The 101,326-nt window shown below is 70.5% G+C and carries 90 protein-coding genes and 7 pseudogenes (1 of these 97 cut by a window edge); 49 read left to right on the plus strand and 48 right to left on the minus strand.

Annotated elements, in window-relative coordinates:
* On the plus strand, nucleotides 1-28 hold the final stretch of the coding sequence (locus ACWCV3_RS15485; RefSeq protein ID WP_451223353.1) for a hypothetical protein. The gene continues 65 nt to the left of window position 1, outside the view; 28 of the gene's 93 nt are visible here — the last part of the coding sequence; the start codon falls outside the window, past its left edge; it ends in the stop codon at nucleotides 26-28.
* 26 nt (nucleotides 29-54) lie between these two features.
* On the opposite strand, the pseudogene ACWCV3_RS15490 reads toward ACWCV3_RS15485, so the two are convergent.
* A pseudogene (locus tag ACWCV3_RS15490) lies at nucleotides 55-159 on the minus strand (IS630 family transposase); the annotation flags it as partial.
* Nucleotides 160-267: 108 nt separating this feature from the next.
* Here ACWCV3_RS15490 and ACWCV3_RS15495 point away from each other — a divergent pair.
* A complete protein-coding gene (locus ACWCV3_RS15495; protein ID WP_451223355.1) occupies nucleotides 268-1,542 on the plus strand; it encodes an MFS transporter in 1,275 nt (424 codons plus the stop codon).
* A gap of 340 nt (nucleotides 1,543-1,882) precedes the next feature.
* Here the strand turns inward: ACWCV3_RS15495 and ACWCV3_RS15500 are convergent, their stop codons facing one another.
* From ACWCV3_RS15500 to ACWCV3_RS15525, 6 genes are all read right to left on the minus strand, one after another.
* Nucleotides 1,883-2,401: a hypothetical protein gene (locus ACWCV3_RS15500; protein ID WP_451223357.1), complete on the minus strand. Its 519-nt coding sequence runs from the start codon at nucleotides 2,399-2,401 to the stop codon at nucleotides 1,883-1,885.
* Nucleotides 2,402-2,800: 399 nt separating this feature from the next.
* Entirely contained in the window at nucleotides 2,801-3,148 is a 348-nt protein-coding gene (locus tag ACWCV3_RS15505) for a zf-HC2 domain-containing protein (protein WP_451223359.1), read from the minus strand.
* A gap of 214 nt (nucleotides 3,149-3,362) precedes the next feature.
* A complete protein-coding gene (locus ACWCV3_RS15510; protein ID WP_451223361.1) occupies nucleotides 3,363-4,058 on the minus strand; it encodes a response regulator in 696 nt (231 codons plus the stop codon).
* Nucleotides 4,030-5,334, minus strand: a complete 1,305-nt coding sequence (locus ACWCV3_RS15515) for a sensor histidine kinase (RefSeq protein ID WP_451223363.1) — start codon at nucleotides 5,332-5,334, stop codon at nucleotides 4,030-4,032. Before ACWCV3_RS15515 ends, ACWCV3_RS15510 begins: the two co-directional genes overlap by 29 nt.
* A 315-nt stretch (nucleotides 5,335-5,649) precedes the next feature.
* A complete protein-coding gene (locus ACWCV3_RS15520) occupies nucleotides 5,650-6,297 on the minus strand; it encodes a response regulator (protein ID WP_451223365.1) in 648 nt (215 codons plus the stop codon).
* Nucleotides 6,294-7,436 (minus strand): sensor histidine kinase, encoded by a 1,143-nt coding sequence (locus tag ACWCV3_RS15525; RefSeq protein ID WP_451223367.1) that lies wholly within the window; start codon nucleotides 7,434-7,436, stop codon nucleotides 6,294-6,296. Before ACWCV3_RS15525 ends, ACWCV3_RS15520 begins: the two co-directional genes overlap by 4 nt.
* 133 nt (nucleotides 7,437-7,569) lie before the next feature.
* Here ACWCV3_RS15525 and ACWCV3_RS15530 point away from each other — a divergent pair, with 133 nt between their 5' ends.
* The 3 genes from ACWCV3_RS15530 to ACWCV3_RS15540 all read left to right on the plus strand — a co-directional run bounded on the left by ACWCV3_RS15530 (nucleotide 7,570) and on the right by ACWCV3_RS15540 (nucleotide 10,275).
* Complete coding sequence (locus ACWCV3_RS15530) at nucleotides 7,570-8,295, plus strand: class I SAM-dependent methyltransferase (RefSeq protein WP_451223369.1); 726 nt, start codon at nucleotides 7,570-7,572, stop codon at nucleotides 8,293-8,295.
* Nucleotides 8,292-8,963 carry a DedA family protein gene (locus ACWCV3_RS15535; RefSeq protein WP_451223371.1) on the plus strand — a complete coding sequence of 224 codons (672 nt, stop codon included), beginning with the start codon at nucleotides 8,292-8,294 and terminating at the stop codon, nucleotides 8,961-8,963. The genes ACWCV3_RS15530 and ACWCV3_RS15535 overlap by 4 nt, the downstream gene beginning before the upstream one ends.
* 391 nt (nucleotides 8,964-9,354) lie before the next feature.
* Nucleotides 9,355-10,275, plus strand: a complete 921-nt coding sequence (locus ACWCV3_RS15540; RefSeq protein WP_451223373.1) for an ornithine cyclodeaminase family protein — start codon at nucleotides 9,355-9,357, stop codon at nucleotides 10,273-10,275.
* 45 nt (nucleotides 10,276-10,320) lie between these two features.
* Here ACWCV3_RS15540 and ACWCV3_RS15545 read toward each other — a convergent pair whose 3' ends face one another.
* Together ACWCV3_RS15545 and ACWCV3_RS15550 are read right to left on the minus strand one after the other, a co-directional pair.
* Complete coding sequence (locus tag ACWCV3_RS15545; RefSeq protein ID WP_451223375.1) at nucleotides 10,321-10,833, minus strand: hypothetical protein; 513 nt, start codon at nucleotides 10,831-10,833, stop codon at nucleotides 10,321-10,323.
* 237 nt (nucleotides 10,834-11,070) lie between these two features.
* Nucleotides 11,071-11,730, minus strand: coding sequence for an NADPH-dependent F420 reductase (locus ACWCV3_RS15550; protein WP_451223377.1), 660 nt, complete (start codon nucleotides 11,728-11,730; stop codon nucleotides 11,071-11,073).
* Between the two features lie 91 nt (nucleotides 11,731-11,821).
* Here ACWCV3_RS15550 and ACWCV3_RS15555 point away from each other — a divergent pair.
* Nucleotides 11,822-12,337, plus strand: a pseudogene (locus ACWCV3_RS15555) (hypothetical protein); the annotation flags it as partial.
* 171 nt (nucleotides 12,338-12,508) lie between these two features.
* Here ACWCV3_RS15555 and ACWCV3_RS15560 read toward each other — a convergent pair.
* The 4 genes and pseudogenes from ACWCV3_RS15560 to ACWCV3_RS15575 all read right to left on the minus strand — a co-directional run bounded on the left by ACWCV3_RS15560 (nucleotide 12,509) and on the right by ACWCV3_RS15575 (nucleotide 15,645).
* Nucleotides 12,509-13,438, minus strand: a complete 930-nt coding sequence (locus tag ACWCV3_RS15560) for a COG4705 family protein (protein ID WP_451223379.1) — start codon at nucleotides 13,436-13,438, stop codon at nucleotides 12,509-12,511.
* A 151-nt stretch (nucleotides 13,439-13,589) separates the two neighbouring features.
* On the minus strand, nucleotides 13,590-14,429 hold the full coding sequence (locus tag ACWCV3_RS15565) for a COG4705 family protein (protein WP_451223381.1): 840 nt from the start codon (nucleotides 14,427-14,429) through the stop codon (nucleotides 13,590-13,592).
* Between the two features lie 87 nt (nucleotides 14,430-14,516).
* Nucleotides 14,517-14,659, minus strand: a pseudogene (locus ACWCV3_RS15570) (IS5/IS1182 family transposase); the annotation flags it as partial.
* Nucleotides 14,660-14,757: 98 nt separating this feature from the next.
* Nucleotides 14,758-15,645 carry a LysR family transcriptional regulator gene (locus ACWCV3_RS15575; RefSeq protein ID WP_451223383.1) on the minus strand — a complete coding sequence of 296 codons (888 nt, stop codon included), beginning with the start codon at nucleotides 15,643-15,645 and terminating at the stop codon, nucleotides 14,758-14,760.
* Nucleotides 15,646-15,753: 108 nt separating this feature from the next.
* On the opposite strand from ACWCV3_RS15575, the gene ACWCV3_RS15580 reads away from it, so the two are divergent.
* The gene (locus ACWCV3_RS15580; protein ID WP_451223384.1) at nucleotides 15,754-16,752 is read left to right on the plus strand and encodes an aldo/keto reductase; all 999 of its coding nucleotides are present in this window, start codon (nucleotides 15,754-15,756) and stop codon (nucleotides 16,750-16,752) included.
* 148 nt (nucleotides 16,753-16,900) lie between these two features.
* On the opposite strand, the gene ACWCV3_RS15585 is transcribed toward ACWCV3_RS15580, so the two are convergent.
* From ACWCV3_RS15585 to ACWCV3_RS15645, 13 genes and pseudogenes are all read right to left on the minus strand, one after another.
* Complete coding sequence (locus ACWCV3_RS15585; RefSeq protein WP_451223386.1) at nucleotides 16,901-18,157, minus strand: M1 family metallopeptidase; 1,257 nt, start codon at nucleotides 18,155-18,157, stop codon at nucleotides 16,901-16,903.
* 483 nt (nucleotides 18,158-18,640) lie between these two features.
* Complete coding sequence (locus ACWCV3_RS15590; protein WP_451223388.1) at nucleotides 18,641-19,426, minus strand: TniB family NTP-binding protein; 786 nt, start codon at nucleotides 19,424-19,426, stop codon at nucleotides 18,641-18,643.
* Nucleotides 19,423-20,301: a hypothetical protein gene (locus tag ACWCV3_RS15595; protein ID WP_451223390.1), complete on the minus strand. Its 879-nt coding sequence runs from the start codon at nucleotides 20,299-20,301 to the stop codon at nucleotides 19,423-19,425. The genes ACWCV3_RS15590 and ACWCV3_RS15595 overlap by 4 nt, the downstream gene beginning before the upstream one ends.
* Nucleotides 20,225-21,700, minus strand: a complete 1,476-nt coding sequence (locus ACWCV3_RS15600) for a hypothetical protein (RefSeq protein ID WP_451223392.1) — start codon at nucleotides 21,698-21,700, stop codon at nucleotides 20,225-20,227. The genes ACWCV3_RS15595 and ACWCV3_RS15600 overlap by 77 nt, the downstream gene beginning before the upstream one ends.
* The gene (locus ACWCV3_RS15605) at nucleotides 21,700-21,840 is read right to left on the minus strand and encodes a hypothetical protein (RefSeq protein ID WP_451223394.1); all 141 of its coding nucleotides are present in this window, start codon (nucleotides 21,838-21,840) and stop codon (nucleotides 21,700-21,702) included. The genes ACWCV3_RS15600 and ACWCV3_RS15605 overlap by 1 nt, the downstream gene beginning before the upstream one ends.
* Complete coding sequence (locus ACWCV3_RS15610) at nucleotides 21,840-22,340, minus strand: hypothetical protein (protein WP_451223396.1); 501 nt, start codon at nucleotides 22,338-22,340, stop codon at nucleotides 21,840-21,842. Before ACWCV3_RS15610 ends, ACWCV3_RS15605 begins: the two co-directional genes overlap by 1 nt.
* Before the next feature lie 215 nt (nucleotides 22,341-22,555).
* Nucleotides 22,556-23,347 (minus strand): annotated as a pseudogene (locus ACWCV3_RS15615) (IS5 family transposase).
* Nucleotides 23,348-23,793: 446 nt separating this feature from the next.
* Nucleotides 23,794-24,711: a hypothetical protein gene (locus tag ACWCV3_RS15620; protein WP_451223398.1), complete on the minus strand. Its 918-nt coding sequence runs from the start codon at nucleotides 24,709-24,711 to the stop codon at nucleotides 23,794-23,796.
* A gap of 138 nt (nucleotides 24,712-24,849) precedes the next feature.
* Nucleotides 24,850-25,626, minus strand: coding sequence for an IS630 family transposase (locus ACWCV3_RS15625; protein WP_451223400.1), 777 nt, complete (start codon nucleotides 25,624-25,626; stop codon nucleotides 24,850-24,852).
* A pseudogene (locus ACWCV3_RS15630) lies at nucleotides 25,521-25,865 on the minus strand (helix-turn-helix domain-containing protein); the annotation flags it as partial. The gene ACWCV3_RS15625 and the pseudogene ACWCV3_RS15630, both read right to left, overlap by 106 nt.
* Nucleotides 25,866-25,980: 115 nt before the next feature.
* Nucleotides 25,981-26,568 (minus strand): hypothetical protein, encoded by a 588-nt coding sequence (locus ACWCV3_RS15635; RefSeq protein WP_451223402.1) that lies wholly within the window; start codon nucleotides 26,566-26,568, stop codon nucleotides 25,981-25,983.
* Entirely contained in the window at nucleotides 26,565-27,572 is a 1,008-nt protein-coding gene (locus ACWCV3_RS15640; RefSeq protein WP_451223404.1) for a hypothetical protein, read from the minus strand. Before ACWCV3_RS15640 ends, ACWCV3_RS15635 begins: the two co-directional genes overlap by 4 nt.
* A 100-nt stretch (nucleotides 27,573-27,672) precedes the next feature.
* Nucleotides 27,673-28,473 carry a hypothetical protein gene (locus ACWCV3_RS15645; protein ID WP_451223406.1) on the minus strand — a complete coding sequence of 267 codons (801 nt, stop codon included), beginning with the start codon at nucleotides 28,471-28,473 and terminating at the stop codon, nucleotides 27,673-27,675.
* Between the two features lie 604 nt (nucleotides 28,474-29,077).
* Here ACWCV3_RS15645 and tap point away from each other — a divergent pair.
* The 5 genes from tap to ACWCV3_RS15670 all read left to right on the plus strand — a co-directional run bounded on the left by tap (nucleotide 29,078) and on the right by ACWCV3_RS15670 (nucleotide 35,889).
* On the plus strand, nucleotides 29,078-31,213 hold the full coding sequence (gene tap, locus ACWCV3_RS15650) for a telomere-associated protein Tap (RefSeq protein ID WP_451223408.1): 2,136 nt from the start codon (nucleotides 29,078-29,080) through the stop codon (nucleotides 31,211-31,213).
* A gap of 54 nt (nucleotides 31,214-31,267) precedes the next feature.
* Nucleotides 31,268-31,648, plus strand: a complete 381-nt coding sequence (locus ACWCV3_RS15655; RefSeq protein WP_451223410.1) for a hypothetical protein — start codon at nucleotides 31,268-31,270, stop codon at nucleotides 31,646-31,648.
* A 3-nt stretch (nucleotides 31,649-31,651) separates the two neighbouring features.
* Nucleotides 31,652-32,209, plus strand: coding sequence for a telomere-protecting terminal protein Tpg (gene tpg, locus ACWCV3_RS15660; protein WP_451223412.1), 558 nt, complete (start codon nucleotides 31,652-31,654; stop codon nucleotides 32,207-32,209).
* 227 nt (nucleotides 32,210-32,436) lie between these two features.
* Nucleotides 32,437-33,108: a hypothetical protein gene (locus ACWCV3_RS15665; RefSeq protein WP_451223414.1), complete on the plus strand. Its 672-nt coding sequence runs from the start codon at nucleotides 32,437-32,439 to the stop codon at nucleotides 33,106-33,108.
* Nucleotides 33,109-33,495: 387 nt separating this feature from the next.
* A complete protein-coding gene (locus ACWCV3_RS15670) occupies nucleotides 33,496-35,889 on the plus strand; it encodes a SpoIIE family protein phosphatase (RefSeq protein ID WP_451223416.1) in 2,394 nt (797 codons plus the stop codon).
* 117 nt (nucleotides 35,890-36,006) lie between these two features.
* On the opposite strand, the gene ACWCV3_RS15675 is transcribed toward ACWCV3_RS15670, so the two are convergent.
* The 4 genes from ACWCV3_RS15675 to ACWCV3_RS15690 all read right to left on the minus strand — a co-directional run bounded on the left by ACWCV3_RS15675 (nucleotide 36,007) and on the right by ACWCV3_RS15690 (nucleotide 38,413).
* The gene (locus ACWCV3_RS15675) at nucleotides 36,007-36,663 is read right to left on the minus strand and encodes a carbonic anhydrase (protein WP_451223418.1); all 657 of its coding nucleotides are present in this window, start codon (nucleotides 36,661-36,663) and stop codon (nucleotides 36,007-36,009) included.
* Nucleotides 36,664-36,709: 46 nt separating this feature from the next.
* Nucleotides 36,710-36,964 (minus strand): hypothetical protein, encoded by a 255-nt coding sequence (locus tag ACWCV3_RS15680; protein WP_451223420.1) that lies wholly within the window; start codon nucleotides 36,962-36,964, stop codon nucleotides 36,710-36,712.
* An 11-nt stretch (nucleotides 36,965-36,975) separates the two neighbouring features.
* Nucleotides 36,976-37,395 (minus strand): hypothetical protein, encoded by a 420-nt coding sequence (locus ACWCV3_RS15685; RefSeq protein ID WP_451223422.1) that lies wholly within the window; start codon nucleotides 37,393-37,395, stop codon nucleotides 36,976-36,978.
* A 238-nt stretch (nucleotides 37,396-37,633) separates the two neighbouring features.
* The gene (locus ACWCV3_RS15690) at nucleotides 37,634-38,413 is read right to left on the minus strand and encodes a helix-turn-helix domain-containing protein (protein WP_451223424.1); all 780 of its coding nucleotides are present in this window, start codon (nucleotides 38,411-38,413) and stop codon (nucleotides 37,634-37,636) included.
* Between the two features lie 122 nt (nucleotides 38,414-38,535).
* On the opposite strand from ACWCV3_RS15690, the gene ACWCV3_RS15695 reads away from it, so the two are divergent.
* Nucleotides 38,536-38,886, plus strand: a complete 351-nt coding sequence (locus ACWCV3_RS15695; protein WP_451223426.1) for a nuclear transport factor 2 family protein — start codon at nucleotides 38,536-38,538, stop codon at nucleotides 38,884-38,886.
* Nucleotides 38,887-39,068: 182 nt separating this feature from the next.
* Here ACWCV3_RS15695 and ACWCV3_RS15700 read toward each other — a convergent pair whose 3' ends face one another.
* Both ACWCV3_RS15700 and ACWCV3_RS15705 read right to left on the minus strand, forming a co-directional pair.
* The gene (locus ACWCV3_RS15700) at nucleotides 39,069-40,163 is read right to left on the minus strand and encodes a ParB/RepB/Spo0J family partition protein (RefSeq protein ID WP_451223428.1); all 1,095 of its coding nucleotides are present in this window, start codon (nucleotides 40,161-40,163) and stop codon (nucleotides 39,069-39,071) included.
* Entirely contained in the window at nucleotides 40,160-41,425 is a 1,266-nt protein-coding gene (locus ACWCV3_RS15705) for a ParA family protein (protein ID WP_451223430.1), read from the minus strand. Before ACWCV3_RS15705 ends, ACWCV3_RS15700 begins: the two co-directional genes overlap by 4 nt.
* 542 nt (nucleotides 41,426-41,967) lie before the next feature.
* On the opposite strand from ACWCV3_RS15705, the gene ACWCV3_RS15710 reads away from it, so the two are divergent.
* Nucleotides 41,968-44,457 (plus strand): ATP-binding protein, encoded by a 2,490-nt coding sequence (locus ACWCV3_RS15710; protein WP_451223432.1) that lies wholly within the window; start codon nucleotides 41,968-41,970, stop codon nucleotides 44,455-44,457.
* A gap of 122 nt (nucleotides 44,458-44,579) precedes the next feature.
* On the opposite strand, the gene ACWCV3_RS15715 is transcribed toward ACWCV3_RS15710, so the two are convergent.
* Nucleotides 44,580-45,017 carry a hypothetical protein gene (locus ACWCV3_RS15715; protein WP_451223434.1) on the minus strand — a complete coding sequence of 146 codons (438 nt, stop codon included), beginning with the start codon at nucleotides 45,015-45,017 and terminating at the stop codon, nucleotides 44,580-44,582.
* Nucleotides 45,018-45,417: 400 nt separating this feature from the next.
* Here ACWCV3_RS15715 and ACWCV3_RS15720 point away from each other — a divergent pair, with 400 nt between their 5' ends.
* The gene (locus tag ACWCV3_RS15720; RefSeq protein ID WP_451223436.1) at nucleotides 45,418-47,259 is read left to right on the plus strand and encodes an APC family permease; all 1,842 of its coding nucleotides are present in this window, start codon (nucleotides 45,418-45,420) and stop codon (nucleotides 47,257-47,259) included.
* 126 nt (nucleotides 47,260-47,385) lie between these two features.
* Here the strand turns inward: ACWCV3_RS15720 and ACWCV3_RS15725 are convergent, their stop codons facing one another.
* The gene (locus ACWCV3_RS15725; protein ID WP_451223438.1) at nucleotides 47,386-47,952 is read right to left on the minus strand and encodes a universal stress protein; all 567 of its coding nucleotides are present in this window, start codon (nucleotides 47,950-47,952) and stop codon (nucleotides 47,386-47,388) included.
* A 321-nt stretch (nucleotides 47,953-48,273) separates the two neighbouring features.
* Here ACWCV3_RS15725 and ACWCV3_RS15730 point away from each other — a divergent pair, with 321 nt between their 5' ends.
* The 6 genes from ACWCV3_RS15730 to ACWCV3_RS15755 all read left to right on the plus strand — a co-directional run bounded on the left by ACWCV3_RS15730 (nucleotide 48,274) and on the right by ACWCV3_RS15755 (nucleotide 53,809).
* Nucleotides 48,274-48,630 (plus strand): SAV_915 family protein, encoded by a 357-nt coding sequence (locus ACWCV3_RS15730; protein ID WP_451223440.1) that lies wholly within the window; start codon nucleotides 48,274-48,276, stop codon nucleotides 48,628-48,630.
* A complete protein-coding gene (gene lysA / locus ACWCV3_RS15735; RefSeq protein WP_451223442.1) occupies nucleotides 48,627-49,961 on the plus strand; it encodes a diaminopimelate decarboxylase in 1,335 nt (444 codons plus the stop codon). The genes ACWCV3_RS15730 and lysA overlap by 4 nt, the downstream gene beginning before the upstream one ends.
* Nucleotides 49,962-50,235: 274 nt before the next feature.
* Complete coding sequence (locus ACWCV3_RS15740) at nucleotides 50,236-51,147, plus strand: SDR family NAD(P)-dependent oxidoreductase (RefSeq protein WP_451223444.1); 912 nt, start codon at nucleotides 50,236-50,238, stop codon at nucleotides 51,145-51,147.
* Between the two features lie 861 nt (nucleotides 51,148-52,008).
* Nucleotides 52,009-52,461, plus strand: a complete 453-nt coding sequence (locus tag ACWCV3_RS15745) for a MarR family transcriptional regulator (RefSeq protein WP_451223446.1) — start codon at nucleotides 52,009-52,011, stop codon at nucleotides 52,459-52,461.
* Complete coding sequence (locus tag ACWCV3_RS15750; RefSeq protein WP_451223448.1) at nucleotides 52,458-52,769, plus strand: replication initiation protein, RepL2; 312 nt, start codon at nucleotides 52,458-52,460, stop codon at nucleotides 52,767-52,769. The genes ACWCV3_RS15745 and ACWCV3_RS15750 overlap by 4 nt, the downstream gene beginning before the upstream one ends.
* 374 nt (nucleotides 52,770-53,143) lie before the next feature.
* Nucleotides 53,144-53,809, plus strand: a complete 666-nt coding sequence (locus ACWCV3_RS15755; protein ID WP_451223450.1) for an IS5 family transposase — start codon at nucleotides 53,144-53,146, stop codon at nucleotides 53,807-53,809.
* On the opposite strand, the gene ACWCV3_RS15760 is transcribed toward ACWCV3_RS15755, so the two are convergent.
* From ACWCV3_RS15760 to ACWCV3_RS15775, 4 genes are all read right to left on the minus strand, one after another.
* Nucleotides 53,733-54,149, minus strand: coding sequence for a hypothetical protein (locus tag ACWCV3_RS15760; RefSeq protein ID WP_451223452.1), 417 nt, complete (start codon nucleotides 54,147-54,149; stop codon nucleotides 53,733-53,735). The two genes, ACWCV3_RS15755 and ACWCV3_RS15760, sit on opposite strands and share 77 nt — an antisense overlap.
* 94 nt (nucleotides 54,150-54,243) lie before the next feature.
* Nucleotides 54,244-55,029, minus strand: coding sequence for an ABC transporter permease (locus ACWCV3_RS15765; protein ID WP_451223454.1), 786 nt, complete (start codon nucleotides 55,027-55,029; stop codon nucleotides 54,244-54,246).
* Nucleotides 55,026-55,979 (minus strand): ATP-binding cassette domain-containing protein, encoded by a 954-nt coding sequence (locus ACWCV3_RS15770; protein ID WP_451223456.1) that lies wholly within the window; start codon nucleotides 55,977-55,979, stop codon nucleotides 55,026-55,028. Before ACWCV3_RS15770 ends, ACWCV3_RS15765 begins: the two co-directional genes overlap by 4 nt.
* Before the next feature lie 29 nt (nucleotides 55,980-56,008).
* Nucleotides 56,009-56,674, minus strand: a complete 666-nt coding sequence (locus ACWCV3_RS15775; protein WP_451223458.1) for a DUF4097 family beta strand repeat-containing protein — start codon at nucleotides 56,672-56,674, stop codon at nucleotides 56,009-56,011.
* Nucleotides 56,675-57,252: 578 nt separating this feature from the next.
* Here ACWCV3_RS15775 and ACWCV3_RS15780 point away from each other — a divergent pair.
* Nucleotides 57,253-57,513 (plus strand): annotated as a pseudogene (locus ACWCV3_RS15780) (2-oxoacid:acceptor oxidoreductase subunit alpha); the annotation flags it as partial.
* A 228-nt stretch (nucleotides 57,514-57,741) separates the two neighbouring features.
* Here the strand turns inward: ACWCV3_RS15780 and ACWCV3_RS15785 are convergent.
* Entirely contained in the window at nucleotides 57,742-58,497 is a 756-nt protein-coding gene (locus tag ACWCV3_RS15785) for a helix-turn-helix domain-containing protein (RefSeq protein ID WP_451223460.1), read from the minus strand.
* Nucleotides 58,498-58,718: 221 nt separating this feature from the next.
* Here ACWCV3_RS15785 and ACWCV3_RS15790 point away from each other — a divergent pair, with 221 nt between their 5' ends.
* Nucleotides 58,719-59,381: a DUF4097 family beta strand repeat-containing protein gene (locus ACWCV3_RS15790; RefSeq protein WP_451223462.1), complete on the plus strand. Its 663-nt coding sequence runs from the start codon at nucleotides 58,719-58,721 to the stop codon at nucleotides 59,379-59,381.
* Between the two features lie 305 nt (nucleotides 59,382-59,686).
* On the plus strand, nucleotides 59,687-59,890 hold the full coding sequence (locus tag ACWCV3_RS15795; protein ID WP_031179266.1) for a cold-shock protein: 204 nt from the start codon (nucleotides 59,687-59,689) through the stop codon (nucleotides 59,888-59,890).
* A 236-nt stretch (nucleotides 59,891-60,126) separates the two neighbouring features.
* On the opposite strand, the gene ACWCV3_RS15800 is transcribed toward ACWCV3_RS15795, so the two are convergent.
* The 4 genes from ACWCV3_RS15800 to ACWCV3_RS15815 all read right to left on the minus strand — a co-directional run bounded on the left by ACWCV3_RS15800 (nucleotide 60,127) and on the right by ACWCV3_RS15815 (nucleotide 63,120).
* Nucleotides 60,127-60,420 (minus strand): hypothetical protein, encoded by a 294-nt coding sequence (locus tag ACWCV3_RS15800; protein WP_451223464.1) that lies wholly within the window; start codon nucleotides 60,418-60,420, stop codon nucleotides 60,127-60,129.
* Nucleotides 60,421-61,590: 1,170 nt separating this feature from the next.
* Nucleotides 61,591-62,031 (minus strand): hypothetical protein, encoded by a 441-nt coding sequence (locus ACWCV3_RS15805; protein ID WP_451223466.1) that lies wholly within the window; start codon nucleotides 62,029-62,031, stop codon nucleotides 61,591-61,593.
* A gap of 115 nt (nucleotides 62,032-62,146) precedes the next feature.
* Nucleotides 62,147-62,746 (minus strand): restriction endonuclease, encoded by a 600-nt coding sequence (locus ACWCV3_RS15810; protein WP_451223468.1) that lies wholly within the window; start codon nucleotides 62,744-62,746, stop codon nucleotides 62,147-62,149.
* A gap of 164 nt (nucleotides 62,747-62,910) precedes the next feature.
* A complete protein-coding gene (locus tag ACWCV3_RS15815) occupies nucleotides 62,911-63,120 on the minus strand; it encodes a hypothetical protein (protein ID WP_451223470.1) in 210 nt (69 codons plus the stop codon).
* A 588-nt stretch (nucleotides 63,121-63,708) separates the two neighbouring features.
* Between ACWCV3_RS15815 and ACWCV3_RS15820 the strand changes: the two are divergent.
* Together ACWCV3_RS15820 and ACWCV3_RS15825 are read left to right on the plus strand one after the other, a co-directional pair.
* A pseudogene (locus ACWCV3_RS15820) lies at nucleotides 63,709-63,987 on the plus strand (transposase); the annotation flags it as partial.
* A gap of 245 nt (nucleotides 63,988-64,232) precedes the next feature.
* Complete coding sequence (locus ACWCV3_RS15825; RefSeq protein WP_451223472.1) at nucleotides 64,233-65,012, plus strand: DUF6008 family protein; 780 nt, start codon at nucleotides 64,233-64,235, stop codon at nucleotides 65,010-65,012.
* A gap of 1,956 nt (nucleotides 65,013-66,968) precedes the next feature.
* On the opposite strand, the gene ACWCV3_RS15830 is transcribed toward ACWCV3_RS15825, so the two are convergent.
* Nucleotides 66,969-67,925, minus strand: coding sequence for a ScbA/BarX family gamma-butyrolactone biosynthesis protein (locus tag ACWCV3_RS15830; RefSeq protein ID WP_451223474.1), 957 nt, complete (start codon nucleotides 67,923-67,925; stop codon nucleotides 66,969-66,971).
* Between the two features lie 108 nt (nucleotides 67,926-68,033).
* Between ACWCV3_RS15830 and ACWCV3_RS15835 the strand changes: the two genes are divergently transcribed.
* Nucleotides 68,034-68,660, plus strand: a complete 627-nt coding sequence (locus ACWCV3_RS15835; protein WP_451223476.1) for a ScbR family autoregulator-binding transcription factor — start codon at nucleotides 68,034-68,036, stop codon at nucleotides 68,658-68,660.
* Between the two features lie 153 nt (nucleotides 68,661-68,813).
* Nucleotides 68,814-68,963 (plus strand): hypothetical protein, encoded by a 150-nt coding sequence (locus ACWCV3_RS15840; RefSeq protein WP_451223478.1) that lies wholly within the window; start codon nucleotides 68,814-68,816, stop codon nucleotides 68,961-68,963.
* 409 nt (nucleotides 68,964-69,372) lie between these two features.
* Here ACWCV3_RS15840 and ACWCV3_RS15845 read toward each other — a convergent pair whose 3' ends face one another.
* On the minus strand, nucleotides 69,373-70,056 hold the full coding sequence (locus ACWCV3_RS15845) for a TetR family transcriptional regulator (protein WP_451223480.1): 684 nt from the start codon (nucleotides 70,054-70,056) through the stop codon (nucleotides 69,373-69,375).
* A 403-nt stretch (nucleotides 70,057-70,459) separates the two neighbouring features.
* Between ACWCV3_RS15845 and ACWCV3_RS15850 the strand changes: the two genes are divergently transcribed.
* The 10 genes from ACWCV3_RS15850 (at nucleotide 70,460) to ACWCV3_RS15895 (ending at nucleotide 85,604) form a co-directional block, all read left to right on the plus strand.
* Nucleotides 70,460-71,665, plus strand: coding sequence for an IS701 family transposase (locus ACWCV3_RS15850; RefSeq protein WP_451223482.1), 1,206 nt, complete (start codon nucleotides 70,460-70,462; stop codon nucleotides 71,663-71,665).
* Between the two features lie 74 nt (nucleotides 71,666-71,739).
* The gene (locus ACWCV3_RS15855; protein ID WP_451223484.1) at nucleotides 71,740-72,183 is read left to right on the plus strand and encodes a winged helix-turn-helix transcriptional regulator; all 444 of its coding nucleotides are present in this window, start codon (nucleotides 71,740-71,742) and stop codon (nucleotides 72,181-72,183) included.
* A 103-nt stretch (nucleotides 72,184-72,286) separates the two neighbouring features.
* Entirely contained in the window at nucleotides 72,287-73,264 is a 978-nt protein-coding gene (locus tag ACWCV3_RS15860) for a DUF1702 family protein (RefSeq protein ID WP_451223486.1), read from the plus strand.
* A 90-nt stretch (nucleotides 73,265-73,354) separates the two neighbouring features.
* Nucleotides 73,355-74,344, plus strand: a complete 990-nt coding sequence (locus ACWCV3_RS15865; protein WP_451223488.1) for a DUF1702 family protein — start codon at nucleotides 73,355-73,357, stop codon at nucleotides 74,342-74,344.
* Nucleotides 74,345-74,400: 56 nt separating this feature from the next.
* Nucleotides 74,401-76,251: a CRTAC1 family protein gene (locus tag ACWCV3_RS15870; RefSeq protein WP_451223528.1), complete on the plus strand. Its 1,851-nt coding sequence runs from the start codon at nucleotides 74,401-74,403 to the stop codon at nucleotides 76,249-76,251.
* 2 nt (nucleotides 76,252-76,253) lie between these two features.
* On the plus strand, nucleotides 76,254-77,372 hold the full coding sequence (locus ACWCV3_RS15875; protein ID WP_451223490.1) for an enediyne biosynthesis protein: 1,119 nt from the start codon (nucleotides 76,254-76,256) through the stop codon (nucleotides 77,370-77,372).
* The gene (locus ACWCV3_RS15880; protein WP_451223492.1) at nucleotides 77,369-83,254 is read left to right on the plus strand and encodes an SDR family NAD(P)-dependent oxidoreductase; all 5,886 of its coding nucleotides are present in this window, start codon (nucleotides 77,369-77,371) and stop codon (nucleotides 83,252-83,254) included. The genes ACWCV3_RS15875 and ACWCV3_RS15880 overlap by 4 nt, the downstream gene beginning before the upstream one ends.
* 3 nt (nucleotides 83,255-83,257) lie before the next feature.
* Entirely contained in the window at nucleotides 83,258-83,716 is a 459-nt protein-coding gene (locus tag ACWCV3_RS15885; RefSeq protein ID WP_073901598.1) for an acyl-CoA thioesterase, read from the plus strand.
* The gene (locus ACWCV3_RS15890) at nucleotides 83,713-84,258 is read left to right on the plus strand and encodes a flavin reductase family protein (RefSeq protein WP_451223494.1); all 546 of its coding nucleotides are present in this window, start codon (nucleotides 83,713-83,715) and stop codon (nucleotides 84,256-84,258) included. The genes ACWCV3_RS15885 and ACWCV3_RS15890 overlap by 4 nt, the downstream gene beginning before the upstream one ends.
* Entirely contained in the window at nucleotides 84,255-85,604 is a 1,350-nt protein-coding gene (locus ACWCV3_RS15895; protein WP_451223496.1) for a cytochrome P450, read from the plus strand. Before ACWCV3_RS15890 ends, ACWCV3_RS15895 begins: the two co-directional genes overlap by 4 nt.
* A 78-nt stretch (nucleotides 85,605-85,682) precedes the next feature.
* Here the strand turns inward: ACWCV3_RS15895 and ACWCV3_RS15900 are convergent, their stop codons facing one another.
* A complete protein-coding gene (locus ACWCV3_RS15900; protein ID WP_451223498.1) occupies nucleotides 85,683-86,459 on the minus strand; it encodes a helix-turn-helix domain-containing protein in 777 nt (258 codons plus the stop codon).
* A 20-nt stretch (nucleotides 86,460-86,479) separates the two neighbouring features.
* Entirely contained in the window at nucleotides 86,480-87,556 is a 1,077-nt protein-coding gene (locus ACWCV3_RS15905) for a ParB/RepB/Spo0J family partition protein (protein WP_451223500.1), read from the minus strand.
* 290 nt (nucleotides 87,557-87,846) lie between these two features.
* On the opposite strand from ACWCV3_RS15905, the gene ACWCV3_RS15910 reads away from it, so the two are divergent.
* The 8 genes from ACWCV3_RS15910 (at nucleotide 87,847) to ACWCV3_RS15945 (ending at nucleotide 96,265) form a co-directional block, all read left to right on the plus strand.
* On the plus strand, nucleotides 87,847-88,425 hold the full coding sequence (locus ACWCV3_RS15910) for a DUF5987 family protein (protein ID WP_451223530.1): 579 nt from the start codon (nucleotides 87,847-87,849) through the stop codon (nucleotides 88,423-88,425).
* Nucleotides 88,422-90,089: an FAD-dependent oxidoreductase gene (locus tag ACWCV3_RS15915; RefSeq protein ID WP_451223502.1), complete on the plus strand. Its 1,668-nt coding sequence runs from the start codon at nucleotides 88,422-88,424 to the stop codon at nucleotides 90,087-90,089. The genes ACWCV3_RS15910 and ACWCV3_RS15915 overlap by 4 nt, the downstream gene beginning before the upstream one ends.
* Nucleotides 90,090-90,198: 109 nt before the next feature.
* Nucleotides 90,199-91,233 carry a carboxymuconolactone decarboxylase family protein gene (locus tag ACWCV3_RS15920; RefSeq protein ID WP_451223504.1) on the plus strand — a complete coding sequence of 345 codons (1,035 nt, stop codon included), beginning with the start codon at nucleotides 90,199-90,201 and terminating at the stop codon, nucleotides 91,231-91,233.
* A 56-nt stretch (nucleotides 91,234-91,289) separates the two neighbouring features.
* The gene (locus ACWCV3_RS15925) at nucleotides 91,290-92,099 is read left to right on the plus strand and encodes a TIGR03084 family metal-binding protein (RefSeq protein ID WP_451223506.1); all 810 of its coding nucleotides are present in this window, start codon (nucleotides 91,290-91,292) and stop codon (nucleotides 92,097-92,099) included.
* A gap of 115 nt (nucleotides 92,100-92,214) precedes the next feature.
* Entirely contained in the window at nucleotides 92,215-93,108 is an 894-nt protein-coding gene (locus tag ACWCV3_RS15930) for a prephenate dehydrogenase/arogenate dehydrogenase family protein (protein ID WP_451223508.1), read from the plus strand.
* Nucleotides 93,109-93,118: 10 nt separating this feature from the next.
* Nucleotides 93,119-93,370, plus strand: a complete 252-nt coding sequence (locus tag ACWCV3_RS15935) for a DUF6059 family protein (protein WP_451223510.1) — start codon at nucleotides 93,119-93,121, stop codon at nucleotides 93,368-93,370.
* A 126-nt stretch (nucleotides 93,371-93,496) separates the two neighbouring features.
* Nucleotides 93,497-94,495 carry a class I SAM-dependent methyltransferase gene (locus ACWCV3_RS15940; RefSeq protein WP_073901618.1) on the plus strand — a complete coding sequence of 333 codons (999 nt, stop codon included), beginning with the start codon at nucleotides 93,497-93,499 and terminating at the stop codon, nucleotides 94,493-94,495.
* A gap of 120 nt (nucleotides 94,496-94,615) precedes the next feature.
* Nucleotides 94,616-96,265 (plus strand): thiamine pyrophosphate-binding protein, encoded by a 1,650-nt coding sequence (locus tag ACWCV3_RS15945; protein WP_451223512.1) that lies wholly within the window; start codon nucleotides 94,616-94,618, stop codon nucleotides 96,263-96,265.
* A 6-nt stretch (nucleotides 96,266-96,271) separates the two neighbouring features.
* On the opposite strand, the gene ACWCV3_RS15950 is transcribed toward ACWCV3_RS15945, so the two are convergent.
* The gene (locus ACWCV3_RS15950; protein ID WP_451223514.1) at nucleotides 96,272-97,852 is read right to left on the minus strand and encodes a 4-hydroxyphenylacetate 3-hydroxylase family protein; all 1,581 of its coding nucleotides are present in this window, start codon (nucleotides 97,850-97,852) and stop codon (nucleotides 96,272-96,274) included.
* 210 nt (nucleotides 97,853-98,062) lie between these two features.
* On the opposite strand from ACWCV3_RS15950, the gene ACWCV3_RS15955 reads away from it, so the two are divergent.
* From ACWCV3_RS15955 to ACWCV3_RS15965, 3 genes are all read left to right on the plus strand, one after another.
* Nucleotides 98,063-99,244, plus strand: coding sequence for an acyl-CoA dehydrogenase family protein (locus ACWCV3_RS15955; protein ID WP_451223516.1), 1,182 nt, complete (start codon nucleotides 98,063-98,065; stop codon nucleotides 99,242-99,244).
* Between the two features lie 61 nt (nucleotides 99,245-99,305).
* A complete protein-coding gene (locus ACWCV3_RS15960) occupies nucleotides 99,306-99,749 on the plus strand; it encodes an SgcJ/EcaC family oxidoreductase (protein ID WP_451223518.1) in 444 nt (147 codons plus the stop codon).
* A gap of 31 nt (nucleotides 99,750-99,780) precedes the next feature.
* The gene (locus ACWCV3_RS15965) at nucleotides 99,781-101,127 is read left to right on the plus strand and encodes an FAD-dependent oxidoreductase (protein ID WP_451223520.1); all 1,347 of its coding nucleotides are present in this window, start codon (nucleotides 99,781-99,783) and stop codon (nucleotides 101,125-101,127) included.
* The last annotated feature ends 199 nt before the right edge of the window (nucleotides 101,128-101,326 follow it).

Here is a 101,326-nt window from a genome sequence, read left to right on the forward strand (position 1 = left end):
GCCCATGGTCGAAGCCCTTCGTCCTTGAGACCCCGTACTCGCGGGTCGCGTGGAGATCGGCCGGGACCGCTGGCCGAGTTTGAAGCAGGTCATGCCCGCCATCGACACCCCTCCGGAACCCCGAACTCTGACCCCGAAGACGGGGGTCCGGCCGATCTGGCGCCCGCCGGCGGACACCCCGCACGCATCGCAAGGGGTCGGCCGGGCAGCCGGCCCCGTGTCTCGACGGCACGTCCCGATGGTGTGCCGCGTTCAGAAAGGGCGGTCATGTTGGACCAACTGCGCCAGCCGCTGCGCTCGAGGCCGTTCCGGTGGGTGTGGGCGGGCGAGAGCGTTTCCGTACTCGGCGACCTCGGCTTCGAAGTCGCCTTCATCTGGCTGGTGCTCCAGAAGACCGGTTCCCCCACGGCGCTGGCCGGCGTGGTGCTCGCGCAGGCGGTGCCGCGCGGCCTGCTGATGCTGCTCGGCGGCGCGCTCACCGACCGGCTGTCGCCACGGCCCGTGATGCTTGCCTCGCACCTCGCGCGCGGTGCCGCGGTGCTCGGTCTCGGCGTGGTGAGCGCGTTCGGCGGGGTGCAGGTGTGGCAGCTGTACGTCATCGCGGTCGTGATGGGCGTCGCCGAGGCGTTCTTCTGGCCCGCGAGCGGGAGCATCCTGCCGTCCCTCGTCGAGGAGGAGGCGCTGCCCCGGGCCAACGCCCTGACCGGCTTGAGCGAACAGGGCGCCAGACTGCTCGGCCCGGTCCTGGGCGGTGCGGCGGTCGCCGCGACCGGTCCGACCGGCGCGATCCTGTTCAACGCCACGACCTTCTTCCTCGCCGCCCTCACCCTGCGCGCGGCCCCCGCGGCCGTCCCGGCCGAGGACGCCAAGTCGCCCTCGCTCGCGGCGGTCCGCGAGGAGATCGTGTCCGGGCTGCGCTACGCCCGGCGCAGTAAGGAGGTCCAGACGGTCCTCCTGCTGATTTCCGCCGCCGCGTTGAGCTACAGCGGCCTCTTCTCGGTCGGCCTCCCGACGCTGGCTCGCACGTTTCCCGACGGCGCTCTCGCCCTTGGCGTGCTCGTCTCCGCCTGGGGGCTCGGCCAGCTCCTCGGGACTGTAGCCGCGGCGATCACCGGTCTGCCCCGCCGCTGGGGCCTGCTGATCGTCGGCATGACCCTGTGCGAGGGAACGTCGTTCGCCGTCCTCGGGTTCCTTCCCAACGCCTGGGCCGTGGCCGTGCTCCTGGCGCTCCTCGGCGTCGGCGTCGCCTACTCCAGCGACGTCGCGCTGCCCACCTTCATCCAGACCCGGACCCCTGCGGACTTCCTGGGGCGTGTCAACAGCATCATGAACCTCCCCCGCGTCGTCTTCGAACCGGTGTCGTTCCTGGTCATGGGCCTCCTGTTCTCGGTCGGCGTCAAATGGGGCTTCCTGACGGCCGCCCTCCCCATGCTCACCGCCGGCATCCTCCTGGCCTGCAGAAGCTCGACCCGAGACCTCACCACCCACCGCACCCCCGCCCCGACCGGCATCAAGCCCCCGGCCCACACGCTCGACACGTGATCCCCCGTCAGCTCCTTCACGGTCCTGCAAGGAGGCCGCTGGCCTCCGGGTCCAGGCATGACTGCTCCTCCCTGCCGAACGCATGACCCCGGGGGGTGTCACCGGGCCCGGAAGGTCCCGTCGGAAACGCTGATCAGAGGCCCGACCACCGTCCCGCCGAGCACAACGCCCGGCACCTCGCGGGCGGCAGGTCTGCATAACGTGGATGCGCGTGTACGACACCGGTGTGGAGGCCGGCACGTTCAATTGCCTGGATGCCATCAGCCCCATGGGCCGGTCAGCAGTCGCCGTCGCCGGAGCGGCCTGTGGTGGCCGCCCGGCGGGCGCTTGGGGGCGGAGGTCAGCAGCCGTCCGCGGTGACCGTGACGGGTGCCGGGTCGACCTTCAGGCGGTAGGGCTCGTTCAGGACGTACATGTCGATCGCGTCGACCGTGAGGCTGTAGCGGCCCGGCCCGTCGCACGACCAGGAGCTCGTGCTCGAGGTGCTCTGCGTGTGCTGGAAGTCGGTCCGCTTGCCCACCCGCTTCTTCCAGACCTCCACGCCGTCCTTTCGAAGGGTCAGATCGGCGTCGAACTCGCAGTCGCGCTCGTTCCAGAGGATGCCCTTCGTCCAGCAGCGGCCGCGGACCTGAGTGGCCGGCGAGGCCACCCAACTGCCGGAGGAGCCGTCGTAGCGCGTGTTCTCGGTGAAGCACACGGTCAGTTCGCCGGAGTGCCAGCCGTCGGACGAGTAGCCGGTGGTCGAGGCGCACCCCTTGGGAGCGGATGCGGCCGGTGCGGCGGCCTGGGCGGTTGCCGGCAGGGCGGCGACGGACAGGAGGGCGAGGAGAGCACCGATGGCGCGCTGCTTGTTGATCATGCTTGATCAACGAAGGCGCCGTTCAGGCGGTTGTCCCCCGTGCGGGTTGTCTCCGCGACGCAGCAGATCTCCGGGATGCTCCTTGTCCGGAAAGGTTGCCTGCTCGAGGCCCGGGATGGCTCCGGGCCTGACGGCGGGCGCCGGTCCCTGCGCCGGTGTCGCCGCTGAGGCCTGCTGAGGGGCGCGGCGGGCACGGAGCCGGCGGTCGGCGCTCTCGGCCGTATGGTCCCGGAGTCACACCGCCGGCGGTGGGGGTGCGAGGGGCCGGCCCTCGCCGTACCTCCGCGCCCGCCCGCGCTATATCGTCCCGGCGTACGCGCGCCGCTCCAGGACGGGGCAGCGGCGCGCGTAAGCCGCAGTTCACGGTGAGTCCCATCACCGGGCGCCCTGCCCGGTCGCTCACCTGACGCAGGCAAGCCGGCTCACCCATTGGGACAAGGTGAGCGAGGTGGCCGGGGCCCTTCGGGCCGCGCTGTATCGACCGCGTCCGTGCCGTGAGCCGTGGTGGCACGCGGCCGGGCCGGGCAGGTACGACGGCCGCTGCCGGCCGGTGTCGTACACCAGGGCCTTGCGGAGCAAGGACAGGTGCTCGGGCACGGCAGCGGGACAGTGGCCCTCGTGCCGGCAGTGAGGGCAGGTCGCCAGGTGGGCGCGGACCGCGCCTGTCTCTTCGGGGCGCCGAACGTCGAGCGCGTGTCCTTGGAGCAGGTCGCCCATGGTGCGGTGATCCTGAGAGGAACTGAGCATGGCGGGTCCCTTCGTGCGGGGTGGGAATCGCGCCGTCAGCGGCGGTGTACGGCTGGTGCACCGCTACGACAGCTCGGTCTCACCACCTCACCATCGCCCAGGAACCTCTCCTTGCGCGTCGTCCCTGAGAAGCCATTCCCGTGTACCACGGCCGCGGTATCCGGCAGGCCGGACTACGACGGGGCCCGAACGCCTTTGGCCGCCACGTCGGAGTTCATCCGGTCGCTGAGGGACGAGGCGCCGTCGTCGCCGGGCTGACCAGGCCACACTGGTAGGCGATGACCACCAGTTGGGCCCGGTCGCGGGCGGCGAGCTTGGTCATGGCCCGGTTGACGTGGGTTTTGGCCGTCAGCGGGCTGACGAACAGACGCTCGGCGATGTCGTCGTTCGACATCCCCAGCGCGACGAGCCCCAGGACATCGCGTTCCCGTCGCGTCAGGCACTCCAGCCGCTCGTGCACGGCTGCCGTGCACGGTTCCGGCTGCGCCAGGAACCGCCTGATCAGACCTCCGGTCGCCGATGGGGACAGCAGCGCGTCGCCTGCGGCGACCGTGCGGACGGCGTCGAGCAGTTCCTCGGGCCGGGTGCCCTTGCCGAGAAAGCCGCTCGCACCTGCCCGCAGTGCCTCCGCGACGTACTCGTCCTCCTCGAAGGTGGTCAGGATCAGGACCTTCACCGCCGCGAGGTCCTCGTCCTCGCCGATCAGCCGCGTGGCAGCGAGGCCATCCATCTCGGGCATGCGGATGTCCATGAGGATCACATCCGGATGCCGCGTCCTCGCCAGCTGGACCGCCTCGAGGCCGTTGGCCGCCTCGCCCACCGTCTCCATGTCGTCGGCGGAGTCGAACAGCATCTTGAACGTGCCCCGCAGCAGAGCCTGGTCATCGGCTAGCAGTACGCGGATCGTCATGCCCGTCTCTCCTCGTGTCCCGCCCGATCGGTACCACGACTGCCTCGCCCGGCCGCAGAGGCAGTTCGGCGGTCACGGTGAAACCCCCGCCGGGGCGCGCCGCGGCCTCCAGCTTCCCTCCCACGCTGACCGCACGCTCACGCATCCCGATCAGCCCGTGGCCGGTGCCGAGGCGAGGCTCGTGCGTTCCGGCACGCCCGTCGTCCTCGATCGTGATCGTCAGCCATTGGGGCCGGTAGTGCAGGCAGAGGCGGGCGTGATCGGCGCCGGCGTGCTTGCGCACGTTCGTCAGGGCCTCCTGCACGATGCGGTACGCGGCCAGATCCACCGCCGGGGTGAGCGGCTGGGCCGTGCCGCGTCGTGCATACCTGACGGACAGGCCGACACGCTCGAAGGACGCGACGAGCCCGGGTACCTGTGCCAGGCCCGGCATCGGATCCCGCGGCGCTTCCGGATCGTCGGACTGCCGCAGGAGGCCCACGGTCACCCGGAGTTCCTCCAGCGCGGACCGACTGGTGTCCCGGATGCCCTCCAAAGCGGTGACCAACTGCTCCGGCCGCCGCTCCACCAGGTGAACGGCGACACCGGCCTGCGCGTTGATCAAGGCGATGTGGTGTGCGACCACGTCGTGCAACTCGCGCGCGATCCGGACCCGCTCGGCCGCCACCCGCTGCCGCGCCTCCTGCTCACGGGTCTCCTCCGCGTGCTGCGCCCGTTCCTCCACGGCCGCCACGTACGCGCGACGTGAGCGGACCCCGTCTCCCACGGCAGCGGGCAGAGCCGTCCAGGCCAGCATCGCCGCGTTGTCCGGGGTCAGCCATGAGCCGGGGCCGAACACCATGGCCGCCCCCGCCAGCAGGGCGGCCGAGACTGACGCCACCATCCAGGTGGTACGCCGGTCGGTGCGGGCGGCCACGGTGTAGACGGACACGATCACCGGGCTCGTCACCAGCGGACTCTCCCGAAACCCGAGCGCCTGGAAGACCACCCCGCAGGCAACCGCGGTGACCAGTACGCCGAACGGGTGGCGATGACGCCACAGCAACGCGAAGCAGCCGATCGCCGCCAGCGCCACGGCGGACGGGCGGACCGAGAACCGGTGCTCGTGCGGAATGACGGAGGCGGCCACGACCGAGAGCACGAACAGCACGACCGGCCCCAGCACGTCCAGAGTGCCGACCGGTGCGCCCCATACCCGCCGCGAGCTGTTGATCACTGCCATATCGCCACCGTAGGGTCGCCGCCCGAGTGCCGCTTGTCTGCCACCGCCGGTCACCACCCCAGAGGTGTCCGGCCGGCCCCGGACACGACAGCCCGCGCACGTCTTCCGGCAGGCCGCCGCACGGAGAAGACGCTCCTCGCCGCCGGTGACCGAGATGAACGCCTGGTCGGCGCCGGTCCAGGAGAGCACCTCCGGCAGCACCGCGTGGGATTCGTGTCCCATGACGCGTAGAGGCAGTCCGTTCACGTCGGACAGGACATGCGGCGACAACGGTCTCGCCCATTCCCACAGTCCATCCGGAACGAGCCGTCCCCACCGTCCACTCCCCATGCCCGGGACAACGTTCCACTGACCATGCAGGACACAGTCTCAGGTCAGGCCGGCCGAGCGGGCGAGGAGGGCTGCCTGGACGCGGTTGCTGACGTCCAGCGCGGTGAGGATGCGGCTGACGTGGGCTTTGACAGTGCTTTCGCGCATGCCCAGGGCGGCGGCGATGTCGGCGTTGGTGTCACCGCGGGAGAGAAGGGTCAGGACGTCGCGCTCTCGGGGGGTGAGGGATTCGAGCCGGGCGCGTGCGGCCGTGGCCTGGGGCCGGCCTGCCTGGTGGTAGCGGTCGATGAGGCGGCGTGCCGCGGTGGGATGGAGCATGGCGGAGCCGGCGTGGACGAGGTGGACGGCGCGCAGGATCTCGGCGGGGTCGGTGTCCTTGAGGAGGAATCCGTCGGCTCCGGCCGCGAGGGCGTTGTAGACGTACTCGTCGAGGTCGAACGTCGTCAGGGTGATGACTTTCGGGGGGTGGGGCAGGGCGCGGAGCCGGGCGGCGGCGGCGATGCCGTCCATGCGGGGCATGCGGACGTCGACGAGGGCGACGTCGATGCGGTGTGCGGTGGCGAGTTCGATGGCCTGGAGGCCGTCGGCCGCCTGGGCGACGACCTCGATGCCGTCGTCCGTGTCGAGGAGGTCGGCCAGGCCCAGGCGGACGAGGGCGTCATCGTCGACGATCATGGCGCGGATCATGGGCGTTGGCCGTTCTGCTCGGTGTGCGGGGGGTGGGGGATGCGGGCCGCGAGTCGCCAGCTGCCGGCGCCGTGGGGGCCGGCGTTGAGGTGTCCGTTCAGGGCGCGGACGCGTTCGCGCAGGCCCACCAGTCCGTAGCCGGAGGGCGCGGCGTGCGCTGCCGGGGTACCGGGGGCGTTGGTGACCTCGACGACGGTGGCGGGCGGGCCGTAGTCGACGCGGATGGTGACCGGTGCGCCGGCGGCGTGCTTGCGGGCGTTGGTCAGTCCTTCCTGGACGAGGCGGTAGAGGGCCAGGCGGTGGGCGGCCGGCGCCTGCTCGACGCGGCCGGTGGTGTGCAGGTCGACCTGCTGGCCGGCTGCGCGTGCCTGCTCGACCAGCTCGCGCACGTCGCGCAGGACGGGGGCGGGTGGGACGTCGGTGTCGGTGCGGGGGTCGTGGAGGGCGCTCAGGATGTCGCGCAGGTCGGTCAGGGCTTCGGTGGAGGCGGCGCGCAGCAGGGAGAGGCGTTCGGTGACAGCGGCGGGCAGCGTGTCCGTCTTGGTGGCCAGGACTCCGGTGTGCAGGGCGATGAGGCTGAGGCGGTGGGCCAGTACGTCGTGCATCTCCGCGGCGATCCGGGCTCGCTCGGCCACGCGGGCGCCTTCTTCGCGCAGTTCCCGCTCGACGCGCAAGTGTTCGACCTCGGTGCCCAGGGCCTTCACCAGACGTCGGCGATTGCCCATCCACAGCCCGCCCACGATGGCCAGCAGCAGGAACAGGCTGGCCCCGTACTGCTGCGGGCGCCACAGTGAGACCGCGGAGGGTGCCACCGTGTTGGCGGTCAGGACAACGACGGAGCAGCCCGCGGCCACCGCCGTCCGGCGCCCGGCGGACAGGTCGAACAGGGCGATCAGCAGCAGGGGCAGCATCGGCCACCCCCACAACCCGGTCACCGCCGTGGCCAGCGCGGGCGCGAGGAACCAGGGAAGCCGGCGCACGAGCAGCATCGCGCCGCACAGCACTGCTGCGGCGGTGCGTACGGTGACGTACTGCCCGCCCGCGGTGGCGGCACCGTTCTGGACGGCGCCGGCGGTCAGTAGCAGCACCAGTCCCCAACGCCCGTACCGGGGCCACGGGAAGGTCTCTTTCCAGCTCACTCCCCAGATCCTAGGCAGCGCTCTCCTCGCCCTGCCTCCGACCATCTGCGGCCCTCTCCCCCTACTAAAGGAGGGGGAGAGGGCCGCACAAGGGCGGATTCCGCGGCGACGCCGTGTTCCTAGCGTCGAAGCCATGGACGACTGGACCACCTCGCACGACCGAGCCCTCGCGCAGCGCCATGCCGAGGGCTGGATGTTCCTCATCGAAGCCGCCCGCGACCTCCGCACCATCGGCGCCATCGCCCCCAGCAGCACCGCTCTGGCCCACGCGTTGACCGAACCGGTGCGTACCTGGGCAGGACGGCCGCTGAACATCCTGGAGGCCGGAGCCGGAACCGGCGCGGTGACCCGCGCCCTGATGACCCAGCTCTCGGCAGGCAGCCACCTCGACGTCGCCGAGGCCAACCCGCGCTTCGCCACCCGGCTGCACCACCTCGCCAACGCTCACCCGCTGCCGGCCGGGCGCGAGAAGCAGGTCCGCGTCCATCCTCAGCGCGTCGAGGAACTGGACACCGGCCGCCGCTACGACGTGATCGTCTCCGGCCTGCCGTTCGCCAACTTCACCCCCCGCCAGGTAGAAACGATCATGGATCGGTACATGGACCTGCTCCACCCGGGCGGCACCCTGACCTACTTCGCCTACCTCGGCACCCGCCACGCCCGCACCCTGCTGGCCTCCCGTACCCGGGCACGAGGACACCGGGCCGTCGAAGAGCTACTGGCCGACTACCAGCGCCACTACGCCACCGGATGCCGGACCGTGTGGGGCAACCTCCCCCCGGCCAAGGTCTGGCAGCTCACCCGGCCCACCCACCCGGCGTCCCGCCCGGCGCCCGCGACGACCGGCGTCTCGCGGTGAACGCGCTGACCCATGCCCTGGGGCACGTGCCGCCCCCCGGCGCCTACGCCCTTGTGGCCGCGGCGATCCTCGCGGAATCCGTCCTGCTGATCGGCGCGTTCGTCCCCACCCTCACCCTGCTGCTCACGGCGGGCGCGCTGGCACGCACCGGGCAACTGCACCTCGTCGTGGTCATCGGGGTCGCCTCGTGCGCCGTCGTCGCAGGCGACCTTCTGGCCCACCGCACCGGGCGCGGGCTCGGCGGGCGCCTGCGCACGTCAGTCCTCGGCCGCCGCCTTCCCGCCACCGCCTGGCAGCGTGCCGAAACGCTGACGGCCCGCCGCGGCGGCCAGGCCGTCTTCGTGGCCCGTTTCCTGCCCGTCGTCCGCACTCTCGCCCCGCACCTCGCCGGCGCTGCCCGACTGCCCTACCGCCGCATCGCCCCCTACAGCTTCGCGGCCGCACCCCTGTGGGCCGGCGCCGAAGCCGCCACCGGATACGCAGCCACCGCCTCCCTCCAGCACGTCCTCACCCTCGGCGCGCCCGCACTGGCCGTCGGCGCGGCATGTGTCGCCATGGCGGCAATGCTCCACAGGAGGACTCATCGCACACGACCGCGCCCGCCAAGAGGCCCGGCCTACGAGGAGGCGAGCAGGCCGTCACCGGCCAGCTCACCCACCGCAGCCTGACCGGCGACCGGTTCTCCACCGCCTGCTCCGAGGCAGCTCGCACCTCGTGATCGCCCAGACGATGTACGAGTGGTTCACCCGCTGGGAGGCGGACGGACCTGGGCCCGTCCACTCGAGAAGGTCCGAGTCCTCGACGGTCGATCGGTGGGGTGGAGGGGACCGTGCGGGGTCGACTCGCACAAGTGCACGTGCTGCATCGACGGGGACGAGTCCGTCTCCAGGACATGTGGGCTTCCCGATGACACCGTCATCAGTCCAGCGGGTTCTCCGGTCTCGGCCATTGGTCGTCGGTCGTGGGACAGACCTGGCCTCAGGCCGTAGTCGGATGTCCTGGCGGCGCCGCTTCGACAGAATGATCTTCTCTTCAGTTCGAGGCGAAATGGGTCTATTCGTGTCTCCGCTGCTGTTCGATGACGCCGATGTCCGTGCCCGGCTCGATGCCGGAACGGCTGTCCAGGCCGTAAGGGCGGCAATCCTGGCCCGGCATGAAGGCACCGTGCAAGCTCCGCCGCGTGTGCGGGCCGATCTCGGTGACGGGCATCTTGTCTTCACCGCCGGGCTTCTGCGCGAGCAAGAACTGTTCGGCTTCCGAACGTACGACACCCTTGTCGGTGCGGAGCAGCTGGTGGCTGTTTGGGATGTTCGGGACGGTCAGTTGTTGGCACTGGTCCATGGCGCGGAGCTGGGCGCACGGCGGACCGGCGCCATTGGTGCTGTCGCCATCGATGTCGCGGCCAGACCCGGCCCTGTCCGTGTGGGCATCGTGGGCGCGGGCACACAGGCATGGGCGCAGCTGTGGGCGATGCGTGCGGTGCGAGAAGTCGAGGAGGTCGTGGTCGCGGCTCGCCGTCCCGCACGTGCCGATGCCTTCGCCCGCAAGGCTGCCGAGGAGCTGGGAGTCAGGACACGCGCGACGGGAACGGTCCAGGACGCTGTACACGATCGGGATGTGGTGATCGTGGCCACGAACAGCGCAGTTCCGGTCCTGGAAGCTGACTGGATCGCCCCGGGAACGCATGTGACCACCCTCGGCCCCAAGACTGTCTCCCGGCACGAAGTGCCCCCTGCCCTGGCCCATCGTGCCTCAGTGGTACTCACCGACTCCCGAGCCCAGGCAGCCAGTTACCCAGAACCGCACATCTTTGCCGTCGATTCCATGGTTGACCTCGGCGCGGTACTGGCCGGGTCGGTGCCTGCCCGCACCGACCCCGATCAGATCACGGTCTTCTGCTCTGTCGGCCTGGCCGGTACCGAAGTCGCACTCGCTGCCGTGATGGGGAGGCAGCCCACTGATCATCCGTCCTCCAACTGATCTTGGGGTGGCCGGGACATGAGGACAGCTGCGCAAGTTCGTCAGTCATGAGTGGGCGCGCGCAGCCTTGTCCGTCCTGCGTTCTGTGGTGTGAGTAGCCAACATCTCGGCCGGTTGCTCGATGAACTCGAGCCCCGCTGGCAGGCGCGCTGTGAGGGCGGTCGTCATGACCGCCGCGGTGGAGCACGCCGCAGGCAGGCCGGCGCGGGGCCGAAGGATGAAGGCCGTACCGGCCCGCGCCACAGCCGGTCCGCCGCTGCGCATGCTCTCGGGGTCGAGGCGCCGCCGCTCGGCCGCTGCGGCGCGGTCGCGGCGCACGAGCCGGACGTCGTCCGGTGAGTGGACCACCGGCGCCGCGTGTCTGTCGTGCGGCTCGTCGCAGTGCGGCCACGGCTCGCCGACGGGCCACAGGAGCAGGCCGCCCACGGAGCTGTCGCGCACGGTCGGCGCCCCCGGCCGCGGGTGCAGCCGGGTCGCCGTCCGCGCCAGAGGAGCCAGCTCAGGGAAGAGCGCGGTGACGTCGAACGGCCGCGGCGGGGTGGTGAAGTGGGCGTGCATGACGGTGATGCTGCCAGCAGCGTCTGACAACGGGGCGTACCGATCCACGTCAGCTGACATCACGCAGCTTCCCATTGTCAGCACCGACCTCGTCGAGTCGCCGGGCGGCCTCCGCGCGCTCCCCGGCATCGGGCTTGCGGCGCGGAGCGTCGGCGAGTGACGACAACGCCGCGGACGGGCCTGCCAGGCCCCGCTCCGCGCCATGATCCGCCGGACAGGTCCTGGGCGGGTGGTCCCTCAGGCCCGGAAGTCCGCCGGGCGTTCCGGGGACGCCTCGGCCAGGGCCTTGCGGACCGCCTCCACGCCCGCCCGCAGGCCGTAGACCGGGGTGCCCGGCTGCTGGCGCCAGGAGTCGGTGATGCCACCGGCGTCGACCGTGTCGAAGCCCAGTTCCTCGATCAGGGCCCGGATGGTCCGCTTGGCCGCCTCGTCATCGCCGGCGACCGGAAGAGCGACGCGGTCCGGGTCGCCCGCCGGGCGCGGGCGGTCCAGGATGTCCTGGGCGTAGGTGCCGTTGAACGCCTTGATCACCGAGTGGCCGAGGTGCCGCTCGGTCCAGCGGCTCTCGGTGAGGCCCTCGTCCTCGATGGCCGCGATCCGGCCGTCCCGCTGCGGGTAGTAGTTGCCGGTGTCGATCACCGCGGCGCCCTCGGCCGCGCCGTCCAGCAGGCCGTCGGGCAGCAGCGGGACCGCCTTCAGCGGGACGGTGACGACCACGACCTGGGCGCCCTGGGCCGCTTCCTCTACCCGGACCGGGGTCGCGCCGGTCTCCTCGGCAAGTTCGCGGAGCGTCTCCGGTCCGCGGGAGTTGGCGACGGCGACGTCGTGCCCGAGGGCGGTGAGCCGCCGGGTGAGGTTGCCGCCGATGTTCCCCGCGCCGATGATACCGATCTTCATGGCTGACCCTCCGGATGTCCATGCACGTACATGCGCCTGTCACCGGGGCCAACCTCACGGGGCCGGGCCCTATTCCGGCCGCTGCGCCGAGCAGGTGGAGGCGGCAGCCGGCCAGGCGCTCGCCCACCTGCTGGTTGCCTCCCAAGGACAGCCCGCGACGGTCCCGGGCGGTCTGACCGCGGACGTGTTCCAACGCGCTCTCGACGCCCTGCTGCCTGCGGGCCCTCCGAAGCGGCGCGCCGTCCTGGCCGGACCGGGACAGCCCTCCCCGGACGCGGGCGTCGACATCCTCCTCGTCCCCGTCCACCCCCAGACGGGCCGGACCTGGACCCCTGCTCACCTGGCCGCACCGGCATACCTGGTGCCCCTGCCGCTAGGGGTGTGGCTGTGGCTGGTCGCTCCCGAACCGAACTTGCCGGTTCCCGCGTCGGGCCGCACAGCCCGAGATGTCCTCCGCGACGACCCGCTCCCGCTGCTCCCCGACCACCTGTTCCGTGCCGACCGGGGAACGTTCCAGCACACCTTGGTCCGGCTACCAGCCGTGCGCAGCCCGTGTCTGCGCACGATCCTCGAGAGCCTCACGCAGGGCACCTCGGCCGACCTCTTCCAGCCGTCTGGCGATCGAACAGCGCCAGACTCGTGTGCCTCCCGAAGTGGTCGACAACTGCTGCCCGATCTCGTGAACAAAGCCACTCTCGACACGTTGTGGCCGTCAGGTGGGGAGGCGGTCCCGGGACGCTCCCCCGCGCCTGCCGGTCGTGCGTGGCGCCGTTCGCCTTCAGTCGGCCCGCTCGGTGGCCCGGTCGTGCTCGCCCGTCTCCAAAGGCAGGGCCTCGGACGGGACGGGGTGGCGGCGCTCCTGAATGTGGGCGTAACCCGTCAGACAGAGCAGTACGGCCAGCAGCACGGCCGACGAACCCGCCGTACCGAGGTCGAGACCGCCCTTGGCGACCGGCTTGGTCAGGAAGTCGCCGGCTGTCGCGCCGAGCGGGCGGGTCAGCACGAAGGCGATCCAGAACAGGAGCACGTTCGGCACGGCGGGCACCCTCGTCAGGGCCACCAGCACCACCAGGACTCCGGTCACCAGCGCTGCCCCGCCGGCGTAGCCGAGGCCCGAGCTGTCGGACAGGAAGTCGCCCATCGATGTGCCGAGGGTGTTCGAAACGAGGATCGCCGACCAGAACAGGGCCTCCCCGCGGAAGGTGACGATGTCACGGATGACGAACGTCATGCCGGTGAGCTTCCAGGCGGCGAAGATGACGACCAGGACCGAGATCAGGATCGCTGCGCCCGTCGGGTAGCCAAGACCGAGGCCCTGCGGTCCCCAGCCCAGCGAAGCGTCGCCGCCCGAAAGGTACTTGGCGCTGGCGTCGCGGTTCATGAAGTCGGACATCGTGGTGCCGGCCATGCTGGTCGACAGGATGACCGTCCAGTAGAAGAACGGGTTGTAGCGGCGGGAGCGCAGTTGCAGGACCAGGGTCACCACGAAGAGCAGGAACAGTGCGATCGTGGTGAGGAAGTAGCCGAGCTTCAAGGTCTGGGCGAACAGGTCGCCGGCCGTCTCGCCCAGGGTCGTCGCCGCGATCTTCATGATCCAGAAGGCGAGGGTGACCTCGGGCAGTTTCTTCATCACCGACTTGGCCGTGGTGGCGGCTCGTTGCTGCCGCGCGGCCACGTCCAAGTCGGTGAGGACTTCGGGATTCTCCATGTCGGGCACTCCTCTTCGTGGGGGGCTGCGAGGGCGCCCGTCTCCGCAAGGGGGACGGGCGCCTGTGACACACGGGCCGACCGCGGACCGGCCGTGGTGTCCGTCTTTGTCGGCGATCGCCTGAACGGTTCCCGAAAGCGCTCCCGGCCGCTCAGGCCGCCTGCCCCGTCGCGCGCGCGGGGTCCGCGACGTCCTTACGGGTCACAGCGAGGTACATCACCAGGCCGAGGATGACGGCCAGGAAGAGCCCGCTGGTGACGACGGTGCCGAACCCGAGTCCGCCGTCGCCGGTCGGCTGGGACAGGTAGTCGCCGATCGAGGCGCCGAGCGGGCGGGTGAGGATGTAGGCGATCCAGAAGCCCCACACCGCGTCCAGGCCCAGCGCGAAGTGCGCGACCGCCACGGCGGCGATGGCGAGTGCGAACAGGACCGCCGCGAGCCAGTAGCCCAGGTCCATGCGCTCGGAGACCAGATCGCCGCCCGCTGTTCCGAGGGCGAAGGTGAACAGTACGGCGAGCCAGTAGTACGCCTCGCGGCTGGTGGTGTCGATGCTGTGGATGGAGAGCGTGCGCTCGCGGCGGTACCAGACGACGAACGCGACGGCGAGGAGGCCGGCGAACACGGCGGTGGTCGTCTCCAGCGGCACACCTATGTTGTCGGTCAGGTTGTCGCTGATCAGTGTGCCGACGACGCTGATGAGGGCGACGGCGAGCCAGTACACGCCCGCGCGGTACGCCTTGGTGCGGAACTGGACGACGAGGACCACCGCGAGCAGCGCGCTCATGAGCACGGACACGCCGGTCAGGCCCAGACCGGCTTTCTCGCTAAGCAGATCGGCAGCGGTCTCGCCGACCGTCGTGCACAGCACCTTGATGATCCAGAAGTAGGCGGTGACCTCGGGGACCTTGTTCCAGCGCAGACGGTGGGGCGGGCGAGCGGAAGCACCCGGGCCCGGTGCGGCCTCGGGCGTCTCGGAGAGTTCACAGGTCATGGGCAGGACGTTGCCAGCGGTTGCCTGAACGTATCCTGACTGCCGCACGGCCTTCCCGGCCCGCCGGGCCCGGCCTGATCACGAAGGGGCCGTGGCAGGCTTCTCGGTGCGCATGGCCAGGCCACGCCACTGCTCGAGACGGTTGGTGCACCGCTCAACCCTGTTGTGCTGCCTACATGCCTACGCGTCGAAGCCGGCTGGACGATCCCGGCCTGGCCTCGCCGAAGGCGTGTCAAACCGTCAGTCGTGGAGCCGATCATGAAGCGGCCTGCGCGGGATCACCTGTGGGCGGACTGGTCGTCAGGGCGATCAGGCGGGGGCGACTGCCTCAGCTGCTCGACCGCAGGCGGCGGTCTCTCGTCAGGGCGGTAACCAGTTCCGTCACCTCGGGCCGGTGGTCGTCGGCGCGCCAGGCGATGGCCAGTTCGGCCTCGGGCAGTCCTCGTACCGGCCGGTAGACGAGGTCCGGGCGCTGGTACAGGCCGACATTGCCCTCCGCGATCAGCACCACGCCCTGCCCGGAGACCACGGCCTCGAAGACCTCGTCGGGTGAGCCGACCTCCGCGCCGATCCGTGGTTCCCGGCCAGCGCGGGCTGCGGTGGCCAGCCAGAAGTCCCGCAGCGGACCCGCGCTGCGGGGCAGGACGATGAACGGCTCGTCGGCGAGCTCGGCGAAGTCGACTTCGCGCCGGCCTGCCAGGCGGTGTCCCACGGGCAGCGCGACCCAGATCCGTTCCCGTGCCAGGGTCCGGGTCGCGAAGTCCGCGCCGGGCAGCGGCAGCCAGACGAATGCCAGATCGGAGCCACCGTCGGCCAGACCCGCGCTCGGATCCTCCCAGGTCACCAGCCGTAGCGTGATCTGCCAGCCGCGGTCCCGAAAGCCGCTGAGCACATCGCGCTGCACATCCCGGCCGACGGCGGTCTGCATGCCCACTGTCAGTGCGACGGCCGGCCCGGCCGTCCGTGCCGTCCTCAGCGCGTCCTGCCAGGACGCCAGCAGCTCCCGGGCCCGAGGAAGCAGCGCTTCCCCCTCGGCGGTGAGTGCCAGCTGGTTCGGGCGCCGGTCGAAGAGCTGGAATCCCAGCTGCCGCTCCAGCGCCCGCACCTGCTTCGACAGCGCGGGCTGTGAGACGTAGAGCCGTTCCGCCGCCCGGGTGAAGTGCAGCTCCTCGGCAACGCTCACGAAATACCTGAGGTCCCGCAGATGGACGTCCATATCCCATGGTTATAGCGGAAGGTCTTGGACGTGGTGGCATGCGGCGCCGGAGGGTGGAGGTACGGCCGGAATCCCGGCCGGCGAAACCCACCTCACGGGAGAACGCCCATGGCCACCCTGCCCACCCGCCGCCTCGCGAACCTGGAGACCTCCGCGATCGGATTCGGCGCGATGGTCCTGTCGCCCGGCATGTACGGAGATATCGACGACCATCGCGCGGTGGCGGCCCTGCGCGCCGCCCTCGACGAGGGCACCACCCTGATCGACACCGCCGACGGCTACGGCCCCGACGGACACAACGAGCGGATCATCGGCCAGGCGCTGCGCGGGCGACGTGAGGAGGTGGTGGTCGCCACCAAGTTCGGCTTCCGCATCCCCGCCGGCGCGCAGGCGCACCGCTTCCCGGTCTCGTACGCCTTCGGCGAGCTGGCGGTCAACGCTGAGCCGAAGTACGTGCGGGGCTACGCCGAGCAGTCGCTGCGAAACCTCGAGACAGACGTCATCGATCTGTACTACCCGCACTTCCCCGACCCGCAGGTACCACTGGAGGACACCGTTGGCGCCATCGCCGACCTGATCTCCGACGGACTGGTGCGGCACCTCGGCCTGTCCAACGTCACCGCCGACCAGTTGCGCAGGGCCCACGCCGTCCATCCGGTCACCGCCGTTCAGGTCCAGTGGTCGATGTGGCAGCCCGTCGATCCCGAACTGCACGCGGCCGCCCGCGAACTCGGCGTCGGCATCGCCGCCTGGAGCCCGCTTGGCGGAGGCTTTCTCACCGGCACCGTCCAGAACGTCGCCGACGACGACTTCCGCCGCAACCTCCCCCGCTTCGACGCGGCCAACCTCAAAACGAACTATGACCGCTACGCCCCCCTGCGCGGCATCGCCACCGATCTCGGGCTCACCCCGGCCCAGCTGGCTCTGGCCTGGCTGCTCCACCAGGACGAGCACGTCGTCCCCATCCCCGGCAGCCGCACCCCCGCCCACATCGCCGAGAACCTGACCGCGGCACGAGTACAGCTGCACCCCGACACCCTGGCCCAGATCGCCGAAGCGCTGAGCCGGTTCGTTCCCGAGGGCACCGGCGCCCTGCTCGGAAACTGAGAACACCGCACAGCACCTTCCCGGCGACGACCGGGGCCTGCCGCACCTGTACTCCCTCACCCGGTCGATGGGCGCAACGCAGCGTTGCGACCGGTGATCAGGGCCGGGCAGCGGTGCCCGGCGAGGTCCAGGTCGAGGATCGCCCTCCTCACATCCGGGAGGGCTTCTTCCTGTCGAGGAGCCAGGTGTCGAAGAGCGCGGTCAGGTCCTTCCCGGACTTGCTCTCGCACAGGGCGATGAACTGCCGGGTGTCGGCATTGCCGTGCCGGTGGTGCCGAGTCCAGGTACGAAGGATGTCGAAGAAGGTCTCGTCGCCGACGGCACTGCGCACCATGTGCACGACCATGGCACCGCGTCCGTAGACGGGCGGATCGAAGACGCGTCCTGCACTGGGCGGATCCGCAGGCGGGAACGCCCAGATGCCCTCGCTCTCGGTGTCCGTGCCGTCGTAGTAGTCCTCGAAGATCTCCGTGGTGCTCCGGCCGCCCCGCTCCTCTTCCCAGAGCCACTCCGCGTAGGTGGCCAGACCCTCGCTGAGCCACAGGTCCTTCCACTCGCGCGGGGTGATGGAGTTGCCGAACCACTGGTGTGCCAGTTCGTGCACGAGCAGCGCCTCTTCGGGCGCCTCGCCGAAGTAGGGCTTGGTCTGGGTCTCCAGTGCGTAGTCGAGCCGGGGCAGGTGGTCGACGATGGCACCGGTGGAGGAGAAGGGATAGGGGCCGAAGCGTTCGCCGGCCCAGTCGACGATCTCAGACACCAGGTCCGGGACCGCGGAGGAGTCCTCGGCCTCGTCGGGATCGACGGCGACGTAGACGGGCACGCCGCCGTCCGTCCGCCCGGTGTGGGTCTCGAAGTATCCGATGGAGACGTGTGCGAGGTAGCTGGCCATGGGCTCCTCGGCGCGCCAGTGGCGGGTCAGCGTCTTCCCGTGGTCCTCCTCCGTGATCAGCCTGCCGTTACTGATCACGTCGTAGGGGTCGCCGTCCTCGTCGTCGGGCACGGTGACCGTGATGTCGTACGTGGCCTTGTCCGACGGGTGGTGGTTGCCCGGGAACCAGGTCATGGAGCCGGACGGCTGACCCAGGGCCGTCGAGCCGTCCTCGGTCTCTATCCAGCCCTCCGTGCCTCCGTCGTCGTGGAGCGTGCGTGGTGTGCCGTCGTAGGTGACGACTGTCTTGAAGACTTCTCGGTTCCTCACCGTCTCCGCCGGCGTCACGAGCAGTTCGTCACCCGAGCGGGCGACTTGGGCCTTGGCTCCCTGCACCGTGATGGTGCGTACCCGCAGCCCTGAAAGATCGAGATCGAAGCGGCTCAGGTCCTGGGTGGCCTGCGCGGTGATGATCGCAGTGCCCTTCAGGTGGTTGGTCTCGGGCACGTAATCCAGCGACAGCCCGTAGTGCGCCACGTCATAGCCACCGTTGCCGAGCCCTGGGAACAGCCGATCTCCCACTCCGGCCGTGCCGGGTGTTCCGACCGCCCTGGCACCGTTTCCCGGTGCGGAACCGGTGCAGGACGTCGTCACAGCCAGGAGGAGTGCCATGGCCGGAGCCCAGCCGGACGGACCGCCCGGGACCGCCGGCCGAGGGCGGCTGCCCTTCGCCATGACCAGTTTCATCTCGTGTCTCCCATCCATCGCAGGGCGCGAGACGTCAGAGGACCGGCAGCGTGCATTGGTTGCTTCGAGATCGGCAGAAGTCCTCTGCACGCCTTGCGGGTGACTGTGACCGAGGATCGTAGTTGGCGGGTGACGCTCTCTTCGGTGCAGGTCGCCGGCAGGTGGAGGGAACGGGTTGGCGGATCTTGAGGACGATAGTTGGCGGGCCGGGATCCGTCTTGGTCACGATGCGTGACTGATGGTGGCGATCACCCACTGCCCGGTCCTCTTGTTTCACTTGGACTCGCGCAGCAGCCCGATGCCGGGGATGTTGACGGCGGTCAGGATCAGGGTGACGTCCAGACTCATGAAGGCCCGGATCAGGTCGAGGACGTCCTGGTCGTCGGCCCGGTGCATCCGCAGCCGGCTGACATCGTCCAGGATCATCGCCTTCACGCCGTGGTCGTGGAAGGAGTCGGCGACCTGCCGTACCAATTCCGGGAGAGTCGCCGATTTGCGCATCTCGGCGCGGAAGAAGCCCAGGATGGAGGCGCAAAGGCTCTTCGGTGACGCCGTCACCGGAGTCGAGACACAGACGACCGGCGCGTGGATGTCGCGGGTGCCCGGCAGGGTCCCGGGCTTGAGGTAGCTGTGCATCTGCAGCCAGTGGTCCTCGAAGACGGCCGCGGTCGAGCAGACCGATGCCGTCTTGCCGTAGTTGCCCCAGCCGCTGACCATGACGCCGGCGCGTGTCGGGTCGTCCTGCTTCATCGTGTTCCCGCGCAGCCGGCGCCGGATCAGCCTGCCGACCTCGTCGTGCATGGGGGTGTCCTGCAGCGGGAGGTTCGCGTTCGTCAGGTGGCGAAAGAGGTCGTAGTCCGCGCAGCGGCTCTCCGGGATCGTCCTCCACTGCTGCGGCGAGATCGCCGGAGCGGGAAGGAGCAGGCCGCGGCGGGATCGGTAGCTCTGCCAGCCGACGTAGGTGTCGCGCGGCGGGTGCCCGCCCAGGATCAACTCGGCGATCCTGGCTCGTGAGGGCAGGCCCTCCAGCGGATCACCGTGTGAGGGGGCTCGGGTCACGCGTCGTCCTCCCGGACAGTCGTCTCGGCGTCCGCGTCGTCGCGCGGCGGAGGCAGGAACATGTGCCGCCGGTTCAGGGCCTCGTGCAGCGTCGGCGGAGCCAGGGGCCGGGTTCCGGCGAGTGCTTCTTCCCGTCGCCGACGGCGGTCGGTGTCGACCGCCCGGTCGATCATGCGGGCGTGCTCAGCCCAGGCCGCAGGCATCCGAGCCGGAGCCGGCTCGGCCGCGGGGGCCCGCGCGGCGGGGCGGTCGGCCGCCGCGGTCTGCGCGCGAGCGATCTCACGGGCCTGGGCAACGCGCCGCTTCTTCCCGGCCTTCTTCTCAGCCTGGCTGGGCCACTGGTCGACGGGGGTGACAGAGCCGAGGATCTCCAGCAGATGCTCCAAGAGCTCACTCTCGGAATGAATCCTGATCTTGTTCGCCTTCACGTGTCCCAGGAGAGCGTCGGCGGTCTTGTCGGAGAAGGCGGGAATCTCGCCCTCGGGCGGCAGCCCTCGCCAGCGCAGGATGTGCCACGTGTCATGGTCGGCCGGGTCCTGGAAGAACACCTGCCGGCGGTCACTGCGGACCACCCACTGGCCCGCGTGCTTGCCGCCTCGAGAGGAGGGCTGACCGAAGCGCGGCTCGTCGAGGACGGGGTGGTGATACCAAAGCCCGAGGATCTTCACCCCGCGACGGGGATGGATCTTCACGTGGTGCTTGCGCAGGACCTTGTAGTAGAAGCTCGGTTCGGGGAAGTCCAGGTCGAAACCGCCCTGCTCCATCGCCGCGGCGAACAGGGTGTTGGGACTGTGGTCCTCACCCGGTGCCCAGCTCGGGGCGTATTCGCCCAGTTTGCGGTTCTGCCAGACCTGGACGATCCAGGTCGCGATCACGTGTTCGGCCTGCGCGAGTGTCAGGCTCGCATCTCGTTCCGGGTCGGCCCCGCGGTCGGCGACGTCGCCACCGGCGAAGCCCAGCAGGTGCTCGAAGAGCATGGTCTGGATCGTGAGGAACTGACGCTCGACCGCGAACTTGTCGGTCTGCCGCAGCACCCGGGCGGGCAGGATCCGGCAGCCGATCTCCCGCTCGGCCTCCACCAGGTCGTGGTTTTTGTAGGGGCCGCCGTGGTCGGTGGTGACCGTCTCCGGGGCGAAGAACGGCAGGGCGGCGACCTTGTGCCGTGAACTCGGCGATCACGTCGGCCGGGACCCCCGCGTAGGGCCATTCCATGTCCTCGCCCCAGCCCTCCCGCATCGGAAGCGGCAGCATCACGTCCCGCAGCAGCATCGCGATGTCGACCGAGGTGTCGGACTGCAGCGTGAGCCGGAAGGCCGGCAGCCCATGCGTGTAGAGATCGAGCGCGAGGGTCAGCGTCGCGGTGACCGCGTCGCCGAACACGGTCTCGCGCAGCTTCACCGGCATCGGCGTCGAGTCCAGCACCAGGACCTGGCCCGGGCGGTGGACCACCATCCGGCCCGAGACGCCGGCTTCCGCGGCGGCCTGCGCTGTCCGCCCGTAGCGCGGCCGGGCGCCCCAAGGCCCGAACCATTCCTCCCAGACGTCCGCGAACGTCCAACGGAAAGGGATCTTCTCGGCCGGAAACGCCGGAAACCGCTCGCGCATGTACTGGTGCATAAACCGGTGCCGGGCGGCCAGACTCAGGCGGGCGCGTTCCCCGCACTCGGCCTTGACCGCGAAGATCGCCTCACGGACCTCCTCGGTGACGCTGCGGTGGCCACTGCGTCGCCGGGTCCAGCGTCCGTCCGCGCAGGCCAGCAGGAGACTGTCACCCGCGAGTCCCGACAGACGCTCCAGCGTCCGGAAACTGAGGTGCTGCAGACCGAGCCGGACCGCCTCCGGCCGGGGCATCGCCTTCATCTCCGCCGCCTTCGCGTGCCGCCGCTGGGTCAGCGTCGTGCGGTCCGGGTCGTAAGCCGGGCGAGGCTCTCCGGGCAGGGCCCGAACCGGGTGCCCCTCCCGGAACCCCGTCTCGGCTTCCAGCACATGCGCGGCCCGCAGCCGGGCCCGTTCCAGCTGGTCCTCGGTCAGGTCGGCCAGTGTCCTCGGCTGCCGGGAGACCGGCGCCGGCCGCCCCGGCCCTTCGACCGCCGGAAGGAGCCGCAGGTCGGCGTGGTTGATGAGCCAGCGGAACGAGCGGGTCTCAGCGTGACCGCCGCCATCCACGAGCATGAGCCGACCATACTGGCCGTGGACCTCCTCAACCGTCCACTCGACACCGTTGAGCGCGACCCGCCTGCCCGGCACCACCTGCAAAAATCCCCTCGCCGCCATCACACTCCCCAGATCAGCGAGCTGTCACGCAAGGGACTGCCCAGATCGACGCCGAGCTCGCGCTGCCAGAGCAGCCGGACGAAGTTTGCCCGTCCGACGGACGGCACGCTGGTCGCGTCCGCCAGCGCGGAGAACGTCATCACGCGCCCCTCAGGCCACCGATGATCTTCAGCAGCTGGTCCCGCATGCCCAGCAGATCCCTCACCGGCCGACGACGCGACGACAAGTGGTCAAGGACGCTCCAGACGTGCGGGCGCCAGCCCGCGATCACCGAGTATTGCCAGCCGCAAGCCGCCGCCATCTCCCTGGCCGCCGCGAACTTCAGCGCGTCCTCGTCCATGATCAGTCCCAGCGGGCGTACGTCCATCAGCCACATCCCGCCGCCGATCACGGCCAAGTAGTCCGGGATGTGCCAGGACGATCCGCTCTTGTGCGCGAAGTCCAGCCGGAAGGGCTGCGACAGCACCTCCGAGGCCCCCAGGAAGTCCAGCGCGACCAGCAGCCGCATCTCCTCCAGCGACTCGAAGCCGTGCCCCCTGGCCGTGGACGCCATCACCTCCAGGCCGGGACGATGCCGCTGCTTCGCCCGCCATGTGAACCCCCGCATCGGCCGCGACGACAGCACCGGAACATGAGCCACGTCGAACTCCACCGACAGATCCAGCCATCCGCGAGATCGAGTTGATCCCGAAATGCGGCATCCCCGCGGTACCCCGCGACAAGCTCATCGAGGCGACTCGAGTCCGACCGGATCCTTGGCCTGGCTACCTCGCTCACTCACCCAGAGCATCACCACCAGCATGGCGACAGGGCCCGATCTTCGGAACTGATCACAACTGTGACTTAGACCGTGTCCTACATGGTCAGTTTTCGGAGCCGTTTGTAGCAGCAGAGGGCTGCGGCCAGTCCGAGAAAGGCCAGGTAGTTGCCTGGTTTCCGCTCGTAGCGGTGGTTGAGTCGGCGGTACCCGGTCAGCCAGGACATGGTGCGTTCGATGACCCACCTTCGGCGGCCGAGTCGCTCGCTGGACTCGACTCCCCCTGCGGGCGATGCGGACGCCGATGTGCTTGCCCCATAGCCATCGCCGCAGGTGAGGCACGTCGTACGCCTTGTCCGCATGAAGGCGTACGGGCTTGGAATCGGCCGCATGGGATTCGTGTCCCATGTGGAAATGGGACAGCATCGGCTTCAGGGCGAGGCTGTCGTGGGTGTTGGCGGCGGAGACTCCGACGCGTAGAGGCAGTCCGTTCGCGTCGGACAGGACATGCATCTTGGAGCCGGGCTTACCCCGGTCCACGGGGCTCGGACCTGTAAGTTCGCCCCCTTTTTAGCCCTCACGTGGGCTGAATCGAGAACCGCGCGGGAGAGGTCGACCAGGTCTCGCTCGTCCAGAAGCTGGAGAACCTTCTGATGCAGCTGCCCCCATACTCCGGCGCGAGACCAGATGACGAAGCGGCGATGCACGGTCGACTTCGACGCTCCGAAGCACGGTGGCAACGCCCGCCATGCACAACCGCTGACCAAGACGTAGATGATCGCGGCAAACACCGCCTCATCATCGATGTTCGCGACCCCGCCGCCCTGGGGGCGCACCCGGGCCGGCGGCAGCAGCGGCCTTGCCAACTCCCACAAGCCGTCCGGAACGATCCATCCTCACCGCCCACTCCCCATGTCCAGCGCAACGACCAACTGCCATGTAGGACACGGTCTTAGCGCTGCAATTTGGCCCCTGTGGCAACCCGAACGCTCAGCGGCGGGACCGAGGGCTCGGCGTTCGGGGATCAGTTGCCGGCCAGGCCCCATGCATCGAGCGCGCCGTAGATATGCGCCCTCAGGCAGTGGGGGGCGCTGAAGCCTGAGGCTTCGCCGCGGTAGATGGCGATACTGACTTCGGCCCGTCAGGGTGATGGTGGTGGGAGGCCGACGGAGAGGCCCGTTCCCGCAAGGAATCCGCTGAGGAGGTCGCGGTCCAACGCGGGCTTCGGGGCGGCCGTCCCTCTGCGCACGTACCTCGCGGCGGAGACCGACGTCTCCCCGTCGGTCTCCCGGCGGGCCTTCGCAGGCACCCTGTAGCGGTCCGACAGCCGCGGGGCTCAGGCGTCGATGCGCACCCAGGTACGGCCGGCGCGGAGAAACAGGGTGCCGTCGCGGCCCTGACCGCAACGCATGACCACCCGCCCGGGCACCCGCACCCGCTCCTGGCTGATGGCGACACATACGTCGCCGACCAGCTCCGCGCGGGTCACGGTGGTCCTGCGCTTGTAGTGGTCGCGGCTGGTCAGGACCACCCGCGTGCCACGCACGGCGAATCCGTCCGGGGCCTTCACCGGGCTTCGATAGCTGGCGACTTCGCCGGTGGAGGGTGTGATCCGGGTCAGGAAGGTGCCTTTGGGGCTATACCAGACCAGCCACACAGATTCCCCTTCCGTGGCGGCCGTGCAACCCTCCAGTGGCCAGTCAGGAAGTCTCCCCTTCGGGGCCCACGTCGCGATGCCCCGGGTGTTCCAGCCCGCCAGGCCGGCCGCGGACTCCGGGTGGCTGCCGTAGATGCCCTCGTCGCCGTAGGCGGTCCAGATGCCCCCGCTGCGGTCGGTGACCAGGGCCGGGATGTCATCACCGAGGCAGAAGGCACCCTCCAGCCGGCCCTCGGGGGAGTACACGACGGCGTTCTTCCACCAGGCTCCCTCCGCGTCCCGGTGGGTACGGCCCGATGCCAGCAGGAACCGGGAGCCGGGGAGCAGGGCCAGATGGCTGGGCCGCATGTCGATGCCTTCGACCGGGATACGCCGCTCCTCCTGCCCGGAGGCGATGACCAGCTCTCCGTCGAACGGCGTCTCGGCACGCCATCCGATCCACCCGCGGGGATACTTGTCGCGGCTCAGGTAGCGGCGCTGGACCAGCATCACGGCGAGTTCGCCGTCCGGTCCCGCGGTCCACCACAGCGCACGCCACCCCGCCTGGACGTCCTTGGGGGACAGCCGCCACGCGATGGGCAGCTCGTCGAAAATCATAGGGATTCGCCTTCGGCACTCCGGGGGCCTACGCCGCCCGAAGATCGCCACGTTACAGGTCGGGGCGGTCTCCACTCCCACCGGGAGAGCGAAGTCCCGCCCTTCACTCCGTCCTCTGCAATAACTGACTACAGCTCGTCAGGGCGACGGTGGCTCATCGAGGATCAGACCGGTGCCCGTTATGAAGCCATCGAGGGTGTCGGGCCGGTACTGAAGGCGTTTGAGCCGATTGCGGACAAGGGCCTCCAGACGGTCGAGGGCCATGACGGCGAGGTTGGCCAGACTGCGTTTGACGTGCGCCCATACCCACTCGACAGGGTTGAGGTCGGGCGAGTAGGCGGGCAGCAGGAACACCGACAGCCAGTCTCGCTCGGCGATCAGCTCACGCATGGCGTGGGAGACATGGGTGTTCAGGCGGTCCCAGACCAAGACGATCGCTGCCTTGACGAGCTGGTGGACGCCGTCGATCAGGGCGATGAAGTCGCGCTCGCCCATGCTGCGGCGTGAGCCGTTGCCCGCTCGGTGAGTGCGCAGGCGGTGGCACAGCCGGGTCCGGGAGCCCGGGCGCATCGCGATCATCCCGGCCACCGACAGGCGCCCTGAGCGGCGCCCGCTGACCGTCACGACCGGCGTGCGGCCTCGTCGGCCCCAGGTGCGTCCTCGGGGCGGCTTTCGGGTGAAGCCTGCTTCGTCCTCGAAGCAGATGTATCCGCCGCAGGCCGCCCGGGCTCTTTTACCTCGGCCCAAGTTGCCTCGCTCCACGCGGTCACGGCCTGCTCGTCGCGCTCGGCGACCCGCCGCGCGCGCACCTGCGGGCTGAAGCCGAGGCGGTGCATCAGTCGCGTGGCACCCGAGACGCTGTAGGAGACGTGAAACTTCCTGCCGATCAGCGTGGCCACCCTCGCCGCGGTCCACACCTGGTCCTCCACCCAGCCATGCGCGGCAGGGCCCTGCTCCAGATACGCGGCCAGCTTCTCCAGACAACGCGGGGCCAGACGGCACCGCGATCCGCTCGGGCCACGGGAGGCCAACGCCTGAGCACCGGCGTCCCGCCACAACTGGTGCCACTGATAGGCAGACTTCCGGCTCACCCGCAGGCGCCGTGCCACCTCCAGCGGCTTCATGTCGTGCTCGAACAGCACGGCCGCCTGCATCCGCACCGTCTCACGGCGCCGCCGACCCGCAGCGGTTAGCCCGCCGCCATCCGCATATCTCACACACCACGAGATACAGCCGCCACACCGGGCCTATCAGGGACTTCGAGACAGTTCACCCTGACGAGCCGAAGTCAGTAAGCGAGTCCCTGCCCCGCCACCAGGTGTCAGCGAGTCCCTGGACTTCGGGTACCGGCTCGAATCCGTCGAGGTTCAGGTCCTCGACGGCGCTGCCTTTGATCTTCGTGATGGTCTTGGCCCAGTAGCCCGCGTGGCTGGCCAGTGCCAGGGCTTCCACCCATCCCTCTGTGCTGGCGTGCAGCGGCGTCCAGTGGTCAGCGTCGATCCCGAACTCACCTCCTGGCCCGATCATGAACCCGTGGGCCATGGAGACACGACAATCGCCAGCCGGGAACCGCCATCCGTTCGCGGCTGAGCCCTCCGGGGCATCGGCTTCCAGAACGCGCGGGCCGCCCTCGTATTCGGGGGCCGGGGGCAGGGCGAGACCGCCCCAGCGCTCTTGGAAGGCGACAGCCCGGTCGATCTCGGCATCCGGAATCCCTTGCTTGAGCCATGCCTCCCGGAAGAGCTTGAGGTCGCGGTGTGGAACACGCAGCCCGTGTCCCTCAACGAAGTAACGAGCTCGCCGGCTCAAGCCCTCAGGCGCCTGAGGAATCACCGGCACTCGGGGGTCCGTCGTCACGGCTGCTGCCCCTCGCATGGAGAGGTCGGTGCGGCCGGGTGCGGCGGTGCCGACGGCTGCTGAGCGCTGGACCAACGGACAGGGGCGCCGCCGGGGCCGCCGGTGAGCCAGGAACCGTCGCCCAGGGGCACCAGCTCGTACGGGTTGCTCGCCTCAACGGTGAACTCGCCGCTGAGGGTGCCCGTGCGTACGTCGACCAGGTGGTGACGGAACCACTCCTCCTCGTCCTGACTCTCACCGCCGAGGGTGACGATGGCCGTGTCCTCGCTCAGGTAGCCGCCGCTCCATTCCACGAAGGACTCCTCCGGGTCGTACCCGAAGGCTTCGACAGGGAAGGTGAAGAGCACGTCCCCGTTGGGGTGGTCATGGAAGGCGACGTCCGCCTGCCCGTGGTCCACGGTCATGAACTGACGCCCGGACGGAGCCAGGTCGATCAGGCAGCGGTCCTGCCACGGGTACGTCACGAACTCCGGCTCGCTGTCCACCCCGACCGTGCCCCGGAGAATGACAGAGCCGTCCTGGCCCTCACCGATGTCGAGGTAGATGCTGCCGTCCACGGGATGCACGTGGTGGGAGGCGCCGTGCCCGACCGTCTCCAACTCGCAGCGGGCGAGAACCACACCGTTGTCGGCATCGTGCACGACCCACTGGTCCCCGCCCCCGCGGCCCGCCATCGCGTCCGGCCGGTAGACCCACACCGTCCGACCGTCCCGCGACAGCACACAGCCAGGCCGGTGGCCATGGCGTACGTCAGAGCGCGGTTCGAAGTCCGAGGCCCACATGAGGTCGCCGGCGCGCGTAAGGCAGACGACCTCGTTCAGCGTCGTGTACACGACCCGCTCCAAATCCTGCCGGACCACCGACGCTACGACCTCCTCGCCATCCCGCGGTTGGAAAACCGCTGTGGGCTCCAGCGTCCCGTAGACGCCGGAGCCCACAACGTAGGCGTGGATCCGCCCGTCGCGGAGACGCGTGATGACCTTCGGTGGCGGCTCAGGAATCATCCGCTGAGGCTAACGCCCAGCTCAGGAACCTCAAGAGCCGGGGCGGTGGGCGCCCGAGTCGGGTAGTCGGGCCGAGCACGGTAGTTGGCCGACCGATTGCTCAGAACAAAGAGTCCCAGAGGACCTCTTCCGGGTCAGGTTCTTCTGGGTGGAGCATGCAGCGTCTGCAGCGCAGGAGCCCTGGTTCGTTAGTGCCCGAGGCGGCGCTCATCCACGGCAGGGCCTCCATGGCGTGCGCGCGCTCGTTGTCGGCGAGGGTGTCGACGGCCCGGCGGAGTTCCTCCGGTGCGGATTGGTCGGTGAGGCAGAGCCAGCCGACCGCCGCCGACAGACGGGCTTCGGGGGCCTCCGCTCGGTCGTGCCACCGTTCACGTAGCCACCTGACAGTCGGCGGGTACGGGTGGGCCCGGGTGATCTCGGCGGCGGCCAGGAGCAGGGCCGCGCGGACCATGGCGTCGCCTTCGGTGGCGAATCCGTTGGCCAAGGCAGTCCGGATGGTGTGGGCGGGGTCGGCGGCGGTCGCCAGGACGTAGGCGGCGTCGACGCGGACGGTGGGGTCGGAGTCTCCAAGAAGGGGCAGGAGCGCGGTGGTGGCGGTGGTGATCGCGGCTCGGGCGGCGGCCACCGACCAGCCGGCCGGGTAGCCGGTCACCTCGTAGCCGTAGTCGTCGTGGGTATCGGGGGCGTGGCGCCGGGGATCGTTGCGGTGGAGGAGGAGTTCCTCGCGAGAGGCGACGCCGTGGTGCCTGGCACGGGCGGGGCCGGAGAGGACTGCGAGGGCGGCAGTGCGGTGTGGGTGGTGGGCGTTGATGGCGAGGGGAATGAGGAACGGCACGGCAAGGGCAGCGGCGGCCCGGCTGTCGTCGGCGCACAGGCCCCACAGCACACCCGTCGCATCCACGACCGGTTCGCCGCCAGCGCGCAGGAGGGAAACCGCCTCCCGGACGTCGTACCCATGGGGGAAGTTACCCCACGGGACGGCATCCAAGTCCAAGGCCCGTCGAGGCTCGGGCAGGATGCTGGCCACCGCCGCCCGCACGTCGAACGGACCCCCCGAGAACGAGGCCAAGTCCGCCCCGTCCGTCACTTTCCGACACATCTCGAACGTCGGATCGGTCCGCCAGTCCACGTCACACCCCAACCGTCGAATCCCCGGAACTTGATCATGGCTGGCCCGGCGGCCCACCGGAAGCCTCTCGGCGGTGATCCAGCGGCTCGTACGGGGCCAACCGGAATGCTCAAGGGCCACCTACCGAGCTCAGTCACAGGCAGGCACAGGCTAGCTGCAACGCTCAAGGGCCAACGAGAGCGCCAAGTCTCAACAACGCAGCGTTACCGAAGCAAGATCCGCCAACTACTGCGCTCGTCCGCCAAGTAAAAATCTCGGTCGCAGTGACGAGGTCGGCCACCGGAGTCAGGCCGGAAATAATTTCGATGGGGTTAAATAAGTAAGTAAAGTTTGGGATAAATTCTGCTAGGATGGGGGCGCGAGAGGAGATCCAGGCATGGCATCCGAGGAAGAGCTGTTCGCGAACATCGACGCCCTGCTGGCGGAGGAGCCGCAGCTCCCGCCTCCGGCGGAGCGTGCCCGGCTTCGCGAGGCCGCCGGCATCACCCAGGCCCGTCTCGCGGCCGCGCTGAAGACCACGACACAGACGGTCAAGAACTACGAGAACGGCCGCTCCGAGCCGAAGTCGCCGCGCCTGGAGGCGTACCAGCGGCTGCTGAAGGGATGGGCGGCGAAGTACCCCGCGGGCGGCACCCCCGCCGTGCCCGCCGTCCCCCTGGCTCCGACCGCGGCACCGCAGCCGGTGACGCCGGGGGCGTTCGCGGGCCAAGCCGCGCCCGAGGCGAAGGCCGCCGCGCCGGTGGAGACTCCCGCTGCCACGGCCGCCCCGGAGCACCCCGCCCGTCCGGCCGGACGGGCGGCGACGTCGCGGCGCCCGGCGGCGAAGAAGGCGACGCAGCCAGCCGTCGACCCGCGCTTCCCGCACGGCCCGCTCGCCGTGCTGGACGGCGACGGCTCGGCGTACGGCGTCGACGGGATCGTGCTGGACTGCCCTGCGACCACGATCCCGGAGCTGGTGGAGTGGACGCTGAGCGAGTCCGGCCTCGGAGCACCGAAGCTGAACCGCTACGGCAGGGACTCCGACCCGCTGATCGTGCTCACCGCCGCGGCCGCCGTGCGGCTCGGACTGCCCGAGCGCCTGGAAGGCCACGAGCAGCGCCGCTCCCTGCGCCTGCCGGAGGACCACCCGGTCGTCAAGCAGGTGGCGAAGGCCAAGTGGCAGCTCACGCAGCGCGGGTTCGGCCCGTGGGCGAGGATCTACCGCAAGGCGCAGGGGCGCGAGAGGCAGTGCGTGCAGCTGGCGATCCTGTCGTGGGACGCCCTAGACGAGCGCTCCTGGCCCGGCGTCAGGGAGATGGAGTCGGCCGACATCGCCCGTGTCCTCGGGGTGTACGCCCAGCGGGTCATCACCCCGCGAGGGTCCACGGCCGTCTCGGGCCTGGAGCTGATGACGGCGCTGCGGCCGCCGACGAGGCCGGAGCGCGACGAGGAGACCGGCAACTGGATCTCGGGCCACAACCCGGGGTCGCTGGGGACGGAGCCGATGGACCCGGCGCCGCCGGAGGCCACCCCGGAGCACCCGGTCGTCGTCCGGTCCGGCTGGACCGGCGGGTTCCTCGATGAGGAGGCGTACCAGTGGGTGCGGCCGGTGGACTCGCTCAGCGACGAGGAGTGCATGACGCCCTTCGCGGTCGGCCTGGACCTCAACACCGCGTTCCTCGCCGCGGCGGCCCGCCTGGTCGTCGGCCTCAGCGCTCCGGACCACTTCCACGCCCCGAGGTTCAACCCGAAGATCCCCGGCAGCTGGCTGGTCGACCTCAGCCACATCGAGGTGGACCCGCGCCTGCCCTCGCCGTTCACGCCGGACGGCTCCCGGCCCACGGGCCCGGCCTGGTACCAGACGTACACCGTCGCCTACGCCCAGGAACTCGGCTACAACGTGGCTCCCCTGGAGGGGTACCTGCGCCGGGAGACCGGCGCGTACCTGGACCCGTGGCACGACCGCCTCAAGACCGCCTACGTCGACACACTCGCCGACCTCGGCGTGACCAGAGACCTGACCGACGCCGAGTTCCTGGCGGCCATGGAGCGGCACAAGGAGGCCGACCCGGCGATGGCGGCCGTCCTGGCCGCCATCAAGGCCACGGTGAAGGGCGGCATCGGCAAGCTCCGCGAGCGCCCGCAGGGCAAGCGCTATAAGGAAGGCGAGCGGTGGCCGGCCCTTCAGCGGCCGACCTGGCGCCCCGACATCCGCGCCGCCGTCATCGCCAAGGCCCGCACCAACATGCACCGCAAGCTCAGCAACATGGCGAAGATGACCGGGCTGTACCCACTCGCCGTTCTCTCCGACTGCGTCGTCTACCCCGCACCTGGCGCGAGCCCGCTGGACTTCCTCCCCTATGCCGCGTCCGGCAAGCCGCAACCGGGCGGGTTCCGTCTCGGCCCCACGCCCGGCCTGGCGAAACTGGAGGGCGTCCAGCCCATGCTGTGGGCGGTCGACCTGATGGAACAGGGCTTGAACCCGGCCCGTCACATCAAGGGCGGCGACGCCGTCGTAGAAGACGGCGAATAGCCCACCGCCCCGCCCGAACCGTTCCGCCGACCCCGCACGGGAAGGACCGCGCCCATGACCGACCACAGCCGTCCCCCGAGGTGGGCGCTGCCCACCCGCCCGCCGGGCCAGGACCCGATCCTGTTCGCCCGGGCGATGCGCGACATGCGCCTGACCTGGCGCGCCCGGGGTGTCCTGGCCGAACTCACCACCGGATACACCGACGACGACCGCCCTTTGATGCACCAGCTGTCCTCGTTGACCCGCGCCGAGCGGCTGGCCGCCGAAGGCCGGGAAGCATTCGGCAAGGCCGTCGCGGAGCTGCGCGCGCTGGGCTACCTCACGCCGGAGAACGACGGCGTGGGTGAGCGCCTGCTCGTGAACCTCGACGCGGCGAAGGACGCCTGTCCGGTCTACGACCGGTTCCACCATGACGACGACCACGACGGAAGCTGAGCCGTGAACGAGATCGAGGACGCGATCGAGCGGGCCGACCGGGAGTCGTTCACCAAGGCACCGCCCAAAACCCTCAAGGGCCAGATCGGCTTCCTGCTCAGGCAGCTCGGCAGCGCGAAGGCCGTCGCGCAGGAGATCGGGGTCACCGCCGACTCCGTCAACCGCTACCGGCGCGGCGCCCGCAAGCACGCCCGCGCCGACATCGCCGCCAAGATCGACAACGCGGTACGGCAGCGGTGGCAACCGCTGGTGCGCAAACGCCGGCAGAAGAAGGCGGCCACCAGCACCGGGATCACGGTGGAGACCCGGGCCCGGTTCGGCTACACCGCGCCCATCGGCACGACCGACGACGGACGGTTCCGGCGACTGACCGTGCACCTCCCCCCGCAGTACGCACAACGGCTCTTCGACGCCCGCGATGCCGGAGCCGGCGACCAGCAGATGCGCGGAATCATCGCCGAAGGATTCAAGGAAGTCTATTTCCAGGACGGCGGCCATCGCGCCATGGGACTGTCCGACGTGGCCATCAACGACATCGACTACCTGGATCTCGACTACTGAATTCCGGGGTCCTTCTGGCGAGCGTCAACTACCCGTGTGCCGAGGCGTGATAGTTGTCACCAGGGCAGGCATGGTGTCACCAAGGCCGCCGGGCGCGGCGCGCCGGGTGTGACTGACCGCCGCAGTTGGCCCGTGAGCGGTCTGGCTGCAGCCCGGGGTTCGCGTCGGGAGGGCGCCGCATGCGGGGCACCCTCCCGACTGTCAGCAGGGTGCGATGGAATGGCCGCGTGACCGTACATGATGTGGCCCGAGCGCTCCCGGGTATCGAGGAACTGCGCAACCACTGCCGAGGGCTCGCAATGTTGGACGCCGTGCTCAGCCCGGAATGGGACGCGCGGTTCTACTCATACGACGCCCACTGGGGTGACGGCGAGCAGATGGCATCGATGCGGGACGGCATCGGCGGGGAGTACTCGATCGTCTTCTCAGCCGCCGGGGCCTATGTCCGTGGCTTCGACCACGAGTCGCCTATGAGTCCCTGGGCTCGCATGGACGTGCCCACGGTATGGCCGGGCGTGGTCGACGACGTGCCGGAGATCTTCCGCCCGTACGTCACGGAGCCCGCTTTCTGCGACGAGCACGGCATCTGCACCATCACCTGCTGCCTATGGCGCCGGGCGACAGACCCGGTCTGGCGAACTGGCGCCATCGCCTTCCCCGAGAAGGGGGACAGTGCCCCGGACGGTGCCGACATCCTCTTCGAGCTCCTCGTCGACCGTACGCCGGAGGCCTACGCCAAGTGGGCGTCTGACTACTACGAGATTTCCATCGACGTTGAGGCCGTCCGCCACGTCCTGGCCGGGCACCCGCTGACTGCGAAAATCCTCGCCGCGGTCAACCCAGACGTCGAGCTCTCCGACCTGGCCGAGGACATTGTAGAAATCGGCTACTTGACTTGAGGGCCGAGGCCTCGATCCCTTCCGGGGTTAGCCACTTGATCCAACCAGCCGCCGGGTGACTGAGCACGCACACGGCCGGACGCGCCATCCGTGGCGCTCAGTCACACTGGGCTGACTTGTGAAGGCTGCTGTGCAGCTCAGGCGTCCGGGTGGAGTACCGGTGACACTCACCGTGCTTCGCGTGCTGTCGGTGACAGGTAGCGCGCCGATCTGGTGACAACCACTGTGCTTTGCGCGATCGAAACCGCAGGTCAGTGGAGGGCGACGGTGACAACTGCCGTGCCTCGGCACAACCCGTTGCGACCCGCGGCCCGATGCGGCCGGCGCCAGGTCGCTGCAGCCGACGCGAGGCCCACGCCTGGGCGGTCGACGGCTTAACCTGGGTATATGGGTGCGAATGCACACAGTGAACATCCGGCCGGCGCGGAACATGGCCGTGGTGACGTGCGCGGGGCGATGGTTGCGATCGCCGACGGACGTGGCTGTATCGCGTTCTGCAGTGAGGGCGCCGGCGTTCTGCTCGGATGGACTTCGCAGGAGATGGTCGGCCGGCCGGCGAGCAGCGTGTTCACGTCCGCGATTTCGGAGGCCCTTGCGCCGGATGCCGGTGAATGGCTGGGGGAGATGGTTCTCCGCAACCGTGACGGCCGTCCCGTTCCGGCTACCGTGCGTGTGGTACCGGTCCCGGCCGAACGGCAGTGGATCATCCTGGCCGCCTCCCATCGGGAGGTGCACACAGCTGAAGAGGCTCTGGCCCAGTGCGATCTTCCCGTGGCCCTGTTCGACACCGCATTGCAGCTGGTCTGTGCCAGCTGCGGCCTGGCGGACGTCACCGGCCTGGACGGCGGTGACCTGCCCGGTCGGCACGTCGGAGACCTGCCGGTGCACCCGGAGGACGGTGTGGACATCGAGGGCCGGCTGCGGCGTGTTGCGACCGTGGGCGAGCCTGAATCCTTCCTGGCTCGCTTCACCGGTGATCGTTCCGTCTCCCAGCGGCTCTGGACCACCACCCTCACGGCGCTCCGCGACCATGCGGGTCGGATAGACCACGTCCAGCTCGTCGCAGTGGACGCCACCGAGCAGCGGCAGGCCCGGGACCGGCTCGCGGTGCTCAACGAAGTCAGTGCAACGGTGGGAACCAGCCTGGACGTGGAGCGCACCGCGCAGGAGATGGCCGACGTCGTCGTGAGGGATCTCGCCGACTTCGTCACCGTCGACCTGCTCGACCATCTCCGCGGTGACGCCAGCGACGACATGTCCAGCCAGCTGGCGCTCAAGCGCGTGGGGCAGGCATCCGTACTTCCGGGCGCGCCCGAGGCCACGGTCGCGCTGGGGCAAGTCGCCTGGTACTCCGGTTCCTCGCCCCTCTCCCGCTGCCTTGCCTCCGGGCTTCCCGCGATCTTCCAGACGGTGAAGGCCACGATGCCGGACTGGGAAGCCAGTGACCCGGCATGGGCGGAGTCGGCTCGCTGCTTCGGCGTGCACTCGGTGATGGTGGTGCCGCTGCGTGCGCGCGGGAGCACGCTCGGAGTCGCGGTCATGGCCCGCCACCGCAGAGCGGACCCCTTTCAGGACGACGACCTGCTTCTCGCGGACGAGATCGCCGCACGCACCGGGACCAGCATCGACAACGCCCAGCGGTACCGCGACGCGCACAGTACCGCGCTCGCCCTTCAGCAAGGCCTCCTCCCGCAGCCACCGCCGCACCAGGAAGCCGTGGACCTCGCCTGCCGCTACCTTCCCGCTGCCGTGGAAGCGGGGGTGGGCGGGGACTGGTTCGACGTGATCCCGCTGCCGGGAGCCAGGGTTGCCCTGATCATGGGTGACGTCGTCGGACACGGCCTGCATGCCGCGGTCACCATGGGACGTCTGCGTACGGCCGTACGCACTCTGGCCGACGTGGACCTGCCCCCCGACGAGCTGCTCACCCACCTCGACGACCTTGTCAGCCGCCTGGGAGCCACAGCCGACCGCGCGACTCTCGGCGAGGGAATGGTGGCCACCTGCCTCTACGCCGTCTACGACGCCACCACCGGCGATCTGGCCCTGGCCAGCGCCGGTCAGCCGCTTCCCGTGACCGCCGTCCCAGGATCGCCGGCGCAGCAGATGGGCTTTCCCGTCGGTCCGCCGCTCGGTGTGGGTGGAATACCTTTCGAAGTGACAGAGGTACACATGGGCCACGGCAGTCTGCTCGCCATGTACACCGACGGTCTGGTCTCCTCCCGGAAAGGGCCGGGAGACAGAATGCGACGACTGCTCGACGCCCTGTCCCAGCCCGGGGCCTCCGTGGACGCGACCTGCGACAGCGTGATGCGCCACATGCCCGACCACCTGGACGACGACATCGCCCTGCTGCTGGTACGAACGCGGACGCTGCCCGCCGCCAACGTCGCCACGCTCGAGATCCAGGCGGATCCCGCCGTCGTCGCCTGCGCTCGCCTGTGGGCGAGCCGCCACCTGGAACAGTGGTCCCTCCAGGACCATGCCTTCACCACCGAGCTGATCGTCAGCGAACTGCTCACCAACGCCATCCGCTACGCCACCGCACCCATCAGACTCCGGCTCATCCGCACCACAAGCCTGACCTGCGAAGTGTGGGACGCCAGTAACACCGCCCCTCACCTGCGCCGCGCCCGCATCTTCGACGAAGGGGGACGCGGCCTGATGCTCGTGGCGCAGCTCGCGCACCAATGGGGGACACGCCAGAGCTCCGCCGGGAAGGTCATCTGGGCCCAGATCACTCCCCCTGCCACGGCGATGGCATCCCCGGCAGGTGCGTGATCGTCGCAGGGGCAACCCTCCGGGTGACGGCGCCCGACGCGAGGCCGGCTGTCCTGCGGCTTCGCCGCTCGCCGCTCCCGCGTCCTTGGACGGCAGCCTCCAGCCGGCGTGCCCTGGTCAGTGAGAAGGCCAGGGGGTGGTGGCCGTGTCCGCGGACAGACCGTGGGCGGTCAGCAAGTGGACCGTGCCGCCTTCGAGCACGTAGTACAGGCCCACCACTGCCGTCTGTCCGGCCGCGACCCGGGCAGCCACCACCGGGGAACGCTCCAGCAGCAGGTCGACGGTCTGCCGGACATGCTCCGAGATGACCTCGCGGTCCTTGGTCACACCGGCGTCGGTGGCGGCCAGCACGCTGGGCATCACCCGTTCGATCAGATCGGCGACGTACCCCGGCGTGGGGGATTCGACCCCGGCCACCACGGCACGTGTCGCAGCGATTGCGCCGCACTCGTCGTGGCCCAGGACCACCAGGAGGGGACATCCCAGGATTTCGATCCCGTACTCGATGCTGCCCAGCACTTCCGGTCCCACCACGTGGCCCGAGGTGCGCACCACGAACAGGTCCCCCAGACCCCGGTCAAAGATGATCTCGGCCGCCAGCCGAGAATCCGAACAACCGAACATGACCGCGAACGGGCGCTGGACGGGAGCTATCGCGCTGCGCCGGGCGGCGTCCTGGTTCGGGTGCTGCGGGATACCCGAAGCGAACCGCCGGTTGCCACTCAGCAGTACCTCGAAGGCCTGCGACGGCGTCGGCATCCCAGGATCGGCCATACCTTCAGCCTACGTCCGGGGCAGGTTCCCCGCCCGTGCCCATGAGCTACGCGTCCGCGTAGGTGTTGGCCACGGCGACCCCCGCCAGGCGCGTCACCATCGCATCGGTGATGCCGTGCTCGTCGAGGCGGTCCTGCACTGAGGTGTCCCTGGTCTCCTCCGCCTCAGGCTCCGGGGCCGCGGGCTCCTCCGTCTGGGGTTCCACGACCTCGTCGGGGACGCTGGTGGATGAGGAGTCGCTGCCGCATCCGGTGAGCAGGAATGTGCCGGCGACCAGGGCGGCCAGGGCGAGATGCCTCATGTGAGAAGCCCTCACCTCTGTTTGTTGTGACGGTCGATGGCGGTGGAGAAGGTGTTCACCAGGTCGCCGTGCATCCGGTAGCCCTTCACCTTCCCGAAGCCCGGTCCCTGCGACTGGATCGGCTCCTGCATGCCGACCGGCCACCAGCCCTCGCGGACGCCGCGTTCCAAGACGCGCTTGAGCGCGCCGGAGTGGCCCCGGAGACTGCCGCCTTCGTGGCGGAGGTCGTCGTCGCTGACGAATCCGTCGCCTTCGACTGCGCCCCTGACGATGTCCTGGGCTCGGCGAGGGAGGGTGCGGTAATACTGCTGGGCACGTTCGACGGTCCAGGTGCTGTCGACCTGGACGTGGTCGGCGTGCTGTCGGAGGAGTGCGAGGAGCTGGTCCTGGAAGTCGGCGGTGGGATCGGTCACCGTGACGGTGATGCGCAAGATTCCTCCCGTAGCAATAGACGAGGTTCTAACGAGAAGAATAGCGGGCTGCCGTTTTGCGTCAGGCTCGTGCCGAGGAGACCAGTCACTGCATCTACGCGGGCGCCGACGGCTCCAACGGCCCCACCGCCGACTCCACACGCATCGGCCAGGACCCCGTCGGCATCTCCGCCAGCACCGCCGCGCCGGGAAGAGCACCGGATCCGCCCCCGGCCCCGCGGACACACCGATTGGTCGGCTACCGCTGGTCGAACCGTTGCCGGGTCTCGCTGTCGGCCGGCAGGAACGTCTCCAGGTGCAGCCCTTCCAAGGCGGTATCAGTGGCGGTGCTGAGGGTCGCGGAAGTGCTGAAGAAGCGGAGCGGGTTACCGTCGACATCGATTTCGAGGGTGATCACGGGCCCTGTGCCGAGGGTGGAGGCAGCGGGTCTGCCGACGTATCCGGCGATCTCCGCGGCAAGCTCGTGGTGGCGCTGGTCATGGGTGCGCTCGGCACGGTGCCTCACTTGTTGCAGCAGGTGGCTTCCCCACTCCGCGAGGTTGCCGATCCGGCGGGCGAGTCCGTCGGGATGGAGGCAGACCCGGACCACGTTGACCGGCGGCTCCAGCAACTCCGGCGCGCAACCGGCCATCAGCTGATCCACGGCGGCGTTGGCGTCGATGATGTCCCAGTACTCGTCCAACAGCAGCGCAGGGTAGGGCAGGTGGGCGTCGAGAAGCCGGCGCAGACCCTCCATCACGAGCGCGATCGGTGCGTCGTCCCATTGGTGATCCTGATAGCGCGGCGCGTAGCCGGCGGCCAGCAGGAGCCGATTGCGCTCCCGCAACGGCACATCAAGGTTGTCGGAGAGACGCATGAGCATCTCCGCTGTCGGGTGCGCCTTGCCTGTCTCCACCCGGCTGAGATGACGGGTGGAGACCCGCGATCGGTTGGACAACTCCTGCTGACTGAAGCGGCGCCGTTCACGCCAGGTCCGCAACAGCACACCGACTGGGGAGACTTCCACTGCAACGCTCATGCCCATGACGATAGGGGAGCCTGTCCGGGTGGCCATGACCTGTGAGGTCATGGCTCTGCCGACCGGAGCCGGGCCAGGATGCTGGACATCAGCCGATCGAAACGAGCGGGAGAGAACCGATCATGAAGACTGTCGTTCAGCAGTACCTGGCCACGTGGAACGCGACCGGCGACGAGCGTCCGGCCCTGCTCTCCGAGTACTGGTCGCCCACGGCGACCTACACCGACCCGATGGCAGAGGTCTCCGGCCACGACGGGATCACGGCGGTCGTCGACGGCGTCCAGGCGCAGTTCCCCGGGTTCGTCTTCACCCAGGTCGGCGAGATCGACGCCCACCACCGCCAGGTGCGCTTCCGCTGGGGCCTCGGCCCGGAGGGTGCCGAGCCGCTGGTGATCGGATTCGACGTCCTGGTACTGGACGAGTCGGGCCGGATCCAGGACGTACGCGGTTTCCTGGACAAAGTGCCGGCATAACGGCGCGCCGCCCGCGAGTGACCGGGCACCTGGAGCTGCCTTCACCCTGACTCGCCGGGCCGTTCGCGGAGGTCCACCTGATCCGGGACGGCCCTTCGGGTCAGTGCACGGTCGGGTGATGAGAGCGGGTAAGAGGGGGGCGACACCAGTGGTGTCGCCCCCCTCTTACCCGTCTGTCGGATTCAGTTCTCCGGCCCGGAGGGTGGTTGGACGTGGGATCGTGCCAGACGCCGCAGGCGGGCAGCATCCCTTTCCTGGCCCTTCCGGAGAAGGTAGTTGAGCAGCTGGAAGAAGCTGTCGTCGCTGGTGATCTTCGTGTTGAGAATCAACGCGAGGGAACCGGGCTCGTCGTAGGGCAACCTACGTGGTTTCTGCTGTCCGTCGGCGGGGGAGTCGGTTCGCGGCTCTGGAACCACTTCGGCGGTGGTCGGGGATGTGCCTGAGTGCTCGTTGACGCTGTGCGGTTGGGGCGTGCTCTGAACCGGCCCCTCTATTACGTCGTAATAGCCCGTGGTCGCATCGGTCTGGGTGGGCGCACCGTTCGGCTTGCCGCGACGCTTCGCCCTCTTCGCTTCCTCCTTGAGGGCTCGGTCCTGCTTGAGCCTTTCCAGTGCTTGTTCCTGCTCAGCGGCCGGCTTGTTGCCGACCGCCCGCAGGAGGTCGATGGGCTCGTCGCTCAGGCGTGCTTGGAGGGCCGGCGTGAGGTTGAGCAGCGCAAGTCGCTGCGACACCCACCCCTGTGACCGGTGGAGCCGCTTCGCGAGAGCGGTCTGGCTCCCGTGGATGGCCAGGAGGCGCTGGAGCGCCTTCGCTTCGTCGAGTTCCGCGAGTTCCTGTCGGTGGATGTTGGCGACGAGTGCCGATTCGAGGAGTTCCTCGGAGTTGGCGCCCTGGTCGTCGCTCACCATGACCTTGACGGCCGGCAGGTGCGCTTCTCGAGCGGCAGCGAGCCTGCTGTTTCCGTCGATGGCGACGTGAGTGGTGTCGGCTTCGAGGTCGCCTTCGCGGTCAGGGTTGACTGCGAGGTACGCGTCCCGGTTCATGACCGTGATCGCTTGCTTCTGCCCGTGGGTCTTCAGGCTCCCGGCGAGATCGCTCAGGTCACCGAGACTGGTACGGGGGTTGTCCGGATTGAGGCTGATCCGATGCGGCGGTAGCTCCGTAGGAGGCGCAACGGCATCGGTGGGCACGCCGGTTGCTGCCGCGACGGCCTTTCGCCGTGCACTGATGCCGCTTCCGCCGAAGCGGCCGGCTCCGAGCTGGCTGGCCTTGCTCATGCGATCTCCCGTGCGAGGGCGCGCATGCCGATCGCCTGCTGTGACTTGGGGGCGTAGGCCAGGAGAGGCCGCTTCATGCGTACTGCTTCCTTCTGTTCCTTGAGGTCGCCGATCAGCCCGACGACTCGCGGATCCTTTATGTCCACCCACCCCTGCAGAGAAGAGGTGGCGATGAATCCGCGGCGTGAGTCGTAGAGGTTCACGACGATGCCGAGGTATTCGATGTCGATCTGGAGGTCACCGCGCAGGTCATCGATCTGCGCGGTGAGGAGTCCGTAGGCGTCGGCCGAACTGTCCTCGGCCTGGACGACGATGAGGGCGCCGGACTGTCCGGGGGCTTCCCCGTCACGTCGGCGGCCGTAGTAGGCCGCGGCGTCCATGCTGAGGCCGAGGCTGGGCGGGCAGTCGACGAGGATCACGTCGTAGTCGGCTTCGAGCGGTGTGAGCGCACGTTCCAGAGCCGCTTCCCTGGCGCGTACGGCGGAGAGCCGGACGTCGAGCAGGAAGGCGTCGTTACAGGCGGGGAGGAGGTGCAGTCGCCCGCCGAATGCCTCGTCCTCGATCTCCACGATGAGGTCGCGGAGATCTCCCTTGGGGTCGCCGGCCATGTGGTTGGTGAGGCTGTCACCCGTCATCGGGAGCGGGTCGGCGCCGAGTTGGTTGGTCAGGTGGCACTGCGGATCGAAGTCGACCAGCAGCACTCGCAGGCCCAGACCGGGGAGCCTCTCGATGTCGAGCGGGTCCTCAGCCACCGGTTCGTCGCTGGGCTGGATGTCGCTGGCCCGCAGTGCCTTGGTGAGTGCCTTGGCAACGCGTACGGCGTGCAGCTCGTCCGGGGCTTCGGCGAGCGCCTCGCCGAGGCCGGCCGTGATCGCGGTCTTTCCGACGCCGCCCTTCTGGTTGCAGACGATGATGCGGCGGGTGATCTCCGGCCTCACGACATCGGGGGCCGGGTGGGAGTCGAGCCAAAGCTGAACTGCCTGGGCCAGCCCCTGGATACGTGAGACCTTACGGTCGGCAGCCACCTCTTCGAAGGCGCCCCACTCCCCGGGCGGAAGGAAGGTGGAAAAGGACTCGGCGCCCGAGGTGTCCACGGCGCCGGGCGCAGAGGCGAGGCTGCACCAGTCCTTGAGCCCCTGCTCCACGGCCACTTGCATCTCGAGACCGTGTTGCACGGCTCTGAGCTTGAGGTTCTGCTTGAGCCAGGCCGGCAGTTTGGAGACGACCTTCTCGCGGTCGTTGGGTGTGGGCGACGAAGTCATGGAGACACCTTACTAACGTTCAAGATCTATTACAGCCTTGACACGTTAGTAAGCAGACCCATCATGCCAGTTGGCGGTGCGGGCTATTACGTCGTAATAGCCCGCACCGCACGGCCCGGAACCCCGCTGGCAGCCCGCCAGGGTCTCAACTACGCGATCAGACAATGCCGTTGCTGTACTGCTGATCCGTCGCTCCGCACCACACTGAGGCAACGACGGCGCCGTAATCCGCCGGCGGCGCGCGAAGGTCACCACCACGGTGGCCAGGATGACCAACGCGAGCACCGTACCGACGCCGCGCACGCCGTCCCCGGGGGCTGCCACCCGGGGGGGGCCGCTCCGGCTCTCCCGGCCGACCAGACTTCCCGGCACACTGCCTTGACCCTCGGCCCAGGTCACGTCAAGGCGGTGTCAAGGTAATCGTGATCGGCGCAAAGGAGTTGCTAACGATCGCCCCGGCAGGCTCGCCGAAGGGCTTCCCTGAGGAGAGAGCACATTGCTCACAGGGCGGTTGATCGAGTGAGCGGAGCACGTCGGCGGCGATGAGTGACGTACGGCCTGGACGGCTGAAGGTCTACCTCGGGGCGGCCCCGGGTGTCGGCAAGACCTACCGGATGCTCGACGAGGGGCGGCGCCACGCTTCACGCGGGGAGGACGTGGTGATCGGCCTGGTGGAGTGCCATGGGCGCCGACACACGGAGGCGATGATCGACGGCCTGGAGGTCGTCCCGCGTACCGCCTGCACCTACCGCGGCGGGGGCTTCGAGGAGATGGACCTGGCCGCTGTGCTGGCCCGGCGCCCGCAAGTGGCCGTCGTGGACGAGCTCGCACACAGCAACGTGCCCGGCGCCGGCCGCAATCCCAAGCGCTGGCAGGACATCGCCGCCCTGCTCGAATCCGGCATCGACGTGATCACCACGCTGAACATCCAGCACCTGGAGTCCCTCAACGACGTCGTCGAGAAGATCACGAACGTCCCTCAGCACGAAACCGTGCCGGACGACATCGTCCGGCGGGCCTGGCAGATCGAGCTGGTGGACATGCCGCCCGAAGGACTGCGGCGACGCCTGGCACACGGCAACATCTACCCGCCCGAGAAGATCGACGCGGCCCTCGCGAACTACTTCCGCCCGGGCAATCTGACAGCGCTGCGGCAGTTGGCGCTGCTGTGGGTGGCCGACCGGATGGACGAGGCGCTGCAGGAGTACCGCTCGCAGCACGGCATCGGCGGGGTGTGGGAGACCCGGGAGCGGGTCGTCGTCGCGCTGACCGGCGGCCCGGAGGGCGACACCCTGGTGCGGCGGGCCGCCCGGATCGCCGACCGATCGGCGGGCGGCGACCTGCTCGCCGTACACGTGGCCCGCAGCGACAGCCTGGCCGGCGGTGTCTCCGCAGCCTCGCTCGCACGGCAGCGCCGGCTGGTGGAGGACCTGGGCGGCAGCTATCACTCGGTGGTCGGCGACGACGTGGCCACGGCCCTGGTGGAGTTCGCGCGCGCCGAGAACGCCACCCAGCTGGTGCTGGGTACCAGCCGGCGGGGACGTCTGGCGCGCTTCGTGACAGGCCCTGGAACCGGGGAGACGGTGACCGAACTGTCCGAGGACATCGACGTCCACCGGGTCACCCACGAGCGAGCCGGGCGCGGCACGCTGCTGCCGTCGAGGCGCCGCACCCTGTCCACGGCCCGGTTGATCGCCGGCCCTGTGGCCGGGCTGGTGCTTCCGGTGCTGCTCACAGTGGTGCTCGCCCGGGTGCGGGGGACGCTGGACCTGACCAGTGAGGTGCTGCTGTTCCTCCTCGCGGTCGTGGGCGTGGCCTGTACAGGCGGCGTCGCCTCGGCCGTGATCGCCTCGGTGACGGCGTCCCTGCTCCTGAACTACTGGTTCCTCCCACCCATCGGTGCCTTCACACTGAACAACCCCGACGCACTGCTGGCGCTGGCCGTGTTCGCGGTCGTCGCAGCCACCGTGGCTGCCGTCGTCGACCGCTCGCTACGGCTGTCCCGGCGCTCGGCACGGGCCACCGCCGAGGCCGAGACCATGTCCTCCTTGGCCGGCGCCATCGTGCGCGGTGAGGCGACGATTCCCGCCCTGCTGGAACGGACGCGCGAGACCTTCGGCATGGAGTCGGCGGAGCTGGCGGACGAGCCGCCCGGCACCGAGGGCGTCACCGTGGTGCCGGCCGGCCCGGGCGCGTACCTGGTGCTGCGGGGCCGCACCCTGTCCTCCTCCGAGCGGCGGGTGCTGGCCGCGTTCGCCGCGCACGTCGGCTCGGCGGTGGAGCGGACCCGCCTGGCGGAGGCAGCGGCCGAGGTGGAGCCGGTGAAGGCGGCCGACCGGATGCGTACGGCGCTGCTGCGGGCCGTCGGCCACGACCTGCGCACCCCGCTCGCGGCGGGCTGGGCCGCGGTCACCTCCTTGCGCAGCAACGACGTCGCGTTCTCCCCGGAGGACCGCGACGAGCTGCTCGCCACGGCGGACGAGTCCATGGCCAAGCTCGACCGGCTGGTGGAGAACCTCCTCGACCTCAGCCGCCTGGAGGCCGGCGTCCTCACCCTGAACCTGCGTCCGACATCCCTGGAGGAGGTCCTGCCCATGGCACTGGCGGACGTCCCCGCTGTCGACGTGGCGGACACGGAGGCGATCCCGGCGGTGCTGGCCGACCCGCCCCTGTTGGAAAGGGTGATCGCCAACCTCGCCGGCAACGCCGCCCGCCACACTCCACCCAGCAAGAACGTCCTGGTCACCGCCAGCGCGCTGGCGGGCCGGATCGAGCTGCGCGTCGTGGACCGAGGGCCGGGTCTTCCGCAGACCGGCCGAGAGCGGATCTTCGAACCGTTCCAGCGGCTCGGCGACACCGACAACACCACCGGCCTCGGACTCGCTCTCGCCCGCGGTCTGACGGAGGCCATGAACGGCACCCTCACCCCTGAGGACACCCCCGGCGGCGGCCTGACCATGGTCGTCTCGCTGCCCTTCATCGAGCAGACGGTGGATGCGCAACCGTCCGAGCGCCACACAGGAGGTGCGTGATGAGCACGCACCCGCACTGCGAGCCCGGCTGGTGGCCGTGACCCTGGCAGACCAGAGGGGGGCCGCACTGGACACATCGGGACCTGTGCGCGGGTGACGAGGCCGGGCACGGAGGGAGGGGACTACTCCAGTCCGGACGCCTTGAACACGGCCCACGCACTCTCGCGGTCGACGCGGGCCGAGAGCCGGGTCAACGCGGTCCGCCCGCACAGCAGCAGGCCGTCGGCCGCCGCCTTCCGGGTGGCCGCCTCCAGCCGGAACCAGAGCTCAGGGTTGCGCACGAGCACCTCGGGGTCGATCTGGACGCGCGCGCCGAACACGTCGCGCAGCAGGAGTCGTTGGGACACACCCTCGAGGATGCGCACGGACACCAGCGCGTCGGTCCGGACCCGGCGCTCCCGCAGCAGCAGGCGCGAGGCCAGCCAGTCCTCACCGGCCGAGACCCGAGCGGGGCACAGCACGAGGAACAGCCACAGAGCGAGCGCGAGCCACAACAGGCCGCGCCAGAGCGTGAATCGGCCCGAGCCCCAGTCGACGAGCAGGAGCAGAGCAAGGAACACGCCTGCACACCGGACGGCATCCTTCACCTCCCGCCCCCAACGGCGGTCGTGCACCGCGTCTCCGGACGATTCTCTGCGAGCACCGGCCCGTGACCTGTGTGCCCTCTCACGGCGTCCCATGCGGGTGACGGTAGGGACGCGAAGGCTCTGATCAGCTCATCTTGATGCGACTCTGGCGCATATCAAACGGTTCTTTGCGCGGCTCATCCGGTTCTCCGTGACACTGATCGGACTTCGCCGCCGGCGGGATCCCGCATTCGTCAAGATGTCATCAAGTTCAGTCGGATCAGCGCGAAGATGCCGCAAGGAACGCCGGACGAGGGCGGAAACGGTCACAACCTGAGTGCACCGCGCAGAACACAGTCCCCCTGCGCGGGTCTCGCCGAAGGAGCACGCGCTTATGTCCGTCCTGACCGCCGAGCCCGGTGCGACCCCCGCCGACGAAGAACCACCCGATACCGGCGAACGGCACCGCCTGACCGCCGTGACGGGCCTGGCCGCGCTGTCGCTGGACGCGATGGCGTCGGTGGCTTACGGCCCGGAGGCGATCGTGCTGGTGCTCGCCGGTGCGGGAGCCCACGGCCTCGGTGCCACGGTGCCGGTGACGCTGGCCATCGCCGCACTCCTGGCGGTACTGGTGGCCTCCTACCGGCAGGTGATCGCCGCCTTCCCGGACGGCGGCGGCTCCTACGCCGTGGCCAAGACCCACCTGGGGGCGCGCACGAGCCTGGTGGCCGCCGCCTCGCTGGTGCTGGACTACGTCCTCAACGTCGCGGTCGCGGTGACCGCGGGCGTGGCGGCCCTGACCTCCGCCCTCCCCGGCCTCTACGACGACCGGCTGTGGCTGTGCCTGGCGGTCCTCGCGCTGATCACGGCCGTCAACCTGCGCGGGATCGCGGAGTCCGCCAAGGCGTTCATCGTGCCGACGGTCGTCTTCGTCGGAGCCATCTTCGTGCTGATCACCGTGGGCCTCTTCCGATCGGCGCCGGTGAGCACGGTCGCAGCGGCCGGCCATGCCTCGGTCGTCGCGGACAACGCCTCCACCGTCGGCGCGCTGCTGCTGCTGAAAGCCTTCGCCTCCGGATGCTCCGCGCTGACCGGCGTGGAGGCCATCGCGAACGCGGTTCCGTCCTTCCGGGTGCCGCGCGTGAAGCGGGCCCAGCGCGCGGAGGCCGCCCTCGGTACGGTCCTCGGTCTGATGCTGATCGGGCTGTCGGTGCTGATCGGCCGCTTCCATCTGCAGCCGGTCGAGGGCGTCACGGTCCTCGCCCAGCTCGCCGACGCCTCGCTGGGCCACAACTGGGCCTTCTACATCATCCAGTTCGCGACGATGATCCTGCTGGCGCTGTCGGCGAACACGTCCTTCGGCGGGCTGCCGGTGCTGCTGAAGCTGCTCGCCCGCGACAACTACGCGCCGCACGTGTTCGCGCTGAAGGCCGACCGCCAGGTCCACCGGCACGGAGTGCTGGCCCTCGCGCTGGTCTCGGCAGCGCTGCTGGTCTTCTCGGGCGGCGACACCAACACCCTGGTGCCACTGTTCGCCATCGGGGTGTTCGTCGGCTTCACGATCGCCCAGGTGGGCATGGTCCGGCACTGGCGCCTGCGGCGCGGGCGGGGCCGGCAGGGGAAGGCACTGCTCAACGGCTTCGGCGCGCTGCTCACCGGGGTCGCGACGGTCGTCGTCACCGCGAGCAAGTTCACCGACGGCGCCTGGCTGATCGTGGTCGCGCTGCCCCTGCTCGTGATCACCTTCGAGACCGTGCGCCGTGCCTACGACCGCATCGGCGAGCGGCTCGGCCTGGGCCGCATCCCCGAGACCCCGCACCGCGACCGTTCGCTCGTCATCGTGCCCGTGTCATCCCTGTCCCGGCTGACCTCCGAGGCCCTGACCGCGGCTTCCTCGCTCGGCGAAGAGGTCCGCGCGGTGACCGTGTGCTACCCGGACCCCGAGGACAGAGCCCACCTGCACGCACTGGAACGAGCCTGGGCGGAATGGGACCCGGGGGTGGAGCTGGTGCGGCTGGCGTGCACGCGGCGCAGCCTGGGGCGTCCGATCGCCGCGTACGTCCGTGAGGTGGCCGCCGCCGAGCCTGTCACGCGGGTCACCGTGCTGATCCCGGAGACCGAGCCGGAGCGCCTGTGGCAGCGCCTCCTGCAGAACCAGCGGGGCGCGGTCGTCGCACACGCCGTACGACGGGAGACGGACGCGGTCATCTGCCGGCTGCGGTTCCGGCTGCTCTGATGTCGGCGGTGGCCGGAGCCGAGCGGTCGGCCCCCGCCGCAGCAGGAAGACGTCTCTCGACCAGGCTCCAGAGCGCGGGCGGCCGGAGCAGCCAGACCTGCCGGCGGCCGCCGGTTCCTGAACCTCTCACGCATCGGGCGGCACGGTGTCGAACTCCCGCTCCAGGCGGCCGGTGTCCAGCCGCAGCCGCCAGGTGTTCCGGCGGTGCACCGCCGCCAGCGCCGCCTGGAGCGGCGACGGCGGCACCGCGAGGACAGGACAGGTGGCGCGGGCGAGACAGTAGCGGCTGACCGACGGCCACAACGCCCGGTGCAGGCGGCCACGCTCTCCGGCGCCGACGACGAGGATGTCGTCCTCCCGGTCGGTGATCCGCACCAGCGCCGGCCCAGGGACGCCCCGGACGACGATTGCCTGTCCCGGCACCCCGGTGTCCGTACCGCCGAACACGTCACACAGCGCCTTGACCAGCCTTTCCCGTGCCAGTCGCTCCCACTCCGGAACCATGACGGTCGCGGCAGGAGACCTGCGTGCGGCCAGGTCGCCGCCGGGCGGCTCCCAGGCCAGCACGGGCCACAGCTGCGCCCCTCGGCGCCGGGCTTCGTCGGCCGCCCGCCCCAGGGCGGTGAGGCTGCCCAGCGAACCGCTCACTCCCACCACGACGCGGGCGGCTGAGGACGGGCGGTACTCGGACATCTCATTCACCGTTCTGCACACGCCGACGGAAGGGGCCACGGCCGGCGACTCTCGTGGGAACCGCTTCCATCTCACCCCGGCACCGCGGCGTTCGAACAGTCCGTACGCCCATTCTTGGCGTCCTTCTGACGACCCTTTCCCTGCTCTCTGGACTGGGGCGTCAGCGTCCCGTCAGGGTCGCCCCGAGCGTCGTCAGCATCCCGTCAGGGCATGCCCGGGACCCGCGGGCACCGGGCATAACGTCGACGGCGAGCCCCGGTCAGCCTCCCCGCGTCCGGGGCTGTCACACCCCCTCACTCCCTGCTTTTCCGGAGGCAGCACATGGCAGAACCTCTTTACGGCGAGGACCCCGAGCCATCCGATCGCTGCCCGGCCGGGCCCCTGTACGTCCCGGTCCGGCCGGGTCTCTGCGGATGTGCCGCCCGGCTCTTCCGAACGCCACTCGGCGAGCGGACCGCCGTCGGCTTCACCTCCGAGTGCTGGCTGACCGCCACCCTCGGCTCCGATCAGGCGTGGATCCGGCTCGCCGAGCCTGCCCTACGTGCCCTGACCGCTCCGCTCGGCGTCACCACCGTCACGGTGGACCCGCAGTTCACCGCCGCGGCACCCACACCGGTCTGCGATGTGATGCGCGCACCGCGGACCGCGAAGATCACCCGAGAGGGAAAACCACGATGACCACGGTTCACGAACCCATCCCGGCCGACAAGTTCACCGAACTGTCGGTGTGGCCGGCCTCGACCACCGAGCCCCCCCACGGAGATCTCACCGTCGGCGGCGTACCGCTCACCGAACTGGCCGACCGCTTCGGCACCCCCGTCTACGTCCTGGACGAGGCCGAGGTCCGCGACCGCTGCCGTACCTACCTCGACGCCTTCCCCGACGCGGAAGTCCTCTACGCCGCCAAAGCGTTCCTGTGTCGCGCCATGACCCACTGGATGGACGAGGAGGGTCTCGGCCTCGACGTCTGCTCGGCCGGCGAACTCGAACTCGCCGTCACCACCGGCTTCCCGCCCGAGCGGATCGTGCTGCACGGCAACGCCAAGTCCCCACGCGACCTGGACACCGCCCTGCGCCTCGGTGTCGGCCGGATCGTCATCGACAGCCCCTCGGAGATCGCGCGCCTGGCCGCCGCCGTCGGCCCGGACGGGCACCAGAAGGTGATGGTCCGGGTGGTACCCGGCATCAGCGTGGGCGGTCACGAGAAGATCCGCACCGGCACGGACGACCAGAAGTTCGGCCTGTCCGTCTCCAACGGCTACGCCCAGCACGCCATCGCCCGCATACTCGACCAGCCTCAGCTCGAACTCACAGCCCTGCACTGCCACTTGGGCTCGCAGATCACATCCGTCAAGCCGTACCTGGTCGCCGTACGCCGGATGGTCGGCCTGATGACCCGATTGCACGAGCGGCACGGCCTGATCCTGCCCGAACTCGACCTCGGCGGCGGCCACGGCATCGCCTACCGCCCCGGCGAGGCGGCCCTGGACCTGACGACCCTGGCCCGCAAGGTCCGCGCGGAACTCGCCGACGCCTGCGCCACCGCCGGACTTCCGGTACCCCGCCTGATCATCGAGCCGGGCAGGGCCATCGCTGGCCCGGCAGGGGTCGCCCTGTACCGCGTCCTGACCGTCAAACACTCGGGTGAGCACGTCTTCGTAGCCGTCGACGGCGGCATGAGCGACAACCCGCGCCCAGCCCTGTACGGCGAGCGGTACGCGCCGCGACTGGTGGGCCGGCGCAGCGCCGCGGCCTCCGCACGGGCCACCGTGGTCGGCCGCCACTGCGAGGCGGGTGACGTGCTGGCAGCGGACGTGGCACTCCCCGCTGACGTTCGCCCCGGTGATCTGCTGGCCGTACCGGTGTCCGGCGCTTACCACCTGTCCATGGCCTCCGGCTACAACCTGGTCTTCCGCCCTCCGGTGGCCGCCGTACGCGACGGTCACGCCCGCCTGCTGGTCCGACGGGAATCCCTGGAGGACATCCGGAGCCGCGACGTGGGCCTGTAGCCGGCACAGCCCTGAGCGCCCGGGCGGGCCGGTCCTCACTCCCTCGCCGGAAGACCCTGAGGACGACGAAGGGCCCAGGCACGCCGGCCGCGGTCGCGGATCAAGCAGTTCCCGTCGCAGCCGGGGATGTCCGGCAGTCGTGCGGCCGCGCGTGAACACGCCGCCGGTTCCGCCCTGTCGGATGCCTGTCGGTGATACGTCGGAGGCCCGTGGCAGCGTGGGCGCCGGGTTGCTCCGCCGGGAGCCGCCGCCGCACCTCACGGGAGTTCCCGCCATGTCCCAGATCCCTTCCGCAGCCGACCGCGTGTACCTGGTCACCGGAGGCAACGCGGGTATCGGATATTTCACCGCCGAGCAGCTGGCCGGTACCGGCGCCACAGTGGTGCTGGGCAGCCGGAGTGCCGAGCGGGCCGAGACCGCCATGCACGTGATCCGTGCGCGGGTGCCCGGTGCACGCGTACGGTCGGTGGGCCTGGACCTCGCCGACATCGGCTCGCTGCGGGAAACCGCGCAATCCCTGGAGGTGGACCACCTCGACGCGGTGGTCCACAATGCCGGCCTCCTCCGCGAAGGGCCGGAACGGAGCGAGACACGGGACGGCCACGAAGTGCATCTCGCGACGAACCACCTCGGGCACTTCGCGCTCACCCACTCGCTGCTGCCGCTGTTGGAGGCCGCGGCGAGCGCCCGCATCGTTACCGTCGGCAGCTTCGCCGCGAAGTCCGAGCGTCTCGACCTGGACGACCTGCAGTCCCGGGCCGGCTATCGGGCCAAGCGGGCCTACAGCCGGTCGAAGCTGGCCCAGATGTACTTCGGCCTGGAACTCGACCGCCGGCTGCGGGCCGCCGGCAGCACGGTGTCCAGCGTGGTGGTCCATCCAGGCGGTGCGCTGGACTCGCTCACCCCCTCGCGGCCACCGGTCCACGTACGCACGGCCGGGACAGCGGTGCGCGGGGCGGCTGCCGCACTTGTTCTCCAGGGCAAGCACGCGGGTGCCCGGCCCGCGGTCCGAGCGGTACTCGATCCCCGCATCGCCGGGGGAGAGCTGTGGGGCCCGCGGGTCCTGGGTCTGCGGGGCGGGCCGCACCGCGAGCGGCTGTGGGCTCAGCTCGAGGACGCCCAAACGGCACGTCGGCTGTGGGAGGCCAGTATGGAGCTGACCGGCGTTGCGCCCGCCGCCATGTGAAGCACACAACTCGCCTGTTCTGGCGTACGCAATCCGGCTGAGGCGGGGCATCGCCCGTTCCTGTGCTGCATGCGCAGCCGGAGGCGGCTGCCGACCAGTTCCATGCTCGTAGCTCCAGAACCCGACATCTCGTCACGCAGCCTCAGCAGCTGCCATCTCCGGGCCACAAGGCGCGTCTCTCTCCGCCTATGCACCCCGTACCCCAGGCAGTCGGGCGACTGCGGCTCAGTCGTTCAGGGGACAGCGTGGCTGGGGCTGGTGGTGGGCTGATGGAGGCACACGTGGCGGGTGCTTCGTCAGCCGCGGTCGCGTCGTGGCGTGCTTTCGCGGGCTGAGGAGCGGTGGCGACTGAGGTTTTTTGCCGACTGGTTGGAGCGGGCACTGATGAGGACGCCCGCCGGCGGGGCGTTCAGCCGTGTCAGGCGCGGCTGCTTTCCAGTGGCGGTTCGCGCGGTGGCCTCGATCGGTGACGGTGAGCCCTACTGCTAGAGAGGGCGCGGACCTCAGTGATGCCCTGACCTGCGCAAACTCTTTTCACGGCCGGATCCTGTGATCTGGCACCCAGTTCTCACCGCCGTTCACCCGGTTCCTGAGAGCAGGGCAGGCAGTTCCTGAGAACCCGGTACCCATGCTCAGGGAACCGTCACCACGCTTACAGGATCTGACCAGATTGACGTCACGTTCATCAGTAGGGCGTCTGGCTCAAGCGGATCGGCCGGTTTGCCGGATTGGTTTCAGGTTGAGCGACACGCTCTGGAGGCGTAGTTGATGGACTCCGTGTTCATGTACGTTAAGTTCATCTAGTCGGTCTGAGGCCGCAGGTCATGCGCATCAAGGCAATGCCCAGCTACGGAGGGCCCGTTGGGAGCACTACGGAGAATTGTTGATGCGGACACGGGCGAATCCATCCCATATGCGCCTTACGCCTTCTCCGGCGACCACATCCAGGTCGACAAGGCGAGAGTCGCAGCGATCACCGAGAGCAAGGACTTCACTCCGAGCCAGAAGTTCCTGGTGCTGTGGTGGATCGGCATCTCTCCCCAAGGCATGGCCCCGCTCAGGGCGACCGGCGCCGACATCGCCAAGAAGGTCGGGATGACCGCCGACGCCGTAGGCAAGATCAACCGCAAGCTGCTCAAGCGTCGCATCCTGATCGAGCGAGGTCGGATCGGCAATTACCGGCTTTACCGGATCAGCCCGTACATTGCCTTCCATGGGACCGGGATCGAGCAGCGGGAAGCGGTCAAGACCTGCAACCCGCCGGACATCCCCGGCTTCGACAACACGTCCCCTTCGTGGTTGGAGACCCAGTGAACAACGACGACAAGCGAAGGCTCCTGGACGTCCTCCACCGCACTGCTGGCATGACCGCCAACCAGCGCCTGGTCGTCATGCTTTACGCGATGCACCCCACGGACCGCGCCGGCGGCGTCATTGAGACCGGTGCCAATCTGGCCAAGCTCGTCGGCCTGTCTCCCACGGTGTTCTCCCGCACCCGGCGCCAGGTCGTGGAAGCCGGGTGGCTCGAAGAATCAGAGCGACTGGCGCACATCAGCTACTACCGGCTCAGCGAGAAGAGCACCGGCGAGGACGTCGTCGTACCTCTGCGCCGCGCGACCTGAGCAACCACAAAGCCGTGCTCATATACGTGAGGTCAATGAGTACCGACCCCTGCGGCGCTCCTCATTGACCTCACGTACATGAGCACCGGCTTCCAGCGAGCGGAACCGTCCGGGGCCCGTAGTGCGTCTGCGAGGGCGTCCAACGCCACATCTGGCGAAGGCGGTCCCGCGGCGATGAGGGCGACAGATGTGGCAGCGATTCCTCCGGGCGGCGGAGGCGGCAGTCGGTCACACCGTCAAGGCAGCGGCCGACCACGCGTTCGGGGGGCGCGGTCGGCCCGCTCGTGCCTCCGCCGGGCCCTCAGCCCGGCGTCAGGGTGCGGTGCAGGCGGTCTCGGGGATACGCCCGGCCGTGATGACGTCAAGGGGATGGCATGGCAGTGCGCTGCCATGCAGGGTTCCCCGGCAGGTGCACCATCACCTCGAGTCGTCTGCCGTCAGGACCGGCGGCACGCGGCTGCGCGAAACCGGCCGCCCTCGCTGTTCTGGAAACCGCTAGGCCGTTTCGTTCGGATCATCCGATCGTTGGTCTGGGTGTGCCGTTAAGCGACGCGCAGTGGGCGCGGATCGAGCCGTTGTTGCCGGACCGAACGCCCAGGCGGGGTGGGCGGTGGCGGGATCACCGTGAGGTGATCGACGCGATCGCGTGGAAGTTCCAGACCGGATCGCAATGGGTCCACCTGCCGGAGAAGTACGGGAACTGGCGCGGGGTCTACAACCGGTTGCGGATGTGGGCTGTCGACGGCACTTGGGAGCGGGTCTTCACCGCGTTGATGGCTCAAGCCGACGCCGACCAGGACTTGAACTGGGCGGTGGCAGTCGACTCCACGATCGTGCGCGCTCACCAGCACGCAGCCGGGGCCCGCAAAAAGGGGCCCCGGCCGGCGAGCCGCACGACCATGCCATCGGCCGGCTGGAGCACGGTCGTTCGGAAAGACCCAGATACGCGGACTCGCACACGCGTCAGCCGGCGGCCGCGACCGTCTCGGTGTCCCGGGGGCTCCTCTCGGCTGCGATCCGTGCGCCGCGGCCCTCGGTGACGTCCACGGAGGCGAGGACGGGGGGTACCACGAGGCTGGGCAGCACATACCGCAGCAGGCTGGACATCCTGGGCTCCAGGTCCTGGTAGTCCCAGACCGCCTGGGACATGGCCTGAATCCCGGCAAAGCTTCCCACGAGGATGTCGGCGGCCTCGGAGGGAACGACGTGGGGAAGCAGTTCCTCGTTCGCACGAGCCTCGTCGAGGAGCCTTCGGGCCGCCCCGGCCCAGTCCAGGCACGGGCCGCCGCGGTCGAGGCCGTGGGCCTGCCGATCGAGAGTGAGCCGCATACCGGCGCGGACCATCGGTTCGGTCTGCAGCCGGTGGGCGTGCAGCATCACGAACGGGGCGGCGTACGGCCGACGGGATGTCGGGGTACGCCGCCCCGCGGTGGGACGGGACGGGCCGGAGGCCCGGTTCGCGCTGCCTCGCCGGCTACTTCGGGTCGCTGTTGTACTTCGCGGTGGCCCAGAAGTAGCCGAGGACGGTGAGGCCGAGGCACCAGGCGACGGCGAGCCAGCCGTTGTTGCCGATCTCGGTGCCGAGCAGGAGACCGCGGAGGGTCTCGATGGCGGGGGTGAAGGGCTGGTACTCGGCGATGGGCTGGAACCAGCCCGGCATCGCGTCGACCGGGACGAAGGTGCTGGAGATCAGCGGCAGGAAGATCAGCGGCATGGCGTTGTTGCTGGCGGCCTCCGCGGTGGGGGAGATCAGGCCCATGCCGACCGCGATCCAGGTGAGTGCCAGGGCGAAGAGGATCAGGAGGCCGAAGGCGGCCAGCCATTCGAGGGGGGTGGCGTCGGTGGAGCGGAAGCCGATCGCGACGCCGACGGCGCCGACGAGGACCACGCCGGCGACCGACTGCAGGACGCTGCCGAGGACGTGGCCGACGAGGACCGAGGAGCGGTGGACCGCCATGGTGCGGAAGCGGGCGATGATGCCCTCGCTCATGTCGTTGGAGACGGAGACGGCTGTGCCGATGGTGGTGCTGCCGATGGTCATCAGCAGCAGACCGGGCACGAGGTAGGCGATGTAGTCGGCGCGGTTCCCGCCTCCGATGCCCGCGCTCATGGTGTCGCCGAAGATGTAGACGAAGAGCAGGAGCAGCATGATCGGTGTGAGCAGGAGGTTGAGGGTGAGGGAGGGGTAGCGCCGGGCGTGCAGGAGATTGCGGCGGAGCATCGTGGACGAGTCGCGCACGGCCAGGGACAGGGAGCTCATCGGACGGTTTCCTTCGGCTGGGCGGGGACGGTGGCGCCGGTGAGGGCGAAGAAGACGTCGTCGAGGTCGGGGGTGTGGACGGTGAGTTCGTCCGCCTCGATGCCGGCCAGGGTCAGCCGGTCGAGGACGGCGCGCAGGTCGCGCTGGGTCCCGTCGCTGGGGATCTGCAGCGACAGGGCCTCTTCGTCGCGGGTGACCTGGCCGAGGGCGTCGGCGGCGGTCCGGTAGGCGAGAGGGTCGGTGAAGCGCAGGCGGACGTGTCCGCCGGGGATGAGGCGCTTGAGTTCGGCGGCGGTGCCCTCGGCGACGATCCTTCCGCCGTTGAGGACCGCGATACGGTCGGCGAGCTGGTCGGCTTCCTCCAGGTACTGGGTGGTGAGGAAGACGGTGACGCCGCCGGAGACGAGTTCGCGGACGATCTGCCACATGTCGTGGCGGGAGCGGGGGTCGAGGCCGGTGGTGGGCTCGTCGAGGAAGATGATGCGGGGGCTGCCGACCAGGGTCATGGCGATGTCCAGGCGGCGCTTCATGCCGCCGGAGTAGGTGGAGGCCGGCTTCTTCGCCGCGTCGGCCAGGCGGAAGCGCTCCAGCAGCTCGGCGGCGACCCTGCGGCCCTCTGCCTTGGGCAGGTGGTGCAGGTCGGCCATGAGGAGCATGTTCTCCTCGCCGGTGATCAGGCCGTCGACGGCGGAGAACTGTCCTGTCACACCGATCGCGGCGCGCACCGTGTGCGCGTCGGCGGCGAGATCGTGACCGGCGATGCGTGCCTGGCCGCCGTCGGCGGTGATCAGGGTGGAGAGGATCTTCACGACGGTCGTCTTGCCCGCGCCGTTCGGGCCGAGCAGGGAGAAGACGGTTCCGGTGGGGACGGCCAGGTCGACACCGTCGAGGACGGTCTTGTCGCCGTAGGACTTGCGCAGGCCGTGCGCCGCGATCGCCAGGTCGGACATGGTGGTGTGCTCCTTGGGGGCTGCGGGGGCTACAGGCTGCGGGCGGTGATGTCGCCGGCGGTGGTCGTGGCGTGGATGGTGAGGTCGGGAGTGCCGGTGTTCTTCAGGGAGTTGGTGATTCGGCCGTGGGTGGTGGCGGCGTCGAGGGTCGCGGAGGCGGTGGGGGCGGCGCCGATGGTGAGGTTGCCGGCCTCGGTGTGCAGGGTGACGGTGCCCTGGACGGCTTCGGCGACGTGGATGTCGCCCTTGCGGGTGGAGATGTCGGCGGAGCCGTCGAGGCGGGTGACGGTGATGTCGCCGGCGAGGAGGGAGAGCCGGGCGTCACCGGTGTGGTCGAGGCTGACCGTGCCGTGGGCGCTGTCGTAGGTGACCTCGCCGAGGCGGCCGGTGGTGCGGAGGTCGGCGCTGGCGGTCGTGGCGCGCAGGGGGGAGCCGGTGGGGAGGTGGACGGTGACGCGGACGAATCCGGAGTTGCCCAGAAGGCGGTTCTTCGTCGGCTCGGCGGTGATGTGCAGTGTGCCGTCGCGGTGTTCGGCGGTGGTCCGTTCGGCGGCCTTCACGTCCCGGCTGCGGGAGGGGTCGGCGGGCTGGATCTCCACGGTGGTGTCGGTGCGGTCGGAGGCGGCGAAGCGGAGGTGGCCGGCCGGGACGTCCAGGACGACCGGGACCGGGGCGGGGGTGGCGAACGTCTGCATGGTGCTCTCCTCAGGTGCGGCGGGCTGCCGGACTGCTGTTTCCGACGAGTGAAACGCTACGTTGCGTTCAAGGTTCGGGCAATAAGGTTGTTGCGCATGAAAGATGAAAGTGCAGGTGAAGGCTATTAAATCGTTGCACCTGGCTGATACGTAACGCAATGAAGCGAACATCAATCGTTGCAATGTATTGATGATGAACGCTATGGCTCGATCCGCGGCGGCCCCGGGACGAGCCCGTCGTCCCGGGGCCTGTACCGCGGAGCGTCACCGGTCCTGGAGGAGCACTTCGTGCTCGCGCCGGGAGCCCGGGACCCCCGTGTCACCGCCGGCCGGCGGCTCAGCTTCTCGCCCTCGACGTCCAGGTCCGGCAGGACCCGGTCGAGCCGCTTCGGCAGCCACCAGATCCGGTTCGCGGATGATCCGGGTGACGGTACGCAGCTCACAGGTGACCGGTTCACCTCGGAGACGGCGCCGTTCGGGAACGATCTGTCCACGCTCCCGAACTTCCCGGCCGAGATCCGGGCCCCCGCCGGTACGCTGCCCGGCGTCTCGTCCTTCCAGCTCCACTTCGCCTACACGGCCCGTCGACGGGTCTGCCGACCAAGACGGAGCAGGCCGACCTGCTCCAGGCCATGCACGGCCGCGACAGCGAGGCGCCGGTGCCGGTGGTGGCACCGCGCACCCCGGCCGGTTTTTTCGAAGCGGCTCCGGAGGCGGCCCGGATCGCACTCACGTACCGCACCCCGGTGTTCCTGCTCTCCGGCGGCTACCTGGCCGACGGCTCCGAGCCCTGGCGCGTCCCGGACATGCGGGAACTGCCCGACCTGCGCCTCGATCCGCATCGTCAAGGGCAATCCGACCGCGAGGGTGGCGACCCCGGCCGCCCTCCTGATCGCGCGGCTCCGGCTCCAGCCCGAGGCGCGGGCCGCCCGGGCGCAGGCCGCACCGGAGACGCACGGACGGCCTCCGCGCCCGTCCGCCCCCCTTCACCGCTCCGGGCGCCTGGGCCACGTGATCCCCGCTTCGGCGGCTGGGATCCGCTGGCCCTCCCCGCCGTTCGGTGCGGTCTATCCGTGGGCGGGCGCCGGCGCTCCGGTGTCGTCCGGGGCCGCTTCGGGTTCCGTGTAGAGGACCTCGCGGGCCTGCTCCGCGGCGCGTGCGAGGCTCTCGGCGACGAAGTCGAGGAAGCGGGCGACGTTCTCCAGGCGGACGGCGGCCGGGGTGCCGGGGCCGAGGACGGCCACGCCCTGCCGGGTGACCTCGACCTGCTGGAAGAGGGACTGCACGCTGGCGGTCATCGACTGGTACCAGAGGTCGTCGTCGACCACGTAGCGCTCGCGGCGGCGCTCGTCCCGCTCCCTGCGGATCAGGGACTGGCTCTCCAGGAAGGCGATCGACTTGGAGATAGTCGCTGGGCTGACCTGCAGGCGCTGGGCGAGTTCGGACGCGGTCAGGCTGCCGGCGTCGGTCATGAGGATGGCCACCATCACACGCGCCATCATCTTGGGCATGCCCGACTGCATCATGACGGTGGTGAAGGACTCCTCGTACTCCCGGACCGCCTCGGCGTCCGCTCCCGGTCGCCGAACGGCCGGTTCCGGGCCGCGGGACGAGGTCGCCCTGCGCCGCTGAGTGCGCTGCTCCGTGGCGCGGTGTGCCAGGTCCGCGCGATACCCGACGGGGCCGCCGTTGCGCATCACCTCGCGCGTGATCGTCGACGTCGGCCGGCCGAGCCCCCTGGCGATCTCCGCGTAGGAAAGGCCGTCGCCCAGCCCCAGCGCGATCTGCTGACGGTCCTTCTGGGTGAGCCTGCCTCCCGGCATCAAGCCCTCCTTCACATCCCGGAAGCCCCCAGCGTAGCGTTCACCATCAGATCATTGCAATAACTATGGATCTCTCGTTGCGTTAAATCAAAGCCTGGTGCAACGATTTAGTGCGTTTCACTTGCTGCGACGTACGCCTTGCGCAATCGTTTGATTGCCGTGATTTCAAATGCAACGTAGCCTTTCCTCTAAGGGAAACAGGTGACCCTCGGGAGGACGCCATGCAGAGATTCGACACACCCGCTCCGATCGCGGCCGTCCTCGACGTCCCCGCGGGACGCGTCCAGGTCATCGCGGCCACCCGGACCGACACCGTGGTCGAGGTCCTGCCGATGAACGCCTCGAAGAACCGCGACGCGAAGGCCGCGGAAGCGGCGTCGGTCGAGTACCTAGACGGCGTCCTGCGGATCGGCGTCCCGGTGAAGACCCAGTACTTCGGCTCCTCCGGATCCGTCGAGGTGACGGTCAGGCTGCCCGCCGGATCCCGGATCGAGGGCAAGGCGGCCGCCACCGAGTTCCGGGGCGTCGGACGGCTCGGCGACGTGGTCTTCGACGGCGCGTACCAGCGGATCAAGATCGACGAAGCCGCGAGCGTCCACCTCACCGCGGTCGACGGCGCCGTCGAGGTCGGCCGCCTGGGCGGTCCCGCGCGGATCAGCACCCAGCGGGGCGACATCAAGATCGCCGAAGCCCTGCGCGGCACGGTCACCCTGAACACCCATCAGGGCGACATCTCGGTCGGCGCCGCCCACGGGGTCTCCGCCTCGCTGGACGCCGGCACCTCCCAGGGCCGCGTCAGCAACAGCCTGCGCAACGACGGCACACCCGTCCTCGACATCCACGCCACCACCTCACAGGGAGACATCACCGCCCGCAGCCTGTGAGAGACGCCCGGGAAACCGGCGGCCGCCGGCGGAGGCATGACTTCCGTCCGGTCTCCCCGCGACGTCCATCGAGAGGCGCGGGCGACAGCGGCCAGGCCGCGGGCGGGTTCCCCCTGCGACGGGCCGACGCGTCGTGAGTGACGGTCATTGCTCTGTGGTGGGATCCGGTCTCGGCGTGTAGCGTCGCTGGTGGATGCCATGTTCCCGCCCCCGCTCCGGCGTGGGCGGTTTGTTGTGCGCTGCGGGAACAGGGCGTCATTTCGGGTTCGCGCGGTGCGGGTCCGATTTCGACCGGAAGGCTCAGCATGACCAGCGGTACCGTGAAGTGGTTCAACGCCGAAAAGGGCTTCGGCTTCATCTCGCAGGACGGCGGCGGCCCGGACGTCTTCGCGCACTACTCCAACATCAACTCTTCCGGCTTCCGCGAGCTCCTCGAGGGCCAGCAGGTGACGTTCGACGTCACCCAGGGCCAGAAGGGCCCCCAGGCGGAGAACATCACCGTCGTCTGACCAACGCGTGGCGGCAGGTCCCGGCCACGCGTTGGGACCTGCCCTCCGGCCCGCGCCGCGGGTGCGACCGCAGGGCGGTGGAGCCCCCATGGGACTCGAATCCCATGCGGCTGATTCCACGCCCGTACGACGTCCTGCGGGCGTGGGCTCGGTCAGCTGCTCGGGGACGATGCCGGCCGCGAGGATGCGGCGGTTCGCCTCGGCTGGCAGCTGGTACCGGGTGGCGTCGTCCTGGCTCACGCGTCGTGCTCTGTGAGCTCGCGGAGCCGGGTGGCGTAGTCGGCGCGGACCCGGGCCACGGCCTGGACGTCGTCGGCCCGCAGGCCGCGTCGTTGCTGCTGGCAGGCGGTGCGCAGCCTCCGGTATTCGGCGACCGTGTCCTGCGCGTCCGGGCGGTGTTCGGCGTCGGCGATGAGACGGCTGTAGGCGCCCACCACACCGTTGATCGCTTCGATGGCCGCCTCGTAGGCCACGGACTGCTCCGAGGACCAGGTGTGCGGGGGCAGGTTTCCGATCACGGGTTCGTTCACTCCAACAACCTTCCGGTTCATTCCTGCCTGGCTCTCCTTGTTGTGCATGGTGAGTGCAGGTTCGCCGAACCCTGGCCAACTTCCCCGTCCCGGTGGGGCGTACGACGACTTGAACCAGCTCACCGCCCTCACCACCAGCCGCCACACCTACGCCGGCACCGACAGCTCCAACCGCATCGACCAGGGCCCCGCAGGCATCTCCACCACCGCCGTCGGCAGGAGCACCGGATTCGTCCGCGATCGGGCCCTCCACCCAACCCGACCCCCCGGGTCAAGAGCAGAACCTCTTTCTCCACGCGGGCGGCGACTCGGTCAAGCGGATCGATCCCACGGGGCTCTGGAGTTGGAAGAGCTTCGTTCTCTCAGGTGTCGCCGGGGCCGTCGCAGGCGCGGCGGGGTTGAGTGACTGGCGCCGTCACCGCGGGCACCGTCGGGTCGGCCGCCGGTCCTGCCGGAACAACCGTCGGTGTCGTGGGCGGCCGCGGCACCGGAGCAATCGTAGGCGGTTACGGCGGCCTGGCCCAGGAGCCGGTCACTTACCGCCCGAACCAAGCATTCTTCCGGAAGGGGGGACCACCATCGCAACGATCGTAGTAGTAGGTGTCCTTGTCGGAGCGGTCGCCGGCGTCGTGGCTGTGCTGGTCGTGAACCGTTCGAGCCGCAAGGCGCCGTAGCTGTCGTCGCACGCCCGCTGGGGATCACAGGACAGCCCTTGGATGTACTGCCGCGGCGGGTCAGCCCCACCGCTTCGCGCCCCGAGTCGGCGTGGCAGGTCTCGTCTTCGTTCGCACCCTCGACGAGCTGCGCATCCCCGGCCGCACAGTACCCAACGGCACCCGCATCATCATCCTGGCAGGGCAAGAGCCCCGTACCCGGTGGGGAAGCTGCCCGTCAGCTGCCGGCAGGACGTCTGTGGGTGGCCCGGGCAGCCGAACCCGCGGCCGCCCAGCGGCGGGCGGCCGATGGACCCTCCGGCCGAGCAGCACCGCGCGGATGCGGACCGGCGTCACGCCCATCCCCGTTGGGCAGTACCGCCAGACCGGTCGGGCATGGACCTGCGAGCAGTAACGGCCGGCGGAAGACGTGAGCGCCAGGCCGGGGGCCACCGTGCCGCATGCTCGGCAGGCGACGGGCATTGTCCACGGCGCCGGCGGACCGGGGTCAACCGAGCTACAGGGTCCGGCAGATCTCGCGGGCCCGGTTCAGATCCTTCTTCGCCGTCGCGTCGAAGCCGAAGACCAGGGCGTAGCGGTTCTGTGATCGGCGAATGGTCTGTGCGAGCTCCTTGTACTCGGGATCGCCCGCTGCCGCCGACGCGGAAAGCGCTCCGGCTGCCACATAACGGTTGATGGCGACATCGCCGGCAGCGCCCTTGGCCGTGTACTTCTCCGGGTCGAACCCGTCGAGCGCCTTGCACGCGGCACGCGCGTCTGCCGCTGCCCCGCCGGCAGGGGAGTCGGAGTCGGCGTTCATCGCCCATGCGGCGCCCATTCCCGCGGCGCCGAGCACGAGCCCGGCGACGAGGCAGAGCACCACGGTCTTCGTGCGGGTGCCGGGGTGCTCGTAGGAGGGCGAGGCGGGCGTGAGGGTGGAAGGCTGCTGTGGCTGCATCCGGCCAAAGGTAGCGCGACCGCCGACGGACCAGGCAGGCGCTCTACTTGCCGCTCCAGCGGCCTCCGGCGGCCAGACGGCTGGGCCTTCATGCCGAAGGCGACGGTCCTGACCCTCAGGACCCGGAGGCGGGACGGCGGGGGGATGGAATCGCGCCCAGGAGTTCCCACAGAGGAGTCGAGCCGGCGGCCCACCGGGCGAGCAGGTGGCGGTCGACGAGGTGGAGCCGCTGGGAGCGGGCGAAGACGACGGCTCTGTCCGTGAAGCGGCCGTTGGTCACCAGTACGACGACGTCACCGTTGTGGACGGGCCGGCCGGTGCCGTTGAGGACGTGCAGGTCCGGGGTTCCGACCGCGGAGCCGGCCAGTCCGGCCTTACGGTGCTTGCATTGGACCACCCACAGGCGGCCGAAAGGGTCCGTGGCCTTCACATCGGCGCCGTTGTCGCCGGCACCGCCGACTCGGACCGCTTCGGGGCAGCCGTCACGGCGCATCAGATCCCGCACGGCTTCCTCGAACTGCCGGTGGTGCAAGGCGTCGATCTGTGGCAGCGCGTAGCGCAGGCCCTGCTCACGTACCCGGTTCCAGCGGGCGGCCTCCCGGCGCCGGTGCACCCACGCCCCGCCGGCCGCCGCCGCGACGAGCAGCAGCATGATCGGCACCCAGGGATGTGCGGCCAGCCACCGCAACGCGCCGATCGCCAGGCTCCACACCACAGCGAGCGCCAGGAGCAGCGGGCCGGCCTGCTCCCAGCCAGGCGTCCGCCTTCGGCGGCAGGAAGCCGGGCGACGCCTCGGCGCGGACCGACGGCGAGAGCTGGGAGACGTACGGCGTGGGCGCCGGGCGGGGGAGCGGCGAGCGCCCTGCCGGGGTCGTGGGCTCATGTGCCGGCCTGCGAGATGCCGCTCACCAACTGGTTGATCGCGCTGAAAATGCCCTGGCCCAGCGGGGTCGGCGCGATCACGATGCCCAGGGCCAGGACGAAGAACGCCGTGTTGCGCTCCTCGGCCCGGCTCCTGGCCTGGGTCCTGCGGCGTAACCGCATCACCACGATGACCGCGAGCAGCACCCCTACATTGATCGTCATCACGCGAAAACCGCTCCCGACCCGCCCTCGTCTCCTGCACCGTTCCTGGCCGCCCGGAAGGGACCGGGAACAGTGCAGCCGATCAGGCGACCGGACAGCAGCGGATCAGCGCACGTTGGCGGAACGTAGCCGGACGCTGTCCGGTTACCGCCCGGACACCCGTTCCCACAGGTGAACGAGGTAGAGGGAGCCGTCCGGCCGTTCCGGCCCGGCGACCGCACTCGCCCGAGAAGAACTGGCCTCGACACCGGCCGACCGCAGCTCCGAACAGGCCGGGGCCGGCACCCGTTGCGTGCTTGCCCGGGTAGGTGATCACCCCCTCGGGAAACTGCACCAGATGCGCCCCCGCCCCGGCGGCCTCGGCCATCAGGGCACGGATCTCCTGCCGGGCCGCCCGCAGCGCGCCGCGGTCTGTGGAGTCTTCCGGCACGGTGCTCTGCGCGACAGCCGGCCGCAATGTCCTCGCCATGGCTCATACCTCCTCGATGTGCGTGCTCGGAGGGAGGAACTTCGCGGACTTCAGGGCGAGAACGTGGGCACTCACGCTGGCCTCAGACCGTGTCCTATGTGGGGCCGGCTCGTCGGGTCGTCATGGGGCGGGGTACGTGGAGTTGGATTGTTCCGGACGGGTTGTCGGAGATAGCTGAGCTGTTGATCCCGCAGTCGAAGGTGCGGCCGCAGGGTGGTGGGACGCAGGACACGCGTGATGAGACGCTGTTCGCGGCGATCATCTACGTGCTGGTCAGCGGGTGTGCCCGGCGGGCTTTGCCGCCGTTTTCTGGGATATCGAAGTCGACGGCTCACCGCCGGTTCCTGATCTGGTGGAGAGCCGGCGTGTGGGGCCGGCTGCACGAGGACATCCTGCAGCGGTGGCGGGCTCGTGCTTGCGCACAGCGCTCCTGTGTGAGGTCTGAGCATCTGCGTCCGCCATGTGGCTACGGACAGATCCATGCACGAAGCACTTGAAACTGCGCACTGGTGAAGTAGCCGCCCACTTGCCCGAGTTCCTAAGATCACGCAGAGCGTCCTGCAGGTCGCTGTTCGGAGTCGGAGCCAGAGGGGGCATTCTCATGGACCACGCGCACGGAGCACACGGCATGAGCGGGATGGGAGGCATGGGAAGTGCCGTTTCCTCCATGGACACCCTGGGTGCCGTCCTCTTCATCGGATGGGCCGTCGCTATGTGGGCCGCCGTTGTCGTGCTCGCCCTCGGCAACCGGGGCCAGGTCCGGCCGTGGCTGTACAAGACAGCGATAGGCCTCATCGGGCTCGGTGTGATCGGGCAGGTAGGTCACTTCCAGGAGCATGTGGCTCAGGTCGGCTACTGGGTGGCGCACCCGTACTCCCCGGCCTGGATGACTCCCTGGGCGAACGGTCTGTCGCGCGGCATGGGGCAGGTCGACCCGAGCAAGCCCATGCTCGGCATGGAGATCCTCCACCTGACGGGCAACTTCATCTTCCTGGCGGGCCTCGTCGGCATCGCGCAGATCACCCGCCGCGCCGCCGGGGAGCTCAAGTCCCGCAAGTGGGCCAAGATGGGCGTGTGGATGCAGACCATCCACGGCCTGGAGCACGTGGCCCTGACTCTCTCCGTCGCGCTCGGCGCCAGCCGTGCCATCGGGCTGTCCACCTGGTTCGGGCTGATCGAACCGGGCCCGGCCCTTGTGACGTACCGGGTGTGGTGGCACTTCGTCGCCAACCTGATCGGCACGGCCATCCTCGCCATCGCGGTCTACCACCTGTGGAAGGAACGGCGCGCGGTCCGGGCCGGATACAGGGCCCCCGTGGCCGAGGTGCCCGAAGCGGACGTGACGGCGATCGTCGTCGACTCGGCGGACGCCGGATCCGATGAGGAGATCCCCGTGGCCGAGCCCACCCTGGCCGGGCGTTCCTGAGAGTCCGCGGTCGAGCCGGCCGCCGGCGGTACGGCACCGGGTCCTCCATCCGCCGAGACACGGCAACGCCAGCACAGACCGGGCGGGGAGGGGCGACCGCAGGTGCCGTTCCTACCCGGACAGCGGCCGTCGTCCACCGGTGTGCGGGGAACGCGTCCGGTGTCCGGGACGGCGTCGGGGCGGCAGCCACGGCAGAGCCCTGAGTGCCCCGGGCGGTGCGGGCGTTCGCAGCTCGGGCAGCAGGCCTTCGTGCGATGCGCGGGGGATGGTGCGGGGGCGGCCACAGTGCGAGCGGCGCTCGGTGCGCCGTTCCCCTCGGCCGTTTCCCGGTGGGGGAGCGGTACGCCGTCTCGGCGGGTGGCCGCCCGCTCCGCGACGACCTCCTGGCAGACGCGGCAGCGTGCGCCGGTGGACCAGAGCACGCCCGTTTCGCAGTCCGGATGCGCGCAGCCCCAACGGGGCAGCGCGACACCCAGCAGCCAGCGGCCCGCGTCCCGGATGTCGGCGACCACGGTCTGTGCGAGTCGTTGCGTGAGTCGGTCTCGCAACCGCTCCACGGTTGTGCCGTCTGCGAGTTGGCGCGCGATTTCCTGGCCGATCCTGCGTTGCACGTAGGTGTTCGCCTTGGCGAGCAGGAAGCGGACCGGCTCCAGTACGGCGTGGAGTCTGCCGCTGAAGGTGAGTCGGGGTCCGGAGTACGGCTTGCTGCGGTCGGGGGAGAGGTCGGGTTTGTCATCCGCGCGCAGCGCGAGCACTGCCGTCGCCCGGTCTGAGGCTGGCTCTTCGCGCGTGGTGGCGACGTGCTTGTCCACCGGTACCTCGCCTACGGCGGGTGAGACAGGCGCAGCGTCGTTCTCGGGTCGGTCAGTCTTCAGGTCTTCCTTGTACGCGAGCGAACGGTCATCAACTCCGGGACCCGATCGGTCATCAAGTCCGGGACCCGCACAGGCGGGTTGGGCGTTGACGACGAACTCGTGGCGCCCCTGGAGACCGGCTCGCCGCAGTACGTCGATCCAGCCCGAGGCGGCCAGTTCGTCGATGATGCGGCCTGTCGCGTCGATGCTGATGGCCTCGCCGGCGCGGGGGCCGGAATGGTGGCGCAGGAAGCCGGCGAGGACGCCCTCGGTCAGGGGGATCCCCTGCACGACGGCATGGGCGATGATCGCGTAGGCGCGCAGCAACCGGGGGCGCAGGTGCTCGCTCGCGGTCACGGGCAGCCAGACGAACCGCTCGGTGGGCTCCAGGGGGCGGACCCGGCGGCGTGCGGTGGTGCCGCGGCCACCGGGCAGGGAACGGCGTGTGTTCAAGGGGAGTTCGACGACACCGTCGGGCGCCGGGGTACGCAGGTGTGCCAGGCCCCGCTGCACGGTGGACACTGACAGGCCCAGGTAGGCGGCGAGGGTGGCGACCCCCGCGGTGCAGCCCTCTTGGCGCAGGCCGAGCGCCTTGACCTTGATGTAGACGCTGAGTGCCGCGTCGGGGTAGTGGGGCGACTCGACGAGCCGCATGGGCACCTTCACCCGCCCGCGTGGCAGGGCACATGCGCCGCTGTGGTGGGATTCAGGCAGAGACTGGCTGGATGCCGACTGACCGTCACTGGCATCACAAGGGCCTCCCGCCACATAAACGTGGTGGGAGGTCTGGTGCATTGCGAAACTCTGGGTCATTATGGAGAAGTCTCTGTGCAAGAGGCATGCGGAAGCCGTCATTCGGCGGCTGACTGGTTCTGGCAGAACCTTGCATCGCGCGTTCTCGGGCTGGCACCCGGAAACGGGCCTGCGCCCGTCGAGTTGGCTCTCGACGGGCGGTGTGAAAGGACCGCGGACCCCAGTGCTGGCACACTGGGGGTCGGTCGGCGACGGTCCCCCTGGTAGGGCACGAGTCGCTCATGCGCGTTCTACATCATCCCCCCGGCGCATCGTTGTGCTGTGCTGCGTGGGTGGTGCCTGTCGGATCTCAGAGTGAGGCGGCATCCGCGAGTTCCGCCGTCGCGTTGAAGGCGAAGGAACCTCTCTGTCTGGCATTGACGCGCAGAGTCCGTCGGGCGCCGGATGAAGAGGACGCCGTGGGTATCTGCTCCGCCTCGATCCAGCACGGCTCGTCGAACTCGACGTAGTGGTTGAACGAGACGTCCAGCGACACCGGCAGGGCCGCCCCCGCCTGCGCGGGGTCCATGGCGTGGCCCGCCTGCCGGACTGCCTCCAGCAGGAGCATGCCCGGCACGTGGTCGACGGGGTGGTCGAACAGCACGGGATGGCTTGTGTCGACGCGCAGTTGCCAGCGCGCGCTGTCCTCGGTCGCCGACAGGACGATGTCCTGCCGGCGCAGGCGGCCGACGGCGGCCCGTGAGACCGGCTCGATCGGCTCCGGGACGGACGCGAAGATCTCCTGGGTGTTCCGGCCCGCACGCAGGCGCTGGTAGACGGCGGGGGAGTGGGTGTTGAACCGGATGCTGGCCATGGCCAGCAGGGAGCCGGCGCGAACGGCCTCCAGGTGCATGACCATGGTGCGCGGCAGCTTGCCCTGGTACTTGATGTCCGAGCAGGTCACGTGGAGCTCGATGTCGGCGGGCGTGGGTTCGATGCGCAGCGCCTCCGGGTTGATCGCGTACTGGAGCCGCGACCAGCTGATCTGGTGTCCGAACGGCATGTGGTAGCCGACGTGCATGAGCAGCAGACCGGTCTGCCGCACCGTCTCGCTCAGCAGCAGCGGGTCGTACAGGCCGTGCTCGGAACTGTAGAAGCTGTGGCTGCGCGGCCACTGCGCGGTGACCGTGAAGCTGTCGGGCCCCCCCTTGCTCCAGCCGGTCAGGAACACCTCGGACAGTGCCGCACGATGCACGTACTCCCGGGCAACCGTCGTAGTCAGCACGGGCTGTCTGACCGCGATGGGTCTTTCCGTGGTGATGAGCATGCCTCTCCCCCTGGCGCTCGTATGCGGAAGCCCCTCTCTACCGGGAGAGGGGCCCGACCTGTAAAATAAGGGTGTTCGTTTTTTTTGTCGAGAGAGTCGGGACCAGTAATGGGCGAGCCGAAGCAAGAGAGGGCGGTGAGGACGCGAGACGCGATCCTGACTGCGGCCGCCGAGATCTTCGACGAGTTCGGATACAGCGGCGCGAGCATCAGCAAGATCATGAATCGCGCCAACGTCACGCAGGGCGGGATGTACTTCCACTTCAAGTCGAAGCGGGAGCTGGCGCATGCCGTGCTGACGAGCCAGCAGGAGTTCGTCGCACATCCATCCGAAGGGTTTGGTCTGCAGGGGCTTGTTGACCTGACGTTCTTCACCGCCCATCAGCTGGTCAGCAACGTGCTGTTCCGGGCCAGCGTCCGACTCGCCGTGGAGCAGGGTGAGTTCGGGCCGCGCGACGACACGGCCTACCAGGAGTGGGTCGAGCAGTTGTACGTCCACCTGTGCGCCGCGCGCGAGCAGGGCGAACTGCTTGCCGAGGTCGACGAAAGGGAGTTCGCCAACGTGCTGGTGGGCGCCTACACCGGTACGCAGATCTTCTCCAACATCGCCAGCGGGTACGCGGACCTTCCCGAGCGCGTGGTCTCCATGTGGAGGTACTTCCTCCCGGCCATCGCCACTCCGCTGGGCCGGGCCCGGGTGAAACTGCCCGCCGACATCGCGAGAATCGCGGCATGAGACGTACGCGGGTCGTGCTGACCGGTTCCACCGGGTTCGTCGGATCGGCGGTGCTGCACAGCCGGCCCGGGTACGCGGCGAGGCCGGCGGGCCCGCGTACGTCTGTGTGGTCGGCAGACGGCTGCCCGCCGGTACGGCGGGACTGGCCGACGAGTGGACCCGGCCGACCTGGGGGAGCCGGACAGCCTGCGGGGCGTCTGCGACGGCGCCGATGTGCTGCTGCACCTCGCGGCATCGCAGAGCTCCAACGAGGCGTACAGCACGGCGGTCGACGTCCACGGGAACCGCCTCGCTGATGCGTGAGGCGGCCCGGTCCGGGGTGGAGCGGATCGTGCACCTGTCCACGGCGGCCGTCTACGGGCCCGGCCCGCACCGGGGATAGGCGTGGACGAGGTCGTCCCCGCCCCCTGTCCGTTCCGAGCCGCACCCGGCTCGCCGGTGAGAAGCACGCCCTGGCGGCAGGGGCGTGCGTCCTGCGCCCCGGCCTCGTGCCGGGGCGGGGGGACCGGTGGGTCGTACCCGCTCTCGCGTGCCTGGGACGAGTGCCGGTCGCGTCTGCGGGTGTCGCCCGGCCGGCTGAACGAGCGCCGGCTCGCGCTGGTGGCCCGCGACCACTGGTACGACAGCCACGAGATCTGGCGCAGGGCGGCATGCGGCCCCGGGCCCGGTCCGCTGTCCCGGGTACCGGAGGCCGCACCGTGGTACCGCTTCCCTACCGGCGCCCGTCCCCGACCACCACGGCTGACGGGCCGAGGACGACCGGCTCCCCGGTGATGGCGAGCGCGGGACCGCCCGGCGCAAGGGTCCCCGTGTCGACCGCCACGCCCGCGATCGCCACGTGCCAGAGCCGCTTGAGCTGGGCCACCGCGCTCTCGAAAGCCATGTCCGAGCCCATACGGCTACGCAGATAGGCCTCCGCACCACTGGTCAGGTACTCCACCAGCGTCGTGACGTCCGCCGGCAGGGCGGCCGCGCGAAGTTGACCGGTTTCATGTGCCTCGTCGAGGAGCCTGCGCACCGTCGGCAGCCAGACCTCCGACCACGGGACGGCGTCCGGACGCTCGCGGCTGAGGCGGATGGCGGCCCGGACGGAAGGCTCCCGCTCCATCAACTGGGCCAGTATCAGCGTCAGATCGACCACCACGCGCAGCGCCGATCGGGGTTCGGTGAGAACACCCTCCACCGCCGTCCGGGTCACCGACCGCCCGGCCTGCTGGACCGCGTCGGCCAGATCGCTCTTGGACGAGAAATGGAAGGTGACGGCGCCTATGGACACGCCGACCGACTTGCTGATGCGCGACAGTGACGTGCCTTCGTAGCCGGCCCGGTCGAACTCCGACGCCGCCGCTCTGACCAGGGCCTCGCGCGTACGCATGGCCCGCTCCTGCTTCACCATGCCGTCTCCCGAAGGGGGCTGCAGGCCGCCGGAGTGCACGCGGGCGTACTCCCCGGGCAGCGCACGGTCGTGGTGTCCGTAGCCGAGTCGAAGATCGCCTCAGACCACCACCTTTGCGCCACCTCGCGATTGTTGGCAACCCGGAGTTGCCCAAGCTGCGCGAGATGGCGGCCGAGCCCGGGGTGTGGACTGCCGCGCAGGTCAGCGCTACTGCCGCGCACGCCGTAGCCCGAAACAGGGCGCTCCCGCGGAGTCGGCGCGACGGCCGTGTCGCGAGGCCCGGCGAGGACCGACTTGGCGAAGTACATCCGGCAACTCTCCTTAGTCGCGAAAAAAAGAGGGCGTTCGCTATTATTTTAGCGTGGCCAGCAGTCGCCGGCCGATGTCAGGGAGGGAACTTGCCATGGTCACGCACGCTTTGATGGCTCCACAGGTCTCGCTACCGGTGTTCGCGGAGAGTGTCTTCGAGTGCCTGCCGCGCAGCGACCAGAGGCGCTGGGCGCAGGCCTACGTGGAGGGACTGCTCGTCACTCCGGGCAAGAAGACGGTCCGGCGGCTCGCCGCGGCCGTCTCGGCGTCGCCGGCCGCCTCGCAGTCGCTGCACCAGTTCGTCAGCGCCAGCCCGTGGGACTGGATGCCGGTCCGGGCGGAACTCACCCGCTGGGTCGAGCCGCGACTGGCCCCGCGCGCCTGCGTGATCACCCCGGCGATGCTGCGCAAGCGCGGCGAGCACTCCTGCGGTGTGCACCGCCGCTTCCTGGCCTCCACCGGCCGCTCGGTGACCTGCCAGGTCGGCATCGGCATGTTCCTGTCCTCCTACGAACGGGCCGTGCCGGTCGACTGGCGCCTGCTGCTTCCCGGTTCCTGGGTGAAGGACCACGAGCGCCGCGTCCGGACCAAGATCCCCGCCGAGGTGGGCCCCCGCTCCGTCGAGCAGCACGCCCTCGACCTCGTCGACACCCTCGCCGGCAACAGCCGCACCGCACCCCTGCCGGTCGTCACCGACCTGGAGGCCGCCGGCGGGACGCACACGACCTCCCTGATCCACGGACTCGCCCTGCGCGGAAGGGACTTCGTGGTGGCCATACCCGACCGGCTCCAGGTCGCCGTCGGCCGGCGCCTGCGCATGCAGAGCCCGAACGGCGAGGACGGGCAAGGCCTGGTGCTCGCGGCCCGCAGCCTGTTCGAGTTCGACGCGGGCACCCTCACCCGGATGGAGAGCGTGGCCCCCTGGGACGGGCGCGGACGGCACACCACCGTCATGTCCGCCTTCGTACGACTGCCCAGGGCGGGACAGAGCGGCGAGCGCATCGACCGCACGTACCGCCTCTTCGCCGTCCGTCCAGAGGGCGGACGGCGCCCCGTCCAGCTGTATCTGACCAGCCTCACCCACACCCGCATGGAGTCGGTGCTCGCCCTGACGCGGACGCTCGCCCAGGCGGAGAAGTCCGTGCGCACCCTGTCGGACGGGTTCGGACTGCTCGACTTCGAGGGGCGCTCCTACCCCGGCTGGCACCACCACATGACGCTGGTCTCCGCCGCGTACGCCTACAGCAGCTTCGACCAGCGTCCCACCGGCGGCGGTCAGCGCATGCTCATGGCGGCCTGAACATCCCGGCCGACCCGCAACGGCTTAGCCAAGTCGGGTACCTTCACGCAACTCACCCTGCCTAGAGTGATCGCATGCTGAGACACACGTACGAGGGGCAGGACTGCAGTCTCGCCCGTTCCCTCGAGGTCGTCGGCGAGCGCTGGACCCTTCTGATCGTCCGTTCGGCGCTCCTCGGCACCATGCGCTTCGACCAGTTCCTGTCCCACCTGGACATCGCACGCAACGTGCTCTCCTCGCGGCTGAACCGCCTGGTCGAGCAGGGCATCATGGAACGGGTGCCCTACCAGGACAAGCCGGTGCGCCACGAGTACCGGCTCACCCCGGCGGGCCGGGACCTGACCCGGGCGGTCGTCGCCCTGATGCAGTGGGGGGACCGCAACCTGCCGCAGGAACTGGGCCCGCCCAGGCGCGCCGACCACCTCGGCTGCGAGGGCAGCATCGAGGTCGAACTGCACTGCTCGCACTGCGGGCGCGCCGTGCACGACGAAGAGGTGGATGTGCGCCGCCTGCGCTGACCGCGGCGCACAGCGCACGGACGAAGATGCCTCGCCGCCGCCGGGACGATGACCATGGCAGCCCCGCCGCCGGTAAGGGAGCGGCGCTTACGAGGAGGCGTCCGTGCCGGCATTGGGAGCGCTGCGCAGGCTCATCATGGCTCCGTCCCTGGACGAGGTCGGCTTCGCGCGGCGAGGATTCCGCGTCGAACCCACCGACCACACACGTCAGCTGGAGGCCGTACCGCAGGCGGTGGTCACCGGCTTCGAATGGGGCATCGAAGACCGAGACACCGCCACCACCGAGCGCCGGCTGGCGCTCGTCGACCCGCTCAACCGGGGCTTCGCCTACGAGGGCGCCACCATGGCCTGCGCGATCCGCGACACGATGGGCCCCAAGGGCCACCGCACCGCCGACCTGCTGCGCGGCGGCGGCAGGCCGCACATCTTCCTCAACTACATCGGCATCGGCTTCGCCATGGCCAAACTGCCCAGGCCGCTGTGGAAGAAGCTCGTCCCGGACCTGGACGAGCCCGACCTGTACCCGGCGATGAGCTGGCTGTGCGTCGACGGCTACGGGTTCGACCGCGCCTACTTCGACACCCGTACCTGGGTGGACGGACAGCGCCTCGACACCCCCTACGCCTGGGACGGCGACCCCGACTACTGGCAGCGCGCCTTCGACCAGGGTGTCGGACGCGCGCTGTGGTTCATCCACGGCGGCCACGTGGGCAACGTGTCCGCAGCCGTACGGGCGTTCGCCGGCGACCGCAGGGCCGACCTGTGGAGCGGTGTCGGCCTCGCCGCCACCTTCGCGGGCGGCACGACGGCGGCCGGCCTGAGCGCACTGCACACGGAGGCGGGTGACCTCGCCGGGCACCTCGCGCAGGGCACCGTGTTCGCCGCCAAGGCCCGCCACCACTCCGGGTACGTCCCCGAGCACAGCAGCGCCGCGGTGCACGCGTTCACCGGGCGCACCGTCGAGGCCGTCGCGCGCCTCGCCGACGACTGCGCGGCCACCGCCCCCGAGGACGGGACCGGACCGGCCTACGAGGTCTGGCGCCGCAATGTGCGCCGGCAACTGAGCGCCGCCGTTGTTTGAGCACATCTGAAGTAGACGCCCCTCCGAGGCCCCTGACTACATTCGATTCGCTGAGGGATTCAAGGGATTCGAGAGGGGCGGTTCACTGCTGTGTCCAGTTTCTTTGGCGCTTTCAGGCGCCGATTGCTCACACCTCCGGTTTCCGAGACGACCATGGAGGTGCGCGGATTTCATGTGAAGAACGCGGAAGCAAAGCAACGCCTTGAGTTCATCGGTGAGGTGTTCCTCAAGGGGTACGCCTGCGCGGTGGAGGCGGGTTCGCCCGCCGAGGCCGAGGAACTGCTGGAGACCGTCCCGCGGGACATGCGCGGCTTCGCCTACGAGGGCGCCGGCATGGGCGCGGCGGTGTACGACTCGCTGCCCGGACACGGCGGCCGGCTCCAGGGGCTGCTGGCCGGCCGGGGCCGCGACCACGACTACATGATCTACGTCGGCATCGGCTGGGCGATGGCCCGCCTGCCCAAGCCGCTGTGGCCCGACATCCGCTCCACCGACCCGCTGCTGCGCTGGCTGGCACTGGACGGCTACGGATTCCACCAGGCGTACTTCAAGACCGGCGCGTACGTGCGCACCCCGCAGGTGCAGCACCCCTTCCGCTGGCGCGGCGGTCACAACCACTACACGGCCAACGCCATCGACCAGGGCATCGGCCGAGCCCTGTGGTTCGTCGGCGGCACCGACCCCGACGTCGTCACCGGCCTGATCCGCGCCTACCCCGAGCACCGGCACTCCGACCTCTACGCGGGCGCCGGCCTCGCCTGCGCCTACGCCGGCAGCGTCAGCGAGGACGAACTCGCCCGCTTCGTCGAGGGCGCGGGCGAGCACCGCTGGGCGCTCGCCCAGGGGTCCGCGTTCGCCACCGAGGCGCGGATCAAGGCCGGCACGGTCATCGACCACACCCACCTCGCGGCCCGCGTGGTGTGCGGCACGACGGCTGAGGGTGCCGCGCAGGTGTGCCGTGACACCCGGCCCCGCACGCCCGAGGCCGCCGGCCCGTTCCCGGCCTACGAGGCATGGCGCCACGACATCGCCGCGCAACTCGCTTCCTCGTCGCTCGTTTCGAAAGGTGCTGACCAGTGACGGTCGCAAAGAACTGGATTCGCAGAAATTCACCTGGAATAGTCGCCCTGGCCCTGATGGTGGGCACTTTCTACGGTGTCCGGCTGCCTGAGTCCTCGGCCGCCGAGGTCGACAGCCTGGCAAAGAATTACTCGTTCGAGCCGATGTCCATCGCCGAACCCGCCGGATTCAAGAAGCAGGAGATCCGGCAGGTCAACAAGGCGTACAAGCACATCGCCGCGTGGATCTCCTCGGTCGGTGCGGGTATCGCCGTCAACGACATGGACGGCGACGGGCTGTCCAACGACCTGTGCGTCGTCGACCCGCGCATCGACCAGGCCTTCGTCACCCCGGCACCGACACGCAAGGACGCCTACGCGCCGTTCGCGCTGAACCCGGCGCCGCTCGGCACCAGCAGGACGATGGCGCCCATGGGCTGTGTGCCCGGCGACTACAACGAGGACGGCAAGATCGACCTCCTCGTCTACTACTGGGGCCGCACCCCGGTCATCTTCGAGAACCAGGCCCACAAGGGGCAGCCGCTGACGGCGCGCTCCTTCCGGCCGACCGAGCTGCTGCCCGGCAAGTCCGGCGCGAAGTACACCGGCCCGCTGTGGAACTCCAACGCCGCCGCCGTCGCCGACTACGACGGTGACGGCCACGCCGACATCTTCATCGGCAACTACTTCCCCGACAGCCCCGTCCTGGACCCGACCAAGGACGGCGACGTCACCATGAACGCCTCGCTGTCGCACGCCACCAACGGCGGCGGCGGCCACTTCTTCCGCTGGACGAAGAACGGCTACGAGAAGGTCGACGACGCCATCCCGCAGGGCATCAACCACGGCTGGACGCTCGGCGCCTCCGCGGCCGACCTCGACGGCGACCACCTGCCGGAGATGTTCCTCGCCCACGACTTCGGCACCTCCGCGCTGCTGTACAACGAATCCAAGCCGGGCACGATCAAGTTCGCCCAGGTCAAGGCCGTGCACAGCGGCAGCGTGCCCAAGTCCAAGGAACTGGGCCGCAGCTCGTTCAAGGGCATGGGCGTCGACTTCGGCGACCTGGACCACGACGGCCTGTACGACATGTTCGTCAGCAACATCACGACGTCGTTCGGTATCCAGGAGTCGAACTTCGCCTTCTTCGACCAGGCCAAGAGCAAGGCCGACCTGCGCAAGAGCTTCCAGAAGGGCGTAGCGCCGTTCAAGGACAAGTCCTCCGGTCTCAACCTCGCCTGGTCCGGCTGGGGCTGGGACGTGAAGATGGGCGACTTCGACAACAACGGCGACCTGGAGATCACCCAGGCCAACGGCTTCGTCAAGGGCAAGACGAACCGCTGGCCGCAGCTCCAGGAACTCGCCACCGCCAACGACGCCCTCGTGGCCAACCCGCAGTGGTGGCCCAACGTCCGCCACGGCGACGACCTGGCCGGCAACCAGCGCATGCGCTTCTACGCCAAGGACCCCGCGACCGGCAAGTACGTCAACCTGTCCGAGGTCCTCGGCATCGGCGAGCCGATGCCCACCCGCGGCCTCGCCACCGCCGACGTCGACGGAGACGGCCGCCTGGACCTGGCGGTGGCCCGCCAGTGGGGCGAGCCGGTCTTCTTCCACAACGTCAGCCGGCACACCGGCGCCTACCTGGGCCTGACGCTCACCCACCCCGACGGCGCCCCCGTCGTGGGCGCGGAGGTCTGCGTGCAGCTGCCCGACGGCACCAAGCGCGTCGACCGCATCGACGGCGGCGGCGGCCACTCCGGCAAGCGCAGCACCGACATCCACATCGGCCTCGGCAAGGGGATCAAGGGCCCGCTGCCCACCCAGATCACCTGGCGCGACCGCAACGGTGACGTCCACGAGCAGGAAATGACGCTGACGCCCGGCCGGCACAGCATCGAACTCGGCGACCTGGCCAAGGAGAAGTGACCATGTCCCCCCAGACCAACGCACCACGCCACAACCCGAAGGTCGTCACGGCCCTGCGCCGGTTCGCGATCTCCATCTCCGTACTGAACATCTTCGGATACACGGTGCTGGGCTTCGAGCAGCCCTGGACCTGGCCGCTGATCGCCCTGGCCACCGCCTACTCGCTCGAGATCGTCCTGGAGATCATCGGCGCCCGCGCCGAGAACCGCACGGCGCGCTTCCGCGGCAACGGCCCCCGCGGCGTGATGGAGTTCCTCTACCCGGCCCACATCACCGCTCTCGCGGTGAACATGCTGTCGTACGTCAACGACATCGTGTGGGTCATGATGTTCGGCGTCATCGTCGCCGTCGGCACCAAGTGGGTGCTGCGCGCCCCGGTCAAGGGCCGCATGCGGCACTTCATGAACCCGTCGAACTTCGGCATCGCCGTCATCCTGGTGCTCTTCCCGTGGGCGTCCATCGCGCCGCCGTACCAGTTCACCGAGTACCTCGACGGCGGCTTCGACTGGCTCGTGCCGGCCATCATCCTCTCGCTCGGCACCATGCTGAACGCCAAACTCACCGAGCGGATGTGGCTGATCCTCGCCTGGCTCGGCGGCTTCGCCCTCCAGGCGATCGTCCGCGGCCTGCTGTTCGACACCTCCATCCCCGCGGGCCTCGCCATGATGACCGGCGTGGCGTTCGTGCTCTTCACGAACTACATGATCACCGACCCGGGCACGACGCCGTCCTCCAAGTGGGGCCAGATCGCCTTCGGCAGCGGTGTCGCCGCCCTCTACGGCGTGGTGACCGCGCTGGGCATCGCCTACGGCCTGTTCTTCGCCACCGCCCTCGCCTGCGGCATCCGAGGCACCTTCCTGTGGACCGCCGACATCGTGGCGCGCAAGCGGGCCGAGGAGGCCCTCGCGCTCGCCGCCGTCACCCGGTCCGTCACCCAGGCCGACGCCGTCGCCCAGAAGGCCGGCGACGCCGCCGCCTGCACCTGCCCCGAAGGCGCCTGCGCGTGCCCCGCCCCGGCCGACGCCGAGGCCGCCGCTTGCGCCTGCCCGGACGGTGCCTGCTCCTGCCCCGCCCCGGCCGACGCCGAGGCCGAGACCCTGAGGACACCGGTGGTCGCATGACCAGAATCGCCATCGTCGGCATGGCCTGCCGCTATCCCGACGCAACCGACCCCAAGCAGCTGTGGGACAACGCCGTCGCCGGACGACGCGCGTTCCGCCGCCTGCCCGACGTCCGCATGAACCTGGACGACTACTTCGACGCGGACCCGACCACACCCGACACCTTCTACGCCCGCAACGCCGCGGTCATCGAAGGCTACGAGTTCGACCGGATCGCCCACCGCATCGCCGGCAGCACCTTCCGCTCCACCGACCTGACCCACTGGCTCGCCCTGGACACCGCAGGACGCGCCCTCGCCGACGCCGGGTTCCCGGCCGGCGAGGGCCTGCCCCGCGAACGCACCGGCGTCGTCGTCGGCAACACCCTCACCGGCGAGTTCTCACGCGCCAACGTGATGCGGCTGCGCTGGCCGTACGTACGGCGGGTGCTGGCCGCCGCCCTCAAGGGCGAACAGGACTGGGACGACGACCGCATCGCCCACTTCCTCGGCGACGTCGAGACCGCCTACAAGGAGCCGTTCCCGGCCATCGACGAGGACACCCTCGCCGGCGGACTCGCCAACACCATCGCAGGCCGGATCTGCAACCACTTCGACCTCAACGGCGGCGGCTACACCGTGGACGGCGCCTGCTCCTCCTCGCTGCTCTCGGTCACCACCGCGGGCACCGCGCTGGTCAACGGCGACATCGACGTCGCCGTGGCCGGCGGCGTCGACCTGTCGATCGACCCCTTCGAGATCATCGGCTTCGCCAAGACCGGCGCGCTCGCCAAGGGCGAGATGCGCCTGTACGACCGCGGCTCCAACGGCTTCTGGCCGGGCGAGGGCTGCGGCATGATCGTCCTGATGCGCGAGGAGGACGCACTCGCCGCCGGCCACCGCGTCTACGCGACCATCGCGGGCTGGGGCGTCTCCTCCGACGGTCAGGGCGGCATCACCCGCCCCGAGGTCAGCGGATACCAGCTCGCCCTCAAGCGGGCCTACGACCGGGCCGGGTTCGGCATCGAGACCGTCCGGCTCTTCGAGGGCCACGGCACCGGCACCGCCGTCGGCGACGCCACCGAGCTGACCGCTCTCATGGGCGCCCGCCGCGAGGCCGACCCCGACGCGCCGCGCGCGGCCATCACCTCCATCAAGGGCATGATCGGCCACACCAAGGCCGCCGCCGGCGTCGCCGGTCTGATCAAGGCGGCCATGGCCGTCGACCACCAGACCCTCCCGCCGGCCATCGGCACCGTCGACCCGCACGAACTGCTCGCCGACGACCAGGCCAACCTCACCGCGCTGCGCAAGGCCGAGGCCTGGCCCGAGGACGCGCCGCGCCGAGCCGGCGTCACCGCCATGGGCTTCGGCGGCATCAACACCCACATCGTCCTCGACGAGCCCGCCGGGCGGCGGCGCACGGCCCCCGGCCGGCGCTCCGCCACCCTCGCGAACGCCTCGCAGGACTGCGAACTCCTCGTCCTGGACGGTGAGTCCCCGAAGGTGCTGCGCGCCCGGCTCACCGAGGTCGCCGCCTTCGCCGCCCAGGTCTCCTACGGCCAGGTCGCCGACCTCGCCGCCACGCTCCAGCGGGAGCTGCGCGGACTGCCGTACCGCGCGGCCGTCGTCGTCTCCTCCCCGGAGGACGCCGAGCGCCGCCTCACCCACCTCGCCGGCCTGCTGGAGACGGGGGAGACGTCGTACACGGCCGCCGACAGCCGAGGCTTCCTCGGCCGAGCCGACGGACGCGCCCGGATCGGCTTCCTCTTCCCGGGCCAGGGCTCCGGTCACGGCGCCGGCGGAGGGGCGCTGAGCCGCCGCTTCCCCGAGGCAGCCGAGGTCTTCGCCCGGGCCGCACTGCCCACCACCGGCGACATGGTCGCCACCGACGTGGCCCAGCCGCGTATCGCCACCGGCTCCGCCGCGGGCCTGCACGTCCTCGACACCCTGCGGCTGGAGGCGTCCGTCGCCGTCGGCCACAGCCTCGGCGAACTGTCCGCCCTGCACTGGGCGCAGGCCCTCGACGAGGAGACGCTCCTCGAAGCGGCACGGGTACGCGGCCGGGCCATGGCCCAGCACGGCGACCCGGGCACGATGGCCTCGCTCGCAACCGCACCCGAGCAGGCCGAGGAGCTCCTCGCCGGCCTCGACGCCGTCATCTCCGGGTACAACGGCCCGAAGCAGACCGTCGTCGCCGGTTCACCCGCGGACATCGAGGAGGTGGGGCGCCGCGCCGAGCGCGTCGGCGTCGCCTGCACCCCCCTCAAGGTCTCGCACGCCTTCCACTCGCCCCTCGTCGCCGGCTCCGCCGCGACGTTCGGCGACTGGCTGGCCACTGCCCGCCTCGGCGTCCCCTCCGCGCGGGTCGTCTCCACCGTCACCGGCGAGGCGCTGACCCAGGAGACGGACCTGGCCGCGCTGCTCACCGCGCAGATCACCGGCCCCGTCCGCTTCACGCAGGCGGTGCGCGAGGCCGCCCGTCACGTCGACCTGTTCGTCGAGGTCGGCCCCGGACGGGTCCTCACCGGCCTCGCCCAGGCCGCCACCGGCATCCCCGCCGTCGCCCTCAACACCGATGACGAGTCGCTGCGCGGGGTCCTGGCCGTCGCCGGAGCCGCGTTCGTCGCGGGAGCGCCCCTCGCCCTGGAGCGGCTCTTCGAGGACCGCCTCATCCGGCCCCTGCAGGTCGGGCAGGAGTTCTCCTTCCTCGCCAACCCCTGCGAGCAGGCGCCGCGCGAGAGGGTGCCGGCGGCCGTGCGACGTCCGGCCCCCGCCGCCTCCGCCGCTCCTGCGGGACCGGCCACGCGGACCGCGAGCACGACAGCGGCACCGGCCACGGCGGCCGTGGACGCCACGGCTGCCGAGGAAACGGCCGACACCGGCGCCGACGCGCTGGGGGTGCTGCGCGCCCTCGTCGCCGAGCGCGCCGAACTGCCTGCCGACCTGGTCGACCCCGACAGCCGGCTCCTGGACGACCTCCACATGAGCTCGATCACGGTCGGTCAGATCGTCAACCAGGCGGCGTCCCGCCTCGGGATCGCCGCCGCACAGGTGCCGACCAACTTCGCCACCGCCACCCTCGCCCAACTCGCCGAGGCGCTGGACACCCTGGTCAGCACCGGCGGCACCGGCGGCACCGTGGAGAGCGACACCCCCGTCGTCGCGGGCGCGGCCCCCTGGGCCCGTCCCTTCGCCGTCGACCTCGACGAGGTCGCCCGGCCGCACGCAGCCGCCGACGGCACCGACGGCGACTGGGAGCTCTTCGCCACCGACGGCCACCCGTACGCCGAACGGCTGCACCGGGAACTCGCGGGCGCCGGCGTCGGCGCCGGTGTCCTCGCCGTACTGGCCAAGGGCTGCGGGCGCCAGGAGGTGGACCGGGTGCTGGCCGCCGCGCACAGCGCCCTCGCCGGGGACGGCGCACGGCGCTTCGTCCTCGTCCAGGACGGGCGCGGCGCCGCCGGCCTGGTCAAGACGCTGCACCAGGAGGCCCCGTACCTGCGGACCACCGTCGTCCACACCCCGGCGGTGCCGGACATGGTGGAACGCGTCGTGGCCGAGGTCGCGGCGACCACCCGGTTCGCCGAGGTCCACTACGACGACGCCGGCGCGCGCCGGGTGCCGACCCTGCGCGCCCTGCCCGTGGCGGCGCAGCGCACCGAGTCCCCGCTGGACGCCTCCGACGTTTTGCTGGTGACCGGCGGTGGCAAGGGCATCTCCGCCGAGTGCGCACTGGCCGTGGCCCAGCGCACCGGCGCCAAGCTCGCCGTCCTCGGCCGGTCCGACCCGGCCCAGGACCCCGAACTCGCCGAGAACCTCGAGCGGATGCGTGCCGACGGAGTCCGCGTGCACTACGCGCGCGCCGACGTCACCGCCCCCGAACAGGTCACCGCCGCCGTCGCCGAACTGACGCAGGAACTGGGCGCGATCACCGGCCTGCTGCACGGCGCCGGACGCAACGAGCCGAACGCGCTCGGGCGGCTCACCCCGCAGGACTTCGAACGGACCTTCGCCCCCAAGGTCGACGGACTGCGCACCGTCCTCGACACGGTGGGCGCCGACGGCCTGAAGCTGCTGGTCACCTTCGGCAGCATCATCGGCCGGGCCGGTCTGCGCGGAGAGGCCCACTACGCCACCGCCAACGAGTGGCTGGCCGATCTCACCGAAGAGGTCGCCCGCACCCACCCGGGTCTGCGCGCCCGCTGCATGGAATGGTCGGTGTGGTCCGGCGTCGGCATGGGCGAGAAGCTCTCCGTCGTCGAGACCCTCTCCCGCGAGGGCATCACCCCGGTCTCCCCGGACCAGGGCGTGGACATCCTGCTGCGCCTCATCGAGGACCCGGACGCGCCCGTCGTCACGGTCGTCAGCGGCCGCACCGAGGGCATCGACACCGTCCGCCGCGACCTGCCCGCCCTGCCGATGCTGCGCTTCACCGGCAACCCGCTGGTGCGCTACCACGGCGTCGAGCTGGTCACCGAGGTCGAGCTGAACGCCGGCACCGACCCCTACCTGTCCGACCACCTGCTCGACGGCAACCTGCTCCTGCCCGCCGTCATCGGCATGGAAGCCATGACCCAGGTCGCCTCTGCGGTCACCGGGAACACCGGCGCACCCGTCATCGAGGGCGCGAAGTTCCTGCGGCCCATCGTCGTACCGCCGAACGGCAGCACCCGGATCCGGATCGCCGCGACCGTCACCGGTCCCGACGCCGTCGACGTCGCCATCCACGCCGAGGACACCGGCTTCGTCGCCGAGCACTTCCGCGCCCGGCTGCTGTTCAACGCGGCGGCGGCGCCCGACGGCCCGCCGCTGCAGGTGCCCGAGGACACCCCGGTCGTCCCCCTGGACCCGGCCGCCGACCTGTACGGCAGCGTCCTGTTCCAGGGCGCCCGCTTCCAGCGGCTGCGCCGTTTCCACCGGGCCGCCGCCCGGCACGTGGACGCCGAAGTCACCGTGCAGCAGCGGCCCGAGGGCTGGTTCGCCGGATTCCTGCCCGGTGAACTGCTGCTCGCCGACCCGGGCATGCGCGACGCGCTCATGCACGGCAACCAGGTGTGCGTCCCGGACGCCACCCTGCTGCCGTCCGGCGTGGAACGGATCCACGCGCTCGGCTCCGGCGACCACGTGCCCGACCGGCTGCGGTACACGGCCGTCGAACGCAGCCGCGACGGCGACACCTACGTGTACGACATCGCGGTGCGCGACGAGCACGGCACCGTCGTCGAACGCTGGGACGGCCTCACCCTGCACGCCGTGCGCAAGACCGACGGCTCCGGGCCGTGGGTCGCCCCGCTGCTCGGCCCGTACCTGGAGCGCTCCCTGGAGGACGTCGTCGGCAGCCGGATCGCCGTCGCCGTCGAGCCGCACGGAGAGACCCCCGCCGGCTCCGTCGCCCAGCGCCGCAGCTTCACCGCGGACGCGGCGGCCCGCGCCCTGGGCAGCCCCGTCGCGGTCCGGCACCGCCCGGACGGGCGGCCGGAACTGGAGCCGGCCCGGCACATGTCGATGTCGGCGGCACACGGCCTCGGGGTCACCCTCAGCGCCGTCTCCGACACCGAGGTCGCCTGCGACATCGAGGCGGTCAGCATGCGCTCGGCCGACGAGTGGCGCGGGCTTCTCGGTGAGCACGCCGCCGTCGCCGAACTGGTCGCCCGGGAGACGGGCGAGGCGCCGGACACCGCCGCCACCCGCGCATGGGGTGCGGTGGAGTGCCTGCGCAAGGCGGGCATCATGGCCGGCGCACCGCTGACGGTGCTGCCGCGCCGCAAGGACGCCTGGGTGGTCTTCGCCTCCGGCGACCTGCGGATCGCGACGTTCGTCACCGCGCTGCGCGACGCCCTGGAGCCGGCGGTCTTCGCATTCCTCACGCACGAGACCCAACTCACCGAAGGAAGGGCCTAGACCATGGCGGACGACTACTTCGAGTACCGGCACACGGTCGGCTTCGAGGAGACCAACCTCGTCGGCAACGTGTACTACGTGAACTACCTGCGCTGGCAGGGCCGGTGCCGCGAGCTGTTCCTGCAGCAGAAGGCACCGGCGGTACTGGCCGACGTCCAGGACGACCTGAAGCTGTTCACGCTGAAGGTGGACTGCGAGTTCTTCGCCGAGATCACCGCCTTCGACGAGCTGTCCATCCGAATGCGGCTGGCCGAACTCGGCCAGACCCAGCTGGAGTTCACCTTCGACTACGTCAAGGTGACCGGCGGCGCGGAAGTCCTGATCGCCCGCGGCCGCCAGCGGATCGCGTGCATGCGCGGCCCGAACACCAACACGGTGCCCTCGCTCATCCCCGAGGCACTGGCCCACGCCCTCGAGCCGTACTCCGCCCAAGGCCGGGCGCTGACGGGGCGGGCGGCATGAGCACCCTGGCCGCCGCGCCGCCGCGGGACGCCGTCACCGGCGATCCCGCGCGGCTGCGGCGGGCCTTCGGGTCCTTCGCCACCGGAGTGACGGTCGTGACCACCGGCGGGGCCAGCCCGCGCGGCATGACCGCCAACTCCTTCACCTCGGTGTCGCTGGATCCGGCCCTGGTGCTGTTGTGCGTCGGCAACGACGCCGTCATGAACCGGGTCCTCGCCGGGACCGACACCTTCGCGGTGTCGGTCCTCGGCGCCGGGCAGGAGGACGTCGCCCGGCACTTCGCCGACCGCTCCCGGCCCGTGGGCGCCGCACAGTTCGACGCCATGGACTGGCTGCCCGGGCCGGCCAGCGGCGCCCCGCTGATCGCCGGCGCGGCTGCCCACTTCGAGTGCGCCCACTGGCGGGTGTACGACGGCGGCGACCACACGGTCCACCTCGGCCGGGTGCTCGCCCTGGACGCCGTGCCGGACCGCGAGCCGCTGGTCTTCCACCACGGCCGCTTCCGGCGGCTGGCCGAGCCCGCGGAAGGGGAGCGCGCATGAGCGTCCACCCGCCCGGGCCGCCCGTGTGGCGGCTGCCCGGACTGCTGCGCAAGCTCGCCCTCGACCGGCTCGGCATGATGCGGGACGCGGCCGACCTCTCCGACGCCGTCCGCGTCTCCATGGGCCCGAAGAAGCTGTACATCTTCAACCGGCCGGACTACGCCAAGCACGTACTGGCCGACAACGCCGCCAACTACCACAAGGGCATCGGCCTGGTGGAGTCCCGCAAGGTGCTCGGCGACGGCCTGCTCACCAGCGAGGGCGAGCTGTGGCGTGCCCAGCGCCGCAACGTGCAGCCCGCGTTCAAGCCCGGGCGGATCGCCGCCCAGGCCGGAGCCGTCGCCGACGAGTCCGCCAAGCTGGTGGAACTGCTGCGCCGGCGGGCCGGGGACACCCCCGTCGACGTGCTGAACGAGGTCACCGGGCTCACCCTCGGTGTCCTCGGCCGCACCCTCATGGACACCTCCCTCGACGGGCACGGCGGTATCGAGCACGCCTTCGAGGCCGTCCAGGACCAGGCCATGTTCGACATGGTCAGCCAGGGCCTGGTACCGACCTGGGTGCCGTTCGGCACCCAGCGCCGGTTCCGCGCGGCGCGCCGGGAACTCACCCGGATCGTCGACGAACTGGTCGCCGACCGCAGTGCCCGCCTCACCGACGGGGACGGCGCCGACGACGCGTTCGCCCGGATGATCCTCGCCGCCCGCGCGCGCGAGGACGCAGCCCTCGGCCGCCGGCTGCTCCAGGAGGAACTGGTCACGCTGCTGCTGGCCGGCCACGAGACCACGGCCAGCACACTCGGCTGGACCCTGCTGCTGCTCGCCCGCCACCCCCACGTACGCGACCTGGTGCGCGAGGAGGCGCGGGGCGTGCTGGCCGGCGGCCGCCTGCCGGACGCCGAGGACCTGCACAAGCTGACGTACACCACGCAGGTCGTGCAGGAGGCCATGCGGCTGTATCCGCCGGTGTGGATCCTGCCGCGCATCGCCCAGGGACCCGACCAGGTCGGCGGGTTCGACGTGCCCGCCAAGGCCGACGTGCTGGTGTGCCCCTACACCCTGCACCGCCATCCGGACCTCTGGGAGGACCCCGAGCGGTTCGACCCGGGCCGCTTCGACCCCGCGCGTGTCGCGCACCGGCACCGCTACGCCTACATCCCCTTCGGCGCCGGGCCGCGGTTCTGCGTGGGCAGCAACCTCGGAATGATGGAGGCGGTGTTCGTGACCGCGCTCGTCACCCGGGACCTCGACCTGGCAGCGGTGCCCGGGCACCCGGGCGTCCCGGAGCCCATGATGTCCCTGCGGATGAGGGGCGGACTGCCGATGACGATCCGGGCGGCGGACTGAGGCGGGCACCGCGCGGGCCACACGCGAAGGGGCGGGCACGGATTTCCGTGCCCGCCCCTTCGCCGGTTCCCGGAGCGGTCAGCCGGCGATGCGGTCCATGGCGTCGGCGCGCAGGTCGAGCAGCGCCATCAGCACCGGCGGGTCCAGGGCGTCCAGCGGGTGCAGGACGATCTCGGCCGGCATCAGCAGGGTGTCCTCGTGCGCGGTCACCGGTCCGTAGCTGCCCACGGAGACGACGTCACGGTCACCGGTGCCGGACGGCATGTGCTCGTAGCCGTACGGCACGGAGTGCACCAGCACGTGCCAGGTGCCGGCCGGGACGTCGCGCAGCTCGAAGGAGCCGGGACCGTCCAGGACGGCGCAGCACACCGGCCGCCCCTGCGGGACAGGCGTGGGGAACAGGCCCACGAAGCAGTGGCCGGGCGCGCGGTCCTGGGGCAGGTGCACGCGCCCGCGCAGTGCACCCCTGGAGTGCTCGGCCGCTCCTTCGCTCTGTTCGCCCGGACCGATCTCCGCTGTGAATCCGTCCAATTCCCGGAACATGCTCGGCGAGACGCCGACGCATGACTTGAATCGGGAACTGAAGGTACCGACGCTGCTGTATCCGACCTGGCTGCTGATGTCGGCGACGCTGAAATCCGTCTGGAGGAGCAGGCGTTTCGCCTCCTGCAGACGCAGGGCGGAGAGAAAGCGACCGGGGGATGTTCCTGTCACGTCCCGGAACACGCGGGTGAAATGGAACTTGCTGAACATGGCGGTGCGGGCCATGTCGTCGATCGTGAGTTCCTGGCCGAGATTCGCATGCATTTCGTCGATGACTCGAAGGACAGCGGCTTCGATCGCGGTGGTGGTCACCGTTTCTCCCTGTCTGTGCATCATGCTCCCTGCCGAGATTCGGGGGCCGCGTGCCGGGATGGAGCGGGCGTCGTGTGGGTCAGCCGCCGCCGGTCGAGGTCCTCGGCGAACCGCTTCCAGGCGCCCGCGCACTGGAGGGCCAGTTCCGCGACGGTGCCCGTGCAGTGCGGAGGGACCGCGTCGGCCTGCTGGCGCCAGGCCTCGTCGACGACGAAGTGGGTGTGCAGCCAGCGAAGGAACTGGCGCCCGGACTCGGAGTGCCGCAGGGACGGGTCCCCGGCGAGCCGCCGCAGGGTCTCCAGGGATCCGCGGGTGCGGTTCGGTCCGGAGGGACCCCCGTCGGCCGCCGGGGCGCCGTTGCCGTCGGCCGACGGGGCGGCCAGGGGTTCGGGGCGGTCTCCCCTCTCCGCGGCCTCGCGCCCGGCGGGCGCCCGCCGGCCCGTGGGCACCGGGGCCTCGCCGCGCAGCAGCCGCTGGCGCACGTCGTGGGCGGTGCCCAGCGACAGCCCGGTCTCCTTGACGATCGCCCGCAGCGGCAGATCCGGCCTGCGGGTCATGAGTTCGGCGGCCCGGATCCGCTCCGCCGTGCGGTCGAGCGGGTGGGCGCGGCCGTCGGCGCCGACCCGGACGTTCGACTGCGGAGAATCCTCGGTCGAACACGGGCGGAGCGTCGCGACCGTCTTCGCGTCGAGTCCGGTGTAGGCGGCGACGGCCCGGTCGGACAGGTCGGAACGGGAGCGCAGTATGCGCTCGGCGGCCGCCTTGCGGTCCGCCACGGACAGCGGCAGGCCGTGCGCGATATTGGCCGTCACCGACCGCAGAAACGCTTCGTCGTCCGCGCCGTCGAAGTACTGCACCTCCACCGACGCGTGCCCGTTCGCGGCGGCCGCGGCGACCCGGTGCATTCCGTCGACCACCCGCATGGTCCCGCGGTGGACGAGAATCGGGGGCAGAGTGGTGTAGATGTCGGTGAGGCGGCGCACGTGACTTTCGTCGACGCCGTTCAGGCGGGGCGAATCGGCCGGCATGAGCGCCTCTATCCGCACCCGGTGAGTGAAGTTGGCGGGCAGCGTCAGAGATCTGTCGTTGCTGTTCACCTCTCCCCTTCCCCCTCGGCGAGATCGAGACGTGCCCGGATTCCCTCGAACTGCGGGAGAGGGGCCCGGACGCCACGGAGAACAACGCATCCGAGGAGAGCATAGTGAACGACCTGTTTTTTTCTGGAGCCCGTCGACGGGGACGACGCGACTTTGGCGGGTCGGGTATGCGGACCGGTGTTCGGGCGAACACCCACCTGGTTGGTTGTTTGAAAAGACCCGGCACTTCTAGCTTTTTCTCACGCCACCAGGAACCCCAAATGACCTGACCGGAGGCCCAGTTGCCCGCAGTGAGAAGAATCCCCGAGCGCAGGGTCGACATCGGGCCCGACACCACCCTCACCCTCGAGGCCTACGCGGACACCATCGTCCCGGGCGAGAAGCGGTGGCCCGGTGACCGGGCGATCGCCGGAGTCAGCACCGGCGGCGGCGCCGTCGTCTGCGGAGCCGTCGACCTCCTTCGCTGGGACGCCACCGGTATCCACGACGGTCTTGAGGACCTGGCCGACCGAGTCAACGGCCATACCCGCAACTACGCCGAGAAGGCCGGCCTCACCCTCGACCCGACCGTGCCGCCCTTCGTCTCCCTCGACTACGACGACCGAGTCCGCCTCATCCAGGAACTGACCACCCCCGGCCACCCGGAGAAGGACTTCTGGGTTCTGCTCTCCCTCTTCTGCAACATGTCCTTCGACTCCGCAGCCCACCTGCACACCGCCGAGGCCCTCGCGGACGGCCACCCCGGTCTGACGGCCATGGGCATCACCCGGCCGGACACCGACGGACTGTGGCGCTTCAAGGACTCCGGCTACGGCAGACAGCTGGCCCAACCCCACCCCGACACCACCCCCACCGGGAGCCCCGCATGAGCGACGCGATCGAGAAGACCGACGTACTGGTCGTCGGCAGCGGCTTCGGCGGCGCGATCGCCGCCTACCACCTGGCCGCCGGCGGTGCCAAGGTCACCGTCCTGGAGCGCGGGCCCTGGCTGGAGAACGACGAGTTCGAGCACGACTACAAGCTCGGCTCCTCCTACACCCGCATCTTCGACTTCGTCGTCGGCGACGGCATGAGCGTGCTCGGCGGCAACTGCGTCGGCGGCGGCAGCGTCGTCTACTTCGCGGCCATGCCGCGGGCCCCCCGGTTCGTCTTCGACCGGCACGGCAGCATCGGCCGGCGGATGTGGCCCGAGGCCGTCAGCCGCGACACCCTCGACCCCTGGTACGACCGGATCGAGGAGTCCCTGTCAGTCAGCAAGCCCGACTGGAACGAGGCCTCCTACTCCGGCGGCCTGTGGGCGGCGGCCTGCGACCACGCCGGGCGCACCGCCAACCCGCTCGCCGCGGCCGTCGACAACACCAAGTGCGTCAACTGCAACTTCATGATGGCCGGCTGCCGCTTCGAGGCGAAGCAGTCCCTCACCGTCAACTACCTGCCCGCCGCCCTCGCCCACGGTGCGGAGATCCGCCCCCTGCACGAGGTGCAGCACCTGGAGCGCACCGCCGACGGCGGCTACCGCGTCCACTACAACATCGTCCACGACGAGGACTACCGCCTGCAGGCCGGCTCCGGCGTCATCGAGGCCAAGATCGTCGTACTGGCGGCGGGCGCCGGCGCCACCCCGGTCATCCTGCAGCGCAGCGAGACCCACCTCGGCACGATGCCGCACGCGGTCGGCCGCTACTTCTCCGGCAACGGCGAACGCCTCAACACGGCCATCCTCGACGAGGAAAAGGTCGCCGAGATCCTCGGCCTGAGCCGCGGTGACGGCGAACTGCCCTACGGCGCCAACGCCATCGGCAAGGGCCCGACCGTGGCCAGCTGGGACAAGCTCGACGGCTCCCTGCCGGAGTACTCCCGCTACTCCCTGGAGCAGCTCTACTTCCCGCCGGGCCTCGGCACCATCCTCGCGCAGGCCCCCGACGCCACCGGCCCGACCTGGTTCGGCAAGGAGAAGAAGGAGATCCTGAGGAACTGGAAGTCCTGGCTGACGATCTTCTGCATGACCGAGGACGACAACGAAGGGGTCTTCGGGCCGCCGCCGGCCACCGGCAACTCCCACCGCATCTCCCAGCAGATGCTCGGCCGCGGCAACCTGTCGTACAAACCGACGAAGAACACCTGGCACGGCTGGAACCAGGCCGACGCCGACGTGAAGGAGATCCTGGAGAAGGACGGCCTCGCCAAGGTGATGCCCTGGACCAACGACCTCGTCGGCGCCTACACCGTCCACCCGCTGGCCTCCTGCCGGATGGGCGACGACCCGGGCACCTCGGCCCTCGACGACACCAACGAACTGCGCGGCCACTCCGGCATCTTCGTCACCGACGGCTCCGCCGTCCCCGGCGCCCTGACCGTCAACCCGGCCATGACCATCGCCGCCCTCGCCGAACGCGCCGTGCCGCACATCGTGGCCGCCGCCCGGGCCAGGGGAGTGGACGTCACCTACGGCGCCCCCGCCCCCACCGGCTACAAGAGCGGACGCGCGGGTGTGCTGCCCCTGCTGAAGCAGCGCCGCCTCGTCACCGTGTGAACCTCCCGAACGGCTTTTCGCGGCACAGTGAGTTGCTTCAAAAAACCATCAACACGTCCAGCGGGTCGCTTCACACGACCCGATCCGATCCGGGAACCAGGAGGCGGCGGTGCGACCGCTCGTAAGAATCCTGCTGAAGGGCTCTCTGCAGCAGATCCGGCACATCACGGCCGTCCCGCAGGACGCGGCCGACGGCCCGGTGGCCGAGGTCTACGCCCAGGCCCGGCGGGAGTTCGGCATCGTCGCCCCGCCCCTCGCGCTGCACTCGCCGGCCCCCGAGACACTCGCCGCCGCCTGGCTGCTGCTGCGCGAGACCCTCCTCGCCGAGGGCCGCGTCGGCCGGGCCGCCAAGGAAGCCGTCGCCACGGCCGTCTCCCAGGCCAACGACTGCCCCTACTGCGTCGAGGTCCACGAGGCCACGCTCGCCACCCTGGGCGCCGCCGACCGCCACGGACCGCTCGCCGAGTGGGCCCGCGGCGCGGGCACCGACCCGGCCGCCGGACCCGCACCTTTCCACGCACAGGAGGCCCCCGAGATCCTCGGCACCGCCGTCACCTTCCACTACCTCAACCGGATGGTCCGGCTCTTCCTGCCCGACTCCCCCGTACCCGCCGCCGCCCCCGCCGCGGGCCGCGGACCGGCGATGCGGATGGTCGCCCGTGCCCTGCGCCCGGACCGGGGCCGGACCGTGGTGCCCGGCGCCTCGCTCGACCTGCTCCCCGCCGCCCCGCTGCCGGCCGGACTCGACTGGGCGAAGACCAGCCCGGCCGTCGCCGGCGCCCTCGCCAGGGCGGTGGCGTCCGTCGACGCCGCGGCGGAGCGCTGGATCCCCGAAGCCGTACGCGACCTGCTGCACGCCGAACTCGCGGTGCACGACGGCACCGTGCCCGGCCCGAGCCGCGCCTGGCTGGGCGAGGCCACCGCCGCCCTGCCGGACGGGCACCTGCCCGCCGCCCGGCTCGCCCTCCTCATAGCCCTCAACCACCACCAGATCACCGACGCGGACATCGACGCGTTCCGCGCGGTCCACCCCGGCGACCGGGAACTCGTGGAACTCGCCTCCTGGGCGGCGCTCACCGCCGCCGTCAGGACCGGCGCCCGCCTCGGCAAAGCCGTCCGCCCCGCACCGTCCGCCGTCCGCTGACCGGCGGCACGCCCCTCACCCCGACCCCCGCTCCACCCTCACAAGGAGAAACCATCATGAGCACGCTCAACGACGTCGTGAAGGACCTCGCCGCCGACATCGAGGAGACCGCCCGTCTCGTCGAGGGCCTCGACGAGCAGGCCTGGCACACCCCGACCCCCGCCACCGGCTGGACCATCGCCGACCAGATCGCCCACCTGACCTTCATCTTCCACCTGGCCGGCACCGCGGCCTCCGACCCCGAGGCCTTCGCCCAGCTCGCCGCCGGAGCCGCGGGCGACTTCGACGCCGCCGTCGACGCCGCTCTGCGCCAGTTCAACGCCTTCCCGCCCGCCCAACTGCTGGGCCGCTTCCGCGCCCTCGGCCGCCGGTCCGTCGACGCCCTCGCCGCGGTCCCCGAGGACCAGGTCGTGCCGTGGCTGGTCAACCCCCTGCCGCCGACCGTCCTCGCCTCCGCCGGGATCATGGAGATCTTCGGCCACGGCCAGGACATCGCCGACGCCCTCGGCGTGCGCCGCGAGGCCACCGGACGACTGCGCCACCTGGTCTTCTTCGCCTTCCTCACGCGGGACTTCGGCTACCTGTCCCGCGGCCTGACGCCGCCGGCCGATCCCTTCCGCATCGAGGTGACGGCCCCGAGCGGCGAGGTGTGGGCGTACGGCCCCGAGGACGCCGAGAACAAGGTCACCGGACCCGCCGAGGACTTCTGCCTCCTGGTCACCCGCCGCCGCCACCGCGACGACCTCGCCCTCGTCGCCACCGGCGCGGAGGCCGACCGATGGCTCGACATCGCGCAGGCCTACCGCGGCCCCGCCGGCGAGGGCCGCAAGCCGGGCCAGTTCGCCCACCCGGGCTGCGACCACTGAGGAGGGCCGCCCCACCGGCGGTCCCCACCCGGACCGCCTCCCCCTCGCTCCCGCACCCGCACCACCCGCAGCCCACCGGCCACGGCGCGAAGGCGCCCCGCCGCAAGGAGCCACCATGACCACCACCCTGCGCACCGCCATCGTCATCGGCTGCGGCACCACCGGCACCTCCCTCGCTCTCGCCCTCGGCCTCGCCGGCATCCGTGTCACCCTCGCCGACGAGGACCCCCGCGCCCTGGAAGAGGCCGTCTCCCTCGGTGCCGGCAGCGCCTGGACGCCCGGACAGCCCCCCGCCGACCTCGTCGTCGTCGCCACCGCCCCCTCGGCCGTCGTCGACGCCCTGCACAGCGCGCAGAGCAGGGGGCTCGGGCACGTCTACACCGACACGGCCGGCACCAAGGACATCGTCTGCGCCGAGGCCGAGCTGCGCGGCTGCGACCTCAAGGGATATGTACCCGGACATCCGCTGGCCGGCTCCGACGCACCCGCCCGGGACACCGCGGCCGCCGGCCGCTTCACCGGGCGGCCCTGGGTGGTGTGCCCGTACGAGACCACGCCCGACTGGGCGCTGGAGACCATGGACGCGCTGATCGAGGCGTGCGGTGCGTACCGGATCGACCTGGCCCCCCACGTGCACGACCGGATCGCCGCCGAACTGTCCCACGGGCCGCACCTGATCGCCGCCGCCCTCGCCACCCGGTTCGCCGACAGCTCCGAGGCGTTCCTCGGGCTTGCCGGGAGCGGGCTGCGCGACGCCGTCCGCAGTGCCGGCGGCGACCCGTGGCTGTGGGGCGACGTCCTCGCCCACAACGCGGGCCCGGTCGCCGACGTCCTCGACCGGGTCGCTGAACAACTCGCCCGGGCCGCCGCCATCCTTCGCGAGGGAGACGCAAGCGCCCCCCTCGAACTCGCGCCCACCCTGGAGGAGGGCCGGCGCGGACACGCCGCGCTGCAGCGCGCCGGCGAGCGGCGCACCCTGCGAGATGCGCCGGCCGGCGACCGGGTGTGACGGTCGGCCCGTGACCACTTCCTCCACGCCCTTCGCGCACACCGCCGGCAGCCGTGGGCCCGCGGCCCTGCGGCTGGCCCGCCGGCTGCTGCGCTCCGCCTACTGGTCCTTGTCCGACTTCGGCTGGGTGTGGATCGGCCCGGTGCCCTCCCCGTCCGGCCCCGACCCGGCGGGCGAGATCCCGCCGGGCCACCCGGAGCGGCTCACCGGCCGGCCGCTGACTCCGCTGGAGTGCTCCCTGGAAAGGGAGCTGACGGGGTGACCCGCCCTGGCGGACCGTGGCGCCGCCGCCGGACAGCAACGTCAGAGATGCCCCACCCGCCATGCGCTTGAAGCATGGAACGAAGGGTGACAGACCCCCGAACTCCCAAGGACGAGGTGCTGAGCAGTGACTGTTGACATCGCACAGGGCAACGCGCGCGGCATTGCCTCCATCTACAACTCCGCCGTGGCGGCCTGGGCGATCGCGGCCGCCTGGGAGGTCGGAGCCCTGGACGAGCTGCACCGCGCGCGGACGCTGGACACCGCCGACTTCGCCGCGCGGGCCGGTCTCGACCCGCTGTCGACCACCGGCCTGTTCCGCGCCCTCGCGTCGGTCGGTCTCGTCCGTCGCGACGGCGCCGTGGTCCACACCCTCGACGGCTTCGACGACATGTACCGCAACAAGTCGTTCTTCCACTGGCTCACCCGGGGCAGTGCCGAGCTGTTCCGGCAGATGCCCGCCGTCCTGCGCACCGAGAACCGCAGCGGCGACTACTACCACCGGGACGCCGCCGCCATCGCCTACGCCTGCCGGGAGATCGACCAGGTCACCTACGCGCCCACCTTCTGGGCCGCGATGGACCGGGTGGACTTCCCCTTCAGCCGCGTCGCCGATCTCGGCTGCGGCTCCGGCGCACGGCTGATGCAGATCCTCGACCGCCACCCCGGCGCGACGGGCGTCGGCGTCGACATCGCCCAGCCGTCCCTCGACGTGGCGCGGAAGGAAGCGTCCGAGGCCGGGTTCGCCGACCGCGCCGAGTTCGTGCAGGGCGACGTACTGCGCCTCGAACCGCGCCCCGAGTACGCCGACATCGAACTGCTCACCTGCTTCATGATGGGCCACGACTTCTGGCCCCGGGAGAACTGCGTGGCCACCCTGCGCCGGCTGCGCGAGGTGTTCCCCGCGGCCCGGCGTCTGCTGATCGGCGACGCCACCCGTACCGCGCTGCCCGACACCGAACTGCCCGTCTTCACGCTCGGGTTCGAGCTCGGACACGACCTCATGGGCACCTTCCTGCCGACCGTCGACGACTGGGAGTCGGTCTTCGAGGAGGGCGGCTGGGAGCTGGTGCGCACCAACCGCATCGACATCACCGTCGGCGAGGTCATCTTCGAACTTGCCTGATCCGAAAGGCACACCGGTCCCCGGGCGGACGGGCGCTTCCCGCCCACCCGGGGACCCGCAGCCCGTCCGGGCACTTTTCGCCGATCAGTAAGTTGTTCGACGCAACCCATGGAGTCAGGCATGACCACACTCGCGCAGGCCGTCGGGCAGACCCTCGCCGACAGCGGCATCCGGCACGCCTTCGGGGTGGTGGGCGGCGGCAACATCCTGGCCACGGCCGCGCTCACCGCGGCCGGTGTGCGCTACACGGCGGCCCGGCACGAGGGCGGGGCCATGGCGATGGCCGACGCCTACTTCCGGGCGACCGGCGACATCGCCGTCTGCACCACCACCCACGGGCCCGGCATCACCAACACCGTCACCGCGCTGGCGGACGCGGCCAAGAACCGCAGCGGGGCCGTCCTGCTGTGCGGCGACGCCCCGGTGAGCGGTCCGCGGCCGCACGACATCGACCAGAGCGCGCTCCTGGCCGCGCTCGGCGTCCGCGTCGTCCGGCTCACCGAACCGCGCACCGCCCGCGCCGACACCGCCGCGGCCGTACGCACCGCCCGGGAGGAGCGCTGCCCCGTCGCCGTGTTCCTGCCGGGCGACCTGGTCAACCACGCGCTGCCCGACACCCCGGGCACCGTCGCGCAGGCCGCGGCGGGCACGACGGACGCCGTGGCCGAACCCGACCTGGAGCCACTGCTCGACGCCCTGGCCGGAGCGCGCCGCCCGCTGCTCCTTGCCGGACTCGGCGCCTGGCACTCCGGCGCCGGCAAGATCCTGCGCGAACTCGGCGACCGCCTCGGAGCCCTGTTCACGACGACCGTCATGGCCGGCGGGCTGTTCCGGGACAGCCCCTGGTCACTCGGGGTCTGCGGCGGCTTCGCGGCACCGGCCGCCGCCGACCTGATGGGCGAGTCCGACGTCGTCGTCGCCTTCGGCGCGAGCCTGGACACCTTCACCCTGCACGGCGGCCGGATCCTCGACCCCGCGGCCACCGTCGTCCAGATCGACGTCGACGGGCACAAGCGGGCACAGCGGGCCGACCTCGTGGTGCGCGGCGACGCCCACGCCGTCGCCGTACGGCTGCTCGACGCGGTGGAGGAACGGGGACTGCCCGTGCCGGACTGGCGCGGGCGGTGCGCCGACCGGGCCGCCCGGGCACGCGCCGGATGGGCGGACCTCGCCCACGAGGACGCGTCCACCGCCGACCGGATCGACCCGCGCGCCCTGACCCGCGCCTTGGCCGCCCTGCTGCCCGAGGAACGCACCCTGGTGCTGGACGGCGGGCACTTCATCGCCTGGCCCGGGATGTACTGGCCGGTGCCCGACCCGGCCGGGTTCGTCTTCACCGGCGCCGCCTTCCAGAGCATCGGCCTGGGCCTGGCCGGCGCGGTCGGCACGGCGGTGGGCCGCCCCGACCGGCTGACCGTAGCGGCGGTCGGCGACGGCGGCGCGCTGATGGGCCTGCCGGAGCTGGACACGCTGGTGCGCTCCGGCCGGCCCGCGCTCGTCGTCGTCTACGACGACGCGGCCTACGGCTTCGAAGAACACATGTACGCGCCGCAGGGCGCCGACCCGGCCACGCTGTCCTTCGCCGACACCGACTTCGCCACGGTGGCCCGCGGCCTGGGCGCCACGGCGGTCACCGTGCGCCGCCCGGACGACCTCGACGCCGTACGGCGGTGGCGTACGGCCGGCTGCCCGGGCACCCTCGTCCTGGACTGCAAGGTGGTGCCCGGCGTGATCGCGCCGTTCCTGGCCGACCTGCTGGAACGGACCTGAGGACCCTCAGCCGCCGAGCAGGCCCCCGCGTGCCTCGCGCAGCCCCGGGAACGAATCGAGATCCGGGACCGTCCAGCCGTCCAGGTCGTACTCGGACAGGCACTGGTCGACGAACGCCTTGTAGTCGTCGACCTGCCCGCTCGCCGTCTGCGCGAACAGCAGCTCGGTGCGCACGCTCTCGTGGTTGCCCGAGTAGTTGCGCTCGTACAGCTCGTGCCGGCCGCCGAACTCGGTGCCCACCGCGTCCCACAGCAGCTTCAGCACCTTGACGCGCTCGACGGCCTCGACGCCGCCCGAACCGCGCACGTACTTGTCGAGATACGGACGGATCTGCGGGTTCTTGAAGTCGTCGGCGCTGGAGTTCAGGTAGATCAGGCCGCTGGCGACGTCCTGCTGGACGATCTCCTTGATCCGGGGATAGCCGATCTGCATGAACCAGCGGTAGGCCATGCCGTACTGCGGGTTCGGCAGCACCGCCCCGTTGCGCCACTTCACCGGGTTGCGCGCGGCCGCGTCCGACAGCCCCCAGAACAGGTTCCGCCAGGCGAGCACCTCGCCGAGCCGGGTCTGCACCCCTCGGAAGTCCTGCGTCCCGGTGATCTCCAGCGCCTTGGCCAGCGCGCCGGCGAGGAACTCCAGCTTCACGGCGAGGCGTGTACAGCCGTGGAAGGTGAAGCGCTCGAGGAAGCCCGACTGCCCCGAGAACATCTGGATCTTGGCCGTGTCGCCGTAGATGAACACGTCCTCCCACGGGATGAGGACCTTGTCCAGGACGAGGATCGTGTCGTTCTCGTCCAGCCTCGACGACAGCGGATAGTCGAAGGGGCTGCCCATCACGGCGGACATCGCCGTGTACGACGGGCGGCAGATCAGCTTCACGCCGGGCGCGCCCGTGGGCACCGTGGCGACCAGCGCGAACTCCTTCTTGCGCACCGGCAGACCGTAGTGGGCGATGAAGTTGTGGTGGGTGAGCGCCGAACCGGTGGCGACCACCTTGGCGCCGCTGACGACCAGACCCGCGTCGGTCTCCTTCTCCACGTGCACGAAGACGTCGGAGACCTCGTCCGCCGGGCGGCTGCGGTCGACCGGCGGATGCACGATCGCGTGGTTCCAGTACAGGACCTTCTCCTGCGACTCGCGGTACCAGCGGCGCGCGTTGTCCGAGAAGGGGGCGTAGAAGTCGGCGTTGGCACCGAGCGTGCCGAGGAAGGCGGCCTTGTAGTCGGGGCTGCGCCCCATCCAGCCGTAACTCATCCGGGACCAGGCGGCGATCGCCTTCTGGTCGGCCACCAGGTCCTCGGCGCTGCGGGGCGTGGTGAAGAACCGGTGGGTGAAGCCGTCGCCGCCGCTGTCGGTCGCGGTGGTGAGCACGTCGCGGTGGGTCGGGTCGTGCAGCGCGTCGTACAGGCGGGCCGTCATCCGCACCGGGTTGCGGAACGCCGGGTGCGCGGTGACGTCCTTGACGCGCTCCCCGTACAGGTACACCTCGCGGTCGTCGCGCAGGCTCTCGACGTACTCGTCGCCCGTCAACGGACGGGTGGTCGTCGCCTTGTCGCGGCCTTGCCCGGCGTGCTGCTGATCCGTCATGGCCTCATCGTGGCAGCCGCCGGCCGGGGAGGCTTCTTGCTGCGTGCGGCAGCGGGCCCGGCCCCGCGCCGACGTGCCGAAGTCGCTGCGACCGGCTCAACTTCGCAACACGAGAGGTGCCCCCAGGGCCGCCGCGATGTGAGCGTCAGGTGCGCGACACGGTCCCGCTTCCGGCGACCGACACCTGTGTACCTTCCGGGAGGACCCACGATGCTCACCGCCGACATCCCCACGCGAGCACACCTGGTGCAGCGCGCCGGCGACCTCGCACCGCTTCTGAAGAAGAACGCCGCGCAGGCGGAGGAGGACCGGCGGCTGCAGGAGGAGACGATCGAGGCGATCGCCGGGGCGGGCCTGTTCAAGCTGCGCGTGCCCAAGCGGTACGGCGGCTACGAGGCGGACACCCGCACTCTGGTCGAGGTCGCCGCCGAACTCGGCCGCGCCGACGGGGCGGCCGGCTGGACGACGTCCGTCTACTGGATCCCCACCTTCATGGCCTGCCTCTTCCCCGACAGCGTCCAGGACGAGGTGTTCGCCACCCCCGACGTGCGCATCTGCGGCACGCTCAGCCCCTCCGCGCTGGCCGCGCCCGCCGAGGGCGGCATCGTGGTCAACGGCAGGTGGGGCTTCGTCAGCGGCGCCCGTCACGCCCACTGGCAGGAGATCATCGCCGTCCAGCCGACGCCCGACGGGCAGCACCTGCCGGTCATGGCCCTCGTGCCGATGTCGGACCTGCAGATCATCGACGACTGGGACACCTCCGGGCTACGCGGCACCGGCAGCGTCAGCACCGTCGCCCAAGACGTCTTCATCCCGCAGGAGAGGGTGATCCCGCTTCCGGCGATCCTGCAGGGCCAGTACGCCTCCGAACTGAACGCGGCGAGCCCCGTCTACCGCGTCCCGCTGCTGCCGGTCGCCGCCGCCTCCTCCGTCGGTACCGCCCTCGGCCTCGCCCGCGCCGCCCGCGACGCCTTCTTCGAGCGGCTCCCCGGCCGCACCCTCACCTACACCGCCTACGAGTCCCAGGCCCAGGCCCCGCTGACCCACCACCAGGTCGCCGAGGCCACCCTGAAGATCGACCAGGCCGAGTTCCACGCCTACCGGCTGGCCGACCTCGTCGACGCCAAGGGCCTGGCCGGCGAGGAGTTCACCCTGGAGGAGCGGGCCCGCGCCCGCGCCGACATGGGCGCCGTGGTCCGCCTCGCCAAGGAGGCCGTCGGCATCCTCGCCGCCGCCTCCGGAGGCTCCTCCATCTACCGCGACGTCCCGATGCAGCGGATCAGCCGCGACATCCAGGCCGTCAGTCTGCACGCGTTGATGAACCCGGACACCAACAACGAGCTGTACGGCCGCGTCCTGTGCGGTCTCGAGCCCAACACGCTCTACATCTGAGCGCCTTCAGCCACCCGACACCCGGCTCGGAAGACTCCGACCGAACACCCAGGAGCAGCACATGACCGCACAGACCATCGTGACCGCCACCGCCACCGCCACCGCCACCGCGACCGACGAGGACAAGGCCGCCATCGCCGCGCTGCCCCAGCGCGTCGTCGAGGCCTGGGCCGCGCACGACGCGGACGCCTTCGCAGACGTCTTCACTCCCGACGGCACGATGATCATCCCCGGCCACTTCCAGAAGGGCCGGGGCGCCATCAGGGCCTTCCTGACCCAGGCGTTCCAGGGCCCCTTCAAGGGCACCCGCGTCACCGGCACCCCCGTCGACCTGCGCCTGGCCAACAGCGAGTCCGGCATCCTGATCACCCGGGGCGGCATCCTCGCCCCCGGCGAGACCGAGCCGAGCGCCGAGCGCGCCGTCCACGCCTCCTGGGTCGTCGTCAAGCGCGAGGGCCAGTGGTTCCTCGCCGCGTACCAGAACAGCCCGCGCCACGCCGCCTGACGGCACCCCCATCGCAGAAGAGGTGACGTACATGACCAACAGGGTGGGCGAGCGCGCGGTGGTGCTCGGCGGCAGCATGGCGGGGCTCCTGGCCGCGCGCGTGCTCGCCGACTCCTACGACGAGGTGCTCGTCGTGGAGCGCGACACGATCACGGGAACGACCACGGCCCGCAAGGGCGTGGGACAGGGACGCCACGTCCACGGACTGCTCGCCCGCGGCCAGCAGATCCTCGACGAGCTGTTCCCCGGCTTCACCGACGAGGCCGTCGAGGCCGGCGTCCCGACCGGAGACCTGGGCGAACTGCGCTGGTTCTTCAACGGCCGCCGACTCAGCCCCGGCACGACCGGACTGATCTGCGTCTCGGCCACGCGCCCCGTGCTGGAGAGCCGGGTGCGCGAGCGGGTCGCGGCACTGCCCGGCGTGGTCCTGCTGGAGCGGCACGACATCGCCGGGCTGGTCGCCGACGACACCCGCGACACGGTCACCGGGGTCCGCGTGCAGTCCCAGGAACCCGGGGCGCAGGAGCGGACGATCGAGGCGGACCTCGTCGTCGACGCCACCGGGCGCGGCTCGCGCACCCCGCTGTGGCTGGAGGAGTTCGGCTACGAGCGCCCCGACGAGGAGCGCATCCGCATCGACCTCAGCTACACCACGCGCAGGTTCCGGCTGCGCGACGACGCGGTGCTCGACGGCGACCTGTCGATCAACCCCGTCTCCTCGCCGAGCCACCGGCGCGGCGCGTTTCTGTCCCGGATCGAGGGCGGCCTCGTCGTGGTCTCCCTCACCGGCGTCCTCGGCGACAGCGCCCCGGCCGACCTCCCGGGCTTCCTGGAGTGGACCCGCACGCTGCCGGTGTCCGACATCCATGACGTCATCCACGACGCCGAGCCGGTCGACGACGGCGCGGTGTTCCGCTACCCGGCCAGCCAGCGCCGCCGCTACGAGCGGCTGTCCCGCTTCCCGAACCGCTTCCTGGTCGTGGGCGACGCCGCGTGCAGCTTCAACCCGGTGTACGGGCAGGGCATGACGGTCGCCGCGCTGGAGGCGCTGGTGCTGCGCGAGCACCTGGGCCGGGGCGAGGTGGACCCGACGGCGTTCCTCGCGGACATCGCGCAGGTGATCGAGGTGCCCTGGCAGTTCTCCGCCGGAGCCGACCTCGGCTACCCCGAGGTCGAGGGCGAGCGCACCCCCGAGTGGGAGGCGTCCGGCGCCTTCATGGCAGCGCTGCACGCCGCCGCCGTCGTCGACGGCGAGGTCACGGCCACGTTCATGCGGGTCGCGGGCCTGGTCGCCACCCCGGACGCGCTGATGAGCCCGGACATGCTGCGCCGGGTCGAGGAAGGCGCGGCCAAGGCCGCGGCGCCCCTCGCCGCCTAGCACGCCCCGGCCGTCGTACGGCATCCCCGCCGTGAGTCACGAGCCCGCCCCGCGTCCGCCGCGGGGCGGGCTCACGCGTGCCGCCGGGCGTCCGCGGCCGGCGCCACGGCAGCGCGAAGGGCCGCCCGGGGGCCGACCGTCCCGGCGGGGCGAGGGGGGGGGGGGGGGGGCGGGGCGCCCCCGCCCCCGCCCCCCACCC

The organism is Streptomyces sp. NPDC001781 (genome assembly GCF_053596035.1).

Bases quoted from the DNA above. Each gene is read 5' to 3' on its own strand.
- ACWCV3_RS15560 (WP_451223379.1), bottom strand. From the start codon at position 13,438: ATGGAGAATCCCGAAGTCCTCACCGACTTGGACGTGGCCGCGCGGCAG.
- ACWCV3_RS15950 (WP_451223514.1), bottom strand. From the start codon at position 97,852: ATGACGGATCAGCAGCACGCCGGGCAAGGCCGCGACAAGGCGACGACC.
- ACWCV3_RS15765 (WP_451223454.1), bottom strand. From the start codon at position 55,029: ATGAGCTCCCTGTCCCTGGCCGTGCGCGACTCGTCCACGATGCTCCGC.
- ACWCV3_RS15805 (WP_451223466.1), bottom strand. From the start codon at position 62,031: ATGCAGCCACAGCAGCCTTCCACCCTCACGCCCGCCTCGCCCTCCTAC.
- ACWCV3_RS15785 (WP_451223460.1), bottom strand. From the start codon at position 58,497: ATGCCGGGAGGCAGGCTCACCCAGAAGGACCGTCAGCAGATCGCGCTG.
- ACWCV3_RS15655 (WP_451223410.1), top strand. From the start codon at position 31,268: ATGACCGACCACAGCCGTCCCCCGAGGTGGGCGCTGCCCACCCGCCCG.
- ACWCV3_RS15500 (WP_451223357.1), bottom strand. From the start codon at position 2,401: ATGATCAACAAGCAGCGCGCCATCGGTGCTCTCCTCGCCCTCCTGTCC.
- ACWCV3_RS15955 (WP_451223516.1), top strand. From the start codon at position 98,063: ATGCTCACCGCCGACATCCCCACGCGAGCACACCTGGTGCAGCGCGCC.
- ACWCV3_RS15870 (WP_451223528.1), top strand. From the start codon at position 74,401: ATGGTGGGCACTTTCTACGGTGTCCGGCTGCCTGAGTCCTCGGCCGCC.
- ACWCV3_RS15505 (WP_451223359.1), bottom strand. From the start codon at position 3,148: ATGCTCAGTTCCTCTCAGGATCACCGCACCATGGGCGACCTGCTCCAA.
- ACWCV3_RS15545 (WP_451223375.1), bottom strand. From the start codon at position 10,833: ATGCACGCCCACTTCACCACCCCGCCGCGGCCGTTCGACGTCACCGCG.
- ACWCV3_RS15915 (WP_451223502.1), top strand. From the start codon at position 88,422: ATGAGCGACGCGATCGAGAAGACCGACGTACTGGTCGTCGGCAGCGGC.
- ACWCV3_RS15600 (WP_451223392.1), bottom strand. From the start codon at position 21,700: ATGGCGGCGAGGGGATTTTTGCAGGTGGTGCCGGGCAGGCGGGTCGCG.
- ACWCV3_RS15790 (WP_451223462.1), top strand. From the start codon at position 58,719: ATGCAGAGATTCGACACACCCGCTCCGATCGCGGCCGTCCTCGACGTC.
- ACWCV3_RS15495 (WP_451223355.1), top strand. From the start codon at position 268: ATGTTGGACCAACTGCGCCAGCCGCTGCGCTCGAGGCCGTTCCGGTGG.
- ACWCV3_RS15675 (WP_451223418.1), bottom strand. From the start codon at position 36,663: ATGGCCGATCCTGGGATGCCGACGCCGTCGCAGGCCTTCGAGGTACTG.
- ACWCV3_RS15710 (WP_451223432.1), top strand. From the start codon at position 41,968: ATGAGTGACGTACGGCCTGGACGGCTGAAGGTCTACCTCGGGGCGGCC.
- ACWCV3_RS15930 (WP_451223508.1), top strand. From the start codon at position 92,215: ATGACCACCACCCTGCGCACCGCCATCGTCATCGGCTGCGGCACCACC.
- ACWCV3_RS15755 (WP_451223450.1), top strand. From the start codon at position 53,144: ATGGCAGTGCGCTGCCATGCAGGGTTCCCCGGCAGGTGCACCATCACC.
- ACWCV3_RS15885 (WP_073901598.1), top strand. From the start codon at position 83,258: ATGGCGGACGACTACTTCGAGTACCGGCACACGGTCGGCTTCGAGGAG.
- ACWCV3_RS15670 (WP_451223416.1), top strand. From the start codon at position 33,496: ATGGGTGCGAATGCACACAGTGAACATCCGGCCGGCGCGGAACATGGC.
- ACWCV3_RS15530 (WP_451223369.1), top strand. From the start codon at position 7,570: ATGGACGACTGGACCACCTCGCACGACCGAGCCCTCGCGCAGCGCCAT.
- ACWCV3_RS15605 (WP_451223394.1), bottom strand. From the start codon at position 21,840: ATGACGTTCTCCGCGCTGGCGGACGCGACCAGCGTGCCGTCCGTCGGA.
- ACWCV3_RS15700 (WP_451223428.1), bottom strand. From the start codon at position 40,163: ATGAGCAAGGCCAGCCAGCTCGGAGCCGGCCGCTTCGGCGGAAGCGGC.
- ACWCV3_RS15695 (WP_451223426.1), top strand. From the start codon at position 38,536: ATGAAGACTGTCGTTCAGCAGTACCTGGCCACGTGGAACGCGACCGGC.
- ACWCV3_RS15775 (WP_451223458.1), bottom strand. From the start codon at position 56,674: ATGCAGACGTTCGCCACCCCCGCCCCGGTCCCGGTCGTCCTGGACGTC.
- ACWCV3_RS15945 (WP_451223512.1), top strand. From the start codon at position 94,616: ATGACCACACTCGCGCAGGCCGTCGGGCAGACCCTCGCCGACAGCGGC.
- lysA (WP_451223442.1), top strand. From the start codon at position 48,627: ATGACCACGGTTCACGAACCCATCCCGGCCGACAAGTTCACCGAACTG.
- ACWCV3_RS15680 (WP_451223420.1), bottom strand. From the start codon at position 36,964: ATGAGGCATCTCGCCCTGGCCGCCCTGGTCGCCGGCACATTCCTGCTC.
- ACWCV3_RS15690 (WP_451223424.1), bottom strand. From the start codon at position 38,413: ATGAGCGTTGCAGTGGAAGTCTCCCCAGTCGGTGTGCTGTTGCGGACC.
- ACWCV3_RS15850 (WP_451223482.1), top strand. From the start codon at position 70,460: ATGGTCACGCACGCTTTGATGGCTCCACAGGTCTCGCTACCGGTGTTC.
- ACWCV3_RS15565 (WP_451223381.1), bottom strand. From the start codon at position 14,429: ATGACCTGTGAACTCTCCGAGACGCCCGAGGCCGCACCGGGCCCGGGT.
- ACWCV3_RS15740 (WP_451223444.1), top strand. From the start codon at position 50,236: ATGTCCCAGATCCCTTCCGCAGCCGACCGCGTGTACCTGGTCACCGGA.
- ACWCV3_RS15730 (WP_451223440.1), top strand. From the start codon at position 48,274: ATGGCAGAACCTCTTTACGGCGAGGACCCCGAGCCATCCGATCGCTGC.
- ACWCV3_RS15620 (WP_451223398.1), bottom strand. From the start codon at position 24,711: ATGATTTTCGACGAGCTGCCCATCGCGTGGCGGCTGTCCCCCAAGGAC.
- tap (WP_451223408.1), top strand. From the start codon at position 29,078: ATGGCATCCGAGGAAGAGCTGTTCGCGAACATCGACGCCCTGCTGGCG.
- ACWCV3_RS15890 (WP_451223494.1), top strand. From the start codon at position 83,713: ATGAGCACCCTGGCCGCCGCGCCGCCGCGGGACGCCGTCACCGGCGAT.
- ACWCV3_RS15825 (WP_451223472.1), top strand. From the start codon at position 64,233: ATGGGAAGTGCCGTTTCCTCCATGGACACCCTGGGTGCCGTCCTCTTC.
- ACWCV3_RS15795 (WP_031179266.1), top strand. From the start codon at position 59,687: ATGACCAGCGGTACCGTGAAGTGGTTCAACGCCGAAAAGGGCTTCGGC.
- ACWCV3_RS15575 (WP_451223383.1), bottom strand. From the start codon at position 15,645: ATGGACGTCCATCTGCGGGACCTCAGGTATTTCGTGAGCGTTGCCGAG.
- ACWCV3_RS15510 (WP_451223361.1), bottom strand. From the start codon at position 4,058: ATGACGATCCGCGTACTGCTAGCCGATGACCAGGCTCTGCTGCGGGGC.
- ACWCV3_RS15845 (WP_451223480.1), bottom strand. From the start codon at position 70,056: ATGGTGAAGCAGGAGCGGGCCATGCGTACGCGCGAGGCCCTGGTCAGA.
- ACWCV3_RS15770 (WP_451223456.1), bottom strand. From the start codon at position 55,979: ATGTCCGACCTGGCGATCGCGGCGCACGGCCTGCGCAAGTCCTACGGC.
- ACWCV3_RS15960 (WP_451223518.1), top strand. From the start codon at position 99,306: ATGACCGCACAGACCATCGTGACCGCCACCGCCACCGCCACCGCCACC.
- ACWCV3_RS15520 (WP_451223365.1), bottom strand. From the start codon at position 6,297: ATGATCCGCGCCATGATCGTCGACGATGACGCCCTCGTCCGCCTGGGC.
- ACWCV3_RS15725 (WP_451223438.1), bottom strand. From the start codon at position 47,952: ATGTCCGAGTACCGCCCGTCCTCAGCCGCCCGCGTCGTGGTGGGAGTG.
- ACWCV3_RS15855 (WP_451223484.1), top strand. From the start codon at position 71,740: ATGCTGAGACACACGTACGAGGGGCAGGACTGCAGTCTCGCCCGTTCC.
- ACWCV3_RS15925 (WP_451223506.1), top strand. From the start codon at position 91,290: ATGAGCACGCTCAACGACGTCGTGAAGGACCTCGCCGCCGACATCGAG.
- ACWCV3_RS15830 (WP_451223474.1), bottom strand. From the start codon at position 67,925: ATGCTCATCACCACGGAAAGACCCATCGCGGTCAGACAGCCCGTGCTG.
- ACWCV3_RS15875 (WP_451223490.1), top strand. From the start codon at position 76,254: ATGTCCCCCCAGACCAACGCACCACGCCACAACCCGAAGGTCGTCACG.
- ACWCV3_RS15705 (WP_451223430.1), bottom strand. From the start codon at position 41,425: ATGACTTCGTCGCCCACACCCAACGACCGCGAGAAGGTCGTCTCCAAA.
- ACWCV3_RS15835 (WP_451223476.1), top strand. From the start codon at position 68,034: ATGGGCGAGCCGAAGCAAGAGAGGGCGGTGAGGACGCGAGACGCGATC.
- ACWCV3_RS15580 (WP_451223384.1), top strand. From the start codon at position 15,754: ATGGCCACCCTGCCCACCCGCCGCCTCGCGAACCTGGAGACCTCCGCG.
- ACWCV3_RS15895 (WP_451223496.1), top strand. From the start codon at position 84,255: ATGAGCGTCCACCCGCCCGGGCCGCCCGTGTGGCGGCTGCCCGGACTG.
- ACWCV3_RS15550 (WP_451223377.1), bottom strand. From the start codon at position 11,730: ATGAAGATCGGTATCATCGGCGCGGGGAACATCGGCGGCAACCTCACC.
- ACWCV3_RS15965 (WP_451223520.1), top strand. From the start codon at position 99,781: ATGACCAACAGGGTGGGCGAGCGCGCGGTGGTGCTCGGCGGCAGCATG.
- ACWCV3_RS15880 (WP_451223492.1), top strand. From the start codon at position 77,369: ATGACCAGAATCGCCATCGTCGGCATGGCCTGCCGCTATCCCGACGCA.
- ACWCV3_RS15720 (WP_451223436.1), top strand. From the start codon at position 45,418: ATGTCCGTCCTGACCGCCGAGCCCGGTGCGACCCCCGCCGACGAAGAA.
- ACWCV3_RS15640 (WP_451223404.1), bottom strand. From the start codon at position 27,572: ATGATTCCTGAGCCGCCACCGAAGGTCATCACGCGTCTCCGCGACGGG.